Origin of the sequence: Paracoccus subflavus (assembly GCF_004310345.1) — a bacterium.
Classification (GTDB): Bacteria; Pseudomonadota; Alphaproteobacteria; order Rhodobacterales; family Rhodobacteraceae; genus Paracoccus; species Paracoccus subflavus.
Window position 1 is genome coordinate 55775 of the sequence record NZ_SISK01000007.1, and the last position, 112163, is coordinate 167937.

General features: G+C 66.2%; 111 protein-coding genes, 2 tRNA genes and 1 pseudogene. 54 read left to right on the forward strand and 60 right to left on the reverse strand.

Annotated features, from left to right (window positions below; genetic code table 11):
• Positions 1–29: 29 nt before the first annotated feature.
• Positions 30–1076 carry a bifunctional transcriptional activator/DNA repair enzyme AdaA gene (locus tag EYE42_RS10355; RefSeq protein ID WP_130991255.1) on the reverse strand — a complete coding sequence of 349 codons (1047 nt, stop codon included), beginning with the start codon at positions 1074–1076 and terminating at the stop codon, positions 30–32.
• A gap of 115 nt (positions 1077–1191) precedes the next feature.
• On the opposite strand from EYE42_RS10355, the gene EYE42_RS10360 reads away from it, so the two are divergent.
• The 3 genes from EYE42_RS10360 (at position 1192) to EYE42_RS10370 (ending at position 3740) form a co-directional block, all read left to right on the forward strand.
• Complete coding sequence (locus EYE42_RS10360) at positions 1192–1548, forward strand: thioredoxin domain-containing protein (protein WP_246020724.1); 357 nt, start codon at positions 1192–1194, stop codon at positions 1546–1548.
• Positions 1549–1633: 85 nt separating this feature from the next.
• A complete protein-coding gene (gene serS / locus EYE42_RS10365) occupies positions 1634–2926 on the forward strand; it encodes a serine--tRNA ligase (protein ID WP_130991256.1) in 1293 nt (430 codons plus the stop codon).
• An 82-nt stretch (positions 2927–3008) separates the two neighbouring features.
• A complete protein-coding gene (locus EYE42_RS10370) occupies positions 3009–3740 on the forward strand; it encodes a hypothetical protein (protein WP_130991257.1) in 732 nt (243 codons plus the stop codon).
• Between the two features lie 22 nt (positions 3741–3762).
• Here the strand turns inward: EYE42_RS10370 and der are convergent, their stop codons facing one another.
• From der to EYE42_RS10415, 9 genes are all read right to left on the reverse strand, one after another.
• On the reverse strand, positions 3763–5247 hold the full coding sequence (gene der / locus EYE42_RS10375; RefSeq protein WP_130991258.1) for a ribosome biogenesis GTPase Der: 1485 nt from the start codon (positions 5245–5247) through the stop codon (positions 3763–3765).
• The gene (locus EYE42_RS10380; RefSeq protein ID WP_130991259.1) at positions 5244–6569 is read right to left on the reverse strand and encodes a PQQ-like beta-propeller repeat protein; all 1326 of its coding nucleotides are present in this window, start codon (positions 6567–6569) and stop codon (positions 5244–5246) included. The genes der and EYE42_RS10380 overlap by 4 nt, the downstream gene beginning before the upstream one ends.
• Positions 6570–6605: 36 nt before the next feature.
• Positions 6606–7274: a tetratricopeptide repeat protein gene (locus tag EYE42_RS10385; RefSeq protein WP_130991260.1), complete on the reverse strand. Its 669-nt coding sequence runs from the start codon at positions 7272–7274 to the stop codon at positions 6606–6608.
• Between the two features lie 123 nt (positions 7275–7397).
• The gene (locus tag EYE42_RS10390) at positions 7398–7997 is read right to left on the reverse strand and encodes a superoxide dismutase (protein WP_130991261.1); all 600 of its coding nucleotides are present in this window, start codon (positions 7995–7997) and stop codon (positions 7398–7400) included.
• Between the two features lie 153 nt (positions 7998–8150).
• A complete protein-coding gene (locus EYE42_RS10395; protein WP_130991262.1) occupies positions 8151–8669 on the reverse strand; it encodes a sarcosine oxidase subunit gamma in 519 nt (172 codons plus the stop codon).
• A complete protein-coding gene (locus EYE42_RS10400; protein ID WP_130991263.1) occupies positions 8662–11592 on the reverse strand; it encodes a sarcosine oxidase subunit alpha family protein in 2931 nt (976 codons plus the stop codon). The genes EYE42_RS10395 and EYE42_RS10400 overlap by 8 nt, the downstream gene beginning before the upstream one ends.
• Positions 11589–11939 carry a sarcosine oxidase subunit delta gene (locus EYE42_RS10405; protein WP_130991264.1) on the reverse strand — a complete coding sequence of 117 codons (351 nt, stop codon included), beginning with the start codon at positions 11937–11939 and terminating at the stop codon, positions 11589–11591. Before EYE42_RS10405 ends, EYE42_RS10400 begins: the two co-directional genes overlap by 4 nt.
• A 156-nt stretch (positions 11940–12095) precedes the next feature.
• Entirely contained in the window at positions 12096–12326 is a 231-nt protein-coding gene (locus tag EYE42_RS10410; RefSeq protein ID WP_130991265.1) for a flagellar basal body-associated FliL family protein, read from the reverse strand.
• A gap of 91 nt (positions 12327–12417) precedes the next feature.
• On the reverse strand, positions 12418–13680 hold the full coding sequence (locus tag EYE42_RS10415; protein WP_130991266.1) for a sarcosine oxidase subunit beta family protein: 1263 nt from the start codon (positions 13678–13680) through the stop codon (positions 12418–12420).
• Positions 13681–13826: 146 nt separating this feature from the next.
• On the opposite strand from EYE42_RS10415, the gene ccmI reads away from it, so the two are divergent.
• From ccmI to plsY, 6 genes are all read left to right on the forward strand, one after another.
• Positions 13827–15044: a c-type cytochrome biogenesis protein CcmI gene (gene ccmI, locus EYE42_RS10420; protein WP_130991267.1), complete on the forward strand. Its 1218-nt coding sequence runs from the start codon at positions 13827–13829 to the stop codon at positions 15042–15044.
• On the forward strand, positions 15041–15511 hold the full coding sequence (gene ruvX, locus EYE42_RS10425; protein ID WP_130991268.1) for a Holliday junction resolvase RuvX: 471 nt from the start codon (positions 15041–15043) through the stop codon (positions 15509–15511). The genes ccmI and ruvX overlap by 4 nt, the downstream gene beginning before the upstream one ends.
• Positions 15508–15675 carry a DUF1289 domain-containing protein gene (locus EYE42_RS10430; RefSeq protein WP_130991269.1) on the forward strand — a complete coding sequence of 56 codons (168 nt, stop codon included), beginning with the start codon at positions 15508–15510 and terminating at the stop codon, positions 15673–15675. Before ruvX ends, EYE42_RS10430 begins: the two co-directional genes overlap by 4 nt.
• Positions 15676–15741: 66 nt before the next feature.
• Positions 15742–16704, forward strand: a complete 963-nt coding sequence (locus tag EYE42_RS10435; RefSeq protein ID WP_130991270.1) for an aspartate carbamoyltransferase catalytic subunit — start codon at positions 15742–15744, stop codon at positions 16702–16704.
• Complete coding sequence (gene pyrC / locus EYE42_RS10440; protein WP_130991271.1) at positions 16701–17975, forward strand: dihydroorotase; 1275 nt, start codon at positions 16701–16703, stop codon at positions 17973–17975. The genes EYE42_RS10435 and pyrC overlap by 4 nt, the downstream gene beginning before the upstream one ends.
• The gene (gene plsY, locus EYE42_RS10445; RefSeq protein WP_130991272.1) at positions 17972–18553 is read left to right on the forward strand and encodes a glycerol-3-phosphate 1-O-acyltransferase PlsY; all 582 of its coding nucleotides are present in this window, start codon (positions 17972–17974) and stop codon (positions 18551–18553) included. The genes pyrC and plsY overlap by 4 nt, the downstream gene beginning before the upstream one ends.
• Here plsY and EYE42_RS10450 read toward each other — a convergent pair.
• Both EYE42_RS10450 and EYE42_RS10455 read right to left on the reverse strand, forming a co-directional pair.
• The gene (locus tag EYE42_RS10450; RefSeq protein ID WP_130991273.1) at positions 18550–19584 is read right to left on the reverse strand and encodes an SGNH/GDSL hydrolase family protein; all 1035 of its coding nucleotides are present in this window, start codon (positions 19582–19584) and stop codon (positions 18550–18552) included. The two genes, plsY and EYE42_RS10450, sit on opposite strands and share 4 nt — an antisense overlap.
• Positions 19585–19680: 96 nt before the next feature.
• Positions 19681–20052, reverse strand: coding sequence for a hypothetical protein (locus EYE42_RS10455; protein WP_130991274.1), 372 nt, complete (start codon positions 20050–20052; stop codon positions 19681–19683).
• Positions 20053–20295: 243 nt separating this feature from the next.
• Here EYE42_RS10455 and EYE42_RS16345 point away from each other — a divergent pair, with 243 nt between their 5' ends.
• A complete protein-coding gene (locus EYE42_RS16345; RefSeq protein WP_130991275.1) occupies positions 20296–21354 on the forward strand; it encodes a glycerophosphodiester phosphodiesterase family protein in 1059 nt (352 codons plus the stop codon).
• Positions 21355–21401: 47 nt separating this feature from the next.
• Here the strand turns inward: EYE42_RS16345 and EYE42_RS10465 are convergent, their stop codons facing one another.
• From EYE42_RS10465 to EYE42_RS10500, 8 genes are all read right to left on the reverse strand, one after another.
• Positions 21402–22772: a glutamate--cysteine ligase gene (locus tag EYE42_RS10465; RefSeq protein WP_130991276.1), complete on the reverse strand. Its 1371-nt coding sequence runs from the start codon at positions 22770–22772 to the stop codon at positions 21402–21404.
• Between the two features lie 69 nt (positions 22773–22841).
• Positions 22842–23351: a hypothetical protein gene (locus EYE42_RS10470; RefSeq protein ID WP_130991277.1), complete on the reverse strand. Its 510-nt coding sequence runs from the start codon at positions 23349–23351 to the stop codon at positions 22842–22844.
• A complete protein-coding gene (locus tag EYE42_RS10475; protein WP_130991278.1) occupies positions 23345–23779 on the reverse strand; it encodes a molybdenum cofactor biosynthesis protein MoaE in 435 nt (144 codons plus the stop codon). Before EYE42_RS10475 ends, EYE42_RS10470 begins: the two co-directional genes overlap by 7 nt.
• Positions 23780–23784: 5 nt before the next feature.
• The gene (gene moaD, locus EYE42_RS10480) at positions 23785–24036 is read right to left on the reverse strand and encodes a molybdopterin converting factor subunit 1 (protein ID WP_130991279.1); all 252 of its coding nucleotides are present in this window, start codon (positions 24034–24036) and stop codon (positions 23785–23787) included.
• Positions 24026–24658, reverse strand: coding sequence for a CDP-diacylglycerol--glycerol-3-phosphate 3-phosphatidyltransferase (pgsA, locus tag EYE42_RS10485; RefSeq protein WP_130991280.1), 633 nt, complete (start codon positions 24656–24658; stop codon positions 24026–24028). Before pgsA ends, moaD begins: the two co-directional genes overlap by 11 nt.
• Positions 24659–24717: 59 nt before the next feature.
• A complete protein-coding gene (uvrC, locus tag EYE42_RS10490) occupies positions 24718–26565 on the reverse strand; it encodes an excinuclease ABC subunit UvrC (protein ID WP_130991281.1) in 1848 nt (615 codons plus the stop codon).
• 895 nt (positions 26566–27460) lie between these two features.
• A complete protein-coding gene (locus EYE42_RS10495; protein WP_130991282.1) occupies positions 27461–28270 on the reverse strand; it encodes a S49 family peptidase in 810 nt (269 codons plus the stop codon).
• Between the two features lie 39 nt (positions 28271–28309).
• Positions 28310–29329: a LacI family DNA-binding transcriptional regulator gene (locus EYE42_RS10500; RefSeq protein WP_130991283.1), complete on the reverse strand. Its 1020-nt coding sequence runs from the start codon at positions 29327–29329 to the stop codon at positions 28310–28312.
• A 97-nt stretch (positions 29330–29426) separates the two neighbouring features.
• Here EYE42_RS10500 and EYE42_RS10505 point away from each other — a divergent pair.
• The 3 genes from EYE42_RS10505 to EYE42_RS10515 all read left to right on the forward strand — a co-directional run bounded on the left by EYE42_RS10505 (position 29427) and on the right by EYE42_RS10515 (position 31357).
• Positions 29427–29503 (forward strand) — tRNA-Arg (locus EYE42_RS10505).
• A 289-nt stretch (positions 29504–29792) separates the two neighbouring features.
• Positions 29793–30806: a hypothetical protein gene (locus EYE42_RS10510; RefSeq protein ID WP_130991284.1), complete on the forward strand. Its 1014-nt coding sequence runs from the start codon at positions 29793–29795 to the stop codon at positions 30804–30806.
• Positions 30773–31357: a hypothetical protein gene (locus tag EYE42_RS10515; protein WP_130991285.1), complete on the forward strand. Its 585-nt coding sequence runs from the start codon at positions 30773–30775 to the stop codon at positions 31355–31357. Before EYE42_RS10510 ends, EYE42_RS10515 begins: the two co-directional genes overlap by 34 nt.
• A gap of 74 nt (positions 31358–31431) precedes the next feature.
• On the opposite strand, the gene EYE42_RS10520 is transcribed toward EYE42_RS10515, so the two are convergent.
• Positions 31432–31515 (reverse strand) — tRNA-Tyr (locus EYE42_RS10520).
• Between the two features lie 124 nt (positions 31516–31639).
• On the opposite strand from EYE42_RS10520, the gene EYE42_RS10525 reads away from it, so the two are divergent.
• The 3 genes from EYE42_RS10525 (at position 31640) to EYE42_RS10535 (ending at position 33579) form a co-directional block, all read left to right on the forward strand.
• The gene (locus tag EYE42_RS10525; RefSeq protein WP_130991286.1) at positions 31640–32443 is read left to right on the forward strand and encodes a TrmH family RNA methyltransferase; all 804 of its coding nucleotides are present in this window, start codon (positions 31640–31642) and stop codon (positions 32441–32443) included.
• A gap of 93 nt (positions 32444–32536) precedes the next feature.
• Positions 32537–32941: a YHS domain-containing (seleno)protein gene (locus EYE42_RS10530; RefSeq protein ID WP_130991287.1), complete on the forward strand. Its 405-nt coding sequence runs from the start codon at positions 32537–32539 to the stop codon at positions 32939–32941.
• 206 nt (positions 32942–33147) lie between these two features.
• On the forward strand, positions 33148–33579 hold the full coding sequence (locus EYE42_RS10535; RefSeq protein ID WP_130991288.1) for a CoA-binding protein: 432 nt from the start codon (positions 33148–33150) through the stop codon (positions 33577–33579).
• A gap of 62 nt (positions 33580–33641) precedes the next feature.
• Here EYE42_RS10535 and EYE42_RS10540 read toward each other — a convergent pair whose 3' ends face one another.
• The 6 genes from EYE42_RS10540 to EYE42_RS10565 all read right to left on the reverse strand — a co-directional run bounded on the left by EYE42_RS10540 (position 33642) and on the right by EYE42_RS10565 (position 40017).
• Positions 33642–35855: an OmpA family protein gene (locus EYE42_RS10540; RefSeq protein WP_130991289.1), complete on the reverse strand. Its 2214-nt coding sequence runs from the start codon at positions 35853–35855 to the stop codon at positions 33642–33644.
• A 168-nt stretch (positions 35856–36023) separates the two neighbouring features.
• Complete coding sequence (locus tag EYE42_RS10545; protein WP_130991290.1) at positions 36024–36866, reverse strand: ferredoxin--NADP reductase; 843 nt, start codon at positions 36864–36866, stop codon at positions 36024–36026.
• Positions 36867–36914: 48 nt separating this feature from the next.
• Positions 36915–37301, reverse strand: coding sequence for a DUF934 domain-containing protein (locus EYE42_RS10550; protein ID WP_130991291.1), 387 nt, complete (start codon positions 37299–37301; stop codon positions 36915–36917).
• Positions 37298–38029, reverse strand: a complete 732-nt coding sequence (locus EYE42_RS10555; RefSeq protein WP_130991292.1) for a phosphoadenylyl-sulfate reductase — start codon at positions 38027–38029, stop codon at positions 37298–37300. The genes EYE42_RS10550 and EYE42_RS10555 overlap by 4 nt, the downstream gene beginning before the upstream one ends.
• The gene (locus EYE42_RS10560) at positions 38022–39680 is read right to left on the reverse strand and encodes a nitrite/sulfite reductase (RefSeq protein WP_130991293.1); all 1659 of its coding nucleotides are present in this window, start codon (positions 39678–39680) and stop codon (positions 38022–38024) included. The genes EYE42_RS10555 and EYE42_RS10560 overlap by 8 nt, the downstream gene beginning before the upstream one ends.
• Entirely contained in the window at positions 39673–40017 is a 345-nt protein-coding gene (locus tag EYE42_RS10565; protein ID WP_130991294.1) for a DUF2849 domain-containing protein, read from the reverse strand. Before EYE42_RS10565 ends, EYE42_RS10560 begins: the two co-directional genes overlap by 8 nt.
• A 104-nt stretch (positions 40018–40121) precedes the next feature.
• Here EYE42_RS10565 and EYE42_RS10570 point away from each other — a divergent pair, with 104 nt between their 5' ends.
• From EYE42_RS10570 to EYE42_RS10580, 3 genes are read left to right on the forward strand one after another with little or no spacing between them, the layout of a single operon-like run.
• A complete protein-coding gene (locus EYE42_RS10570) occupies positions 40122–40634 on the forward strand; it encodes an Lrp/AsnC family transcriptional regulator (protein WP_130991295.1) in 513 nt (170 codons plus the stop codon).
• A gap of 9 nt (positions 40635–40643) precedes the next feature.
• Positions 40644–41000, forward strand: coding sequence for an ArsC/Spx/MgsR family protein (locus EYE42_RS16180; protein ID WP_130991296.1), 357 nt, complete (start codon positions 40644–40646; stop codon positions 40998–41000).
• Complete coding sequence (locus EYE42_RS10580; protein WP_170309505.1) at positions 41000–41980, forward strand: hypothetical protein; 981 nt, start codon at positions 41000–41002, stop codon at positions 41978–41980. Before EYE42_RS16180 ends, EYE42_RS10580 begins: the two co-directional genes overlap by 1 nt.
• 212 nt (positions 41981–42192) lie before the next feature.
• On the opposite strand, the gene EYE42_RS10585 is transcribed toward EYE42_RS10580, so the two are convergent.
• Both EYE42_RS10585 and ileS read right to left on the reverse strand, forming a co-directional pair.
• Entirely contained in the window at positions 42193–42684 is a 492-nt protein-coding gene (locus EYE42_RS10585; protein WP_130991298.1) for a DsrE family protein, read from the reverse strand.
• A gap of 104 nt (positions 42685–42788) precedes the next feature.
• Positions 42789–45794 (reverse strand): isoleucine--tRNA ligase, encoded by a 3006-nt coding sequence (ileS, locus tag EYE42_RS10590; RefSeq protein ID WP_130991299.1) that lies wholly within the window; start codon positions 45792–45794, stop codon positions 42789–42791.
• Between the two features lie 130 nt (positions 45795–45924).
• On the opposite strand from ileS, the gene EYE42_RS10595 reads away from it, so the two are divergent.
• Positions 45925–46749 (forward strand): DUF6635 family protein, encoded by an 825-nt coding sequence (locus EYE42_RS10595; RefSeq protein WP_246020728.1) that lies wholly within the window; start codon positions 45925–45927, stop codon positions 46747–46749.
• Between the two features lie 8 nt (positions 46750–46757).
• Here EYE42_RS10595 and queF read toward each other — a convergent pair whose 3' ends face one another.
• Complete coding sequence (queF, locus tag EYE42_RS10600; protein WP_130991300.1) at positions 46758–47219, reverse strand: preQ(1) synthase; 462 nt, start codon at positions 47217–47219, stop codon at positions 46758–46760.
• Between the two features lie 100 nt (positions 47220–47319).
• Between queF and EYE42_RS10605 the strand changes: the two genes are divergently transcribed.
• The gene (locus tag EYE42_RS10605) at positions 47320–47721 is read left to right on the forward strand and encodes a group III truncated hemoglobin (protein WP_130991301.1); all 402 of its coding nucleotides are present in this window, start codon (positions 47320–47322) and stop codon (positions 47719–47721) included.
• Here the strand turns inward: EYE42_RS10605 and EYE42_RS10610 are convergent.
• The 6 genes from EYE42_RS10610 to EYE42_RS10635 are packed head-to-tail and all read right to left on the reverse strand — an operon-like array spanning position 47718 to position 52501.
• Positions 47718–48344, reverse strand: coding sequence for a trimeric intracellular cation channel family protein (locus EYE42_RS10610; protein ID WP_425466566.1), 627 nt, complete (start codon positions 48342–48344; stop codon positions 47718–47720). The two genes, EYE42_RS10605 and EYE42_RS10610, sit on opposite strands and share 4 nt — an antisense overlap.
• A gap of 2 nt (positions 48345–48346) precedes the next feature.
• On the reverse strand, positions 48347–48814 hold the full coding sequence (gene rnhA / locus EYE42_RS10615) for a ribonuclease HI (protein ID WP_130991303.1): 468 nt from the start codon (positions 48812–48814) through the stop codon (positions 48347–48349).
• Positions 48811–49413, reverse strand: coding sequence for a LysE family translocator (locus EYE42_RS10620; RefSeq protein WP_130991304.1), 603 nt, complete (start codon positions 49411–49413; stop codon positions 48811–48813). Before EYE42_RS10620 ends, rnhA begins: the two co-directional genes overlap by 4 nt.
• Complete coding sequence (locus EYE42_RS10625; protein WP_130991305.1) at positions 49410–50009, reverse strand: glutathione S-transferase family protein; 600 nt, start codon at positions 50007–50009, stop codon at positions 49410–49412. The genes EYE42_RS10620 and EYE42_RS10625 overlap by 4 nt, the downstream gene beginning before the upstream one ends.
• A 54-nt stretch (positions 50010–50063) precedes the next feature.
• Positions 50064–51062 carry a 4-hydroxy-3-methylbut-2-enyl diphosphate reductase gene (ispH, locus tag EYE42_RS10630; protein WP_425466565.1) on the reverse strand — a complete coding sequence of 333 codons (999 nt, stop codon included), beginning with the start codon at positions 51060–51062 and terminating at the stop codon, positions 50064–50066.
• Positions 51063–51067: 5 nt separating this feature from the next.
• Positions 51068–52501 carry a cobyric acid synthase gene (locus EYE42_RS10635; protein ID WP_130991306.1) on the reverse strand — a complete coding sequence of 478 codons (1434 nt, stop codon included), beginning with the start codon at positions 52499–52501 and terminating at the stop codon, positions 51068–51070.
• Between the two features lie 73 nt (positions 52502–52574).
• Between EYE42_RS10635 and secG the strand changes: the two genes are divergently transcribed.
• Positions 52575–53099 carry a preprotein translocase subunit SecG gene (gene secG / locus EYE42_RS10640; protein WP_130991307.1) on the forward strand — a complete coding sequence of 175 codons (525 nt, stop codon included), beginning with the start codon at positions 52575–52577 and terminating at the stop codon, positions 53097–53099.
• Between the two features lie 152 nt (positions 53100–53251).
• Positions 53252–54895: a CTP synthase gene (locus EYE42_RS10645; protein WP_130991308.1), complete on the forward strand. Its 1644-nt coding sequence runs from the start codon at positions 53252–53254 to the stop codon at positions 54893–54895.
• Positions 54896–55007: 112 nt separating this feature from the next.
• On the opposite strand, the gene EYE42_RS10650 is transcribed toward EYE42_RS10645, so the two are convergent.
• Positions 55008–55562: a LabA-like NYN domain-containing protein gene (locus tag EYE42_RS10650; RefSeq protein ID WP_130991309.1), complete on the reverse strand. Its 555-nt coding sequence runs from the start codon at positions 55560–55562 to the stop codon at positions 55008–55010.
• A 107-nt stretch (positions 55563–55669) separates the two neighbouring features.
• Between EYE42_RS10650 and folK the strand changes: the two genes are divergently transcribed.
• From folK to EYE42_RS10670, 4 genes are all read left to right on the forward strand, one after another.
• On the forward strand, positions 55670–56269 hold the full coding sequence (gene folK, locus EYE42_RS10655) for a 2-amino-4-hydroxy-6-hydroxymethyldihydropteridine diphosphokinase (RefSeq protein WP_130991310.1): 600 nt from the start codon (positions 55670–55672) through the stop codon (positions 56267–56269).
• A 71-nt stretch (positions 56270–56340) separates the two neighbouring features.
• Complete coding sequence (rpoZ, locus tag EYE42_RS10660; protein ID WP_130991311.1) at positions 56341–56694, forward strand: DNA-directed RNA polymerase subunit omega; 354 nt, start codon at positions 56341–56343, stop codon at positions 56692–56694.
• Positions 56695–56722: 28 nt separating this feature from the next.
• Positions 56723–58837: a RelA/SpoT family protein gene (locus EYE42_RS10665; RefSeq protein ID WP_130991312.1), complete on the forward strand. Its 2115-nt coding sequence runs from the start codon at positions 56723–56725 to the stop codon at positions 58835–58837.
• 40 nt (positions 58838–58877) lie between these two features.
• Positions 58878–59516, forward strand: a complete 639-nt coding sequence (locus EYE42_RS10670) for a DUF2062 domain-containing protein (RefSeq protein ID WP_130991313.1) — start codon at positions 58878–58880, stop codon at positions 59514–59516.
• A gap of 11 nt (positions 59517–59527) precedes the next feature.
• Here EYE42_RS10670 and EYE42_RS10675 read toward each other — a convergent pair whose 3' ends face one another.
• Both EYE42_RS10675 and otsB read right to left on the reverse strand, forming a co-directional pair.
• Positions 59528–60883: an alpha,alpha-trehalose-phosphate synthase (UDP-forming) gene (locus tag EYE42_RS10675; RefSeq protein ID WP_130991314.1), complete on the reverse strand. Its 1356-nt coding sequence runs from the start codon at positions 60881–60883 to the stop codon at positions 59528–59530.
• Positions 60883–61629 (reverse strand): trehalose-phosphatase, encoded by a 747-nt coding sequence (gene otsB / locus EYE42_RS10680; protein WP_130991315.1) that lies wholly within the window; start codon positions 61627–61629, stop codon positions 60883–60885. Before otsB ends, EYE42_RS10675 begins: the two co-directional genes overlap by 1 nt.
• Positions 61630–61775: 146 nt before the next feature.
• Between otsB and EYE42_RS10685 the strand changes: the two genes are divergently transcribed.
• From EYE42_RS10685 to msrA, 3 genes are all read left to right on the forward strand, one after another.
• Positions 61776–62741 (forward strand): NAD(P)H-dependent flavin oxidoreductase, encoded by a 966-nt coding sequence (locus EYE42_RS10685; protein ID WP_130991316.1) that lies wholly within the window; start codon positions 61776–61778, stop codon positions 62739–62741.
• 61 nt (positions 62742–62802) lie between these two features.
• A complete protein-coding gene (gene msrB / locus EYE42_RS10690; RefSeq protein ID WP_130991317.1) occupies positions 62803–63252 on the forward strand; it encodes a peptide-methionine (R)-S-oxide reductase MsrB in 450 nt (149 codons plus the stop codon).
• A complete protein-coding gene (gene msrA, locus EYE42_RS10695) occupies positions 63245–63751 on the forward strand; it encodes a peptide-methionine (S)-S-oxide reductase MsrA (RefSeq protein WP_130991318.1) in 507 nt (168 codons plus the stop codon). The genes msrB and msrA overlap by 8 nt, the downstream gene beginning before the upstream one ends.
• Positions 63752–63758: 7 nt before the next feature.
• Here msrA and EYE42_RS10700 read toward each other — a convergent pair whose 3' ends face one another.
• On the reverse strand, positions 63759–64349 hold the full coding sequence (locus tag EYE42_RS10700) for a YqgE/AlgH family protein (RefSeq protein WP_130991319.1): 591 nt from the start codon (positions 64347–64349) through the stop codon (positions 63759–63761).
• A 104-nt stretch (positions 64350–64453) separates the two neighbouring features.
• Between EYE42_RS10700 and EYE42_RS10705 the strand changes: the two genes are divergently transcribed.
• Positions 64454–65224 (forward strand): protein-disulfide reductase DsbD domain-containing protein, encoded by a 771-nt coding sequence (locus tag EYE42_RS10705; RefSeq protein ID WP_246020731.1) that lies wholly within the window; start codon positions 64454–64456, stop codon positions 65222–65224.
• Here the strand turns inward: EYE42_RS10705 and EYE42_RS10710 are convergent.
• The 3 genes from EYE42_RS10710 to EYE42_RS10720 form a co-directional block, all read right to left on the reverse strand.
• The gene (locus EYE42_RS10710) at positions 65221–65958 is read right to left on the reverse strand and encodes a uracil-DNA glycosylase (protein ID WP_130991384.1); all 738 of its coding nucleotides are present in this window, start codon (positions 65956–65958) and stop codon (positions 65221–65223) included. The two genes, EYE42_RS10705 and EYE42_RS10710, sit on opposite strands and share 4 nt — an antisense overlap.
• Before the next feature lie 77 nt (positions 65959–66035).
• On the reverse strand, positions 66036–66743 hold the full coding sequence (locus tag EYE42_RS10715) for a response regulator (RefSeq protein ID WP_130991320.1): 708 nt from the start codon (positions 66741–66743) through the stop codon (positions 66036–66038).
• Between the two features lie 9 nt (positions 66744–66752).
• Positions 66753–67265 carry a MarR family winged helix-turn-helix transcriptional regulator gene (locus EYE42_RS10720; protein WP_246020733.1) on the reverse strand — a complete coding sequence of 171 codons (513 nt, stop codon included), beginning with the start codon at positions 67263–67265 and terminating at the stop codon, positions 66753–66755.
• 153 nt (positions 67266–67418) lie between these two features.
• On the opposite strand from EYE42_RS10720, the gene EYE42_RS10725 reads away from it, so the two are divergent.
• The 10 genes and pseudogenes from EYE42_RS10725 to EYE42_RS10770 all read left to right on the forward strand — a co-directional run bounded on the left by EYE42_RS10725 (position 67419) and on the right by EYE42_RS10770 (position 76493).
• Complete coding sequence (locus EYE42_RS10725; protein WP_130991321.1) at positions 67419–68288, forward strand: branched-chain amino acid aminotransferase; 870 nt, start codon at positions 67419–67421, stop codon at positions 68286–68288.
• Positions 68289–68292: 4 nt separating this feature from the next.
• Positions 68293–68653 (forward strand): annotated as a pseudogene (locus tag EYE42_RS16350) (transposase); the annotation flags it as partial.
• A gap of 300 nt (positions 68654–68953) precedes the next feature.
• The gene (locus EYE42_RS10735; RefSeq protein ID WP_130991323.1) at positions 68954–70318 is read left to right on the forward strand and encodes a DEAD/DEAH box helicase; all 1365 of its coding nucleotides are present in this window, start codon (positions 68954–68956) and stop codon (positions 70316–70318) included.
• A gap of 108 nt (positions 70319–70426) precedes the next feature.
• On the forward strand, positions 70427–70999 hold the full coding sequence (locus EYE42_RS10740) for a thymidine kinase (RefSeq protein WP_130991324.1): 573 nt from the start codon (positions 70427–70429) through the stop codon (positions 70997–70999).
• An 89-nt stretch (positions 71000–71088) separates the two neighbouring features.
• Positions 71089–72234, forward strand: coding sequence for a D-alanyl-D-alanine carboxypeptidase family protein (locus tag EYE42_RS10745; protein WP_130991325.1), 1146 nt, complete (start codon positions 71089–71091; stop codon positions 72232–72234).
• Positions 72234–72830 carry a dTMP kinase gene (gene tmk, locus EYE42_RS10750; RefSeq protein ID WP_130991326.1) on the forward strand — a complete coding sequence of 199 codons (597 nt, stop codon included), beginning with the start codon at positions 72234–72236 and terminating at the stop codon, positions 72828–72830. The genes EYE42_RS10745 and tmk overlap by 1 nt, the downstream gene beginning before the upstream one ends.
• A complete protein-coding gene (locus tag EYE42_RS10755) occupies positions 72827–73933 on the forward strand; it encodes a DNA polymerase III subunit delta' (RefSeq protein WP_130991327.1) in 1107 nt (368 codons plus the stop codon). The genes tmk and EYE42_RS10755 overlap by 4 nt, the downstream gene beginning before the upstream one ends.
• A 3-nt stretch (positions 73934–73936) precedes the next feature.
• Positions 73937–74737 (forward strand): TatD family hydrolase, encoded by an 801-nt coding sequence (locus EYE42_RS10760; RefSeq protein ID WP_130991328.1) that lies wholly within the window; start codon positions 73937–73939, stop codon positions 74735–74737.
• Positions 74734–75552 carry an MBL fold metallo-hydrolase gene (locus tag EYE42_RS10765; RefSeq protein WP_130991329.1) on the forward strand — a complete coding sequence of 273 codons (819 nt, stop codon included), beginning with the start codon at positions 74734–74736 and terminating at the stop codon, positions 75550–75552. The genes EYE42_RS10760 and EYE42_RS10765 overlap by 4 nt, the downstream gene beginning before the upstream one ends.
• Positions 75549–76493, forward strand: a complete 945-nt coding sequence (locus EYE42_RS10770; protein WP_130991330.1) for an AEC family transporter — start codon at positions 75549–75551, stop codon at positions 76491–76493. Before EYE42_RS10765 ends, EYE42_RS10770 begins: the two co-directional genes overlap by 4 nt.
• A 1-nt stretch (position 76494) precedes the next feature.
• On the opposite strand, the gene EYE42_RS10775 is transcribed toward EYE42_RS10770, so the two are convergent.
• From EYE42_RS10775 to EYE42_RS10795, 5 genes are all read right to left on the reverse strand, one after another.
• Positions 76495–77445 (reverse strand): ABC transporter permease, encoded by a 951-nt coding sequence (locus tag EYE42_RS10775; RefSeq protein ID WP_130991331.1) that lies wholly within the window; start codon positions 77443–77445, stop codon positions 76495–76497.
• A 3-nt stretch (positions 77446–77448) separates the two neighbouring features.
• A complete protein-coding gene (locus EYE42_RS10780) occupies positions 77449–78747 on the reverse strand; it encodes an ABC transporter permease (protein WP_130991332.1) in 1299 nt (432 codons plus the stop codon).
• Between the two features lie 61 nt (positions 78748–78808).
• Positions 78809–79885 (reverse strand): ABC transporter substrate-binding protein, encoded by a 1077-nt coding sequence (locus EYE42_RS10785; protein WP_130991333.1) that lies wholly within the window; start codon positions 79883–79885, stop codon positions 78809–78811.
• A gap of 97 nt (positions 79886–79982) precedes the next feature.
• Entirely contained in the window at positions 79983–81053 is a 1071-nt protein-coding gene (locus tag EYE42_RS10790; RefSeq protein ID WP_130991334.1) for an ABC transporter substrate-binding protein, read from the reverse strand.
• 67 nt (positions 81054–81120) lie between these two features.
• Entirely contained in the window at positions 81121–82224 is a 1104-nt protein-coding gene (locus EYE42_RS10795; RefSeq protein WP_130991335.1) for an ABC transporter ATP-binding protein, read from the reverse strand.
• 263 nt (positions 82225–82487) lie between these two features.
• On the opposite strand from EYE42_RS10795, the gene EYE42_RS10800 reads away from it, so the two are divergent.
• Positions 82488–83243, forward strand: coding sequence for a sulfite exporter TauE/SafE family protein (locus EYE42_RS10800; RefSeq protein ID WP_130991336.1), 756 nt, complete (start codon positions 82488–82490; stop codon positions 83241–83243).
• A gap of 2 nt (positions 83244–83245) precedes the next feature.
• Complete coding sequence (locus tag EYE42_RS10805) at positions 83246–83593, forward strand: RidA family protein (protein ID WP_130991337.1); 348 nt, start codon at positions 83246–83248, stop codon at positions 83591–83593.
• Here the strand turns inward: EYE42_RS10805 and lpxB are convergent.
• The 8 genes from lpxB to EYE42_RS10845 are packed head-to-tail and all read right to left on the reverse strand — an operon-like array spanning position 83577 to position 93682.
• The gene (gene lpxB / locus EYE42_RS10810; RefSeq protein WP_130991338.1) at positions 83577–84731 is read right to left on the reverse strand and encodes a lipid-A-disaccharide synthase; all 1155 of its coding nucleotides are present in this window, start codon (positions 84729–84731) and stop codon (positions 83577–83579) included. The two genes, EYE42_RS10805 and lpxB, sit on opposite strands and share 17 nt — an antisense overlap.
• 24 nt (positions 84732–84755) lie before the next feature.
• Positions 84756–85562, reverse strand: coding sequence for an LpxI family protein (locus EYE42_RS10815; protein ID WP_130991339.1), 807 nt, complete (start codon positions 85560–85562; stop codon positions 84756–84758).
• Positions 85563–85572: 10 nt separating this feature from the next.
• A complete protein-coding gene (lpxA, locus tag EYE42_RS10820; RefSeq protein WP_130991340.1) occupies positions 85573–86361 on the reverse strand; it encodes an acyl-ACP--UDP-N-acetylglucosamine O-acyltransferase in 789 nt (262 codons plus the stop codon).
• Positions 86354–86833: a 3-hydroxyacyl-ACP dehydratase FabZ gene (gene fabZ, locus EYE42_RS10825; protein WP_165455764.1), complete on the reverse strand. Its 480-nt coding sequence runs from the start codon at positions 86831–86833 to the stop codon at positions 86354–86356. Before fabZ ends, lpxA begins: the two co-directional genes overlap by 8 nt.
• A gap of 58 nt (positions 86834–86891) precedes the next feature.
• A complete protein-coding gene (locus EYE42_RS10830) occupies positions 86892–89027 on the reverse strand; it encodes a hypothetical protein (protein WP_130991342.1) in 2136 nt (711 codons plus the stop codon).
• Complete coding sequence (locus tag EYE42_RS10835) at positions 89024–91777, reverse strand: DUF4159 domain-containing protein (RefSeq protein ID WP_130991343.1); 2754 nt, start codon at positions 91775–91777, stop codon at positions 89024–89026. Before EYE42_RS10835 ends, EYE42_RS10830 begins: the two co-directional genes overlap by 4 nt.
• A complete protein-coding gene (locus EYE42_RS10840) occupies positions 91777–92667 on the reverse strand; it encodes a DUF58 domain-containing protein (RefSeq protein ID WP_246020735.1) in 891 nt (296 codons plus the stop codon). The genes EYE42_RS10835 and EYE42_RS10840 overlap by 1 nt, the downstream gene beginning before the upstream one ends.
• Positions 92668–92674: 7 nt before the next feature.
• The gene (locus tag EYE42_RS10845; protein ID WP_130991344.1) at positions 92675–93682 is read right to left on the reverse strand and encodes an AAA family ATPase; all 1008 of its coding nucleotides are present in this window, start codon (positions 93680–93682) and stop codon (positions 92675–92677) included.
• A gap of 64 nt (positions 93683–93746) precedes the next feature.
• Here EYE42_RS10845 and EYE42_RS10850 point away from each other — a divergent pair, with 64 nt between their 5' ends.
• The 7 genes from EYE42_RS10850 (at position 93747) to metK (ending at position 102045) form a co-directional block, all read left to right on the forward strand.
• Positions 93747–94289, forward strand: coding sequence for a DUF1285 domain-containing protein (locus EYE42_RS10850; RefSeq protein WP_130991345.1), 543 nt, complete (start codon positions 93747–93749; stop codon positions 94287–94289).
• Positions 94289–95050 carry a hydroxypyruvate isomerase family protein gene (locus tag EYE42_RS10855; protein ID WP_130991346.1) on the forward strand — a complete coding sequence of 254 codons (762 nt, stop codon included), beginning with the start codon at positions 94289–94291 and terminating at the stop codon, positions 95048–95050. Before EYE42_RS10850 ends, EYE42_RS10855 begins: the two co-directional genes overlap by 1 nt.
• Before the next feature lie 193 nt (positions 95051–95243).
• Positions 95244–96377, forward strand: coding sequence for a hypothetical protein (locus EYE42_RS10860; RefSeq protein ID WP_246020736.1), 1134 nt, complete (start codon positions 95244–95246; stop codon positions 96375–96377).
• Between the two features lie 146 nt (positions 96378–96523).
• Positions 96524–98344, forward strand: a complete 1821-nt coding sequence (gene typA / locus EYE42_RS10865; protein WP_130991348.1) for a translational GTPase TypA — start codon at positions 96524–96526, stop codon at positions 98342–98344.
• A gap of 209 nt (positions 98345–98553) precedes the next feature.
• On the forward strand, positions 98554–99201 hold the full coding sequence (locus EYE42_RS10870) for a TetR-like C-terminal domain-containing protein (RefSeq protein ID WP_130991349.1): 648 nt from the start codon (positions 98554–98556) through the stop codon (positions 99199–99201).
• Positions 99202–99474: 273 nt separating this feature from the next.
• On the forward strand, positions 99475–100866 hold the full coding sequence (gene ahcY, locus EYE42_RS10875; protein ID WP_130991350.1) for an adenosylhomocysteinase: 1392 nt from the start codon (positions 99475–99477) through the stop codon (positions 100864–100866).
• Positions 100867–100869: 3 nt separating this feature from the next.
• Entirely contained in the window at positions 100870–102045 is a 1176-nt protein-coding gene (gene metK / locus EYE42_RS10880; RefSeq protein WP_130991351.1) for a methionine adenosyltransferase, read from the forward strand.
• A 285-nt stretch (positions 102046–102330) separates the two neighbouring features.
• Here metK and EYE42_RS10885 read toward each other — a convergent pair whose 3' ends face one another.
• On the reverse strand, positions 102331–102801 hold the full coding sequence (locus EYE42_RS10885) for a type II toxin-antitoxin system RatA family toxin (protein ID WP_130991352.1): 471 nt from the start codon (positions 102799–102801) through the stop codon (positions 102331–102333).
• A gap of 77 nt (positions 102802–102878) precedes the next feature.
• Here EYE42_RS10885 and EYE42_RS10890 point away from each other — a divergent pair, with 77 nt between their 5' ends.
• Positions 102879–103064: a hypothetical protein gene (locus EYE42_RS10890; RefSeq protein WP_130991353.1), complete on the forward strand. Its 186-nt coding sequence runs from the start codon at positions 102879–102881 to the stop codon at positions 103062–103064.
• Positions 103065–103184: 120 nt separating this feature from the next.
• Here EYE42_RS10890 and ypfJ read toward each other — a convergent pair whose 3' ends face one another.
• Positions 103185–104030: a KPN_02809 family neutral zinc metallopeptidase gene (gene ypfJ, locus EYE42_RS10895; RefSeq protein WP_130991354.1), complete on the reverse strand. Its 846-nt coding sequence runs from the start codon at positions 104028–104030 to the stop codon at positions 103185–103187.
• A gap of 176 nt (positions 104031–104206) precedes the next feature.
• Between ypfJ and EYE42_RS10900 the strand changes: the two genes are divergently transcribed.
• The 3 genes from EYE42_RS10900 to EYE42_RS10910 all read left to right on the forward strand — a co-directional run bounded on the left by EYE42_RS10900 (position 104207) and on the right by EYE42_RS10910 (position 108652).
• Complete coding sequence (locus tag EYE42_RS10900) at positions 104207–104671, forward strand: disulfide bond formation protein B (RefSeq protein WP_130991355.1); 465 nt, start codon at positions 104207–104209, stop codon at positions 104669–104671.
• 171 nt (positions 104672–104842) lie between these two features.
• On the forward strand, positions 104843–107527 hold the full coding sequence (gyrA, locus tag EYE42_RS10905; RefSeq protein ID WP_130991387.1) for a DNA gyrase subunit A: 2685 nt from the start codon (positions 104843–104845) through the stop codon (positions 107525–107527).
• Between the two features lie 54 nt (positions 107528–107581).
• A complete protein-coding gene (locus EYE42_RS10910; RefSeq protein ID WP_246020738.1) occupies positions 107582–108652 on the forward strand; it encodes an AI-2E family transporter in 1071 nt (356 codons plus the stop codon).
• 6 nt (positions 108653–108658) lie between these two features.
• On the opposite strand, the gene EYE42_RS10915 is transcribed toward EYE42_RS10910, so the two are convergent.
• Together EYE42_RS10915 and EYE42_RS10920 are read right to left on the reverse strand one after the other, a co-directional pair.
• A complete protein-coding gene (locus tag EYE42_RS10915; protein WP_130991356.1) occupies positions 108659–111076 on the reverse strand; it encodes a DUF3772 domain-containing protein in 2418 nt (805 codons plus the stop codon).
• A 5-nt stretch (positions 111077–111081) separates the two neighbouring features.
• Positions 111082–112113, reverse strand: a complete 1032-nt coding sequence (locus EYE42_RS10920) for a cysteine synthase A (protein ID WP_130991357.1) — start codon at positions 112111–112113, stop codon at positions 111082–111084.
• Positions 112114–112163 lie beyond the last annotated feature (50 nt).

Here is a 112163-nt window from a genome sequence, read left to right on the forward strand (position 1 = left end):
ATGCAAGCGGTTCCGCCCGTCAACCCGAATCAGGCATATCCACGTTCGATCGCGATCAGCCTTTCCTTGCGCCACAGCCCGCCCGCATATCCCGTCAGCGTCCCGTCGGCGCCGATCACCCGGTGGCAGGGCACGATCAGCGCGATGCGGTTGGTGGCATTGGCGCGGGCCACCGCGCGCATCGCCGTTGGCCGCCCGATGGCCGCCGCAAGCTGGGCATAGCTGCGGGTCTGGCCGGGGGGAATCCCTTGCAGGGCCTGCCAGACCTGCTGCTGAAAGGGGGTTCCATGAAACGTCACGGGCACATCGGGCAAGGGTATCCGTCCAGCAAAGAACGCCGCCAGCCAGTCGCCGATCCGGTCGTGCATCGCCGTGCGGCCCAGGCCGATCCGGCCGCCCACATGGACCGACAGGCGCCGCAACCCCTGCGGCAGCGCCTTGCGGTCCACGAATTCCAGCAGGTGCAGCGCCCGGTCGTCAGCAATGGCGATCATGCCGCCCAGCGGTGTGTCGATCCAGTCGGCCAGCAGACCCGACCCCTCCCGCATCCGCTGCGGCGGATGGCCGAACAGCCGGACAAAGGCCGCCCGAAACCCCGAAGCCGACTCGAACCCTGCCTCCATCTGCGCCTCGATCACCGGTGCCCCCTGCTTCAGGCTGACCATGCCGCCGCGCAGACGCACCGTCCGCGCCATGGCCAGAAAGCTTTGCCCGTGAATCCGCCGGAAGGTGCGCCGTACGGTGGACGGGTCCAGTCCCATCGCCGACAGATCGCCTTCGGTCCAGCGATGATGCGGCCGTTTGGCCAGCCGGTCCAGCAGATCGCCGACCCAGGGCGCCGCCTCGGCCACGCTGCCATGGGGATGACATCGGCGACAGGGACGGAAACCGGCCGCCAGGGCATCTTCGGGCCGGGCGAACCAGCGGCAATTCCGGGCCAGCGGCTTGCGCGCCGGGCAGGTCAGCCGGCAGAAGATGCCGGTGGTGGTGACGCCCACCAGGGCGCGATCCTCCCATGCGGGATCGCGCGCCAGCAGCGCCGCATAAAGCGTGTCATGATCGGGCATGTCCAGCATGTCGCATTCCCCCTGGCCTGCGCACACCCTAGCCGATTCGCGGCAGGCATGGGCCGCAAAATCGGGCGCCGCATCCGGTCTTGCGGCCGGTGGCGGGCGGGCCGATAATGCCGGAATGAAAGCCCTGATCGTCGCCCTGTTGGTGATGGCCGCCGTTCTGCCCGCCGCGGCAGAGCCGGGCCTGCGCCTGCTGATGGTGGAAAAGAAGGGCTGCATCTATTGCCTGGCGTGGGACCGGAGCGTTGCTCCGGGCTATGGCGCATCGGATGCGGGGCGGGCCGCCCCTTTGATGCGGGTCGATATTTATGGCCCCTATCCGGACGGTCTTGTTCTGGCCAGACGACCCTTTGTCACCCCGACCTTCATCCTTCTGGACAACGGTGTCGAGATCGGACGGCTCGAGGGTTACATGACGGCGCCGCAGTTCCATGCGGCCCTGAGCGGAATGCTGGCGCAGGCAAGCCGCAGGTAGCGGGCAAACTGCGATGGCGGGCTTTCGCATGGGCCCTGCATCGGCTAGGCAACGCCCTGCAGGCCTTCAGACGACGGTGACGATCATGCATGACATCCGTGCCATCCGGGAAAACCCCGCAGCCTTCGATGCCGCCCTGTCGCGGCGCGGGCTGCCGCCCCTGTCGGACCGCATCCTGTCGCTGGACGCCGACCGCCGGGCCCGGATCGTCGCGGCGGAAACCGCGCAGGCCGACCAGAACCGCGCCAGCAAGGAGGTCGGCGCCGCCAAGGCGCGCGGCGACCATGCCGAATTCGACCGCCTGCGCGTTCTGGTGGCCGAAAAGAAATCCGACATCGCCAGACTGCAGGCCGAAGCCTCACTTCTGGACGGCCGTTTGCGCGACATGCTGATGGAGATTCCGAACCTGCCGCTGGACAGCGTGCCGGACGGTCGCGACGAAAACGACAATGTCGAGCTGCGCCGCAACGGCAGCCCGCCCATCTTCGATTTCGATCCTGTCGAGCACTTCGAGATCGCGGGCGTCCGCCCCGGCATGGACTTCGAAACCGCCGCGAAGCTGTCCGGCAGCCGTTTCGTGGTGCTGAAGGGCGGAGTGGCCCGCATCCATCGTGCGCTGGCGCAGTTCATGCTGGATCTGCATGTCACCCGGCACGATCTTCAGGAAACCTGGACCCCGGTCCTGGTGCTGGAAGAGATGATGGTCGGCACCGGGCAATTGCCGAAATTCGGCGAGGACAGCTATCTGACCCGCGAGGGGTACTGGCTGATCCCCACGTCCGAAGTGACGCTGACCAATACGGTCCACGGCGAGCTGGTCGATCACGCCAGCCTGCCCCGCCGGATGGTCGCCCATTCCCAGTGTTTCCGGTCCGAGGCCGGCAGCGCGGGCCGCGACACCACGGGAATGCTGCGCCAGCACCAGTTCGAAAAGGTCGAGATGGTGTCGATCACCGACGCCGAAACGGGCCTTGCCGAACACGCCCGCATGACGCGCTGCGCCGAGGCCGTGCTGGAGGCCCTGGACCTGCCCTATCGCACGGTCGTCCTGTGTGCCGGCGACATGGGATTTGGGGCACGGATCACCCATGATATCGAAGTCTGGCTGCCCGGCCAGAACAAGTATCGGGAAATCAGCAGCGTCAGCTATTGCGGCGATTTCCAGGCGCGGCGAATGAACGCGCGCTATCGGTCCGACAAGACCGGCAAGCCGGAATTCGTCCATACCCTGAACGGGTCGGGCCTTGCCGTGGGGCGGACGCTGATCGCGGTGCTGGAAAACGGCCAGCAGGCCGACGGTTCGGTCCTTCTTCCGGCGGTCCTGCATTCCTATCTGGGGGGCGCGACCTGCCTGATGGCGGACGGCAGGCTGGACTGACCACAAATGTGTGAATCGGCGATTGTGCCCTTGGGGGCCGAAACTGGTATGGCTGCGATCGCGTTGGCCCGGCATGGCGCGCATGTCCGAAAAGATTTATCTTGCCTCGGCAACGGCATTCGTCGCCAGCAGCGCCGTGCTGGCGACGCTGGGCCGACCGCCGATGCCAGTCGTGCCGCCCCTTACTTTTGAAACCCTGCCCGACGGGATGATGGGGCCTTTGGCCGATCTGCCGATGGCGACCCTGCCCCAGCTTTATATCCAGCCGCAGAACGCGGTGATGTGGCTGCTGCTGGTCGTTCTGTGGCTGCTGCTGCTGGCCGACGCGGTAGGGCAGTATCTGGATCCGTCCGATCAGAACAGGGTTTGGCCGCCTCTCAGCCTGGCCTTGCTGACGGCGGCGATCTGGCCCTGGCTGGTGGGGATCAGCACAACCGCGGCCATGATCGGGGCGATGCTGATGCTGGCGGCCAGCCTGACAGCCGCCGTCAGGGCGCGCGGCCAGCGCCGCCCCGGTCCCGGCTTCATGGCGGGGTGGAGCCTGACCCTCGGCACCGCCACGCTGGCCACGCTGGCGACCGAGCCCATCGGACTGAGCACGTCGCAGACCGCGATCGTGGCGATCCTGCCAAGCGCCCTGATCGGCATGTTCGCGCAGGAATGGCTGGGCCGGTCGATCACCTTTGCCGTGGCAACGATCTGGGCCTTTTGCGCGGTGGCCGTCACCACCATGGGAACCAGCCCCGGCGTGGCGCTGGCCGCGATCATCGGCATCTCGGGCATGGGCGTCGTGCTGGTGCGGGCGGCAACCTGACCGTGGCGCTGCGCGCCGTGCCTCAGGCGTCCTTGGGTTTCTGCCGGTTCCTGTGTTTGGACAGCGCGCCCGACTGATTGATTTTCTTGGCCTTTTCCTTGAAGGGATTGTCGCCCCCCTGGTCGCGGAAGAACAGCCGGATCGGCGTGCCGGGCAGATCGAAATCGGTCCGCAGCCCATTGACCAGATACCGCTGATAGCTGTCGGGAAGCTTGTCCGTATGGGTCGCTTTGACGATGAAGGCAGGCGGCCGGGTCTTGACCTGCGTCATGTAGCGCAGGCGGATGCGGCGGCCGCCCGGGGCGGGGGGCGGATGGCTTTCGGTCATCGCCCCAAGCCATTGGTTCAGCCGCGCCGTGGAAATGCGGCGGTTCCAGACCTCGTGTGCCTTGAGGATCGCGGCGTGCAACCGGTCCAGCCCCTTGCCCGTGCGGGCCGAAACGGTCACCAGCGGCGCGCCTTTCAGTTGCGGCAGCAGCTTTTCGAAATTGGCGCGAAGGTCGTTCAGCTTGTGGGGCTTGTCGTCCTCGAGATCCCATTTGTTGGCGGCTACGACGACTGCCCGGCCCTCGGTTTCCGCAAAATCGGCGATGCGCAGATCCTGCTGCTCGAACGGGATCGCCACGTCCAGCAGCACGACCACCACCTCGGCAAACCGGACCGCACGCAATCCGTCGGCGACCGACAGCTTTTCGACCTTGTCCGTGACCTTGGCGCGCTTGCGCATCCCGGCGGTGTCGAAGATGCGCATGGGCGTGCCCATGAATTCCGTGCTGACGCTGATCGAATCGCGGGTGATCCCGGCCTCGGGTCCGGTCAGCAGGCGATCCTCGCCGATGATCTTGTTGATCAGCGTGGACTTGCCTGCGTTCGGGCGTCCGATCACCGCCAGTTGCAGCGGGCGGGCGGCAGACGGGCGCCAGTCCTCGGCCCCTGCGCCGGTTTCGGCATCCTCGTCGGACAGATCCACATCGGTTTCGGCGGCGATAGGGGAAGGCCGCTCGGCCTCGATCCGGTCGGACAGGGGCACCAGGGCGCGGTAAAGATCGTCCATCCCTTCGCCATGTTCGGCCGAGATTCGCAGCGGCTCGCCCAGACCCAGGCCCCAGGCCTCCATCGCGCCGGATTCGCCCGCCCGACCCTCGGCCTTGTTGGCGGCGACGATCACATGTTTCGCACGCTTGCGCAGGATGTCCGCGAAATATTCGTCCGCCGCCGTGACGCCCACACGGGCGTCGATGACGAACAGGCAGACATCGGCCTCGTCCACGGCGCGTTCGGTCAGGCGGCGCATCCGGCCTTGCAGACTGTCGTCATCGGCCATTTCCAGACCGGCGCTGTCGATCACGACAAACCGCAGGTCGCCCAGCCGCGCCGCACCTTCGCGCAGGTCGCGGGTCACGCCCGGCTGGTCATCGACCAAGGCCAGCTTCTTGCCGACAAGACGGTTGAACAAGGTCGATTTGCCGACATTGGGCCGACCCACGATGGCGAGGGTAAAGCTCATCGGAAGGCGTGCAACTGACCGCTGCGCGAGACGACATAGATCGTCTGGCCCGCGACGGCGGGGGCGGCTGCGGCCCCGCCGGGGATTGCGGCCTGCCCGACCAGGCTGCCGGAATTGGGATCGAACACCCGCATCAGGCCATCGGTTGAAACGACGAACAGCCGTCCCCCGGCCAGCACCGGGCCGAAATGGGCGTGGATGCGATCCTGCCTGCGGACGCGTTCGGTGGTGTAATAGGGCAGAGCCACGCGCCAGATGACCCCGCCCGTCGCGGCATCCAGCCGGATCAGCTCGGCCTGGTCGTTGACGGCAAAGACCGACCCGCCCGCCACCACGACCGGACTGTTGGCCCCGTCGCGCGCCGACCACGCCTCAAGCCCGCTGTCCAGTTCCACGGCATTGATGCGTCCCGATGAGGTGCCGCCATAAACCATGCCGCCCGCGATCACCGGATCGCCCGTCACATCGCGGATATTGGCGATGGCGCGGCCGATCCGAGTGCCCGCGATCTGCGCGGTCCACAAGGTCGCCCCGCTGTCCCGGTCCGCCGCCAACAACTGCCCAGACGCGAAAGGAAAGACCACGGTACTGCCCTGAACGGCCGGAACGGACACCCCCATCACCCCCGCGGTCGAGGGCGTGCCCGATGTCTGCCACAGCACCTTGCCATCGGACGCACGCACGGCCCAGCCAAGGTCGTTGCGGGCCAGCACATAGACCACGCCGTTCTGCACCGCCGGGCCGCCGCCGATCGGCGCATCGACCCGCTGGCGCCACAGGATGCCGCCCGAGCCTGCGTCAAGCGCCACAAGTTCGCCAAAGCCGCTGGTGGCATAGATCCGCCCCGCCTCGTAGGCGAGGCCGCCGCCCGACACGCTGTCGCGGCCCTCCAGTGCGGGGGCGATATCGGCGGTCCAGGCGGTCGCACCTCCGGTGGTGGTCGCCGTCACGCGGCTGCGGCTGTCCAGCGTATAGATCAATCCTCCGCCCACCACCGGATCGGCGCTGATGCGGTGGCGCTTGCCGTTGCCTTCGCCGATGGTGGCGGTCCAGACGCGCGTGGTGCCCGCCCCCAGGACAGGATGGCCGGGCTGATGCGCCGCATTGCCGGCGCGATGGGTCCATTCGGCATTGGCCTGCGGCGTCATAAGCCGCAGCGCGGTGGAACTGACGGGCGCAGGACCCTCGATGGCCGGACCGTCGGGCGAGGTCACGGCCATTGGGTCCAGCCGCTGCCCCGGCAGGATCGTGTCGCGGTCGCCGCAGGCCGTCAGGCCAAAGGTGGCCGCCAGGGCCAGGGTCAGTCGCAGCGTGGCGGTCATCCTCGCCTCTTTCATGGTTGGTCAGGGCCTGCGGGATCAGCCTGCGGGCGCAGTCTCGGCGGGGTCGGGTTCGACGCCCAGGGCGATCATCATCTCGGACAGGCGTTGGCGCAAGGGTTCGGTCAGGCCGGCCTTGCCCTGGATCTGGCGGATCAGGGTCACGGCGTCGTCAGACCGGTTCGCTCCGACCAGGGCGATGGCCTTCTGTTCCAGAGCCAGCAGTTCGAACGGCGCGCCGGGGCGCGACAGGCGCGACAAAATCTCGTCGCGCCGCGCAGGGTCCATGGCCTCGCCCTCGATCATCACCAGCTTCAGTTCGGCCAGATCGTGAAGAACGGTGCCGGCCGCGTCATTGCCCGCCACGTTGCGCAGCGCATCCGCCGCTGCCTCGGCATTGCCATTCTTGCTCCAGACCGAGGCGGCCAGCATTGCGGCCAGGATACGCCGGGATTCGGCCCCTTGCGGATCGACGGCCAAGATCGCCGCCGGATCGCCCGATGCCTGGGCCGTCAGCACCGCATCGCCCCAGGCCTGCGCCCGGGCCTCGGCCTGCGCCTGAGTGTATTCGCGCCAAACCACCCCCGCGACGATGCCCAAAACCACCAAGCCCGCGACCCAGCCCCAGCGGCGAAACAGCCGGAACAGCCGTTCGCGGCGCAGATCGTCAAAGACCTCGTCGATGAAAGTGTCGTTCTGGTTGGCCATGCCTGTATTCCGCACTGTCTTGCGAGATGTCTTATACCGCTATGGCGCGGAAAGCCAATGCCGCCGTGCGCAACGAAAAAGGCCCGGCGTGGTCGCCGGGCCGTGCCCATTGGAAAGCCGCGCTTACATCCGCGAGGCGACGTTTTCCCAGTTCACCAGATTGTTGAGGAAGTTTTCCAGGTATTTCGGCCGTGCGTTGCGGAAGTCGATATAATAGCTGTGTTCCCACACGTCGCAGCCCAGCAGCGCGGTCTGGCCATGGCACAGCGGGTTCACGCCGTTTTCGGTCTTGGTCACTTCCAGACCGCCGCCCGCAGTCTTGACAAGCCAGACCCAGCCCGATCCGAACTGGCCGACGCCGCCTTCGGTGAATTTCTTCTTGAATTCATCCACCGAGCCGAACGAGTCGGTGACGGCCCTTTCCAGTTCCGACGGCATGGAGACGGGCTTGGGCGCCATCATTTCCCAGAACTGGGCGTGGTTCCAGTGCTGGCTGGCATTGTTGAAGATGCCGTTCTGCGCGACCGCGCCTTTCTGGTAGGTTCCCTTGACGATATCCTCAAGCGCCTTGCCTTCCCACTCGGTGCCGGCGACCAGTTCGTTCAGCTTGTCCACATAGGCCTTGTGGTGCTTGTCATGGTGGTATTCCAGCGTTTCCCTGGACATGCCGCCTTCGGCCAGCGCGTCATGCGCATAGGGAAGATTGGGAAGCGTGAAAGCCATTTTCTGTCCTTTCTGAAGGGGTTTAGCCGTTGCCGGACGCACAGTCCCGCATTCGCCAGATCAACGCAAGGGGTACAAGGGCGGTTCCTGCGGCAAAGGCCCGTGGTTCTGGTGACCCTAAGGTTCGGCATGATATCTGGGTCCAGATGACAATCAACGCGGAGCCAACTGGCTGCCGGGAATGGCCGCGTTTTCCAGGATCAGACGCAGGTAATCGGCGGTGGACCGAAAGCCGATCAGGCGAAAGCCACCGGGGATGCGCCACAGGGCCGCCGCCGTCTGCGCCGCACGGCTGCGGCGCAACCCGTCGGGCGGCAGGTTGGCCAGATCGACGGGCATCAGCTTGCCGATCACGTCGTCCGCATGGGGGCCGGTCACGTCGAACACCATGCGGGCATCAGAAACATCCGCAACCAGTGCGTGCTCGCCCGCCAACGCGTCCGTCAGCACCGTGATCGCGTCGTCGCGTTCGGCAACCGGCAGGATCAGCAACAGTTCGTCGGGCGACATCCAGCCAAGGGCGCGGCTGCCATCGGTCGCGATGCGGGTCATGTCGGGAACCGACAGACCCGCTGCCTCGGCGATGGCCTCGGCCGCGCGCGACAGGTCGGCGCGGATGGTGATCATGCCCAAGCCTTCGACAGGGGCGATTTGAGCCAGGGCTTCAGCCATTCACACGCGCTCCTTCCTTGTCGTAAAAGACCGGATCGACGATCCGTGCCTTCATCACCTCGCCCGAAGGCATCGGAAATTCCAGCACCTGCCCCATCCGCGCCGGGCCGTGGCGCACCAGGCCCATGGCGATGGGGCGTTCCAGCGTCGGCGAGTGATAGCTGGAGGTGACCCGGCCCTGAGTCTTGCGCTGGCCGTTCGCGTTCACCCCCGGTTCCACCGCATAGGCGCCGTCGGGCAGCACGCGCCCATCCAGGCTCTCCAGCCCGACCAATTGCCAGCGGCCGCCGTCGCGCATGAAGCTGCGGGCCTGCGCGCGCTTGCCGATATAGTCGGCCTTCTTCTTCGAGATCGCCCAGTCCAGGCCCAGATCCTGCGGAATCACCGTCCCGTCGGTTTCATCCCCAATCATGACAAAGCCCTTTTCGGCGCGCATCACATGCATCGCCTCGGTCCCGTAGGGGGTGACCCCCAGGTCGCGGCCCAGGTCGTGCAGCTTTTCCCACAACTCTAGCCCGCGATTGGCCGGGACGGCGATTTCATAGCTAAGTTCGCCCGAAAAGCTGATCCGATAGACGCGCGCGCGAATGCCCGCCAGATCGCCCTCGGCCCAGGTCATGAAGGGCAGCGCCTGCTGGCCCAGGTCGATGGTGCCGGGCAGGCGTTGCAGCAATTCGCGCGCCCTGGGACCGGCGACGGCGATCTGGGCATACTGTTCGGTCAGGTTGGCGGTATAGACCTGCCAGTCCCACCATTCGCATTGCAGCCAGTCCTCCATGTGGCCATGGATCCGGTCGGCCCCGCCGGTGGTGGTGTGGCACAGCCAGGTGTCGTCCGACAGGCGCGCGACGACTCCGTCGTCCATCAAAAAGCCGTTTTCGTTGCACATCAGGCCATAGCGGCATTTGCCGACCGGCAGCGTGGACATCATGTTGGTATACATCATGTCCAGGAACCGCCCCGCGTCCGGTCCCTTGACGACGATCTTGCCCAGGGTCGAGGCGTCCAGCGTGCCGACCCCGTTCCGCACCGCCAGAATCTCTCGCGTGACGGCCGCGTGCCGGTCCTCGCCCCCGCGGGGATAGCTGTAGGGACGCCGCCAGTGGCCCACGGGTTCGAAGGCCGCGCCGTTGCGGGCGTGCCAGTCGTGCATCGGCGTCTTGCGCAGCGGCTGGAAGGCGTCGCCCCTGGCCTCGGCGGCGATGGTGCCCAGGGTCAGGGGCGAATAAGGCGGGCGGAAGGTCGTGGTGCCGGTGGCCTGGATCGGTTGGTCCAGTGCCGCAGACAGAATCGCCAGGCCATTGATGTTGCTGACCTTGCCCTGGTCGGTGGCCATGCCCAGAGTGGTGTACCGCTTGGCATGTTCGACGCTGGCATAGCCTTCGCGCGCGGCCAGTTCGACATCCGTGACCTTTACGTCGTTCTGGAAATCCAGCCACATCTTGGCGCGCAGCCTGTATGGTGCGCGCTGCGGCATCACCCAGACGGGCATCGGCGCACCCTCGGTCCGCTCCAAATCGCCAGCGCAGCGCAGATCGCCGTTCGCCGCGCCAGCGACAGTCGCCATGCCCTGCCCGTCCGCGCCCAGGGGCGGGCGGTCGGGATCGGGGCGGAACATCGCCTCGGCCTCGTCCCAGATCAGCTTGCCGCCGCAATGGCTGTAAAGGTGGACGACCGGGGACCAGCCGCCCGACATCGCCACGACGTCACAATCCAGCGTGCCGGTCACGCGTCCATCGCCCGCCTGGTCGCAGAGCGCCACGCCCTCGACATGGGGGCCGCCCTTGACCTTGGCGATGGCCTTGCCGGTCATTACCGGAATGTTCGCCGCCCGGACCGCCTGCGGCAGGTCGCCCGCGGGACGCAGGCGGGCGTCGATGACGGCCACCACCTCCAGCCCCGCACGTTGGGCGGTCAGCGCCGTGCGATAGGCGTCGTCGTTGTTTGTGACGACGACGATCCGCTGGCCGGGCGCAACACCATAATCGGTGATGAAGTCGCGCACCGCCGATGCCAGCATCACCCCCGGCACGTCGTTGCAGGCAAAGGACAGCGGGCGTTCCAGCGCGCCGGTGGCCGTGATGACGTGGCCCGCGCGGATGCGCCACAGCCGCTGACGCGGGATGCCCTGGTTCGGGTCGTGGTCGGCCAGCGTCTCGCGCGCCAGCAGATAGCCGTGGTCGTAAAGCCCCGTGGCCATACAGTTGCGGCGCAGGGTGACGGTGTCGCGCCCGCGCAGGTCGGCCAGCAGGGCGTCGATGGCGGCCTGCCCGCCGTCGTGATCGGTGGGCGTGCGCCCGCCCCAGACCGGGTTCTGTTCCAGCACGATCACGCGCCCACCCTTGTCCGCCGCATCGCGCGCCGCCGTCAGTCCGGCGATGCCGCCGCCCACGACCACCGTGTCGGCAAAGGCATAGGCCTGTTCATAGCGGTCCGGATCGGGATCGACTGGCGCCCGGCCCAGGCCCGCGCTGCGCCGGATGATGGGTTCGAACACATGCTTCCAGAAGGGGCGCGGGTGGATGAAGGTCTTGTAATAAAAACCGGCCGGCAGCAGCGGCGACAGCCAGTTGTTGATGGCCCCCATGTCGGCGTCCAGCGACGGCCAGCAGTTCTGGCTGCGCAGCACCATGCCCGGGACCAGCGCCGTGGTGCTGGCCCGCTGGTTGGGTTCGAACCGGCCTGCCTGGCCCAGGCCGAACAGGGCGTTCGGCTCCTCGGCGCCCGAGGCAAGGGGGCCGCGCGGGCGGTGATACTTGAAGGACCGGCCCATCAGCATCTGGCCGTTGGCCAGCAGTGCGGATGCCAGCGTGTCGCCCTGAACCCCGCGCAGATGGCGGCCGTCGAAGCGGAAGGCCAACTGATAGGCGCGGTCGATCAGCCGGCCGCCCTTGGACAAGCGGAAGGGGGGCGTATGGCTCATCCGACCACCGCCTCGGATGCCTGGGGCCAGTCGGGCACCCATTCGGGACGGGCTTGGCGCGCATTGCCGACGATGTCGTCCGTGGCATGGGGCGTCTGGGCCCTGTAGGTGCCAAAGACCTGCATGGTCTGCGTGTCGCGTGCGGCCAGAAACCACTTGCCGCAGCCATAGGCATGGCGCCAGCGTTCGAAATGCACGCCCTTGATATTCTTGCGGGCAAACAGATAGCCCTCGAATTCCTCGGCGGTGCCGGCGGGACCGATGCGTTTCAGATGCGCCTCGCCACCGGGGGCCAGCTCGGTTTCTTCGGCTTGGACGCCGCAATAGGGGCAAGTCAGGGTCAGCATGGCGCGCTCATGGCTGGGAAACGAACAGCGAAAACCACCCGCGCCCGAAAGGGGCGGGTGGTCTGGAGGGAAAGGCCGGGGGCAGACTGCCCCCGAACCCCTGCGGATATTTCCGTGAACAAAGAAACCTGCCGGACGATGCCGGCCGGACAGGAATCAGTTGGCCGGTGCCGGGGTTGCCGGCGCGGCAGGCTCGACCTCGACCGCGTCGTCAACGGCGGGATCGGGCGTGGTCGTCGTTGCCGGAGCGGTCGTGGTCGCGTCGGCGGGCACGGTCGCATCGGCTGCGGGATCGTCGCCGCCCGACATGAAGAAGAACAACAGTGCCACCACGACGACAATGGCGCCGATGATGAGGTAAAGACGGTTGCTGTTGGGTTCGGCCATGATGTGTCCTTTCGGTCAACCCTTTGACAGCCGCATAATGAGACGGATCGCCCGCAGGTTCCAGAGATTTTCGGGTCGGCCTGGCGCATGGCTAGTGTGCCACGCCGGCGGCAACCGATTCGTCGACGAAACGCCCCTCGCGGAAACGGTTCAGGCCGAAGGCTGCGGCCAGCGGCCCGGGCCGGCCATTGGCCACCAGTTCGGCCATGGCCCAGCCCGAGCCGGGAATCGCCTTGAAGCCGCCCGTGCCCCAGCCGCAGTTGACGAAGATGCCCCCGACCGGAGTTGCCGACAGGATGGGCGAGCGGTCGCCGGTCATGTCCACGATCCCCCCCCATTGCCGCAGCATCTTGAGCCGCGAGATCATCGGAAAGGTCTCGATCAGGGCGCGCACCGTTTCCTCGATGTGATGCCACGATCCGCGTTGCGTAAAGGCGTTATAGCTGTCGGTGCCGCCGCCGATCACCATCTCGCCCTTGTCGGACTGGCTCATGTAGCCGTGCACGGTATTGGCCATCACCACCACATCCATGCAGGGCTTGATCGGCTCGCTGACGATGGCCTGCAGGGGCACGCTTTCGATGGGCAGGCGGAACCCCGCCATCTCCGCCAACTGGCTGGAATGTCCCGCGACCACCAGCGCCAGCTTGTCGCAGGCGATGCGGCCGCGGGCTGTATTGACCGCCTGGACCTGGCCGTTCGCGGTCTCGATCCCCGTGACCTCGCAGTTCTGGATGACGTGCATGCCCATGTCGCTGCACGCCCGAGCATAGCCCCAGGCCACCGCGTCGTGCCGCGCCGTGCCGCCCCGCGCCTGGTAAAGCCCGCCCAGCACCGGATAGCGCGGTCCCTCGATGTTGATGATCGGCACCAGTTGCTTGACCCGTTCGGGTTCGATCCATTCGGTCGCGACGCCCTGCAGGGTATTGGCATAGACCGTGCGCTTGTAGCCCCTGACCTCGTGTTCGGTCTGGGCCAGCATGATCAGGCCGCGCGGGCTGAACATGACGTTGTAGTTCAGATCCTGTGACAGGTTTTCATACAGCTTCAGCGCCTTGTCATAGATCGCCGCCGAAGGATCTTGCAGATAGTTCGACCGGATGATGGTGGTGTTGCGTCCGGTGTTGCCGCCGCCCAGCCAGCCTTTCTCGATCACCGCGACATCGGTGATGCCGAAGTTCTTGCCCAGGTAATAGGCCGTGGCCAGCCCGTGCCCGCCCGCGCCCACGATCACGACCTTGTAGCGGTCGCGTGGTTCCGGGCTGGCCCAGGCCCGGGTCCATCCCTGGTGCTGGCCCATGGCCTGACGCGCGATGGCAAAGATGGAGTAGCGGCCGGAACGCTGTATCGGCATGAGAGATCCCTGGTGAATCGTCCGCAGAATGGCGGCCCCGGCCCGCGGGCTCAAGCCCGGTTGCGGCGGATCACACCAAAATGCGACAGGGTGGCGCTTTCCGCGGGGGCGAAATCGCCCTAGAAGCAGGCGAACGGAGGGTTTCGATGTTCTGGATCATTTGCGCTGCCACCATTCTGATCGTGGGCCTTGCCATTGTCGCGCCCATCCTGCGCACGCGCGGCCAGACCGAGCCCGCCGCGGCCTTCGACCTGCGCGTCTATCGCGACCAGTTGCGCGAGGTCGAGCGCGATCTGGAGCGCAGGGTGATCGGCCCCGAGGATGCAGACCGACTGCGCGCCGAGATCGGGCGCAAGGTGCTGGACGCCGACCGCCGCCTGTCGCAGTCCCGTGCCATGATCCGGGGCGGGGGCCGGGCACTGGCCATCGGCGTTCTGACAGCCCTGCTGATCGGGGCGGTGGCGCTGTATCTGCGCCAGGGGGCGCCGGGCCGTGACGATCTGCCCATCGGCCAGCGTATCGCCCAGGCACAGACCGCATATGAAAGCCGCCCCAGCCAGGCCGAGGCCGAAGCCGAGGCCGCCGCGATGCCCCGTCCCCCCGCCCAGCCCGTGCCCGAAGATTTCCAGGCGCTGATCGAACAACTCCGCGAGGCCGTGGCCCGCAATCCCGACGATCCCCGCGGCCTTGCCCTGCTGGCCACCAACGAGATGCGGCTTGGCAATGCCGCCGCCGCCCGCACCGCCCAGCAGCGCCTGGTCGACGTGCAGGGCGACGCGGCCTCGGCCGACGATCTAGTCCGCCTCTCGGCCCTGATGACCGAGGCTGCTGGCGGCCTCATCACCCCCGAGGCCGAGGCCGTGCTGGCCCGCGCCCTCGCGGCCGATCCCGCCCATCCGCAGGGGCGTTACCTGCTGGGGCTGCTGCAATTGCAGAACGGCCGGCCCGACCGGGCCTTTCCGATCTGGCGCAGCCTGCTGGAGCAAGGCCCTGCCGACGCCCCGTGGATGGCCCCCATCGGCGCTGCCATCCGCGACCTGGCCTGGCTGGCCGGACAGCCCGATTATGTTCCCCCCGGCCCGATGCCAGGCCCCGATGCCGATGCCCTGGCCGCGGCCGAGGGCATGACGCCCGAGGAGCGTCAGGACATGATCACCGGCATGGTTTCGCAACTGGAAGCGCGCCTTTCCCAGCAGGGCGGCACGCCCGAGGAATGGGCCCGGCTGATTTCATCCCTGGTGGTGATCGGCAATGCCGACCATGCCCGCATGATCTGGACCGAGGCGCAGAGCCGTTTTGCCTCGTCTCCCGAGGCGTTGGACACCGTGCGTCAGGCCGCCATCTCGGCGGGGCTTGCCGAATGATCCATGCCGAGATTGCCGATTTCGCCGCCGCCCTGCCCCCGGTCGGCGCGATCGCGGGGCTGGATCTGGGCACCAAGACCATCGGCGTGGCGGTCAGCGACGGGCTGCGGCAGGTGGCATCGCCCCTGACCGTGATCCGGCGGCAGAAATTCACGCTGGACGCGGCCGAACTGCTGGCCATTGCCCGCGACCGGGTGCTGGTGGGGCTGATTCTGGGCCTGCCGCGCAACATGGACGGCAGCGAGGGTCCGCGCGCGCAATCCACACGCGCCTTTGCCCGCAACCTGGAACGGCTGACCGACCTGACCATCGGCTTCTGGGATGAACGCCTGTCCACCGTCGCCGCCGAGCGCGCCCTGCTCGAGGCCGATACCTCGCGCAAGCGCCGGGCCGAGGTGATCGACCAGGTGGCGGCGGGTTATATCCTGCAAGGTGCGCTGGACCGGCTGCGCTATCTGGCGCGATGATCCGATCACCCTGCATCAAGGTCTGTGCGATCGACCCCGCATCCGGCCTTTGCGCCGGGTGTTGGCGAACCTTGGACGAGATCGCAGACTGGGCCAGCCTCACGCCCGAGGCACGGCGTCGGATCATGGACGATCTGCCCGCGCGTGCGGCACGGCCGGGCTGATCCGGCGCGCTTGCCGCCCCCTGCGCCATCTGCGATAGAACGCCCGACCCGATCACGAGGCCGTCAATGACCTTTCGCGCCCGCCACCTGCTTGGCATCGACCACCTGTCCCCGCCCGAGATCGTCACGCTTCTGGATCTGGCCGAGGATTACGTTGCCCTGAACCGCCGCACGGTAAAGCACGCCGATGCGCTGGCAGGGATGACCCAGATCAACATGTTCTTCGAGAACTCGACCCGAACGCAGGCCAGCTTCGAACTGGCGGGCAAGCGGCTGGGGGCGGACGTGATGAACATGGCCGTGGCGCATTCGTCGGTGAAAAAGGGCGAGACGCTGATCGACACGGCCCTGACCCTGAACGCCATGCAGCCCGACCTGCTGGTGGTGCGCCATCCGCAATCGGGGGCGGTGAACCTGCTGGCGGACAAGGTGAACTGCGCCGTCATCAACGCGGGCGATGGGCGACACGAACACCCGACCCAGGCCCTGCTGGACGCGCTGACCATCCGCCGCGCCAAGGGCCGCCTGCACCGGTTGACCATCGCCATCTGCGGCGACATCGCCAACAGCCGCGTGGCCCGGTCGAACCTTCTGCTGCTGGGCAAGATGGAAAACCGCCTGCGCCTGGTCGGCCCCGCGACGCTGATGCCCGCCGGCGCCGGAGAGATGGGGGTCGAGCTGTTCGAGGACATGCGCGCGGGGCTGCGCGGCGCCGACGTGGTGATGATGCTGCGCCTGCAGAAGGAACGCATGGACGGCGGCTTCATCCCGTCGGAACGCGAATATTTCCACCGCTTCGGGCTGGACGCCGAAAAGCTGGCCTGCGCCGCGCCCGACGCCATCGTCATGCATCCCGGCCCGATGAACCGCGGGGTCGAGATCGACGGCACCATCGCCGACGACATCAACCGGTCCGTGATCCAGGATCAGGTGGAGATGGGCGTCGCGGTGCGCATGGCCGCCCTTGACCTGCTGGCGCGGAACCTGCGCGCCGAACGGGGCCGCGCGGCGGCGGGGGTGATGGTGTGACCGCAACCCTGTTCATCAACGCCCGCCTGATCGACCCCGAGGCGCAGACGGATGCCCCCGGCAGCCTGCTGGTCCGCGACAGTGTTATCGAAGGCATCGACGCCGAGGCACCCGAAGGTGCGGCGGTCATCGACTGCAACGGCCGCGCGCTGGCGCCCGGCCTGATCGACTGGGGCGTCAAGATCGGCGAGCCGGGCGAGCGTCACAAGGAATCCTTCCGCAGCGCCGGTTTGGCGGCCGCGGCGGGGGGCGTGACCACCATCGTCGCCCGCCCCGACACCATGCCGCCGATCGACACGCCGGAATCGCTGGAATTCGTCACCCGCCGCGCCGCCGACGCGCCCGTGAACATCCGCCACATGGCCGCCCTGACCAAGGCCCGCGAGGGCCGCGAGATGGTCGAGATCGGGTTTCTGACCGACGCAGGCGCGGTGGCCTTTACGGATGGCGTGCGGCAGGTCACGGATACGCGAATTCTGTCGCGCTGCATGACCTATGCGCGGGGGCTTGGCGCGCTGATCGTGGGCCATCCCCAGGACGCGGGCCTGTCGCGCGGGGCTGCGGCGACCAGCGGCAAGTTCGCCTCGATCTACGGCATCCCCGCCGTGTCGCCCATGGCCGAGGTGATCGGGCTGGACCGCGACCTGTCGCTGGTCGCGATGACCGGCTGCCGCTGGCACGCCGACCAGATCACCACGGCCCGTGCCCTGCCCGCCCTGCACCGCGCGCGGGATGCGGGGCTGGACGTGACGGCGGGGATTTCGATCCACCACCTGACGCTGAACGAATTCGATGTCGGCGATTACCGCACCTTTTTCCGCTTTACCCCGCCCCTGCGGTCCGAAGATGACCGGCAGGCCATGGTGCAGGCGGTGGCGGACGGGGTGATCGACGTGATCGCCAGCTTTCACACCCCGCAGGACGAGGAATCCAAGCGCCTGCCCTTCGAGGCCGCCGCCCCCGGCGCGGTCGGCCTGCAGACGCTGCTGCCCGCAGCCATGCGGCTTTACCATCAGGGCGGGCTGACCCTGCCGCAGCTTTGGCGGGCCATGTCGCTGAACCCCGCGAAACGGCTGGGCCTGCCGGGGGGCCGCCTGTCCGTGGGCGCGCCGGCCGACCTGGTGCTGTTCGATCCCGACGCGCCCTTCGTCCTGGATCGTTTCACCCTGCTGTCGAAATCCAAGAACACCCCCTTCGACGGCGCCCGGATGGAGGGCCGAGTCCTGGGCACCTGGGTCGGCGGCCGCCGCGTCTTCGGAGGCCACGCATGATCCTGATCCTGTGGACCGTCTTCGGCTATCTTCTGGGATCGATCCCCTTTGGGCTGGTGATCGCCCGCGCCCTGGGGCTGGGGGATTTGCGCAAGATCGGGTCGGGCAATATCGGCGCGACCAATGTACTGCGCACCGGCAACAAGCCTGCCGCTCTGGCGACCCTGTTGCTGGATTCCGGCAAGGGCGCCATCGCCGTGCTGGTGGCCCGCCATTTCGGCGGCGACACGGCGGCAATGCTGGCGGGGGGGGCGGCCTTTCTGGGCCACTGCTTTCCGATCTGGCTGGGATTTCGGGGCGGCAAGGGGGTTGCGACCTTTCTGGGCACGCTGATCGCGCTGCACTGGCCGCTGGGCCTGATCGCCTGTGCGGTCTGGCTACTGACGGCAGCCATCAGCCGCATCAGCAGCCTGTCGGCCCTTCTGGCGGCCGCGCTGGCTCCGGTGTTTTCATGGGGGATGGGCCGGGGCGATCTGATCGCCGTCAGCCTGTTCATGGCGGTGCTGATCTTTGTTCGTCACCGCGCCAACATCGCCCGGCTGCTGGACGGATCGGAACCCCGGATCGGCCGGCGCTAGGCGCGCCGGCGCCGCAGGACCGCGACCGCCCCCAATCCCGTCAACAGCAGGGGCAGGCTGCCCGCCAGCGGGATCGGCGCCAGATCCGCCTCGATCCTTTCCAGCGCGGCCTGCCCGAACCGTGCATGAGCCACGAGGTTGGGATGAACTGCGTCAAAGAACAGCCATGACAGGGATTGGTCGTCGGTGCAGACCGGCGCCTGACCCAGGGCACCCGCCACCGCAGGATCGGGAAACAGGCAGGGGAGGGTCGTGTTTCCATAGCCAAAGGCGGCTGGGTTCGCGAGGATGCCGTTCAACTGCCCGAAGATGTCCAGGTCGATGACGTTCAGCCCGCCCGCCTGAAGGCCGGCAATATTGGCCGCCAGCCGCGCATTGTAGGCCGAGGTGGCCGCGCTTGCCAGAAACCGGGCCTGTGGCTGGAACAGCGCAAAGGCGGGCGTCGCGCCAAGATCGGGCAGGTTGGCGATCAGGAAATCGCGCACGCCCTGGGTACCCAGGACATTGGCGGTCTCCGCGACCGCGTCTGCGGCCCGGATCGCGGCAGTCAGGGTGTTGGCGATCGGATCGGGACTGGCAAGCCCGGCAAAGATGTCATTCGCCCCTATCAGGATCGAAACCAGCGGTCGCGATCCGAAGCTGGCCGAGGCGCCCGACAGTTGCTGGCGCTGCAACGCCAGGCCTGGCGTGGGATCGCCGGGAACGGCCGGCTCGGCAGCCTCTGCCCCGCCATAGGCAAGGTTGCCGGCAGGGCGGCCGGCGGCCTCGAACTCGGCCGCGATGTATTCCGCAAAGGTCCGGCCGTTGGAAAAGCGCGGCACATCGCCTGGCGCATAATAGGCCGCCTGCCCCGCCACGGGGGAAATCGGCGCACCGGGATGGCCTGCGGCAAAGCCCGCCAGCGGCAGGTTGCCGTCATCGGTCAGGCTGTCGCCCAAGGCCCAGAAGCTGGTAAAGGCATCGGTCACCACCGATGCCTGTGCCGCCAGCGGTGCCGCGATGACGGCGATGGTCAAAAGAAGCCTGCGCATGATCCCCCCAAAGGTCGCCTGCGAGAGGCTAGACGCACAGGAGGGCCGGAAACAATCCCAAAGTTCCTGCCCGCGCGGCGGTCCGCGATATGCCGCCTAGCGTTCGGCGACAAGGGCCTTGCCACCGGGGCGCAGGGGACGGTCAGCACCCTGGGTCGAGGCTGCGGACTCGGGCTGGCGTGTCGCATCGCGCAGCGACTGGGCGGTGAACACGCGCGCCGGGGCCGGGCCGGGCTGGATGGACACCCTTTGCAACGCCTCGACCCCGCGCCGGGCAGTGATCGCAAGCGAAAGCAGCGCCAGGCAGATCCCCGACAGCAGGATCAGCGCCACGATCCCCAGAAGCCCAAGAAACACCGGCAGCGGCGGCACCCCCTGGGCCTGGCCGACCTGCGTGACGATCGCGCCGATCAGCGCCGCCACGCCCACTGCAAAGACCGCGCCGACGATCCGCTGCACCCAAACCATCGCATCCGCCTTCATCGCTGCCCCCGTTGCGGTTTGCCCCTGCCCTGCCACCGGGAGGAGCGCCGCGCAAGCCGGCACGGTTTCATATTGTCGTGCGGTCTGCGGAACGTCCCGGCGTCGGGTCGATTTCAACAAAATAGAGCATAACTGTCGCACAAGCGTTAACCAATCTTACCACGATGCGCCGGCGGCGTGCCCGATGGCAGCAGCCTGCATTCACAGTGACAGATCAGGAAAACTCTTATGACCATGCGTTTCGCCGCCGTTGCGGCCCTTTCCGCATTCGCCGCCGTTTCCCCAGCCCATGCCGCCACCTGGAACACCCTGACGGGCGAGGCGCCGGTCGTCGTGGCCCATCGCGGCGCCAGCGGCTATCTGCCCGAGGAGACCCTGGGCAGCTATGAACTGGCGATCCAGTTGGGGGCCGATTACATCGAACCCGACGTGCAGATGACAAGCGACGGCGAACTGGTCGCCATGCACGACGCGACGCTGACCCGCACCACCAATGTGGCCGACCTGTTCGCGCCGCGCAACGACGGCTATCGGGTCGGCGATTTCACCCTGGCCGAAATCAAGCAGTTGACCGTCAAGCCCACCGGGGCGCTGTCGCGGCCCGATTCGACCTATCCCGGTTTCACCCCCAGCATGGCCGATCCCTACACGGTTCCGACGCTGGACGAGGTGCTGGGGTTTCTCAAGGACTTCAACACCGCAAACGGCACGTCCGTCGGCGTCTATCCCGAATCGAAGCACCCGTTCGACAGCGAAAAGAACGGCAAGATCATCGCCTCGTTGAAGAACAACGGCTTCACCGCCGCCGCCGACAAGGTGATCCTGCAATCCTTTGCCCACCAGACGATCAGTGACCTGACCAGCCTGCTGGACACGAACGGCATGGAGGCCGAGGTGGCTCAACTGGGCTCGGTCCGCCTGGAGGACGGTGTTTACGGCGTCAACGGCACCGATGGCTTCAACACGCTGGAAACCATCGCTGGCGTGGCGACCGGCGTGGGCGTCGGCTATACCGGCATCACCGAAGCGTTCATCCAGGCCGCCCACGGGTTCGGACTGACGGTCCATGCCTATACCTTCCGCCCGCAGACGGAAGAGGAAGCCTTTTCCATGATCCAGCCGCTGCTGGACTGGGGTCTGGACGGTTTCTTCACCGACTATACCGATCTCGGCCGCACGGTGGTCGATGCCCAGCAGCCCGCGCCCGTGCCGCTGCCGGCTGCCGCGCCGCTGCTGCTGGCGGGGCTTGGCGGTCTGGCGCTGCTGCGCCGCCGCAAGTCCGCCTGACCGCCTGACCTGACCGCCTCGACAGGCGCCGGCATGTCCGGCGCCTGTCAGTAGGAATATTCGCGATAGATCGGGGTCAGGTCGCCGCCCCATTCGCCGTGATATTTGTCAAGCAACTCATCGGCGGGCACCTTGCCGGTATCCACGCTTTCCTTCAGCGCGTTGAGAAAATGCGTCTCGTCCGGCACGAGGCCACCGGCCCCGGCGCGGGCGCGGTTCTTCAGGCCCGCTTCGGCGATCTCCAGCACAGTGCGGGCCAGATCATGCATCCGCATCCCGTTCACCTGTGCGTCCAGCGCGTGAATTCCGGCCTCGCGGCGCCATCCTTCGCGCGTCTCATTGTCCCAGTCCTTGACCAGATCCCAGGCGGCATTCAGCGACGACTGGTCATAGATCAGCCCCACCCACAGCGCGGGCAGCGCGCACAGGCGCCGCCAGGGCCCGCCATCGGCGCCGCGCATCTCGATGTATTTCTTGACGCGGGCCTCGGGGAACACGGTGGTCATGTGGTCGGCCCAGTCCGACAGGGTCGGCACCTCGCCCGGCAGGGCGGGCAGGCGGCCGTCCAGAAAATCGCGAAAGCTCTGGCCCAGGGCGTCGATGTATGTCCCGTCGCGATAGACGAAATACATCGGCACGTTCAGGACGTAATCGACCCAGGCCTCGTATCCGAAACCCTCCTGGAACACGAAGGGCAGCATTCCCGTGCGCGCGGCGTCCAGATTCTGCCAGATATGCGCCCGCCAGCTTTTCCAGCCGTTCGGCTTGCCGTCCAGGAAAGGAGAATTGGCAAACAGCGCATTGGCCACCGGTTGCAGCGACAGGGCCACGCGCATCTTCTGCACCATGTCGGCTTCGCTGGCGAAATCCAAGTTCACCTGCACGGTGCAGGTGCGATACATCATCTGCGTTCCCAGCGTGCCGACCCGGCCCATGTAATCGGTCATCAGGCGATATCTGCCCTTGGGCATCATCGGCATCTGATCCTGGCCCCAGATCGGCGCGGCGCCCAGGCCGATGAAGCCTGCGCCAATACGATCAGCGACCTCCTGCACTTCGGCCAGATGCTGGTTCACCTCGTCGCAGGTCTGGTGGATGGTTTCCAGCGGCGCGCCAGACAGTTCCAACTGCCCGCCGGGTTCCAGGCTGATATTGGCGCCGTTGCGTTCCAGCCCGATCAGTTTGTCCTGTTCCATGACCGGCGCCCAGCCAAAGCGTTCCTGCAGGCCCGCCAGCATGGCGTGAACCGAACAGGCGCCGTCATAGGGCAGCGGCAGCAGGCTGGCCTTGTCATAGCCGAATTTCTCGTGCTCGGTGCCGATGCGCCAGTCCTCGCGCGGCTTTTCGCCCGATGCGATATAGGCGGCAAGCTGGTCGCGGCTTTCGATCGGGCCTCCGCCCTGTTGTGGTATCGACATGAGGCGGGGCCTTTCGAAGCGTGTTTGCCGGCCACAGGTGACGCGCGGCGGGGGCCAAGTCAACCCGCCTCAACCCGCCCTCCGCCAAACGGTGCGCACGGCCTCGGGCTGGTCTGCCACATGTGCAAGCGCGGTGGACACTGCGCCCATGTCGAGGCCCGGCAGCGCGGTAAAGGCATGGGCCAGCGACTCGGACCCGGCGGCATCCACGGGAACCAGGAGGGCCTCTCCGGCAGTGTTGCGCAGGCGCCAATGGCCCTGGCCTTTCAGTTGCACCAGACGGATTTCGACCAGATCGCGCAGGGCGATTTCCCCGCCCAGGACGGCTGCGCCATAATAGCGGATGGCGCCCTCATCCACCTCGACCAGACCGGGGGCGCCGATCCGGCGGCGGAACGGCAGCCTGCGGACCGCGCCGATCATCAGGGACAGGCCGACCAGCAGGACAAGGCCGCCCACGGCAGCAAAGAACCAGCCGCCGCGCAGAGCCAGCCACAGCCCGGCCAGCAGGATCGCAGCGGCGATCAGCACCTCGGACCAGCGGGCAGCATGGGCGCGCAACTCCGGGCGGGTCACCATCGCGACAGGGCATCCTCGTCGCTGGCCCTGGCATCGACCCAGCGGGCGGCGCCATCCCGGCCGATTTCGCGTTTCCAGAACGGCGCGCGGGATTTCAGCCAGTCCATCAGGTAATCGGCAGCCTGAAAGGCCGCGTGGCGGTGGCGGGCGGCGGTGGCGACCATCATGATCGGCTCACCCACGGCCAGCCGCCCGTGGCGATGAAGGATGCGCCAGTCCGTCAGGCCAAAGCGGTCCGCCGCCTGCAGGCCGTAATCGGACAGGGCGCGTTCGGTCATACCGGGGTAATGCTCAATCTCCAGCGCGGCCATGGCTCCGGTATCGTCGCGCACGATGCCCGTGAAGGTGACGACGGCCCCCGCACCGGCGCCGAAACCCGCCAATTCGGCCGCGAGGTCAAAGGACGCCGTCTGCACGCGGGCCGACATCGCAGTCAGCCCCCGGTCATCGGCGGGAAGAACGCAACCTCTCGGGCGCCGGACAGGGAGGCGTCAAGGTCGGCAAGCTGCTGATCCACGGCGCAGCGGATGGCCGTCAGGTCGGCGAATGCCGCCGCGTGCCAGTCGTCGCGCGACGACAGGTCGGCGATCAGGTCGCGGACGGTTTCCGCAGCCGTGTCGATCCGTTCGCGCGGCTGGCCGATGCGTTCGCGCAACCAGGCGAAATACAGCACCTCAAGCGTCATGGCCGGGCTCGCGCAGATAGGGGCGCGCCTTGACGAAGTAATCCCAGCCGGTCCAGGCTGTCAGCACCGCCGCGATCCAGATCAGCAGCAGCCCCGCCTGCGTCGCCAGATCCGCCCAGGACGACGACCATGGCAAGGCCGTTTCGCCCACGCGGGGCGGAAGGCCATGTTCGACATAGGCCAGCCCCGTGCCCAGGAACAGGACCGAGATGGCGACCATCTGCGTGGTGGTCTTCCATTTGGCCAGCTTCGTGACCTTCAGCAGGCGGGCATTCGATCCCAGGAACTCGCGCAGGCCCGACACGAAGACCTCGCGGAACAGGATCAGGGTGGCGGGCAGGATCAGCCAGGGGTTCATGCCGGAATAGCCGGTGATGACCACGATCGCGATCACCACCATCGCCTTGTCCGCGATGGGGTCCATGGCGGCGCCGAACCGGCTCTCCTGCTGCCAGCTTCGGGCCAGATAGCCGTCGATCCAGTCGGTGACGGCGGCGATCATGAACAGCGCCAGCGCCGCCCAGTCCGCAAAGGGGCGGCTGAAATACAGAAACATCAGCGGCACGGCTGGCGCCGCGATCAGCCGAAGCAGGGTCAGGATATTGGGAACGGTCCAGCGCATGGTGGCAAGCTAGTGCGTGCCGCAGCCATTGGAAAGGGGCGGCACGCCGAAATGGCGCGTCAGCCCCGCGCATTGAAATGATCGTGGACCTTCTGCGCCATGGCCGCCGAGATACCCTCGACCGCCTGCAGATCCGTCAGTCCGGCCCGGCTGACCGCCTTGGCGCTGCCGAAATGGGCCAGCAGGGCGCGCTTGCGGGACGCGCCAATGCCCGCGATCTCGTCCAGGGGATTTGCCATGACGGCCTTGGCACGCTTGGCGCGGTGGGTGCCGATCGCCCAGCGATGCGCCTCGTCGCGCAGGCGCTGGATGAAATACAGAACCGGGTCGTTCATGCGCAGCGCAAAGGGCGGGCGGCCGGGGCGGTGGAATTCCTCCTTGCCCTGGTCGCGGTCGATGCCCTTGGCGACGCCAACGACCGGAATATCCTCGACTCCCAGTTCGGCCAGAATTCCCTCGACCGCCGAGACCTGCCCTGCGCCGCCGTCGATCAGCAGAAGATCGGGCCAGGCCTCGGACTGGCGGTCGGGGTCTTCCTTCAGCAGCCGGACGAAACGGCGGCCCAGCATTTCCTTCATCATGCCGAAGTCGTCGCCCGGCGTGATCTCGGTCCCCTTGATGTTGAACTTGCGATACTGGCTTTTGAGAAAGCCTTCCGGTCCCGCCACGATCATGCCGCCCACGGCATTGGTGCCCATGATGTGGCTGTTGTCATAGACCTCGATCCGCCGGGGCGGGGCTGGCAGGTCGAAGGCCTCGCCCAGGCCCTCCAGCAGACGCAGTTGGGTGGCGCTTTCGGACATGCGGCGGGCCAGGCTTTCGCGGGCGTTGCGCAGCGCGTTTTCCACCAGTTCGAATTTCTCGCCCTGTCGCGGCACGCCGGTAAGGATACGCCGCCCGGCCCGTTCCGACAGCACCTGCTGGGTCAGATCCGGTTCGTCGGGCAGGTGTGACAGCAGGATCAGCCGGGGCGGCGGCTTGTCGTCGTAAAATTGCAGCAGAAAGGCCTGCATCACCTCGGCGGGGGATTCCACGCCACCCAAGCGGGGATAGAAATCGCGGTTCCCCCAGCTCTGGTTGCCGCGGATGAAGAACACCTGCACGCAGGCCTGGCCGCCGTCCATGTGCAGGGCGACGATGTCGGCCTCGGCCACGCGCCGGGGGTTGATGGCCTGGACGGATTGCACGGCGGTCAGCGCCTTGATCCGGTCGCGCAGGGCGGCGGCGCGTTCGTATTCCATGTTCTCGGCCGCCGCCGCCATGTCGCGGGCCAGATTGGCCTGGATGACGGTGGTCTTGCCTTGCAGAAAGCGTTCGGCGTCGGCCACAAGCGCGTTGTAATCCTCGGCAGACACACGCCCCACGCAGGGCGCGCTGCATCGCTTGATCTGGAACAGCAGGCAGGGGCGGGTGCGCGATTCAAAGGTCGCGTCCGTGCAGTTGCGCAGCAGGAACACCCGCTGCAACTGCGTCAGCGTGCGGTTGACCGCGCCGGCGCTGGCAAAGGGGCCGTAATAGTCGCCCTTTTCGGACTTGGCGCCGCGATGCTTCTTGATCTGGGGATAGGCGTGGGATTTCGCGACCAGAATGTTCGGGAACGACTTGTCGTCGCGCAACAGCACGTTGTAGCGCGGCTTCAACTGCTTGATGAGGTTCTGTTCCAGCAGCAGCGCCTCGGTTTCGGTGCGCGTGGTCAGGAACATCATCGAACAGGTTTCGCGGATCATCCGCGCGATCCGCGCCGAATGGCCCGAGGGCCGGGCATAGTTCGACACGCGCGCGCGCAGATCGCGCGCCTTGCCGACATAAAGAACGCCGCCTTGCGCATCCAGCATCCGATAGACGCCGGGGCTGCGGTCAAGCTGGCGCAGATAATCCTGGATCAGCGCATGGCCGGTCTTGTGCATCGTGGTTTCCGTAACGATCCGGGCTGCCTCTGGCTGCGGTTCCGTGCGGCGGATACGCCTTGGCGATCCGACAGCACATGGCAGGCACGCAAGATAAGGGCATGATGCCAAGGTTCAACCGTCGAACGCCGCTTTCTCCGACCGGCAGCCCTCGATGCGGCACCCGACGACGAAGCCCTGCCCTCAAGGCTTCTTTTGTGAACCGCCCAGCAAAGGACTTCTGCGGCCGACAGAGGCGCTGCATCAGGATTGCCGCAGGTCGCCGGGGATAAGGATCGCCGATCCGCGGTCATTGCAATCACGTCACCCGTTGAAATACCTTGCACAAGCGGGGGTTGACTTTCATGACCCTGACACCCTTGCCGCCCTTGCAAAGCTGTCCACCGCCGCTGTGGATAATCCTGTGAATGGCCTGTGAGGCAGAGGGCTTCTGTCCAGCAATCGTTACAAAAGCGTGACTTTGCCTATATAATAGGCAATCTCTTAGGCTGCTGATTGATATGGAAAAATTCCGAATCGCTGTTTGAAATCAGGAATATTGCGCACATTCAGGGTGTTGTTTAACGAATCTTACCTCTGCGCATCCGCTTGGGGACCGTCCTGCACCGAAAGCCTTGAGCGATACCTTGCAAGGCCAGATAAGCGCCAAAGACGCTTTGACTTGTTTCCGTCTGTGACCTTAAGAACCTGGAAACAGCAGGGCGGTCGTGATGGCGGTTGCACCTCCGGATTCACGAGGGCCTCTGACCATTGCGATCCGGGAGCGCCATTACCGACCCCGGTCAACGACGGCGCGATCCCGTCAGCAGCCAGGCCAGAAACCGCCGAAACCCAGGCCCGCTGACCAGGGCCAGCACAACCATCACCAGCAGGAACAGAAGAACCGCGCGAACCATCAACTGCCCGCGCCGAACCGGGCAAAGCCGGCACGCTCCTCTGCCGCGTCCCAGAACGCCTCGGCCGACAGGCCCAGGCGGCGGAACAGCGTCTGCCGGGGGGCATGGACCACAAAGCGGGTCTTGCCGCCGTAAACGGCCTTCGTGCGCGGCACCAGATGGCCGATGCCGTCGGCCAGTCCCAGATCGACCGACTGCCGACCTGCCCAGAATTCGCCCGTGAACAGGTCGCGGTCGGCAGCCAAGCGCGATCCCCGCCGTGCGATCACATGATCCTTGAAGGCGCGGTGGATCGGCTCGAGCACGTTGTGCAGACGCTCCACATCCTCGGGGCGTTCCGGGCGGAACGGATCCAGCGTGGACTTGGACCGCCCGGCTGTATGGACACGCCGTTCGATTCCCCAGCGGGCAATCAGATCCTGAAACCCGAAGCCCGCCGAGATCACCCCGATCGACCCCAGGATCGAGCTTTCGTCGGCCCAGATGTCGTCGCCCGCGCAGGCCAGCCAGTATCCGCCAGAGGCCGCCACATCCTCGACAAAGGCGTGGACGGGGATCTTCGTCTCATCCGCCAGCCGCCGGATGCGCGCGGCGATCAGCGACGACTGGACCGGCGATCCGCCCGGCGAATTGACCGACAAGGCCACGGCCACGGGCCTGCCCTTGCGAAAGGCACGTTCGATCACGGGGGCAAGCGCGGCGTCGGACAGCGACCCGCCGCGCCCGGCCATGCCGATTGCGCCATGCAGACGGACCACCGACACGCGGGGACCCTTGTTGATGAAGCGGTCGAGATAGGGAATACGCATGGCGCCAGACTTAATTGCCCCCTGCCCCCATCACAAGCGTTACAGCGCGCGAATGGTGTCGCCCGGCAGGAATGTGGGCGTCAGTGCGATCACCCGATCCTCGGGGATGGCGTCCTTGCCAGCGACAAGCCGCGCCGCACGCCGCCCGATATCGACGCGGCGCGCATCCGTGGTGGCCAGGCGAACCGGCAGCCCATCCAGCAGATCGACCCCGTTAAAACCCGCCAGCCCGATCCGGCCGGGAATATCGTAACCGGCTTCGATACAGTGCAGCAGCCCCCCGGCCCCGATCATGTCGTTCGAGAAGTACAGGAAATCCAGATCCGGCGCGCGGGTCAGAATCCGTTCGGTCAGCTCGCGCCCCTTCAGCAGCGACGATCCGCCCTGATAATATTCGCGCGCCTCCAGCGGCACCCCGGCCTCGGCCAGGCCATCCTCGAAACCCGCCAGGCGCTTGCGGGCGCGATGATCCTCGGGCATGTGGGTGCCGACAAAGCCGATCCGGCGATAGCCTGCGGCAACGATCCGCGCGGCCATCTCGCGCCCGGCGCGGCGATGGGAAATCCCCACGACAGTGTCGATGCCCTCGCCGTCCACGTCCATGATCTCGACCACGGGGATGCCCGAACTGGCCAGCATGGCCCGCGAGGCCATGCTATGTTCCAGCCCTGCCAGGATCACCCCGGACGGCCGCCAAGACAGCATGTCGTAAAGCACCATCTCCTCGCGCGCCGGGGAATAGTTCGTGACGCCGATCACCGGCTGCAGGCCGGTGTCGTCCAGTTCCGCCGAAATCCCGCCCAGCACGTCGGGAAAGACCAGGTTCGACAGCGACGGGATGACCACCGCGACCAGGTTCACCCGCTGGCTGGCCAGCCCGCCGGCGATCTTGTTGGGAACATAGCCCAGCGTCTTGGCCGCCGTCAGCACCTTTTCCCGCGTTGCCGCCGACACGTCGCCCCGGTTGCGCAGAACCCGGCTGACGGTCATCTCGGACACGCCGGATGCTTCGGACACGTCCCGCAGGGTCAGCGGGCGGCGGGGTCTGGGGACAATCATTGGGCACCACGCAGTCGCAATTTCACCGATGTTAGCGAAGGTCAGGAACCGCGACAACCTTGCCAAACGGCCGGACTGCGGTCAAAAGGGCACAAGCGGCCCCGTGGCTCAACTGGATAGAGCAGCCCCCTCCTAAGGGGCAGGTTACAGGTTCAAGTCCTGTCGGGGTCACCATCCTTTGTCGAGATAGAGAGCAAAATTCCTGAAGCCCGTCCGGCCGTCAGGGATCGACTTTCCGCATTCTGCAGGAGAACCCGGCTTGCGACCCCCCCCTGCGCAAGACAGCCTCCGGCGCGCGAGAGATCTGGTCCTCTCGCACCTCAGCCCAGGACTTTTCAGGTTGGTCCTGAAATATGCCGTCCGATGACAGGGGGCCACAAGCTGGCGGCATGGTGTAAATGTTCTTGTTTTGTTCCGATAAGGAACGTGCAATACTGGACCTGAAGCAACCAGGAGCAGTGCATTGCCAAAACGGGCGACCATCCAGTACCGCGAGTTCAAGGCCGATGGCGCGCTGCGAGGAATGGACCTCAAGGCGACGCTGGTCGATGTCTTGCGTCGGGGGGCCGACGGCCACAGGATCGGCGATAATGCCCGTCTGAGGGCGATCGACCTGGATGGGGACGGCAGCCATGTCGTTCTGAACAAGGTCTCGTCGCCATCCACATGGAATGGGCCCGTCTTCTGCGGACAGATCATCCATATCAGGGCCGGGGCGGATATTCAGGCGGTTCTGCAATCGCTGGACGACGATACGGACGAATTTCTGGTCCAGAACATCGACGTCGGGCGGGGCGCCCGGATCGTGAAGGGGGTGCTGTATTTCGCCGTCACCCAGAACCATGTGGGGCTGATCGAAAGCGCGGCGGTCAGGGCTTTGACGCTTGAACGCTATATCGCTGCGCTGTTGCGGCAGGCCGGCGCGCTTGGCCTTGCGGAAGGGATCATCCTCTTGGCACATTTTTCGGCGGCCGGGGAAAAGGGCCTGACCGAATTCAGCGATCTTACCCTGTCCACGCGCCCCAGTTGCCGCAAAGGCCGCGATGCGGCGACGGGCGACCTGTTCAGGCGGCAGGCGGGCGCGGCCCGCGACGAGGGGGCCACGATCCTTCACGTGCTGCGCATGATGGGCTGGCCGGACGATGCCCTGGCGCGGCTCGAGGCCGAGGTGCCCGAAGGCGGGCGGCTTGAAGGACTGATCAGGGTCTTCATCAAGGATCGCCGCCGCAAGATCCGCATCTCGAGGGCGGCGGTCGAAGAAGCTCTGAGGCATGTCGATCCCGCTGATCTTGGCCTGCAGGGCGACGGCAGCGAACGGGGGGGCATGGTCAGGCTTTCGGTCGTCAAGGAGATTGCGGCCGAGGGCTCCCTTCTTGATCCAACCGATGCTATGCTTAGGATTGTCGAGGCCCTGAAGGAATGGGCCGCTGCCGGGAAGATCGATTGTCGCTTCGAGGGTCAGGATATGCCGCGCTGATCGCAGCCGCCGCAGCCGGTGCGGTTCTGCCGCCGGCCCTGCTGATCGGCGACCCTTCGCGGATGCTCGTGACCTTTCTGGGGTTGGTCTCGGCCAGCATCCTTCCGGCGGTTTCGCTGGTGATCGGCAGCCTGTCATCCTCGGGGCGCTCGGTCATGAGGATCGACGCCCTGGCGCAGGAACTGATGGACGCCATCCGCACCCTGTTTGCCATATTGGGCCTGGTTGCGATTGTCGTGGCGTTGCTGATGCTGATTGCGATCCTGCCGAAGGTCGGCTGGCAACTGCCTTATTCCGCCGTCGAAATTCCCGATGCCGCGCGGCGGGCTCTGCAGTCGCTGGCGCTGCTGTTCGCCGTGGCGGCCACCTGCAAGGCCATGGCCATTCCCCGAATCCTGGTCCGCGTTCTGATGATCCGGAAAGACATTGCCATCCACGAGGCGCGCAAGGCGTTGGCCGAGACATCCCCGTCCGAGGCCGACATCCGGCAGATGTTCGCGACCAGGGAAGGGTTCGGAAAAACCGTTCCTCTGGACAGCGTCCGGCGGTGATCGGGATCGGGATTGGGCAAGGTCTGACCATGCGGACCATGACGCAATCCGACAGGGACAGTCTGGATGGAAAATGGTGGGCGACCCTGGAATCGAACCAGGCATGGGTCTCCCCGGCGGAGTTACAGTCCGCTGCCGCACCTTGCAGCACGTCGCCCGCCGAACGCCTCGGCGTGGGGGGGTGATTAGCGGGCGGGGCCCAAGGCGTCAAGCGGATTTCCGGCCCTTGCATCCGGCGCCCCCGGCACGCCATGAAGGGCCAGATTGACAAGGATCACGCAGATGGCCGAGCAACCGGGAAAGCCCAAGAAACCCGCATGGGTGATCGACAAGGAACGGGCACGCCGCGCCGGGGCGGCGGAAACGGTGTGGCTGTTCGGGCTGCATGCAGTGCGCGACGCCCTGGCCAACCCGGACCGTGACCGACTGCGGCTGGTGGTGACGCAGAACGCCCTGGACCGTTTGGGCGACCTGCATGGCATGGTGCCCGAGATCACCGACCCCCGCCTGTTCGGAAAGTCCGTGCCGCTGGCCCCCGACAGCGTCCACCAGGGCGCCGCCCTCGAGGTGCGGCCGCTGAAATGGGGCGGGCTCAGCGATGTTGTGCTGCGCGCCGCGCCGGGCGAACGGCGTCCCCTGCTGGTGGCTCTCGACCGCGTGACCGACCCCCACAACATCGGCGCCATCCTGCGATCGGCCGAAGTGTTCGGCGCCCGCGCCGTCATTGCCCCCGCCCGCCATTCGGCCCCCGAAACCGGCGCCTTGGCCAAGTCTGCCTCGGGCGCCCTGGAACGCCAGCCCTACCTGCGGGTGCCCAACCTGGCCGAGGCGCTGACGCAGATACGGAACATGGGATTTACGCTGATCGGCCTTGACGGTGCCGGCCAGACCCCCCTGCCCGACCTGCTGGACCGCCTGGCCGGGCGGGCCATCTGTCTGGTTCTGGGCGCCGAGGGGCCGGGGATGCGCGACCTGACGATGAAAAGCTGCGATCATGTCGCACGCATTCCTTATGCCGCGGATTTCGGGTCGCTGAACGTATCGAATGCGGCCGCCGTGGCGCTGTATGCCGCCGGTCGCTCCTGAGGCATCACATCGCTGCGACGGGCCGTCCCGGATATTGAGATCCGGGCAGGGAACTGGCAATGAGTTCTCCTGCTGCCGGAACCTGCCCATGCCATGAAGATCCTGCTTCTTTCGTTGACCCTGATTTCGGCGTCCGTGGCGCCTGCTGCCTCACAGGACTGGGCCATCGACGGCTTCGATGCCGTGGACTTTCTGGAGCGTGGTCGGCCCGTACCGGGCCGCGGCGACATCGCGACCATGTGGAAGGGTCAGGTCTGGCATTTCGCCACCGAGGAGAATCGCAACCGCTTCGAGGCCGATCCGCGCAGCTTTGCCCCGGCCTTTGGCGGTCTGTGTCCCGTAGCCCTGTCCCAGGGAAAGCGGGTTCGGGGCGATCCGCGCCATTTCGTCGTGATTGGAAACCGTCTTTATCTGCTCGGTTCGCCGCGAGCCTTACAGGAATTGCGCCGCAATCCCAAGGATGTGCTGGCAAAGGCAAGGACCAACTGGGGCCGCTGAACTGGTCACGCCTTCTTTCACGAATGCGCGATTTGTCTGGAACTTTTTCCCCTGTGTCCCATTTACAATCTGGAACATGGCCTCGGAACCGTCATGTTCAGATCACTGTCCCTCGTTCCGCGACTTGCGCCCGGCCAGCCTTCTGGACCGGGCGCCTTTTATATGGCATGGTTCTACAACCTTTGGACGAGGAGGGGAGGCCCGTCATGGAGATCGATTTCAAGGATGACGAGGATATTGCAAGGGTCGCGCAGACCACCCGGGTGATCGCTGTCGTCGGAATGTCCCCGAACGAGTCACGCGCCAGTTGGGGGGTCGCCCGCTATCTGCAAGCCAATGGGTTCCGGGTCATTCCCGTGAACCCCGGCCATGCAGGCAGCCGCATTCTGGGCGAACCTGTTTATGCAAGCTTGACAGACATTCCGAAATCGGCAGGTGTGCAGATGGTCAATGTCTTCCGCCGCCCCGAGGCCGTGGGACCCGTCGTGGACGAGGCGCTGAAACAGCTTCCCGACTTGCAGACGATCTGGTTGCAGCTTGGCATTCGCAACGATGCCGCAGCCGAAAAAGCACGGCAGCGGGGGGTGACCGTGATTCAGGACCGATGCTCAAAGATCGAGTTCGCGCGATATATCTGATTGGCGGCAGTTCATGCAAAAAGGCCCCGGCATAGCCGGGGCCTTTTTTACGTCTTGGCCGATTACTGGGCGTCTGCCGTTTGCAGCAGTTCGGTGATCCGGCGCACCGCAGCGCGGCGGTTTTCGCGCACGTCGCCTTCTTGTTGCACCAGCGGGAAGCTTTCGCCGTAACCCTGCACCACCATGTTTTCGGGCGGGACCTGGAAATATTCGGTCAGGGCAAGCGCCACCGATTCGGCGCGACGGTCAGACAGCGCCAGATTGGCTGCATCCGAGCCGACAGTGTCGGTATGCCCCTCGATTAGGAACATCTCGCGCGGATTGCGGCTGACGGCATCGCGGATAGCGTTGCCCAGGGCCGACAACTGCTGTGCCTGGTCCGGCGTGATGGCGGCCGATCCCGTGTCGAAGGTGATCGAATCGATGGTGATCGGCGGCACAAGCGCACGGACCTCGGCAATATTGCGGACCTGACCCAAGGTAAAGGTGCGGTTCACATCCACTTCACTGCGCAGGGCTTCCTGCAAGGCGGCCTCGTCCTGATAGATCCCTGCGCCATAGGCAGGCGCCGGAGCGGGCAGCGTCGAGACATCCACCGGCTCGACCTGGGCCGTATCGTCGATCAGGCGCGTCTGGGTACCGTCGGCAGACACCAGCGTGCGCCGCAGCACACGCAGATCGGCGTCGCGGATGGTGACAACCCGGCTGCCGTCGGCACGGGTCACGATGGTGCGCGACGATCCGTCGTCAAAGTTCTCGGTCGTCACGGTCGATCCCGGCTGACGCAACAGGGCCACGTCATCCTTGATCAACTGCTGGCTGCCATCGGGAAGCGTCACAACCACCCGATCCGGCGCGCTGAGCGCGACCTGACGGTTGTTGTTGAGATAGGTTCCCACGGCAACCGCACCCAGGCCCAACAGCAGTGCGCGGGCCAGATCGTTGTTGTCGTCATCCTCCTCGGCACGCGGCGCGGCCTCGTCCTCGGCCTGCTGCTGCTGAGGCTCGAGGGCGTCCCGCAGGCTGGTTTCAAAATCCTCCGAGGACGACCGGCTGTTTTCTTCGGTGATCTGCTGCTCGACCACCTCGCCCTGGGTGTTCTCATCCAAGGCGGCGGCCGTGGGTGCCGCCGTTTCCTGTGCCGCCTGGCGGGATGCCTCGGTCGCGGTGGCATTGGTCTGGGCCTGCTGCGCATCGGCGGATTGCGGGGATGCAGGCGCTGTGGCCGTGCCCGGAGCTGCCGTTCCGGTCGCCGCCGGTTCCGTGGCCCCGGTCGTTGCCCCAGTCGTGGCAGGGGCTGCAGGCTGGCTGGCTACGGGCTGGCTGGCGGTGGGCTCGGCCTGCTGGTCGCGGGTCAGGGCGTCCCGCAGGGCGTCCTCGTCGCTTGTGGCCGTGTCATCCGCGGCTGTCCCGGACGCAGTAGCCTCAGGGGCGGCTTCGGCTTCCAGCGCGTCCTGCAGCGGATCGGCATCTGGCGCCCCCGACTCTGCAGAGCCCGAATCCGCTGATCCCGAATCCGCAGATCCTGCGGCGCTGTCGGCCTGAGGCTCGTCCGTCGTTTCCACCGAGGCTTCGGCCTCTGCTCCGACTTCGGTCGAGGCATCGGCCGACGTTGGAGCAGGCTCTGAAGGCGTCGCATCCTGGGCAGGAGCTTCGGCGGCAGGTGCCGGCTCAGCGGGCGCCGCCTGCGCCGCGGGCTCGGCGGCAGGCTCGCTTGCCTCAGGTGCGGGTTCGGCCGTAGGGGCAGTGTCGGTGGGGGCGGTGTCCGGCTGGGCAGGGGTGGTTTCAGGCGCTGCCGCTTCTTCCGGGGCCGCTGCAGGCTCCTCTGCAGGCATCGGTTCGGGGGCGGGCTCGGATGCCGGTTCTGTCGGCGCATCGGCGGCCGCAGCGTCCTCGGTCGGGGCAGCCTCCTCGGCTGCCGCCTCCGGTGCCGGTTCATCGGCGGCAGCCGGCTCTTCGGCCGCCGGGGCCTCGGCGGCAGGGGCATCGGCTGCAGGTTCCTCGGCCGGGGCGGGTTCTTCCGTGGCAGGGGTGTCGGCCACGGGCTCATCGACCGTCTGTTCGCTTGTGGCCGGCTGCGTGGCCGTATCGCCCGAAGGCGCTTCGGTCGGCGGCGGGATCTCGGCCTGAGCCAGGATCACGGTGCCGCCCTGATCGGCGGCACCTTGATCCGCAATGGCGGGATCCAGGGTCAATACCTGGGCCTGCACAAGCTGGGGGGCCAGCAAGGACAGGCAGGCGGCGATGGCGGTGGTATTGCGTATCATCCTGCGCATGGGGTTTCCTCTTTTTCCCTTGGGCGGAGCTTCGTTGTCACCCTAACCGAAAGCCGGGGGCCACAGTTCCCAACATGCGCGTGACCGGCCCGTGATGGGCGATCAGCCCCAACGCAAAAGGCGCGCAGCCCTGCCGCGCGCCCGTCGTTCCGGTCCGATGGCTGCGTCTCAGACGCCGTCGCCGACAAAAGCCTTTTCGACCACGAATTCACGCGGTTCAGAATTGGCCCCCTCATGCAGGCCAAAGCCTTCCAGCACCGCCTTGACATCCACGTTGAAGGCCAGGCTGCCGCAAACCATCGCCCGATCGGTGTCCGGGCCGATCGGAGGCAAGCCCAGGTCATCGAAGACCTTGCCCGAGGTCAGGTTGTCGGTGATCCGCCCCATCAGCGGCGTTTCTTCGCGCGTGGTGGTCGGATAATACAGCAGGCGGCTGGCGAAATCCTCGCCGTACAGTTCGCTCAGCAGCGGGTCGTGGCGCAGGTCTTCGACCAGTTCGCGGCCATAGGTCAGTTCCTCGGCCGTGCGGCAGGTGTGCATCATCACCACCTGCTCATACCGCTCATAGGTTTCGGGATCGCGCATCAGGGACGCAAAGGGTGCGATGCCGGTGCCTGTCGCCAGGAACCACAGCCGCTTGCCGGGCAGCAGAGCATCCAGCACCAGCGTGCCCACGGGCTTGGGCCGCAGGATGATCTCGTCCCCCGGCCGGATATGCTGCAGCTTCGATGTCAGCGGCCCGTCCGGCACCTTGATCGAATAGAACTCCAGTTCGTCGTCCCAGTTGGGCGAGGCAATGGAATAGGCGCGCAGCAGCGGCTTGCCGTTGTCGCCAAGCAGACCGATCATCACGAATTCGCCGGACCGGAACCGCAGGCTGGCAGGCCGCGTCACGCGGAACGAAAACAGGCTGTCGGTCCAGTGCCTGACCGCCGTCACGGTCTGCGCGTCGGGAAGAGTCTTGGCAACGGTCTTGGGGGCGGCGTCGGCCACGGTGATGTCCAGCGTCATGATGAAATCCTGCGTGTTCTAGTCGATGGGGCGGCGGGGCGAAACCCCTCAGCCGGCCAGCGTGGCGCGGTGGTCATAGGCCTGCCAGTCGGCCCGCGCGATCCATTGGTCCTGCGGCTGGCGCGCGGCGATGTCGGGGGCAACCTCCACCTCGTCGAATCCCACGCGGCGGGCCATGGCAAATTGATCGGCGATCAGGCGGCCAGACGCGCGCAAACGGCCCTTGTAGCCCATCTCTCGCAGGCGGCGGGCCAGCGAAAAGCCGCGCCCGTCGCTGAAGGACGGAAAGTCGATGGCGATCAGGTCGCGATGCAGGTGCTGTTCCAGATCAGCCAGCGGGGTGTCGGGGGCCAGCGTTTCCTCGGCCTCGTCCACCAGGGGGTGAAAGCCGTCGTCGCGCGCCAGCACGCGTTCGCTGTTCAGTCGTTCGGTCATGCCGGAACCTTTCCGCGGACCATCTTGCCGCCGATGAAGTGGATGCCGCATTCGGTCTTGTCGCTGCCGCGCCAGCGTCCCGCACGAGGGTCTTCGCCCGGTTTCACCGGCGAGGTGCAGGGCGCACAGCCGATCGAGGGATAGCCACGCGCCACCAGGGGATGACGCGGCAAATTATTCTCGACCATGTATTCCTGCACGTCCTCGCTGCGCCAATGCGCCAGCGGGTTGATGCGCAGGCGCAAGGGCGGCTCGGGTTCAAAGAACTCCAAAGCGGCGCGGTCGGTGTTCTGGAACCGCTTGCGCCCGGTGATCCAGGAATCATAGCCCGAGAGTGCCCGTTCCAGCGGAACCGTCTTGCGGAGATCGCAGCAGGCATTGGCGTCGAACCGGTGCAGCGTGCCGTCGGGATCGTGCCGCGCGACCTCGGCCCGATCGGCGCGGATCACCTGCACATTGGTCAGACCCAGCCTGGCAGAGACTTTCCCTTGATAGGCCAGCGTTTCGGGGAACAGCATCTGCGTGTCGATGAACAGCACCGGCAGGCCCGGCGCCACCCGGCTGACCATGTGCAGCAGCACCACCGATTCCGCGCCAAAGGACGACACCAGCGCCACCCGCCCCAGGTCGGGATCGGTCACGGCGCGGCGCAGAACCTCGGTCGCGGCATGGTGGCGATAGCGGTCGTTCAGCCGCCCTGCCCGCGTGTCCAGGTTTCCGTCAAGCATGGGCAGGCTCGGGATAGAGCGCGGCCTTGAAGGGTGCCGGGCCCAGCCGGCGATAGGCATCGATGAAGCGTTCCGACGCATCCGCGCGCAGGTCCAGATAGGCGCGCAGCAGGCGGTCGATGGCGGGCACGACCTCTTCGGCCGGAAAGCCCGCGCCGGCACGTTCGCCGATGGCCGGGATGTCGTATCCGTCGCCGCCCAAGGTGATCTGGTAGTTTTCCACCCCTGCACGATCCAGACCCAGGATGCCGATATGGCCAAGATGGTGATGCCCGCAAGCGTTGATGCAGCCCGAAATGCGGATGTTCAGCTTGCCGATTTCATCCTCAAGCCCGGCTTCCTTGAAATGCGTGGCGATGTCCTGCGCGATCGGGATCGACCGGGCGGTCGCCAGCGTGCAATAGTCCATGCCCGGGCAGGCGATGATGTCGCTGGTCAGCCCGGCATTGGCGACAGCCAGCCCGGCCTTTTGCAGAGCCGCATAGACGGCGGGCAGGTCCGACTTGTGGACATGGGGCAGCACCACGTTCTGGTCGTGGCTGACGCGCAGGTCGGCATGGCCGTACCGGTCGGCCAGATCCGCCAAGAGGCGCATCTGATCCGCGCTGGCATCCCCCGGCGTCTCTCCATGGGTCTTGAAGGTCACGATGACGCTGGCATAGCCCTCGATCTTGTGGGGGTGCAGGTTGGTATCGGTCCAACTGCGGAAGGCGCCGTTCTTGACCCGCTCGGCCTCAAAGCCGTCGGTGGCGGCATTGCGAAAGGCGGGGGCGGCGAAGCGGTCCCTGAAGATCGCCAGGGCCTCGCGGTCGGCGCCGTGGAAATCGCGGCGGCGGTTTGCGAATTCCTCCTCGACCTCGGCCTTGAACACCTCCAGGCCGCGTTCGTGGACGGTGATCTTGATGCGGGCCTTGTACTTGTTGTCGCGCCGCCCCGACAGGTTGTAGGTGGCGATGATCGCCTCGATATAGGCCAGCAGGTCGGCCTCGGGCAGAAAGTCGCGGATCACCTTACCCAGCATGGGCGTGCGGCCCAGGCCACCGCCGACCCAAACCTCGAATCCGGTTCGGCCATCCTTCTGGATCAGGCGCAGCCCGATGTCATGGGCGGCCACCAAGGCGCGGTCGCGCTGCGCGCCGCTGATGGCGATCTTGAACTTGCGCGGCAGGAACTGGAATTCGGCGTGGTCGGTGGACCAACTGCGCAGCAGTTCGGCATAGGGGCGCGGATCCATCCATTCGTCGGCGGCCGCACCTGCGAATGCGTCGGTGGTGACGTTGCGGATCGTATTGCCGCTGGTCTGGATGGCGTGCATCCCCACGGATGCCAGCTTGTCCAGCATGTCGGGAATGTCCACCAGACGCGGCCAGTTGAACTGGATGTTCTGGCGCGTGGTCCAGTGGCCATAGCCCTTGTCATAGGTTTCGGCCAGATGGGCCAGCATCCGCATCTGGTCGGGACTGATCGTTCCGTAAGGAATGGCAACCCGCAGCATATAGGCATGCAGTTGCAGATAGACGCCGTTCATCAGGCGCAGGGGGCGGAATTCGTCTTCGGTCAGGCTGCCGTCAAGACGACGGTCCACCTGGGCGCGGAACTGGGCCGCGCGGTGGCGCACATAGTCGGTCTCGACAGGGCGGACGTCAAACATTGCGGGCCTCGGTCTGCTGGGTGGGTTGCTTCAGGGTCTGGATGCCGTGGAAGTAATTGGACGGGCCGCGCTGGCGGAACGCCTCGCGGAAATGGGTGGGTTCGGGGCCGTTTGGGCCGCGCCGCGCCTCGACGATGTAGGGCCCGACGACAAGGTGCGACTGCCCGACCGCCTTGAGCAGCGCCAGATCGGCAATCGCCTCGTCCTCGAACAGGGTCGCCTGCGCAGGATCGGCCGTCCAGCCGTCTTCGCACATCCACAGGTTATGGCCTTCGCGCAGGTCGTTTGCGGTAATAACGCCGGGCTTGGCGGCCGTCGGGGCAAAGGCTTTGCTCATGATGCGGACCCTTTCGGATTGATGATGGTAATATAGAATTTTGTTCTGTAAAAACGCTACAGGGTTGCGGAAATAAGGACACGGGCCACAGCGTTCGAAACATCATGGAACAACATTCACCCAATCCGGATACAGCAAAAACAAATCCCCGGCTGGACGAGGTCGATCGCAAAATCCTGTCCCTGCTGCAAACCGACGCCAGCCTGTCGCTGGATCAGATCGCCGACCGGGTGGGCGCGTCCAAGACCCCGGTCTGGAACCGCATCCGCAAGCTGCGCGAGGCGGGCGTGATCCGCCGCCAGGTCGCCATCCTCGACCCCGAGGCCCTGGGATTGGAGGCCTGCTTCTTTGTCCTGATCCGCACCAGCGAACACGACAGGGACTGGGCCGCGCGGTTTCTCAAGGCGCTGCGCGACCGCCCCGAGGTGATCGAGGCGCATCGCCTGGCAGGCGACATCGACTATATCTTGAAGGTGCAGGTCCGCAACGCGCGCGCCTATGACCGCTTCTATCAGTCGCTGATCGGCGAGGTGAAGATCCACAATGTCACCGCCCTGCTGTCGATGGAGGAGATCAAGGCCACCAGCGCGCTGCCGATCCCCGAGGCGGGACTCTAGGTCCGGTCAATGGTGGAATTCACCCTCTGGCATCATCCGGACTGTTCGGCCTCGGGCCTTGTGCTGCAGACACTGCATGATGCCGGGACAACGGTCGCGGTCCGCGACTGTCAGGCGCAACTGCCTTCGGTCGATGCGTTGCGGGCGGCATTGACCCGGATGGAGAGGGTGCCGCGCGACCTGCGCCGACGCGGGAACACAGCTTGCGACGATCTGGGTCCGGACGATCCGCCGCTGTCCGACGACGTCCTGATCGCGGCCATGACGGCCCACCCGGCATGGATCGAACGACCAGCGACCGTTGGCCCCAAGGGCGCATGGCTGTGCCGCCCCCGCAGGGCCGCCGCAGACGTGCTGGGCGATTGATGGCGGCGCCAAACCTGCTTATCGTGGTCCAGGCCGGGCGGCTGGAATTTCAGGCGATCATCCTTGCCGCCAGCCTGCGCCACGCCGCCCCCGGTTTCGCAGGCCGCCTGATCGTCGCCGAACCACAGCCCGAGGGTGCATGGTCCGGCCATGACACCCGGATCGGAGAGGACACGCGTGCCCTGCTGGCGTCCCTGGGGGCCGAGATCGTTCCCTTTGTTGCCTGCCATTTCGGCGCTTCCTATCCCCATGGCAACAAGATCGAGGCGCTGTCGGTCCTGCCCCCGGACGAACCCTTTGTCTTTTTCGACACGGATACGCTGATTACCGGGCCGCTGGACCGGGTGCCCTTCGACGGCAGGCCCACGGCATCCATGCGTCGCGAAGGAACATGGCCCCAACCGCCGCTGTATGGTCCGGGCCATGAAGCGATCTGGAAATCGCTTCATGACCGCTTCGGGCTGGATTTCGCGTCCTCGCTGGATCTGTCGCATCGCCATGAATACTGGGAACGGTACCTGTATTTCAACGCAGGCTGGTTTCATGGCCCGGACCCCGCGGCTTTCGGGCAGCGATTTCTCGACTGGGCGCTGTCCGTCCGCGACGACCCGCCCGAGGCGCTGGCCAGCCAGAGCCTCGACCCCTGGCTGGACCAGGTGGTCCTGCCCCTGGTCATCCACAGCCTGGGCGGCGGGCGTCCGGGACCGGAACTGGCGGGTCTGGATGGTGATGTCACCTGTCATTACCGCAAGCTTCCCCTGCTTTATGCCCGCGAACCAGAGGGGGTTCTGAACGTGCTGGAATCAGCGGTTGCCCCCCATCGCATCAAGATGCGCCTGAAAGAATGGGAGCCTGCGAAAAAGCTGATTTATCAGGGCAAGGGCCGCGGCAAGGTGCGTCCCTTGTTCATGCAGGGCCTGCCCGTCCGGGAAAGGCCGATCCGGCAGATTTTGAAAAAGAACGGCTGGTGGGGGGATTGAATGCCTCTTACCCGCCTCACCCGCGTCCTTGGTCGTTCCGCGCCAGATGTTCACGTCGCCCGCTGCCGACAAACACCAATCCGGGTCAGTTCGTCTGCCGTGAAATCCATCCGGTCCAGCGCACTGGTCATGCGTCCGTCATGCAGCGTCCGGGCCCCCGCAAGCCCAGGCGGCGGTCAAGTACCGGTGCCGATGGCCGCCGACCAGCCGTGCTAGGGGCGCAGGTAGGCGAAGCCCTCTTGCTGCAAGCGCACGATCTCGACCACCCCGGCAGGCACGATATCTTCGGGCCAGACATCGAACAGATCGGTTTCGGCATTGATGTCGCGGCCGGTCAGGGTGTTGTTGCATACCAGAAAGCGCACGCCCTCGGACTTGAGGCCTGCGATCAGGCCCTGCAAGGTCTGGTCGTTGCGGGCGATCTGCAGCAGGTTGATGCCGTCTCCGTGCAGCACGACCCGGATATCGGCGTTTTCCGTTCCCACGGCGTCCAACTGGTTGCGAATGTTGTTCAGGGCCGGCTTGTATCCGGCCCCGTCATCCCCGCCCTTGTAATTGACATGATAGACGGTCTTCTGCATGGCGATGGCTTGGTCCGATGCCGCCGCCGGCGCAGCCGTCGCCGTTTCCTGGGCCAATCCCAGCACCGGGGTTCCCCCGATCACGATGGCCGACAAGACGATCCGAGTCACAAAATGTCGCATGGCTTCCCTCCTCTGCCAAGGTCCAGAGGGACATACCAATGCAAATATTGCAATAACTGAATTCCGCCCTGGCTATTATTGTGGGCGGGCCACGCCGGCTGCCTTCATGTTTCCAGAACGTCGTCGCAGCGCCCGCAGACGCCGGGATGCCGATGCGTTCCGACATCGGGCAGGATCTTCCAGCAACGCTGGCATTTTTCGCCTTCGGCCAGTTCAAAGACGACACCGATGCCGGGGGTTTCAGACATGCGGAACGCTTCGGACGGGGCCGGATCGGCGGTCAGCGACAGGTCCGAGGTGATGCAGACATCCGCGAAATCCACCGATGTCAAGGCAGCCAGCATATCGCGGTCCTCGACATGAACGACCGGTGCGGCTTCCAGGCTGGCGCCGATGGTCTTGTCGCCGCGCCGCACCTCCAGCGCAGCCGTGACCACGCGGCGGGCGCGCCGCACCTGATCCCACTTGACCGCCAGCGGCTCGTTCAGCCAGTCGGCGGGGGTGTCGGGGAAGTCATGCAGATGGACGCTGTCGTCCTCGGATGGAAAGCGCGACAGCCATACGTCCTCGGTCGTGAAGGGCAGGATCGGGGCCAGCCAGGTGACAAGGCGGTGGAACAGGATGTCCAGCACCGTGCGCGCGGCCCGGCGGCGCGGGCTGTCAACCGCGTCGCAATAGAGCGAATCCTTGCGGATGTCGAAGTAGAAGGCCGACAGATCCACGGTGCAGAACTGGAACAGCGTCTGGAACACGCCCTGGAAATCGAAATGCTCGTAACCCCGGCGCACCGCGTGATCCAGTTGCGCCAGCCGGTGCAGCACCCATTGGTCCAGTTCGGGCATCTGCTCGGGCGCGATCCGTTCGGCATCCGTGAATCCGTCCAGCGCGCCCAGCAGGAAGCGCAGCGTGTTGCGCAACCGGCGATAGCTGTCGGCGGTGCCCTTGAGGATTTCCGGCCCGATCCGCTGATCGGCGGTATAGTCGGCCTGGGCCACCCACAGCCGCAGGATGTCGGCCCCGTATTGCTCGATCACCTTGGCGGGCACGATGGTGTTGCCCAGCGACTTGGACATCTTCATGCCCTTTTCGTCCAGTGTAAAGCCATGCGTGACCACGTTGCGATAGGGCGCGCGGCCCCTGGTGGCGCAGCCTTGCAGCAGGGACGACTGGAACCAGCCGCGATGCTGGTCCGTGCCTTCCAGGTAAACATCGGCGATCCCGTCCGGCGCGCCGTCCGCCCGGTCGCGCAGCACGAAGGCATGGGTCGAGCCGCTGTCGAACCATACGTCGAGAACGTCCGTGACCTGGTCGTAGTCTTCGGGATCGACGATCCCGTCCAGCACCTGCGCCTTGAAGCCGGGGCGATACCAGACATCCGCGCCGTCCTGTTCAAAGGCGGCGATGATGCGGTCATTGACCTGCGCGTCGCGCAGCAGGAAATCGTCGTCGGTGGGCTTGGCGCCGCGACGCACGAAACAGGTCAGCGGCACGCCCCAGGCCCGCTGACGCGACAGCACCCAGTCGGGGCGGTTTTCGACCATGGAATGGATGCGGTTGCGCCCGGTCTGCGGCCACCATTTGACCAGCGTGTCGATGCTGGTCAGCGCGCGCGTGCGGATGGTCTGGCCGTAATCGTTCATACCGTCGGCCAGCGGCTTGTCGATGGCCGCGAACCATTGCGGGGTGTTGCGATAGATCAGCGGCGCCTTGGACCGCCAGCTATGGGGGTAGGAGTGCTTGACCTTGCCTCTCGCAAGCAGTGCCTCAGCTTCAATAAGCTTGTCTATTACGACAGTATTGGCACGACCATCTTTTCCGTTAGGCAAGATGATACGTTGTCCAGCAAGCCATTCAGGTAACCCAATAGAAAAGGCAGAGTCTTCATCGACCCAATGTGTCATCTCAGACGTAAGACCTTTGCGGACAAACAACTCGTAGTCGTCTTGTCCATGAGATGGCGCTGTATGCACGAAGCCCGTGCCAGCATCTGAGGTAACAAAATCGGCTGGCAGCACGGGCCGAGGGTGATCCCAAATTCCCTGATCAGTGCCTTTAAATTTTGCCCATGTTTGATTGTGCCACGGATGATACACTTCCATCCCTTCAAAGCTGGAAGACGGTATATTACGCTGCGCCCACCGACGCACACGAGCTTTGGTCAAAGTCTCTGTTGCAAGATCATTTGCAATGACTAATTTATCACCGACCCTAGCCCATGCGTCGCCGTCAGTTTCTAAAACCTCGAAGACCGAATAATTAATCGACGGGTTGTAAGCGATTCCTGCGTTTGAAGGAATGGTCCATGGGGTGGTAGTCCACACAACAATGTCCGCACTCAGTAAACCATGCGGATCGTTATATGATGTATATCCGTTTTTCGTATGTGACGCTTCTTTGTAATCAACTACTCGGAAGCGAACCCAAATTGTGGGACTTTCCTTGTCGTGGTATTCGACCTCGGCCTCGGCCAGCGCGGTCTTTTCCACCGGCGACCACATCACCGGCTTCGAGCCCTGATACAGCGCGCCGTTCATCACCAGCTTCATGAACTCGGCCGCGATCACCGCCTCGGCGTGGAAATCCATCGTCAGGTAGGGGTCGTCCCACGTGCCGGTGATGCCCAGGCGCTTGAATTCCTGGCGCTGGATGTCGATCCATTCGTCGGCAAAGCGGCGGCATTCCTGGCGGAACTCGACCACGTCGACGGCGTCCTTGTCGCGCCCCTCGGCGCGGTATTTCTCCTCGATCTTCCATTCGATGGGCAGGCCGTGGCAGTCCCAGCCGGGGACATAGCGCGCATCCCGGCCCATCATCTGGTGGCTGCGCACCACGATGTCCTTGATCGTCTTGTTCAGCGCGTGGCCGATATGCAGGTGGCCGTTGGCATAGGGCGGGCCGTCATGCAACACAAAGGGCGCCCGGCCTGCGCTGCGTTCGCGCAGCCGGTCATAGATGCCGATCCGGTCCCAGCGGGCCAGCCATTCGGGCTCGCGCTGCGGCAGGCCCGCGCGCATCGGGAAATCGGTCTGCGGCAGGAACACGGTGTCGCGGTAATCGGGGGCCGTGCCGGGGTCGGCGGCAACGGGGTCGGCGGGGGTATCGGCGGCCATCGGGGCTTCCTTGGTGCGGAGGGTTCGGACAGGGGGCGACCCGGCGGCGCGAAACCTCACGCCACCGGGTTGCTAATTCGGGGTCCGAACGCCAGAAATTCCATGCCGCCCTCTATAGAAAGCCGCCCACGTGCCCGCAACCCTGACCGATGACGCCGTGGCCCGCCGCCGGGCTGCCGTGTCACGATTTGTCCGCGACCGGTACGGCCCGCGCGGCACGCTGCGGCTGCATCGCGCGGCATTGGGGTGGGATCTGCTGCGCGCGCCGGTCAATGTGATGCTGTCGCCGGTGTTTCTGCTGACACGCCTGGCGGGATGGCTGTTGTCGCGGCTGGGGGCAACCCGTGCGGGCGCGTGGCTGTCGGCACGGCGGGTGTTCCTGCCCTCGGACATGGGCCGGGTGATCCAGGCGGATCTGACGCGGCTGATCGCGGACCTCGATGCGCAGGGTATCGGCCCGGACGCCCCGCCCGAAACCACGCGTCATCAGGTCGCCACCCTGGCCGAAACCCGCAACGCTGTGGCCGAGATCACCACATCGCTGATCGTTCTGGTTTCGGGCTGGCTGCTGTTCGACCGGACGACGCCGGGCGTGATCTCGCTGGCCGGACCGCTGGCGGAACTGCGCGCCCATGCCACGGCGGTCAACGATTTCCTGTTGGGCGACACGCTGGGCCGGGCCTGGTACTGGGCCTTTCCCGTGCAGTTGTCACCCTGGCAGGTGATCCTGACCGGGATCGGACTGGCGGTGGCCGGGTCGCTGGTCACGACCTTTGCAGGGCTGATCGCCGATCCGGTGCAGGTCGCGACCGGCACCCACCGCCGCCGCATCCTGCGCCTGCTGGCCCGGCTGGACCGGGCCGAAGCCGCCGGGGGGATCGAGCGCGAACACCTGCTGGCCCGCGCGGGCGATCTGTCCGATGCCCTGCTGATGCTGTGGCGCAGCCTGCGCTGACCCTTGAATCAGCCCCTGCCGCGATAGGTCGGCACGTCCTGGTCCGGCAACCACAGCCCGGCAGGCGCGGCGCCGGTCTGCCAGAACACGTCGATGGGCATCCCGCCGCGCGGATACCAGTATCCGCCGATCCGCAGCCACTGCGGCGCAATGGTTTCCACCAGCCGCTTGCCGATGCCCACCGTGCAATCCTCGTGAAAGGCGCCGTGGTTGCGGAAACTGCCCAGGAACAGTTTCAGCGATTTCGATTCGACCAGCCAGTCGCCGGGCACATAGTCGATCACCAGATGCGCAAAGTCCGGCTGGCCGGTGATCGGACACAAGCTGGTGAATTCGGGCTGGGTGAAGCGGACAGCGTAAACCTCGTCCGCCTGCGGGTTCGGCACGCGCTCCAGCACCGCCCGGTCGGGGCTGGCAGGCAGATCGGTCGGGGCGCCAAGCTGGGTCAGCGCGTCGGTATAATGCGGCATGGGGCATCCTTCTGAATGGCGTGCCGCGATAGCAGCCGCCGTGACAAGCGTCAAATCGCACCTTGCGCCCGGTTGCTGGCGGCGCCACATGGGGATTGCCATGATTTCGCCCCGCTTTGACGTCACGTCTGACCAGATCGACCAGATCGTCGCCGTTTTCTACGCCGCCATCCGCCGGCACGAGGTGCTGGGTCCGGTCTTTGCCAACCATGTGACCGACTGGCCTGCGCACGAAGCCAGGATCGCCGCCTTCTGGCGCAACGCGATCCTGTACGAACGCAGCTATGACGGCAGCCCGATGCGCGCGCATAGGCGGGCGGGTGACGTGCGGGCCGACCACTTTCCGATCTGGCTGGCGCTCTTCGACGAAACCCTGCGCCGCACCCTGCCCCCCGGCGCGGCCCGCGCCTGGTCGGCCCTGGCCCATCGCATCGGCCAGGGGTTGCGCATGGGGGTCGAGGACATCCGCCCCCCCCGCGAAGGCCCGCCGGTCCTGCGCTAGTTCCGCGGCGGCCGCGCCCGATAGGTCGGCAGGCTCCACCCCAGAGCCAGGCTGCCGGCACGCAGGGCGATCACGATCAGCCCGCAAAAGATCAGCGCCACCGGCCGGGGCATTCCGACCCCGATCAGCGCAACCGCGACAACAGCGCCGCCAACGGCCGCGGTGACATACAGTTCCCCCTGCTTCAGCACCAGGGGCAGTTCGTTGCCGATCACGTCGCGGATCAAGCCGCCAAAGGTGCCGGTGACGACCCCCATCGCCACCGCCACGACCGGGCTGACCCCCGCCTCGAGCGCCAGCCCGACGCCCGCGGGCACGGCCACCGCCAGGGCAAAGGCATCCAGCCAGACGATCAGGCGATAGCGGCTTTCAAGCAGATGCGCGGTAAAGAATACCAGAACCGCCGCGCCCGCCGTCAGCAGGATCAGTTCCGGCCTGTGCACCCAGAACACCGGATCGCGGCCCAGGACCAGATCCCGCACCGTGCCGCCGCCGATCCCGGTCAGGGTTGCGAAGAAGATGAAGCCCACTAGATCCAGTTGCGCCCGGCTGGCGACCAGGGCGCCGGTCAGCGCAAAGACCAGCACGCTGGCATGATCCAGCAGCGGGACCAGCGATGCCAGCGTCACCCCGCGGCCTTCGCGGGCTTGAACGGCGCCATGCCTGCGCGCGCCAGTTCGTCGGCCCGTTCGTTTTCGGGATGGCCCGCATGGCCCTTGATCCAGGACCATGTGACCTGATGGCGGCGTTGCGCGTCATCCAGGCGCTGCCACAGCTCGATGTTCTTGACGGGTTTCTTGTCGGCGGTGCGCCAGCCGTTGCGCTTCCAGCCGTGGATCCATTGGGTGACGCCGTTCTTCACATAGGCGCTGTCGGTGGTGATGGTGATGGCGCTTGGCCGGGCCAGCAGCTCCAACGCGGAAATCGCCGCCATCAGTTCCATGCGGTTGTTGGTGGTCAGCGCCTCTCCGCCCGCCAGTTCGCGTTCCTTGACGACGGTATCGCCGTCCATGGCCCGGATCAGCACGCCCCAGCCGCCGGGTCCGGGATTGCCGCTGCATGCGCCATCCGTCCAAGCGTAAAGCGCCGTCATGCCCGCGCCAAGGCCAGCTTCAGCCCCAGCGCGGCAAAGGACAGCGCAAAGGCCCGGCGCATCCAGCGCATCGCGCGTTCGGACGCCAGCAGCATGTCGCGGCCCGAGGCCGCAAGCAGGGCGTAGCCCAGAAACGTCGCAAGGGTGATCGCCGAGAATGCGGCGCCAAGCTGGACCAGCAGCCCCAGGCCCGACCCCTGCGGCATGAATTGCGGAATGAAGGCCATGAAGAACAAGGGCAGCTTGGGATTGAGCAGGTTCAGCAGGATTCCCCGCCGGACGATCCGGGCCGCCGGGGCCGGGACGGCGGGCGCGACCGACATGCCGCCCCGGTCGCGCAGCACCGCCCAGGCCATCCACAGCAGATACAGCACCCCGGCAAGCTTCACCGTCTGGAACAGGACCGCGCTGGCGTGCAGGATGGTGGCCAGCCCCGCCATGGCCACGGCCATGTGGACCACCGTCGCGACGGTGCAGCCGATCGCGGCCCAGAACCCTGCCCGCAAGCCGCCGCCCAAGGTCATCGACAGCGTATAGACGACCCCGATGCCGGGCGAGACGCACACGATAAATGCCGTCAGAATGTAATCCCAGCTCATGCGTCTATCCCCACATATCCCGGCAGGCCCGCCAGCCGGTCCAGCCAGCGAATGATCGCAGGAAATCGCGCCATGTCAAAGCCGCCGCGTTCGCCCGCCGTGTGGGTATAGGCGTAAAGGCAGATATCGGCCAGACTGGCCGCATCGCCCACCAGCCAGTCGCGATCCGCCAGGCGATCCTCCATTACCTGCAACACGGCATGGCCCCGATCCAGCAGGTCCGACAGCCGTTCGGGCGTCGCCGCAGCCGCCCGGTCGGGATAGGATCGCAAGGCGGCGCGGACAGCGATAACGGGTTCGTGGGTGTATTGCTCCCAGAACATCCAGGACAGCATCTGCGCGCGTGTCACGGAATCCATGGGGATGAACCGCGAGCCCTCGCCCAGATACCACAGGATCGCATCGGATTCGGCCAGGATCCGTCCGTCTTCCAGGACCAGCCCCGGCACCTTGCCAAAGGGCAGACCTGCCTTGGCCCGGTCCAGACTGTCCGATCCCGGTTCGCAGTCCACGACCTCGGCCGCCTGCCCCAGCAGGGCCAGAAGCAGCCGAACCTTGTAGCTGTTGCCCGACGAAGGCATGGAATACAGTCTCATTCGCCATGCCTCGCTTTGCATATCCCGGAGAGTCGCGCCTGGCGCAACGCCCCTTTATCCCGTTTCCCGCAAGACGCGCGGCACCTTGAATTCGACGTTTTCCTGCGCCGTCTCGACGATCTCGACCGTCAGGTCATAGCGGTCGCGAAAGGCGTCGATGACCTCGTTCACCAGCACTTCGGGGGCGCTTGCACCGGCGGTCACGCCCACGGCGCGGGCGCCGCTTATGGCGCGCCAGTCGATCTGGTCCGCGCGCATCACCAGTTGGGCATAGGCGCAGCCCGCCGCCCGGCCCACCTCGACCAGCCGTTTGGAATTAGACGAATTCGGCGCGCCGATCACCAGCAGCGCGTCGATCTTGTGGGCGATCGCCTTGACCGCCGCCTGGCGGTTGGTGGTGGCATAGCAGATGTCTTCCCTGGCCGGGCCGACAATGGACGGAAAGCGCGATGTCAGGGCCGCGACGATCTCGGCGGTATCGTCCACCGACAGGGTGGTCTGGGTGATGAAGGCCAGCCGGTGGGGGTCGCGGGGGGCGATGCGCGCCACATCCCCGACCGTCTCGACCAGGATCACCTCGCCTTCGGGCAACTGGCCCATGGTCCCCAGAACCTCGGGGTGGCCGGCATGGCCGATCATGACCATCTGCAAACCCTCGGCGTGATGGCGGGCGGCTTCGTTATGGACCTTGGTCACCAGCGGGCAGGTCGCATCCACATGGATCATGTTGCGGCGCTGTGCCTCGGCGGGCACGGCCTTGGGCACGCCATGGGCGGAAAAGATCACCGGGCGGTCGTCGGGCACCTCGTCCAGTTCCTCGACAAAGACGGCGCCCTGGTCGCGCAGGCTGTCCACGACGAACTTGTTGTGGACGATCTCGTGGCGGACATAGACGGGGGCGCCCCATTTCTGCAACGCCAGTTCCACGATCTTGATGGCGCGGTCCACGCCCGCGCAGAACCCGCGCGGCGCGGCAAGATACAGCATCAGGGACGGTTTGAGATATTCCATGCGCCCGAGGTAGCGTGCGGGCAGCGGTTCGTCCAGCGCCATGACTGTCACAAACCGGCAACCGCCAGCAGCCCTGGCACGTCCAGATGGCGTTCCAGATGCTGGGCCAGATCGTCCAGGGACTGTTCCACCCCCTTATCGTATCCCGGTTGCGACTGCGCGCCCAGCCGCCCCAGCCAGGCGGCGCGGAATGCATCACCCGCGAACAGTCCGTGCAGATAGGTGCCCGCAATCCGGCCATCGTCGCTGACGGCGCCATCGGGGGCCGGGACATGCGCGAAGGGGCGTGCGCAGTCGGGACCGGCGGTGCGGCCCATATGGATCTCGTAACCCGCCACAGGCTGACCAAGCGCGGTGCCGGTGATCCGTCGCAGGCGCTTGTCCGCAGCCATCACGGTGTCCACGTCCAGCAGTCCCAGGCCTGCGACCTCTCCTGCCGTCCCGTCGCTGCCTGACGGATCGCGGATCGTCCGGCCCAGCATCTGGTAGCCGCCGCAGATGCCCAGCACATGCCCGCCGCGCCGGACATGGGCGGCCAGATCCACATCCCAGCCCTGGTCCCGCAGAAAGCCCAGATCCCCCAGGGTGGACTTCGTGCCGGGGATCAGGACCAGATCGGCATCCCCCGGAACGGCCCGGCCCGGCCCCAGCATGGTCAGCCGCACCCCCGGTTCGGCAGCCAGGGGGTCGAGGTCGTCGAAATTCGCGATGCGCGACAGCGCCAGGCAGACGACATGCAGCCCCGCCCCGCGCGATCCGCGCAGGTCCATCGCATCCTCGGCCGGCAGGCGGTGCGCACCGGGAAACCAGGGCACCACTCCGAACCCGCGCCAGCCTGTATGCCGTTCGATCAGCCGATAGCCGTCGTCGAACAGGCGTGGATCGCCCCTGAACTTGTTGACCAGGAATCCCTGGATCATGGCGGCGTCTTCCGGTTCCAGAACGGTTTTCGTTCCCACGATCTGGGCGATCACCCCGCCCCTGTCGATGTCGCCCACAAGGATCACCGGAACTGTGGCCGCACGCGCGAAGCCCATGTTGGCGATGTCGCGAGGGCGCAGGTTCACCTCGGCCGGGCTGCCCGCCCCTTCGACGATCACCAGATCGTGGCGCGCGGACAAACGGGAAAAGCTGTCCAGAACCCCCGCCAGCAGGCGCGGCTTCAGCCCCTGATAATCGCTCGCCCCGGCCCGGCCGATGGCCCGGCCGTGCAGGATGACCTGCGCCCCGGTATCGGATTCGGGTTTCAGCAGCACCGGGTTCATGTCGGTCAGCGGCTCCAGCCCGCAGGCGCGTGCCTGCAGGGCCTGCGCGCGGCCGATCTCTCCTCCGTCTGCCGTGACTGCGGCATTGTTCGACATGTTCTGCGGCTTGAACGGCGCGACCGCCAGTCCGCGCCGCCGCGCGGCCCGGCACAGGCCCGCCACCAGCAGCGACTTGCCCACGTTGGAACCGGTACCCTGGATCATCAGCGCGGGCATGGGACTTCTCTTGCTTGCCATCATCAGCCCGGATGACTAGATAGGCGCGTCCGAAAGCGAAAGGCCGAAAGCCGTGGAAAACGTCGTCCTGACCATCCATCTGATCCTCGCGGTGCTGCTCACCGGGGTGGTGCTGCTGCAACGATCCGAAGGCGGCGGGCTGGGCATGGGCGGCGGCGGCGGCGTGATGACCGGCCGGCAGGCCGCCAATGCGCTGACCCGGCTGACCTGGATTTTCGGCATCGCGTTGTTCGTGACCTCGATTGCGCTGACCATCATCGCCGCCCGGCAGGTGTCCAACAGCTCGATCATGGACCAGCTTGGCGTTCCGGCCAGCCGCCAGCAGGACCCGAACTTGCCCGCCGCGCCGACCTATGTGCCCCCGCCCTCGACCGGAACGGCGGGCGATCCGCTGACGCCGCCCGCGCCGGAACCCGCCGCCCCGCCAGCCGGGGCCGGGGATACCCCCGGCGCAGCGGCGCCGGCTGCCCAGGCACCGGCATCCCCGGCGCCCGCGGCAGAGGCTGTGGCCCCGCCGCCCGCGGAGCCGGTGACGCCTGCCCCGGTGGAACCCGGGTCGCCCGCACCCGCGAACTGATCCGGACATCATCCGGCAAGGGCGCTGTCCTTGCCTTTCCTTCACGGCGGTTCCTTGCGGCACCGGGGCGAATCGGTTATTCCACAAGTCCCGTGATGCCGGTCGCAGGGCGGCCCGCAGCCATCAGTCTTTGCGAAATCACGGGGGCCTTCATGGCGCGTTACATCTTCATCACGGGCGGCGTCGTATCCTCGCTTGGCAAGGGCCTGGCTTCGGCGGCACTGGGCGCGCTGTTGCAGGCACGGGGTTTCACCGTGCGGCTTCGCAAGCTGGACCCCTATCTCAACGTCGATCCCGGCACCATGTCGCCGTTCGAGCATGGCGAGGTCTTCGTGACCGACGATGGTGCGGAAACCGATCTGGATTTGGGCCATTACGAACGATTCACGGGCGTCGCTGCGCGCCGCACGGACAGCGTGTCCTCGGGACGCATCTATTCCAACGTGCTGGAAAAGGAACGGCGCGGCGAATACCTGGGCAAGACCATTCAGGTGATTCCGCACGTCACCAACGAGATAAAGGACTTCATCTCGATCGGCGACGACGAGGTGGATTTCATGCTGTGCGAGATCGGCGGCACCGTGGGCGACATCGAGGGACTGCCCTTTTTCGAAGCGATCCGCCAGTTCATCCATGAACGCCCGCGCGGCCAGTGCATCCTGATGCACCTGACGCTGCTGCCCTATCTGGCCGCCTCGGGCGAACTGAAGACCAAGCCGACCCAGCATTCGGTCAAGGAACTGCAGTCGATCGGCCTCGCGCCCGACGTGCTGGTCTGCCGGTCGGAACATCCGATTCCGGAAAAGGAGCGCGCCAAGATCGCGCTGTTCTGCAACGTGCGCCCCGACGCCGTGATCCCCGCCTATGACCTGAAATCGATCTACGAGGCGCCCCTGGCCTATCACCGCGCGGGACTGGACCGCGCGGTTTTGGACGCCTTCCAGATCAGCCCCGCCCCCCGCCCCGACCTGTCGAAATGGGAGGACGTGATCGACCGGCTGGAGAATGCCGAAGGCCAGGTCAACATCGCCGTGGTCGGCAAGTATACGCAGCTCGAGGACGCCTACAAATCCATCGCCGAGGCGCTGACCCATGGCGGCATGGCCAACCGCGTCCGCGTCAAGGCCGACTGGGTGGACAGCGAGAAGCTGGAGGGAGAGGGCGCGCATCTGCTGGACGGATACCACGGCATCATCGTGCCCGGCGGCTTTGGCGAGCGCGGCACCGAGGGGATGCTGGCTGCCGCCAAATACGCGCGAGAGAAGAAGGTCCCCTATCTGGGCATCTGCCTGGGGATGCAGATGGCCGTGATCGAGGCCGCGCGCAACCTGGCCGGGATGCCCGATGCCGGGTCAGAGGAGTTCGATCACGAGGCGGGCAAGACCCGCTTTACCCCGGTCGTCTATCATCTCAAGGAATGGGTGCAGGGCAACTATACCGTGCAGCGCAAGGTGACCGACGACAAGGGCGGCACCATGCGGCTGGGGGCCTATACCGCCGTGCTGACGCCCGAGTCCCGGATCAGCGAGGTTTATGGCGGGGCGGTCCAGATCGAGGATCGTCACCGCCACCGTTACGAAGTGGACGCGACCTATCGGGATGCGCTGGAACAGGCCGGCCTGTGCTTTTCCGGCATGTCGCCCGACGGCAAGCTGCCCGAGGCGGTCGAATACGCCGACCACCCCTGGTTCATCGGCGTGCAATCGCACCCGGAACTGAAATCAAAGCCCTTCGCGCCCGCGCCGCTGTTTGCAGGCTTTGTGCGGGCGGCGATGCAGGAAGGACGGCTGGTCTGAACGATCGGCCTGCGCCCGCAAAGGCCGGGGGCTTTCCGCCCCCGGACCCCCGCAGGATATTTTGGTCAAGACAAAGAGGCTGCCCACCAGGGACGGCCGCAGCAGGATCGGCTCATCCGTTGTCGCTTGCCTGCGGTTCCCGCGGCGGCCGCCCGACGATATCCCGCAATGCATCCAGTTCGATGAAATTGTCCGCCTGCCTGCGCAGGTCATCGGCGATCATCGGGGGCTGGCTGCGGATGGTGGAGACCACGGACACCCGCACGCCCTGGCGCTGCAAGGCCTCGATCAGGGGGCGGAAATCGCCGTCGCCGGAAAACAGAACGGCATGATCCAGCCGGGGGGCAAGCTGCATGGCGTCGATGGTCAGTTCGATGTCCATGTTGCCCTTGACCTTTCGGCGGCCCAGGGCGTCGGTGTATTCCTTGGCGGGCTTGGTGACGACGCAATAGCCGTTGTAATGCAGCCAGTCGACAAGCGGGCGGATCGGAGAATAATCCTCGCCCTCCATCAGGGCGGTATAGTAATAGGCGCGCATCAGTTTGCCGCGACGATCGAATTCCTGCCGCAGCAGCTTGTAGTCGATGTCGAAGCCCAATGCCTTGGCGGAAGCGTAAAGATTGGCGCCGTCGATGAAGATCGCCAAGCGATCATCCTTGTAAAACATTCCTGTTGCCTTCAATGGGTCTGCGCGTTCGCGTTCCGGGCTGGCCGGGATGAGGACACCGGCAGAACGGGCCCGTCGCCCCGACTACATAAACCGATATGATGCCAATGGAAAACTTGTCTTTCGGTATCGTTGCGCTGGGCGCCAATCTGCCGACGGCGGCAGGCGATCCGGTCCACGCCCTGGCAACGGCCGTCGCAACCCTGGGCCGCGAGCCGGGCCTGTGGATCGCCGATGTCAGCCGCGTCTGGCGCACGCCGGCCGTTCCCGCCGGATCGGGGCCCGATTACGTCAATGCGGCGGCCACAATCCGCACGACACTGGACGCCCGTGCGCTGCTGGACCGGCTGCATGGGATCGAAGCCGCTCATGGCCGCGATCGCAGCACGGGCCGCTGGTCGGCGCGGGTTCTGGACCTGGATCTGATTGCGTTGGACGGCCTGATCCTGCCCGATCCGGCCACCCTGCGCCACTGGATCGGCATGGCCCCTGACCGCCAGCGCGTCAAGACACCCGACCGGTTGATCCTTCCTCATCCCCGGATGCAGGACCGCGGCTTTGTTCTGGGCCCGCTGGCCGAGATCGCGCCGGACTGGCACCACCCCTTGACGGGTCTTTCGGTGTCGCAGATGCTGGCGGAACTGGGCCCTGCTGCCCTGTCGGGGATGATGCCCCTGCCGGACCGAATCGGTACCGGCGAACCTTGACAAATGCGCCCATGCTGTCCAGAACCTCGGTTTCGTCCCGAATGTCCGATTCGCAACTGCACAGGTGACCCATGGCCCGCGTAACCGTCGAAGACTGCGTCGACAAGGTTCCGAACCGCTTTGATCTGGTGATGCTGGCCGCCCATCGCGCGCGAGAGATCACCGCCGGCAGCCCGGTCACGGTGGACCGCGACAACGACAAGAACCCGGTCGTGGCCCTGCGCGAGATCGCCGAGGAAACGCAGCCCGTGGACGATCTGCGTGAGCGGATGATCGAATCGACCCAGACCCAGATCGAGGTCGACGAGCCGGAAGAAGACGCCATGGCCCTGTTGCTGGGCGCCGAGATCGACCGGCCCAAGCCCGCCGACGAGGAATCCGAGGAGCGGATGCTGCGCATGATGCTGGAAGCCAATCAGCGTTGAGGCATCAGGAACAAGGTCTTCGACAGGCATGATCGACGTCGAAGACCTTATCGCGCTTGTCCGCAACTACAATCCCCGCTGCAATGTCCCGCTGATCCGCAATGCCTATGAATACGGCATGCGGATGCACGAAGGACAGTTCCGCCATTCGGGCGAGCCCTATTTTACCCATCCGATCGCCGTGGCTGCCATCCTGACCGAGATGCGGCTGGACGATGCCACCATCGTCACGGCGCTGCTGCACGACACGGTCGAGGACACCCGGTCCACCAAGGAGGATCTGGCCCGGACCTTTGGCGCCGAGATCGCCGAACTGGTCGACGGCGTCACCAAGCTGACCAACCTGCAACTGTCCAGCGCGCAATCCAAGCAGGCCGAGAATTTCCGCAAGCTGTTCATGGCCATGTCGCGCGACTTGCGCGTGATTCTGGTCAAGCTGGCCGACCGGCTGCACAACATGCGCACCATCCGGTCCATGCGCCCGGAAAAGCAGGTCAAGAAGGCGCGCGAGACGATGGACATCTATGCCCCCCTGGCAGGCCGCATGGGGATGCAGTGGATGCGCGAGGAACTGGAGGATCTGGCCTTCAAGGTCATCAATCCCGAGGCGCGCAACTCCATCATCCGCCGCTTTGTCAGCCTGCAACGCGACAGCGGCGACATCATCGGCCAGATCACCGCCGACATCCGCGCCGAAATGGAAAAGGCCGGGGTCGAGGCGGACGTGTTCGGCCGCGCCAAGAAGCCGTTTTCGGTCTGGCGCAAGATGCAGGAAAAGCAGTTGGCCTTTTCGCGACTGTCCGACATCTACGGCTTTCGCATCATCACCCGGTCGGAAATGGACTGTTATCGCGCTCTTGGGGTGATTCACCACCGCTGGCGGGCCGTGCCGGGGCGGTTCAAGGACTATATCAGCCAGCCGAAATCGAACGGCTACCGGTCGATCCACACCACCGTCTCGGGCCGTGACGGCAAGCGGGTCGAGGTGCAGATCCGCACCCGCCAGATGCACGAAGTGGCCGAGGCGGGCGTGGCCGCCCATTGGGCCTATCGCGACGGGGTGCGCACCAAGAACCCCTTCGCGGTCGATCCCGCGGAATGGATCGACAGCCTGACCGACCGTTTCGAGGGCGAGGATCACGACGAATTCCTCGAAGCGGTCAAGCTGGAGATGTATCAGGACCAGGTGTTCTGCTTCACCCCCAAGGGCGATGTGCTGCAACTGCCCAAGGGGGCGACACCCATTGATTTCGCCTACGCGATCCATACGCGGCTGGGCAATTCCTGCGTTGGCGCCAAGGTCGACGGCATTCGCGTGCCCCTGTGGACGCGGCTGAAGAACGGCCAGTCGGTTGATATCATCGCTGCGTCGGGCCAGCGGCCGCAATCGACCTGGCTGGATATCGTCGTGACGGGCCGCGCCAAGGCCGCCATCCGTCGTTCCCTGCGCGAGGAGGACCGCGAACGTTATATCCGTCTGGGCCGCGAACTGGTGCGCGTCAGCTTTGAGCATGTCGGTCGCAAGGTTACGGAAAAAGCGCTGCGCACCGCCGCCCGGCAGATGGGACTGCCCGACGGGGACGAACTGCTGGCCCGGATCGGCAGCGCCGAGAATTCCGCCAAGGAGGTTCTGGAGGTCCTGTATCCGAATCTGGCCGCCCACCAGGACGAGATCGACGGCGCCCGACCCTTTGCCGGGGTCGAGGCCGACGCCGATTTCAAGCGCGCGTCCTGTTGCAATCCCTTGCCGGGCGAACGGATCGTGGGCATCACCTATCGTGGCAAGGGGGTGGTGATCCACGCCATCGACTGCCCGGTCCTGGCCGAATTCGAGGACAGTCCCGACCGCTGGGTCGATGTCCAGTGGCGCGCGGGGCGCCATCCGGCCGCCTATTCCACCCATCTGTCGCTGACGATCCGGCACGACGCCGGGGTTCTGGGGCGCATCTGCGGACTGATCGGGGCGCAGGGGGCCAATATCTCGAACCTTGAATTCAAGGACCGCAAGCCCGACTTCTATCGCATCGAGGTCGAGGTCGAACTGCGCGATCAAGAGCATCTTCACAACCTGCTGACCGCGCTCGAGGCGGAAAGCGATGTGGCCCAGGTCGCGCGCATTCGCAATGTCGCAATGAAACCCTGATAATGACCCGCGCATTCGGTCGGCGGCACGGGGGGAAACGGTGTTCAAGCGCAAGAAGCCGCGCACATACGGACAGTTGGCCAGCGAACTGGTCTATCCGCCCGGCGGCTTTCGCCGGGCCACGGCCTATCTGTGGCACCGGCTGCGCCGCCTGCCCGACCAGCCGCACCGCATCGCGCGGGGCATGGCGGCGGGGGTGTTTCTGTCCTTCACGCCCCTGCACGGGTTCCATTTCATCGTTGCGGCCCTGGTGTCGCTGGCCATCCGCGGCAACGTGCTGGCCGCCTTTCTGGGCACCTTTGCCGGCAATCCGCTGACCACGCCGTTTATCGCCCTGGGCGCCGTGGGCCTGGGCCGCACCATCCTGGGCATGCCGGGCGACATGTCGCCACAGGTGATCTTTCGCGAATTCGCCCATGCGACGGCGGAAACATGGCGCAACGTCATGGCAGCCCTGGGCCCCGGCCCCACAAGCTGGAGCGGGCTTTCCGAATTCTGGCACGGCATCTTCGTGCCTTATGCCGTTGGCGGTGCGGTCATGGGGGCGGTGGCCGCCACGATCGCCTATTACCTGACGATCCCGATCGTGCGGCGCTATCATCGGCGCAAGTCGTTGCTGATGGCTCGCCGCATTGCCCGTATCCAGGGCAGATCGCATCGCGTCCGCGACGACCCCTGATGGGGGCGCCGTCAGTGCCGCAACGGCCTTAAGGCTTTCAGGTAGGTCGCCGACCACCAGCCCACATCCCTTTCCGTCACGCAGCGCAGCAGCGCCTCGTGCCGTGCCTGGCGTTCGTGCAGCGGCATGTCCAGGGCCTGCCGCATCGCCAGGGCCACATCGCTGGGATCGTGGGGATTGACGATGAGGGCATCGGTCATCTGTTCGGCCGCGCCGGCAAAGCGCGACAGGATCAGCACGCCGGGATCGTCGCGATCCTGGGCCGCGACATATTCCTTGGCCACCAGATTCATCCCGTCGGCAAGCGGCGTCACCAGACCGATCCGGGCCTGCCGATAGAGCCCCGCCAGTTCGTTTCGCGGAATGGGCCGGTGGATAAAGCGGATGGGGGTCCAGTTCACGGTCGCGAACTGGCCGTTGATGCGGCCTGCCAGATGCTCGGTTTCCTCGCGGATCTGCTGATAGGCATCCACGGATTCGCGCGTTGGAGGGGCGATCTGCAACAGCATGACCCGCTCGGTCAGCGACGGGTCGCTGTCCAGCAGGGCCTGGAACGCCCTGAACCGCTGGGGAATGCCCTTGGAATAATCCAGGCGGTCCACGCCGATCATCACCTGGGCATGGGTCAGGCTGCGCATCCGGTCCTCCTCCCGGGCGGCCTCTGCCTCGGCGATAAAGGCCCGGGCGTCGATGCCGATGGGAAACACCCCGGCCTGCACCCGTTGCCCCGCGATCCGGAACTGGTTGTCCGAAAGCGGCTCGAAATCCGACAGGCTCCGTGCGCTGGCGATGAAATTGTCCAGATCGCGCTGGGCCTGAAAACCGATCAGGTCATAGTGGGACAGCCAGACGAACAGTTCGTCCGGATCGGGCAGCGTGGCGCAATCGGAAGGACCGGGAAAGGGAATGTGCAGGAAATGCCCGATGGGTGCCGTGACCCCCAGCTTGCGCAATTCCTGCGCCAGCGGAAACAGGTGATAGTCCTGCACCCAGATCCGGTCATCGGGGCGCAGATGCGGCAGCAGCAGGCGCGCGATGCGTTCGTTCACCCGACAATAGCCGTCCCGGTATTCGGGCTGGATGCGCATCAGATCGGCGCGGCTGTGACAGACCGGCCACAGAACCGAATTGGAGAAGCCCAGATAATAGCTGTCGTGATCCTCGGGCGTCAGGTCAAAGGACGCACGGCGGAAGTCGGCGCCCTCGTGGAAAGTCAGTTCCTCTGCAGGCACGTCCGCCGTTTCCCCCGAAAAGCCTACCCACAGGCCGCCCGAACTGCGCAGCGCGTCGTCCAGGGCGACGACCAGCCCCCCGGACGGATTGTCGCCCAGGGGAATCCGGTTCGACACGGCCACCAAGCGGGACATCACGCGCCCCCTTGCAGACTGCGATCCAGCCATTGCGCCAGCGCAGACGGATCGGGCAGCCGGTAAAAGGCAAGGCTCTCGCCCTCGCCAATCTTGACGCCGAAGCCCCCATAGGCCTGCGCAACCGCCATGGCCTCCTCGTCCGTCAGGTCATCGCCCGCATAGACGGGGGTCCGGCCGCCAAAGGGCGGGGTCGCCATCAGCCGCTCCACCGCTCCGCCCTTGCCGGTCCCCGCAGGACGCAATTCGATCGCCATCTTGGCCGGTTGCAGGATCATGCCGGGATGAGCGCGGGCCAGGCGCCGCATCGCGGCCTCTGCCACGGCGCGCAGGGACGGATCGGCCCGGTAATGCAGCGCGACGCCGTGGGGCTTGGGCTCGACCAGGATCGAGGGATGAACCGATACCGCCTGCGCGGCGTCGGCGTGCAAGGCCGCCACATCCAGATCGATGTCATGCGCCTTCTGGATCGTGGTTCCGTCCAGCGACAGTTCCGCCCCGTGGCTGCCTGCGATCACGCCGGGAAAATCGGGCAGCCAGGATCTCAGATCCGCGATGTCGCGGCCAGACACCAGGGCCAGCGCGCCGTTCAGCCGGTCGTGCAGGCGGTCCAGCCGTTGGAACAGTCCGTGGGGAATTTCAACGGCATCGGGGCGCGGCGCTATGTCCACCAGGCAGCCGTCAAAATCCAGAAACAGGGCGACATCGGCAGAAAGAACGGGCGGAGACAAGACGGATGGCTGCATCGGCGGGACATTCTCCTGTGGCGCGGGAACAGTGTTCCAACCCCTGACGCGGCGTCGGGTTCACATGCAGCCTCGGTTTTCCGTGGCGTCAAGCCTTGCGGCAGGTCCGGCCGCGCGGCATCGTTTCCCCAAACCCGGAGGAACCCATGCTGCCCGCCATCCTGTCCGACCTGCGCATTCCCGTTGTCGGCTCGCCCATGTTCATCGTCTCGGGGCCGGATCTGGTTATTGCACAGTGCAAGGCGGGCATCGTGGGCAGCTTCCCGGCCCTGAACGCGCGCGAAAAGGACGGAGAAGCGCCCCTGCTGGACGTCTGGCTAACCCGAATTGCCGAGGAACTGGACCGCCACAACCAAGCCAACCCGGACCGTCCGGCCGCGCCCTTTGCCGTGAACCAGATCGTCCATCGCAGCAATGCCCGGCTGGAACGCGACATCGAGATCTGCCATCGCCACAGGGTGCCGGTCTGGATCACCAGCCTTGGCGCGCGGGTCGAGGTGAACGAGGCCGCCCATGACTGCGGCGGCATCGCGCTGCATGACGTGATCAACAACGTGTTCGCGAAAAAGGCCATCGAAAAGGGCGCCGACGGGCTGATCGCGGTGGCCGCCGGCGCGGGCGGCCATGCCGGGCCGCTGTCGCCTTTTGCGCTGGTCCAGGAAATCCGCGACTGGTTCGACGGCCCCTTGCTGCTGTCGGGCGCCATTGCCACGGGCCGCGCCGTGCTGGCGGCGCAGGCCATGGGCGCCGATCTTGCCTATATCGGCAGCCCTTTCATTGCCACGACCGAAGCGAATGCCGCGCCCGACTACAAGCAGATGATCGTGGACAGCGCGGCGGGCGATGTGGTCACGTCATCGCTGTTCACGGGGATTTCAGGCAATTACCTGGCGCCCTCGATCCGGGCCGCCGGGATGGACCCCGACAATCTGGACAGCGCCGATCCGATGACCATGAACTTCGGTTCCGGTTCGGCCAAGGCCAAGGCCTGGAGCCAGATCTGGGGATCGGGTCAGGGCATCGGGGCGGTGCGCGACATCGTGACGGCTGGCGAACGCATCGACCGGCTGGCGGCCGAATACGCGGCGGCGCGCGCGGCGCTTTGCCGCTGACCTTTGCGATCTTGCCCTGGGCTCCCATATTGGGTCGGACAAGGACCAGCGGAGGACAAGCATGGCCTATCAGAAAACCGCCGACGCGGTTTCCCGGCTGACGCCGGAGCAATACCGCGTCACCCAGCAGAACGGCACAGAACGCGCCTTTACCGGCGAATACGACCATCATTTCGAACCCGGCATCTATGTGGACGTGGTGTCCGGGGAACCGCTGTTCGCATCCTCGGCCAAATACAATTCGGGTTGCGGCTGGCCGGCCTTCACCAAGCCCATCGACGGCAACGTGACCGAACACCGCGACATTTCTCATGGAATGATCCGCACCGAGGTGCGGTCCCGTCATGGCGACAGTCATCTGGGCCATGTCTTTCCCGATGGCCCGCCCGAGGCCGGGGGCCTGCGCTACTGCATCAACTCGGCCGCGCTGCGCTTTGTCCCGCGCGACAGGATGGAGGCCGAGGGTTACGGCCAGTATCTGTCTCAGGTCCAGGAGCCGCATCATGGCTGAACGCGCGGTTCTTGCGGGCGGGTGCTTCTGGGGAATGCAGGATCTGATCCGGCGACTGCCCGGCGTCATCTCGACCCGCGTCGGCTATACCGGGGGCGAGGTGGCGAATGCCACATATCGCAACCACGGCAACCATGCCGAGGGGATCGAAGTGATCTTTGACCCCGGCATCCTATCCTATCGCAAGCTGCTGGAGGTGTTCTTCCAGATCCACGACCCCACGACGCCGAACCGCCAGGGCAACGATATCGGCCCCGGCTATCGATCGGCGATCTATTACGGGAACGACGATCAGCGGCGCGTGGCCGAAGACACGGTGGCCGATGTGAATGCCTCGGGCCTGTGGCCGGGGCCGGTGGTGACCGAGATCGAACCCGTGGGCGACTTCTGGGAGGCCGAACCCGAACACCAGGATTACCTGGAACGGTTCCCCAATGGCTATACCTGCCATTATCCCCGACCGAACTGGGTGCTGCCGAAACGCAGTGCGGCCGAATAGGCCCTATTCAGGCCCGGCCCGCCGCTGCCGACAGCAGCGACGGGTCGATGCCCTGGGCGCGCAGCGCCTTTTGCCATTTGTCGGTATGGGCGGGCCCGAAGATCAGGTCATCGGCCCCCTCGCCTGTCAGCCAGCCGTTCTGCATCATCTCGGCCTCGAGCTGGCCGGGGGCCCAGCCGGCATAGCCCAGGGTCAGCACCGCGGCATCGGGGCCGTGCCCTTGGGCCAGATCTTCCAGGATATCGCGCGTGGTGGTCATCGCCAGCGTCCGCCCGATGCGCAGGCGCCCCTCGGGATCGTCGCCATGTTCGGGAACGCTGTGCAGGACGAAGCCCCGGCCCGGTTCCACAGGCCCCCCGAAACGCACCTCGATCCGCCTGGCCGAGCCATCGGTGGCGATGCCCAGTTGTTCCAGCAGGTCGCCAAAGTCGATTTCGGGCAGGGGCCGGTTCAGGACCAGGCCCATCGCCCCCTCGGCCGTGTGGGCGCAGATCAGCACCACCGAACGTTCGAATCGCGGATCGGCCATGCCCGGCATCGCGATCAGCACCTTGCCGGTCAGATTGGTCTGGGTGGAGTTGTCGAAATGTCCCGCCATGTCCTGTCCTTCCCGCACAGAAATCGGTGCTTTACAAGGCTGTTGCAAGAACCGCGCAGCTTTGTGACTTCATCGCCCCTGCGTCAAAGGCTATCGCTTGCTTCATGATCCGCATCCTGTTCCCCCTTGCCTGCCTCGCCCTGTCGGCCCTTCCGCTGGCGGCCCAGACGTCGCCCGGCCTTGCCGATGCGCGCATCCTGCCCGGATGGACCCTGTCTGACGGAAGCCGCATGGCCGCCATCGAGTTCCAGCTTGAACCCGGATGGAAGACCTATTGGCGCAATCCCGGCGACAGCGGGCTGCCGCCCGTGTTCGACTGGACGGGATCATCGAACCTTGGCCAGATCACCCTTCACTGGCCGGCGCCCGAGCCGATTTCATCGGGCGGCGACATGACGCTGGGCTATCACGACCGGCTGATCCTGCCCTTTACCGCACGCCCTGCGGACCCGGCCCGGCCCGTCGATCTGGCGGTGGATGTGGATTTCGGACTGTGCCAGGATATCTGCGTGCCGGGCCGCGTCTCGTTGCGGGCCGAGGCCGCGGGCGATGCGCCCGATCCCGCGATCCTCGAGGCCATGGACCGCGTGCCCCGTCCCGACCCGCTGCGCCCGGTCTGCGACATCCAGCCCATCGCGGACGGGATGCGTGTCACCGCCACCCTTCCCGAGCCGGTCGAGCTTGCAGCCGTCGAACTGCCGGACAGCGATGTCTGGGTGTCGGCCACGGAAATCGACGCCGGCCCCGACAGGACGATCCTCAGCGCCGATCTGATTCCGCCCGATGCGGCGCCCTTTGATGTGCCCCGCGACCGGCTGGTCTTCACCGCCATCGGCAAAGACGGCGCGGTCGAGATGCGGGGCTGCGCAGGCTAGCCCAGGCCGTCCAGCCGGGCCGCGAGCGACAGAAGATCCGCCCAGGCCTCGCGCTTGGCGGGGGGATTGCGCAGCAGATAGGCCGGATGCGTCATGGGCAGGGCCGGCCGGCCGAAAGCCTCGGCCCAGGTGCCGCGCAGGCGCAGGATGCCGCGTCGGCCCAGTCCCGCATCGCAGGCGATATTGCCCATCAGCACGATCAGCTCTGGGCCCACCAGGTCGATGTGGCGGCGCACGAAAGGCAGGCTCGTCGCCATCTCGTCGGGCTGCGGGTCGCGGTTTCCCGGCGGCCGCCACGTCAGGACATTGGTGATGTACAGCGCGCGTTCCGCGTCGGCTGCGGAACGCGAAAGGCCGATGGCGCCGAACATCCGATCCAGCAATTGCCCCGACCGACCCACAAAGGGGCGGCCCTGGCGATCCTCCTCGTCCCCGGGTGCTTCGCCCAGAATCAGGACGCGCGCCTTGGGATTGCCATCCGCAAAGCAGAAATTGCGCGCGCCCTTCTTCAATTCGATCCCGTCCCAGGCCTCCTGCACGGCGGCCAGATCGTCCAGCGTCGCCGCCGAGGCGGCAAGTCGTTCGGCCTGCGTCACGCGGTCGGCCAGATCATTCCCGGCCTGCAATGTCAGCGCGGGCGCGGCAGGCGGGGGCTGCACGGGGGCAACCTCGCTGCGCGCAACAAGGGCGAAACGATCCACGGGGCTGTCCCCGACGGGCTCGTCAGCCCCCATTTCGGCCTGCCATTCCAGCAGCGCCAGCGCCGTTTCCGCGTCAAGCGGAACCCCCCGCCAGCCAGGCCCGCCCCCGGTCAATCCACCACCAGCATATAGCCGGTGCCCCGCACGGTCTGAAGAAATCGCGGTTCGCGCGGGTCAGGTTCGATCTTGCGGCGCAGGCGGGTGATCTGCACGTCGATGGCGCGTTCGCTGTTGTCGCCCTCGTCGCCGCCACCGCCGCGGCCCAGATCCTCGATCAGGTCGGCGCGGCTGACGGGTTCGCCCCGGCTGGCGGCCAGGCGGCGCAGCAGCGACTGTTCGGTGCCGGTCAGGCGCAGATGCGTCTCGCCCTGCCACAATTCTCCCTTGTCGATATCGTATCGCAGCCCGCCCAGGGTCAGGAACTTGGGCTGATGGGCTTCGGGGGCGGGAACGCGGCGCAGGATGGCGGCAATGCGCAGCAGCAGTTCGCGCGGCTCGAAGGGCTTGGCCAGATAATCGTCGGCGCCCACCTCCAGCCCGGTGATGCGGTCCTCGGTCTCTCCCCGGGCGGTCAGCAGCAGGATCGGAGTGGTCAGCCTTTCGCGAAGGCTGCGGGTCAGGGAAAATCCGTCCTCGCCCGGCATCATGACGTCCAGCACGATCAGGTCGAACTGCAACCCGGCCAGCAAACGCCGCGCCTGCGCCGCATCGCGCGCCAGCGTGACCATGAAGCCGTTCTTGCGCAGGAACCGGCCCAGCAGCTCGCGGATGCGTTCGTCGTCATCGACGATCAGCAGATGGGCGTCAGGCTGGCTCATATTCGCCCCTTACTCTGGCAAGTCCTTCATCGACTGATACTGCGACCGGGTTTCGGGGTCCATCATCGCCTCCAACACCTGACGGAACCCCGCCACCGCCTGGGGCCCGGCCTTGCGATAGGCCTGGCGCATCCGCGCCCGCTGCGCCTCGGACAGGCGGCGTTCCAGCGCGGCGCCGTCCTCGGTCAGATACAGCAGCCGCTCGCGCCGGTCGCGCCGGCCCACCCGGCTTTCGACCAGTCCGTCGTCGATTAGGGTGCGCAGCACCCGGTTCAGCGACTGCTTGGTCACCCCCAGGACCGCCAGCAAGGCGTTCACGGTCAGGCCCGGATCGCGATGGATGAAATGCAGCGCCCGGTGATGGGCCCGGCCATAGTCCAGATCGGCGAGGATCATGTCTGGATCGGCGGTAAAGGCGCGATAGGCAAAGAACATCGCCTCGATTCCCCGGCGCAGCTTGTCGTCGGTCAGAAACAGCAGATCGTCGCCCATCATGCCATGAACGCGCAGCGGCTCGGCCATATGTCACCCCTTGGTTCTGTTCCTATCGTGATAGGACAGCGATGTTGACTTTCCATGATTACACCGCTACCCGTCAAGCACTTCGCGCAATAATTGGTCTGTTCCGGGCAGGGCCGCGCAAGAAACGCAAACCCATAGCTGAGGGAGAGGATGATGACGGCGGCCTATGACGATCGTGACGGTAAGATCTGGATGGATGGCGAACTGGTCGACTGGCGCGACGCCAATGTGCATATCCTGACCCATGCCCTGCATTATGCCAGTTCCGTCTTCGAGGGCGAGCGTTGCTATGACGGCAAGATCTTCAAGGGCCACGAACATTCGCTGCGGCTGATCGAATCCGCCCGCCTGCTGGATATGGAATCGCCCTATACCGCGCAGGACATCGACGCCGCGAAAGAGGCCGTGTTGCAGGCCAACGGGTTGCACAACGCCTATGTCCGCGCGGTGATGTGGCGCGGATCCGGCCCCGACATGGGCGTATCGGCGGCGCGCAACAAGGTGCGGATGGCGGTGGCCGTTTGGGAATGGGGCAGCTATTACGGCGACGCGAAATGGCAGGGCGCCAAGCTGGATGTGGCGAAATGGAAACGCCCGTCGCCCGAAACCATCCCCACCGCCGCCAAGGCCGCGGGCCTTTACATGATCTGCACGATGTCCAAGCACGCGGCCGAGGCCAAGGGCTGTTCCGACGCGCTGTTCATGGACTGGGAGGGTTACGTGGCCGAGGCGACCGGCGCCAACATCTTCTTCGTCCGCGACGGAGAGGTCCACACCCCCCTGGCCGACCGCTTTCTGAACGGCATCACCCGCCAGACGATCATCCAGATGCTCAGGGACAACGGCACGACCGTCCACGAACGCCGCATCCGCCCCGAGGAACTGGAGGATTTCCAGGAATGCTTCCTGACCGGAACGGCGGCCGAGGTGACCCCGGTCGGCCAAATCGGCGACTGGCATTTCCAGGTCGGCCAAGTGACGCGCAAGGTGGCCGAGGATTATGAGCGGCTGGTGAGGGCGTGAGGGACGGGGGGCTGACCCCCGGAATGTCGGGCGCACCAAGGGCGGGCTGAACTCGAAACTGCACGCCGCCTGCGGCAACGAGGTCCGCCCCCGCGACCTGTTTCTGACGGCAGGCCAGGTCAGCGATCATACCGGCAGGCCGCCCTGTCGTGTCGCTGCCCCCGGCGAAGGCGCTGCTGGCCGACAGGGGCCACGATGCCGACGGGCTGCGCGAGGCCCTTGCAGACCGGAAGACCGAAGCCTGCATCCCACCGAAAAAAAACAGGAAAATCAAGCTCAAGGACGGGCGCCGCATCGCCACACGCTACGACCGCTGCCCCCACACCTTCATGTCAGCCATCGCAGCCATCGTCATCTGCTGGCTAGGATCAGGAAGTCATGAGGTTAGATCTGGCGTTCCGGCATCTGCACGACCAGCCCGCCCAGGGCGGGCGCGCGCAACGCTTGACTTGTGCGTCAGGATGCTCCATTTGAACCAGGTCGCCGCCCGCTGCCGCGTGAGCAGCCGCGATTTTCGCCAGGGCCCGGCACTCATCCAGTTTCCCATTCACGCGGGGAGGCTTGCGGGCACCCCTGTATCGCGCCCGCATCCCTGCTGAACGCCGCGCATCGACGCGGTCATTGCCGCGCGTCCGATACGGGGGGACACGGGGACGAGAGTTTTGATGGACCACAAGAATACCCACCGCCCCGCGCGCGGCCAGAAACCGCGCACCGCACCGCATTTCGATGCAAACGAAGGCCGCCGGGCCCCCGCCCGCGATCCGCTGCCGACCGGCCCCTTTGCCGACATGGGCATCGACCACCGCATCAACGCCAATGTCGCCGCGCTTGGCCTGACCACACCCACCCCGATCCAGACCGAGGCGATCCCGGCGGTCGTCAAGGGCCGGGACGTGCTGGGCCTGGCGCAGACCGGCACCGGCAAGACGGCGGCTTTCGGCCTGCCGATGCTGACCCGGCTGATCAATTTCGGCAAGAAGCCCGACCCCAGGACCTGCCGGGCGCTGATCCTGGCGCCGACCCGCGAACTGGCCACCCAGATCGCCACCAACCTTGACGCCTATGCCGAAGGCACGCCCATCCGGTCGTTCCGCGTCGTGGGCGGCGCATCCATCAACGTGCAGACCGAACGGCTGTCGCGCGGGGTGGACGTGCTGATCGCCACGCCGGGCCGCCTGATGGACCTGATCGAACGCCGCGCGATCAGCCTCGAGGCCACCACCTATCTGGTGCTGGACGAGGCTGACCAGATGCTGGACATCGGCTTCATCCACACGCTGCGCAAGATCGCGCGGATGCTGCCCAAGGACCGCCAGACCCTGCTGTTTTCCGCCACCATGCCCAAGCTGATGGAGGAACTGGCCGACACCTATCTGACCGATCCGGTGCGCGTGGCCGTGAACCCTCCGGGCCAGGCGGCCAAGCAGATCGAACAGGGCGTGCATTTCGTGACCCAGGGCGACAAGGCGACGCTGCTGGCCGAGTATCTGTCCAAGCATCCGGGCGAATTGGCGATGGTCTTTGGCCGCACCAAGCACGGGTCGGAAAAGCTGGCCAAGCTGCTGGAAAAGTGGGGCTTTGCCGTCGCCGCGATCCATGGCAACAAGTCGCAGGGCCAGCGCGAACGGGCGCTGGACGCTTTCCGCAAGGGGCAGACGCAGGTGCTGGTGGCGACCGATGTGGCCGCCCGCGGCCTGGACATCCCCGAGGTTGCGCATGTCTATAACTACGACCTGCCGAACGTGCCGGAAAACTATGTCCACCGGATCGGCCGCACCGCGCGGGCGGGCCGCGACGGCCGCGCCGTGGCGCTGTGCGCGCCCGCCGAGGTGGGCGAGTTGCGTGCCATCGAAAAGGCCATGAAGGCCGTGATCCCGGTGATCGGGGGCGAGGTTCCGGTGGGCCCGATCCCGTCGGCCCGGCCGCAGGGCGGACGGGGCCAGGGGATGGGCAAGCCGATGGGCGCGGGTGCGAACAAGCGTCCGGCCCGCCGCCCCTCGCGTCAGCCGAAAAGCCGGCAGGCCTAAGCCGGGGCACGTTGTCCCTTTGGATATTTCCGTGAAAAGCCGCAGGGATCGTCCCTGCGGCTTTTCAGCAACTCTTGATGCAGTTTGGTCCCGACGCTATCCGGCGGCATGGCCAAGCTGTATTTCCATTATTCGACAATGAACGCGGGCAAAAGCACGCTGCTGCTGCAGGCGTCCTACAACTATCGCGAGCAGGGGATGCAGACGCTGCTGCTGACCGCGGCAATCGACAGCCGCGCGGGTCATGGCCGCATCGCCAGCCGCATCGGCATCGGCGACGGCGCACTGACCTTTGATGACACTACCGACATGATGGCCCTGATTCGCCAGCATGGCGCCGGTTGCGCCTGCATCTTTGTGGACGAGGCACAGTTCCTGTCGTCCGCGCAGGTCTGGCAACTGACCCGCGTGGCCGACGATTTCCGCATTCCGGTCATGTGCTATGGCCTGCGCACCGATTTCCGGGGCGAACTGTTCCCCGGATCGGCCGCCCTGCTGGCCGTTGCCGACGACCTGCGCGAGGTGCGCACCATCTGTCATTGCGGCAAGAAGGCCACCATGGTCATCCGCCGCGACGAACAGGGCCGCGCGATCACCGAGGGCGCGCAGGTTCAGGTGGGCGGCAACGAAACCTATGTCTCGCTGTGCCGGAGGCACTGGCGCGAGGCGACGGGAAACTGACCATCAATTCTCGCGGAAGATGTATGGCCCGCGTTGCGACAGGCAGGGGCTTGCTGTAACCATCAGCCAAAACAGGCAAAGGATCTTCCATGCGCGTGTTCCTGCTGCGGCTTCTTGCCATCCTGTGTCTTGCCGCCCCGGCCCGGGCATTCGAGACGACGGCGACCTCGGCCTGGGTCTATGATGTGAACACCAGCACGGTGCTGATGTCCAAGAACGCCCAAACGCCCCTGCCTCCGGCGTCCATGTCCAAGCTGATGACGCTTTACATGGTTTTCGAGGCGCTGGAGAACGGTCGCCTGAAGCTGACCGACACCCTGCCGGTATCCACGAAGGCCTGGCAGATGGGCGGGTCCAAGATGTTCGTGGAACCGCGGGACACCCCTACCGTGGACCAGTTAATCAAGGGTGTGATCGTGCTGTCGGGCAACGACGCCTGCGTGGTTCTGGCCGAGGGTCTGGCGGGAACCGAGGAAGCCTTTGCCCGCCAGATGACCGAACGCGGCAAGACGCTTGGCTTGAAGCATTCCGTCTTCAAGAACTCGACCGGATGGCCCGCCGACGGCCATGTCATGTCGGCCGAGGATCTGGGGATGCTGGCGATGCATCTGATCCAGGATTTCCCGCAGTATTACGGCGATTTTGCCCTGACCGAATTCCGCTATATGGACCGGGTGCCATCCAACCGCTTCAACCGCAATCCGATCCTGACCCTGGGTATCGGCGCCGACGGCCTGAAAACCGGGCATACGCAGGAGGCCGGTTATGGTCTGGTCGGGTCGGCCGTCCAGGATGGTCGCCGGGTGATCTTTGTCGTCAGCGGGCTGCAAAGCGAAAATGCCCGCGCCGAGGAATCGGAACGCATCGTCAACTGGGCCTTTCGCCAGTTCAGCATGGAAACGCTGGTCCCCGCCGGTGAGACCGTCCTCGAGGCGCCGGTCTGGCTGGGCACCAAGGCGCGCGTGGGCCTGACCACGCAGAACGGGGTGAACGTGCTGATCCCCGCCGGTTCCCAGGATCAGGTCAGGGTCGAGGCGGTTTATGACGGGCCCATCCCCGCCCCTATCGCCAAGGGCGACCAGATCGGCCGCCTTGTCGTCACCGTGCCAGGCGCGCAGGATGCGATCACCCCTCTGCTGGCCGCAGAAGACGTGGCCGAGGCGGGCTTTGCGGGCCGCATGAAGGGCGCCGTGATGCGGCTGGGCCACAAGGCCATCGCGGCCACGGGACTTTGATGTTCATCAGCTTCGAAGGGATCGACGGCTGCGGCAAGTCCACGCAGGCGCGGATGCTGGCCGAGGCCCTGCGGGCCGAGGGGCGCCAGGTCGTCCTGACCCGCGAACCCGGCGGCAGCCCGGGGGCCGAGGAGATCCGCCGCCTGCTGGTCGAGGGCGCGGGCGAACGCTGGTCTGCGGAAACCGAATGCCTGCTGTTCACCGCCGCCCGCCGCGATCACCTGGAACGCACCATCCGGCCCGCCCTGGCTGCCGGGCAGACCGTCATCACCGACCGCTTTGCCGACAGCACCCGCGTCTATCAGGGTGCCGCGCGCGGCGATCTGCGTGCCTTTGTGAACCGCCTGCATGACATGGCGATCGGCATCGAACCCGACCGGACCTTCGTGATCGACCTGGACCCTGAAACGGCGCTTGGCCGGGGCAATGCGCGCGGCGGGGACGAGGATCGGTTCGAAAGCCTAGGGCTTGGCTTTCAAATGCGTCTGGCGCAGGGATTCCGTGGGCTTGCCGAGGAATTTCCTGCCCGCGTCCGCCTGATCGACGGCACCGGCAGCCTCGATCAGGTCGCCGCCCGCGTCCGGGCCGCGCTGTGAAGACCGACCTCGACGACATTCCCGAACCCGACCGCGTTCCCGGCGCCCCCCATCCGCGTCACACAGACCGTGTGATCGGGCAGGACAGCGCCATCGCCGATTTCACCGATGCCGCCCAGGGCGGGCGGCTGCACCATGCCTGGCTTCTGACCGGCCCGCGCGGCGTGGGCAAGGCGACGCTGGCCTGGGCTATCGCGCGCTGGATGCTGGCGGGCGCGACCGGCCCATTCGGAGCGACCGACACCCCCGAGGCGCGGCGTGTCAAAGCCCTGTCCGAACCCCGTCTGCATCTGGTCCGCCGCCCGTGGGACGACAAGGCGGGCCGCCTGTCCGCGCAGATCACCGTGGACGAAATCCGGCGCCTGCTGTCGTTCTTTCATCTGTCGGCGGCCGAAGGCGGGCGCCGCATCGCCATCATCGACGCGGCCGACGACATGAACCCCGCCGCCGCCAACGCGTTGCTGAAGGTGCTGGAGGAACCGCCGCCCGAGGCGCTGATCCTGATCGTCGCGCACCAGCCTGCGGGTCTGCTGCCCACCATCCGGTCGCGCTGCCGCACCCTGCGCCTGTCGCCGCTGGAGCCAAATCGGTTGGGCGATGTCCTGGCCCATCTGGGCGTCGATGACGACGCAGAGGCCCTGGCCGCCCTGTCCGACGGTTCGGTGGGCGAGGCGTTGCGTCTGGCCGGGCAAGGCGGGCTTGACCGCTACCAGCAGCTTGTCGATCTGATGGGCACCCTGCCCCGGCTGGATCGACCGCGCGCCGCCAGCTTTGCCGATGGCGCCGCGGGCCGGGTGGGGGCCGATGGCGACCCGTTCGACCTGACGATGACGGTCCTGGACCGGTTCCTGTCGCGCACCGCCCGCGCCGGTCTGATGGGACCGCCCCTGCCCCAGGCCGCGCGGGGTGAAGGCGCGTTGCTGGCCCGCATCTCGCCCGACGACAGGGCCGCGCGCGCCTGGGCGGATGCTCAGGCGCGGCTGTCGGCCAGGGCGCGGACAGGCCGGGCGGTCAATCTTGACCCTGCCGCACTGGTGATGGATATGCTTCTGGAACTGGCGCATCTGCCGCCCGCGCGATCCGCCCTGCCAGCCAAAGGTTGATCCATGTCCCACGCGGCACCACCAACGCCGATCGTCGATAGCCATTGCCATCTGGATTTCGCCGATTTCGACGGCGAACACGATGCCCTGATCGACCGGGCCCGCGCCGCTGGCGTTACGCGCATGGTGACGATCTGCACCCGCCTGCGTCAGGAACCGCAGGTTCGCGCCCTGGCCGAACGATATGACGGGGTCTTCTATGCCGCCGGAACCCACCCGATGAGCGCGGCCGAAGAACCCATGGTCACCGTGGATCAGCTTGTCGCCCTGTCGGCGCATCCGAAATTCGTGGGCATCGGGGAAACGGGGCTGGATTACCATTATACCGCCGACAGCGCCGCCCGTCAGGGCGAAAGCCTGCGCATCCATATCGAGGCCGCGCGCCAGACCGGCCTGCCGCTGATCATCCATTCCCGCGACGCCGACGGTGACATGGCGCGGATCTTGACGGACGAACACCGCGCGGGTGGCTTTTCCTGCGTGATGCATTGCTTCACCTCGGGCGCGGATCTGGCCCGGACGGCGCTTGATCTGGGGTTTTACCTGTCGATGTCGGGCATCGCGGCCTTTCCGCGATCCTCCGACCTGCGCGCGATCTTTGCCGCCGCCCCCCTGGACCGTATCCTGGTCGAAACCGACAGCCCCTATCTGGCCCCGCCTCCGCATCGCGGCAGGCGCAACGAACCGGCCTATGTCGCCAAAACCGCCGCCATCATGGCCGAGGTCTTTGGCATGGACTATCCGCGGTTCGCCGCCCAGACCTCGGCCAACTTCGACCGGCTGTTTTCCAAGGCCGCCGCATGATCCGCGCGACGATCCTGGGCTGCGGATCGTCGGGGGGCGTGCCGCGCCTGGGGAACCACTGGGGGGCCTGCGATCCAGCCAACCCGAAAAACCGCCGCCGCCGCTGTTCGCTGCTGGTCGAACGCCCCGGCCCCGACGGTGTGACGCGGGTGCTGATCGACACCGGCCCCGATCTGGTGCCGCAACTGCTTGACGCGAATGTCGGCACGCTGGACGCGGTGGTCTATACCCACGCCCATGCCGACCACATCCACGGCATCGACGACCTGCGGCAACTGGCCTACAACGCCGGAAGGCGCATCCCCGCCTGGGCAGACATGCCCACGTCCGAGGCGCTGCTGGAGCGGTTCGGCTATATCTTCGAAACCCCGCCCGGCAGCTATTACCCGCCGATCTGCGATCTGCATCTGATCGACGGGCCGATCATGGTCGCAGGCCCCGGCGGACCTGTGACGCTGATCCCCTTTCGCGTCCAGCATGGTGAAATCACCGCCCTTGGCCTGCGCATCGGCGGGCTGGTCTATCTGCCCGACGTGTCGGACATTCCCCATGCCGCCTGGCCGCTGATCCATGGGGCCGAGGTTTTCGTCTGCGATGCCCTGCGCCCCCAGCCCCATCCCAGCCATGCCCATCTGGCGCAGGCGCTGGACTGGATCGGCCATGCGGGGACGCCGCGCGCGGTGCTGACGAACATGCATATCGACATGGATTACGCCACGGTCGCAGCCACCACGCCCGACCATGTCCAGCCGGCCTTCGACGGCATGGTGATCGAAACCACATCGGACAGCCCCGACCACCAGGCCGCACTGTGACCGCGCTGTTCAACATCATCGTCCCGGTCTTCCTGATCGTGGGCTTCGGCTATCTGGTGGCGTGGCGCGGCATGTTTCGCGAAGGCGCCGTGGACGGGCTGATGACCTATGCCCAGAACTTTGCCGCGCCGACGCTGCTGTTCGTGTCCATGTCCCGCCTGGACCTGGGGGCCGAGTTCCGCCCCGGCCTGCTGCTGCCCTTCTATGTCGGCGCCTTTTCCAGCTATTTCATTGGCTGGGCAGGTGCCCGCTTTCTGTTCCACCGCCCGCGGATGGACTGCGTGGCGATCGGCTTTGTCTGCCTGTTCTCGAACAGCCTGCTGCTGGGCATCCCGATCATGGAACGCGCCTATGGTCCGGATTCGCTGTCGGGCAACTGGGCCATTATCGCGATCCATTCGCCGCTGCTTTATACCTTCGGCATCACGGTGATGGAATTCACGCGCGCGCATGGCAGCGGCCTGTCCATGGGCCGCGTCGCGTTGCGGGCCATGACCGGCGTTCTGCGCACGCCCCTGGTGATCGGCATTCTGGCGGGCATGGCCGTCAACGTGCTGCAACAGGCAGGACTGGCCATGCCCGAAGGCTTCTGGGCCGCCGTGGACATGATCGCCGGATCCGCCCTGCCGGCCGCGCTGTTCGGACTGGGCGGCGTCCTGTATCGCTACCGACCCGAAGGCGACACCGGGACAATCGTCATGTGCTGCGCCTGTTCGCTGCTGGTTCATCCGGGGCTGGCCTATGGCCTTGGCCGGATCACCGGGCTGGACGACGCGGGCCTGCGGTCGGCCGTGATGACGGCGGCGATGGCGCCGGGGGTGAACGCCTATCTGTTCGCCAACCTGTATGGCGTCGCCAAACGCGTCGCGGCAACGACGGTGCTGGTCGGCACCGCCGTATCGGTCCTGTCGATCTGGATGTGGCTGGCGATCCTGCCGTGACCTAATGCGGCGTCACGCCCCGGATCCGTTCCGACCTGCGGCGCAGCAGTTCCACCGTGGTCAGCAGCGCGATGGAAAAGATCACCAGCAGCGTGGCCACCGCCAGGATCGCCGGGCTGATCTGTTCGCGGATGCCGTTCCACATCTGGCGCGGGATGGTCTGCTGGTCGGGTCCGGCGATGAACAGCACCGCGACCACCTCGTCGAACGAGGTCACGAACGCAAACAGCGCGCCCGAGATCACCCCCGGCAGGATCAGCGGCATGGTCACGCGAAAGAAGGTCGTCCGGGGGTTGGCCCCCAGCGACGCGGCCGCCCGATTCAGCGACTGGTCGAACCCCACCAGCGTTGCCGTCACGGTGATGATGACAAAGGGAATGCCCAGCGTCGCATGGGCCAGGATCACGCCCAGATAGGTGCCCGCCAGTCGCCCGCACTCCGTAGGCAGGCCGAGGATTCCCAAAAGCTCGCAGGGATTCGAATAGAAAAAGAACATCCCGGTCGCCGTGATGATCAGCGGCACGATCATGGGCGAAATCAGGATCGCCATGATCGCCCGGCGGAACGGCATCTCGGGGCGTGAAAGGCCAAGCGCGGCCAGTGTGCCCAGGACGGTTGCCAGAAGGGTCGAGAACACCCCGATGATGATCGAGTTCTTTGCGGCCTTCACCCAGCTGGCGTTGTTCCAGGCGTCCGACCAGAAGGCCCAGCCGGTTGCATCGGGATTCTGCATCCCGAAGGTCAGCAGGCTTTCATACCACCGGGTGCTATAGCCTTCGGGGTCGAAAGACAGCATCCGGTCGGTAAAGGTGAAATACGGCTCGGCGTTGAAGGACAGGGGGATGATGACCACGATGGGCGCGATCAGGAAGAAGAAGATCAACCCGCAGATCACCAGATAGGCATAGTGCCAGATGCGCTCCAGCGGGGTTGCATAGGTGGGCACGGCCATGGTTCACCCCAGCTTCAGGTTGTCGATGCCGACCATCCGGTCATAGACCCAGTACAGCAGCAGGACTGCGCCCAGCAGCAGCGCGGCAAGCGCGGCGGCCATCGACCAGTTCAGCGTGTCGGTCATGTGCATCGCGATCATGTTGGAAATCAGTTGCCCCGACGATCCGCCGACCAGCGCGGGCGTGATGTAGTATCCAACCGCCAGGATGAAGACCAGCAGTGCCCCTGCCCCCAGCCCCGGCAGCGTCTGCGGGAAATAGATGCGGCGGAACGCGGTCCAGCTTGTTGCGCCCAGCGACCGCGCGGCGCGGACATAGGACGGGTTGATCGTGCGCATCACGGAATACAGCGGCAGGATCATGAAGGGCAGCAGGATATGGGTCATGGCAATGATCGTGCCGGTCTGGTTATAGATCATCTGCAACCGCTGGCCGCCCCCGATCACGCCAAGCCACACCAGGATGTCGTTGATCACCCCCTGCTGCTGCAACAGCACCATCCAGCTTGTGGTCCTGACCAGAAGCGAGGTCCAGAACGGCAACAGCACCAGGATCATCAGCAGGTTCGATTTCCGCATCGGCAGCGTCGCCAGCAGATGCGCGATGGGAAAGCCCAGAGCGAAGGTGATGACGGTGATGACCAGCGACAGCCAGAAGGTGCGCATGAACAGCATCACATAGACGCGCTGCCGTTCCTCGACCTGGACCACGCTGCCGTCATCGGCGCGCGTGCGGTCCACCGCCGCCAGATAGAAGTTTCCGGTCAGCGGGGTGGATGCGTTTCGCATCGCGCTCCATAGCCGCGGCTCGGCCCAGCCTTCGTCGATTTCCAGCAGGGCCTCGCGATAGGGCGGCTCGATCCCCCGCCGTACCTGCCGCCCGGTCGAGGTGAACAGCGACCGCGTGCCGGGCACGTCATAGTTGATCCGCGTGCCGACGATGCCGATCGTGCGCGCCTCGGCCGCGGCCTCAAGGTCGGTTGCCAGCGCGGTCCAGGCGGCCTCGTCGGGATCGGTGCCGCGGGGGTTTTCGTCGAACCATTGCCCCAGTGCGGGCATGTGGGCCGAAAAGCCGTCGTTATAGAAGGATCGTTGCAGCATCTGCCCGATCGGCACCACGAAGGTGATCAGGATGAAGGCCAGCAGCGGCAGCACCAGCAGAAAGGCCCTGCGGCGGGCACGGGACTGCGACCGGGCCAGAGCGCGGGCCAAGGGCTTGCCATCGGCCGTCCGCAGCCTGCCGTCGGCCAGCCCGGTTGCGGTCGTTGCGATGGCGGCGTGCGGATCAAGGGCGTTCGCCATGTCTTTCCCAGGAATTCGGGGGCTGCCGCACGGCCTTGCGGACGGCAGCCCTGCCTTTGGATCAGGAACCGGCCAGCCAGGCGTTGAAACGCTCGGTCAGTTCGGCGTCATGGTCGGCCCAGAATTCGGGATCGTCCATGACGGCGGTCGTCATGTGTTCGGGATTGGTGGGCATGTGCGGGGCCATTTCGGTGGTCCCGTCCTGATACATCCCGACAAGCGCGGCCGAGGACTGGCGCGACGGACCATAGGCGATGTATTTCGCCTGATCGGCCAGCCGCTGCGTGTCGGTCGCGAATTTCAGGTATTCCATCGCCGCCTCGGGATTGGGGGCGTCCTTCGGGATCACGAACATGTCCATGTCCATGTATTGCCCGTCCCAGATGATTTCGAAGGGTTTTTTCTCGCCCACCATGGCATCGAAGAAACGCCCGTTATAGCCGGTGGTCATCACCACCTCGCCATCGGCCAGAAGCTGCACCGGCTGCGCGCCCGCTTCCCACCAGACCACATCGTTCTTGATGCTGTCCAGTTTGGCAAAGGCCCGGTCCACGCCCTCGGGGGTGCCCAGCAGATCATAGATCTCGTCGGGCGACGCGCCGTCGGCGATCAGCGCCAGATACAGCGTCCGCTTGGGGTTCTTGGGCAATCCGCGCTTGCCGGGAAACTTCTCGGTATCAAAGAAATCCGCCGCGCTGGTCGGCTTTTCGCCCTCGAACTTGCTGCCGTCGAAGGCGATGACCGTGCCCCAGAAGATGTTGGCGACCGCGCAGTCCTGCAAGGCGCCCTCGATGAAATCCTCGGACGCGGGCGTGCCGTCCGGCGCCGCCGGCAGGTCGTCGGGATTGATCTCCATCAGCGCGCCTTCGTCGCACAGGCGGATGGCGTCGCTGACCTCGATGTCGAACACATCGCCGGTGACGTTGCGGGCCTCGATCTGCGCCTTGAGCGGCGTGGCCGGGTTGTCGGCGGCGATCATGTTGACGGTGATGCCCGTTTCGGCGGTGAAGGGCTTGTTATAGGCCTCGACCTGGCTGACCTCGTAGGCGCCGCCCCAGGACACGACGTTGACCTCTTGCGCGGCGGCCGCAAAGGCCATGCCGGCAAGGGCGGTTGACAGAACCAAAGTGGTTTTCACGTTTTCAGACTCCCGTTGGATGTCGGGGCGTTTCGCCCCTTGTCAGTGGCCCCTGCGGGGCAAGGCGGCGGGCATCAGGCTGCCCGCCGCAATGGCGTCAGCTTGCCAGCCAGCTATTGAATCGTTCGTTCAGTTCGGCATCCCGATCCACCCAAAAGTCCAGATCCGACCCAAGCGCATTCGTCATGTTCGCCTCGGTCGTGGGCAGGTTGGGGGCCATCGGCTGGTCCATGCCCTCGATATTGCCGACCATGGCGGCCGCCGACTGGCGGGGGGGACCATAGCTGATGAATTCCGCCGCGCGGGCCTGGGGCGCGGGCGAGGTCGTCCAAGCCACAAACTGCTTGGCCTCCTCGAGGTTCTGGGCGCCCTTCGGGATGACCCAGCCTTCCATCTCGTAGATCTGGCCGTCCCAGATGATCTCGAAGGGCTTGCCCTCGCCTTGGGCCGCGTTGAAGATGCGACCATTGAAGGCATAGGCCATCGTGACCTCGCCATCGGCCAGCAGTTGCGGCGGCTGCGCGCCGGCTTCCCACCAGATCACGTCGTCCTTGATGGTTTCCAGCTTGGCAAAGGCCCGGTCCACGCCTTCGGGGGTGGACAGCACCTCGTAAACCTCGGCCGCTGGAACGCCATCGGCCATCAGGGCCAGTTCCAGATTGAACTTGGCGCCCTTTCGCATGGTGCGCTTGCCCGGAAACCGTTCAAGGTCAAAGAAATCGGCGGGGGTCGATGGTTTGGCATCGGGAAACTTGCTGGCGTCATAGGCCAGCACCATCGAATACACGTCCGTCGCGACAAAGCATTCGGTGACCGCGCCCTCGATGAAATCCTCGGCGGCCGGCGTGCCGTCCTCGGCCGTAACCAGGATCGCGGGGTCGATCTCCTCCAGCAGCCCTTCGTCGCACAGGCGCACGGCATCGGCATATTCGACCGAAGCCACGTCCACGGACACGTTGCCGGCCTCGACCATGGCCTTGATGGGCGTGGCCGGGTTGTCGGCATCAGACATCGTCACCTTGATGCCGGTCTCGGCCTCGAAGGGTTTGGCATAGGCTTCCAGGTGGCTGTTGCCATAGGCGCCACCCCAGGACAGCACGTTCAGGTCCGCCAGCACGGGCGTGGCGATCATGCCAAGCGCGGTGGACAGGGCGAGCATCTTTTTCATCAATCACTCCAACTGCAGGGACAAGCGGCGTTCGCCGTCATTCTTGGTCGCAGATGCGGGCGCCGGCCTATACGGGGTCCAGCGCGCGTGCATCCGCCGGGTGCCAGCCTACCCTGATCTGCTGGCCGGGTTCCAGTCTGGTCTGGCCGATGGTGTTGCGCATCTTCATGACGAAATCGTCGCTGCCCGCCACCTTCAACCGCGCCCGCAGGATGTCGCCCATATAGATCACCTCCAGCACGGTGGCACCGATCATATGGGCGCCGGGGGGCATCATCTCGGGTTTGAACTCGACCCGTTCTGGGCGGATCGACACCAGCGTCTGCTGACCCTTTTCGTGAACATTGACCGGGGTGGCGTCGATGACCTCGCCCGTGGCCAGGCGGACAAGGGCATGGTCGCCCGACAACTGCTCGATAGTGCCCGGCAGCTTATTGTTCTCGCCGATGAACTGGGCCACGAAACTGTTTTCGGGACGCTCGTAGAGATCGGCAGGCGCGGCAAGCTGCTGGATGCGGCCGTCGTTGAAGACCGCCACGCGGTCGGACATGGTCAGGGCCTCGCCCTGGTCGTGGGTGACGTAAACCACGGTGATGCCAAGGTCTTCGTGCAGGTGCTTGATCTCGAACTGCATGTGTTCGCGCAACTGCTTGTCCAGCGCGCCCAGCGGTTCGTCCATCAGCACCAGTTCGGGGTCGAACACCAGCGCGCGGGCCAGCGCGATCCGCTGCTGCTGGCCGCCCGACAGTTGCGACGGGCGGCGGTTGGCGAACTGGCCCATCTGCACCATGTCCAGCGCCCGCGCGACGCGGGTTTCGCGTTCGGCCCTGGACATGCCGCGGACTTCCAGCGGAAAGGACAGGTTCTCGCCCACGGTCATGTGGGGGAACAGGGCATAGTTCTGGAACACCATGCCGATGCCGCGCTTGTGCGGCGGCACCTGGTTGATCGGCCGCCCCGCCAGCCGGATCTCGCCATGAGTCGCGGTTTCAAAGCCGGCCAGCATCATCAGACAGGTCGTCTTGCCTGAACCCGAGGGGCCAAGCATGGTCAGGAATTCGCCCTTGCCGATCGACAGGTTCAGATCCTTGACGACAAGTGTCTGACCGTCATAGCTTTTTTGCACATGTTCAAAGGCGACGAAAGCGTCGCCCCGGCGATTGTCCAGCAAAGCGCTCTCCCTGTTTTTGGTCTGCTTTTCGGCGCTGACAAACGTTAAGCCGCGTCGCAGGGGACACGCAACACCGATTGCGACATTTCCTAGGGCCGAAAGGTCGCAAACATGCCGAACCCGGCCTTGCCCGGAACCCGGTCGTCGTGCCGGCAAGCGCGGCCGGGCCGGGGGGTTGTGCACCCATGACAGCGGCGCTAGCCTCGGGCCGATCCGAATCCCGGTCGGCGCCGTGCCGTTCCGCCACCGTCCAAAGGCCGCCCATGCTGGAAGCTGCCCTGCTGTTTGCCGCCGGGCTGATGGGCGGAATGCTGAACGCCGTCGCGGGCGGCGGCACGTTCATCACCTTTCCAACCCTGGTCTTTATCGGCATCCCCCCGGTCGCGGCAAATGCCACCACCACCGTAGCCGCGCTGCCAGGCTATCTGTCCTCGGCCATCGCGTTCCGGCACGACATCCGCCGGATCGACGCGGCACCGATGGTGCGGCTGACGATCTGGACCATGATCGGCGGCGCCCTCGGCAGCGGCTTGCTGCTGGTCAGTTCGAACGAGGCCTTTTCGGTCTTGGTGCCGTTCCTGCTGTTGGCGGCGACGCTGGTGTTTACCTTTGCGACCGAAGTTCGGCGCATCGCCTCGCGCTGGCAATCGGTGGTCAGGCCCTTTGGCCTTGGCATCCTGATGCCGGTGGCGATCTATGGCGGCTATTTCAACGGGGGCTTGGGCATCGTGATCCTGGCGATGTGCGCGATGTGGGGCATGGTGGATCTGCACCAGATGAACGGGCTGAAATGCTGGCTCAGCTTTGCGCTGTCGCTGGTGGCTTTTGTCGTCTTCGCGGTCGGGGGGGCGGTTGCATGGGGGCCTTGCGCGATCATGGCGGCGGGCACCATCACGGGCGGCTATGCCGGTGCCCCCGTGGCGCGGCGCATTCCGCGCGACGCCCTGCGGCTGCTGATCGCGGTAATCGGCTTCGGCATGACCGCGATCTTTTTCTGGCGTCTCATCCAAGGAGCATGAACATGAGCGACATCAATCGTATCGAGACCGGCCCGCGCATGAGCCAGGCGGTGGTCGCGAACGGCATCGTCTGGCTGGCCGGTCAGGTCGGCGCGCCCGGCGCCCCCATAGCCAACCAGACGCGCGCCGTTCTGGAACAGGTGGACCGCCTGCTGGCAGCGGCCGGGACTGACAAGACCCGCATCGTGTCGGCCCAGATCTGGCTGGCCGACATGGCGGATTTCGCAGAGATGAACGCGGTCTGGGACCAGTGGGCGCCCCAGGGCCATACCCCGGCGCGGGCCACCGGCCAGGCGAAGCTGGCCACCCCCGACTACAAGGTCGAGGTGATCGTCACCGCGGTTCTGTAACCGCGCGCAGCACCGACCGGGCGGCGCGCAGGCCCGGCGCCTCGCCCCCCCTGCCCAGCCGGTCCACCGTCAGGTCCATGGCGTCCATCTGGGCCTGGCGCGCCGCCGGATCGTCCAGCAGGCGGCGCAGGGCCTCGGCCATCGGCCCGGACCGGCAGTCGCGCCCTAGGAATTCGGGCACCGCGCGGGTGTCGCTGACCAGGTTCACCAGCGTTACCGTGTCGGTTTTCAGCAGCATCCCCACCAGCATCCGGCTGAGCGGCGCCATGTCGTAGCCGATCACCATCGGCACCCGGTTCGCCGCCAGATCCAGACTGACCGTGCCCGATGCCGCCAGCGCCAGATCGGCCGCCGCGAAGGCCCCGCGCCGCGCATCGGGGTCTTCGACGATCAGGGGGCGAACCCTCCATGCCGCGGTCATCTGCCGTACCTGGGCAGCCACGCCCGTCACGGTGGGCAGCACGACCTGCATCTCGGGGACATGGTGGCGCAGGTCCGTCAGTGTCTCGCCGAAACGGGGCAGCAGGCGGCCGACCTCGCCCCCGCGCGATCCGGGCAGGCACAGGACCACCGGGACCTCGGGCGCGATGCCGTGGCCTGCGCGGAACAGCGCCGCGTGGTCGGGGCCGGCAACCGGCGCGGTGGCGATCGGATGGCCCACGAAGTCGCAGGTCATCCCTGCGGCCTGCATCAGGGGCGGCTCGAAGGGCAGGATCGCCAGCACATGATCGACCACCTCGGCCATCTTCAGCGCGCGGCCCGGACGCCAGGCCCAGACAGACGGCGCAACGTAATGGATCGTGCGCAGGCCGGGCCGCTGGTCACGCGCAGCACGGGCCACCCGCAGGCAGAAATCCGGGCTGTCGATGGTGATCAAGGCATCCGGGCTTTCCGCGACCACCCGGCCAGCCGTCTCGGCGATGCGGCGTTTGAGGTGGCGGTATTTGGGCAGAACCTCCCAGATGCCCATCAGGCTCAGTTCCGCCATGGGGAACAGGCTGTCCAGACCCTGCGCGGCCATCGCCTGCCCGCCGATGCCCATGAATTCCACGTCCGGCGCCAGTTCGCGCAGGCCCGCCATCAGCGCCGCGCCCAGTTGGTCGCCCGATGGCTCGCCCGCGATCAGGAAGAACTTCATGCGCCTATCTCCTGCATATGCATGTCAGGCGGGCGGCATGGCCCACAAGAACAACCCTGCGGATTGCGCACGGCGGATGGATTCGTCGCGGTCCAGCAGGATCACCCCGCCCGCTGCCCAGGCAATGCCGCCCAGACCGGCGGCGGCGGCCTGGGTCACGCTGTCGGGACCAAGGGTCGGCAGGTCGATGCGCATGTCCTGACCGGGCTTCGGCGCCTTGAAGAAAACGCCCCTGGCCCCGTTCGGGTTGGGCCGCAACCCGACATGGCGGGCCGCGAAATCCAGCATCGCCGCCGTTCCGGGCAGAGTTTCGATGGCGAGGCACTGGCCCTGCGCCACGACCGCGCCCTGCCCCACGTCCAGCGGACCCAGCGTCGCCAGGATCAGTGCTGCCCGTTCCGCGTCGCGCCGGTCGGCGGCGGACGGCTCGCCCGCCAGGACACCCTCGCCGGGGATCAGATCCGGCGCGACATCCGCGACCGAGACGACCTCCAGCCCGTGTTCCCCGAACACGTCCAGAACCGCCCGCAAGGCGCCGTCGTCGCCCGCCTGCATTGCCATCATGATGCGCGGCACCAGTTGCGCGGTGCGGTTGTCGAACAGTTCGGGGTCCAGGCGCGGGCGGCGGATCGCGCCCGCAAAGACCACGCGCGACACGTCCCGGTCCAGCAGGCTGTCCAGGAACGGCACCAGCCGCTCCAGCCGGAAAGGCGCGGCGTCCACCCCATCGGGCGCAAAACCGTCCAGAGCATAGACCAGCGGCGCGTCCAGAGCGGCAATGACGGCGGGGGCAAGCGCGCCCTGGCCTGCGATAACGGCGATGCGGGTCATTCCGGGCGGCTCATGCGGGTTTCGGGGTCAGAAAGCTGCGGCCCGAGGGGCCAAGAATGAAATCCAGCACATCGCGGGCCATCGGTCCCGACTGTCCTTCCGCCAGATGCCGGGCGGTGTCGCGGAAACTGCCGGCGCCCAGCTTGTCCAGCATGTCGCGCAATTCGTGGATATCGGCCCGGCTGGCGCCCCGGCGCCTCAACCCGACCAGGTTCAGCCCGTCCAGATGCCCGCGCGGCCCTTGGACCAGGCCATAAGGGATCACGTCGGCCGTCACCATCGTCACGGCGCCGATCATCGCGCCCCGCCCGATGCGCACCCATTGATGCACGCCCGACAGCCCGCCGACGATCACGTCGTCGTCCAAGTGGCAATGCCCGGCCAGCGAGGCGTTGTTGACCAGGATCACCCGGTTTCCCAACTGGCAGTCGTGGCCGACATGGCAGCCCGCCATGAACAGGCCGTCGTCGCCCACCCGGGTAACGCCGCCGCCGCCTTTGGTGCCCGGATTCATGGTGACGTATTCGCGGATGCGGTTGCGCGCGCCGATTTCCAGCCGCACGTCCTCGCCGCGAAATTTCAGATCCTGCGGCACCTCGCCGATCGAGGCGAAGGGAAAGATCACCGTGCCTTCGCCGACGGCCGTGTCGCCCGCGATGGCGACGTGGGATTTCAGGACCACCCCGTCACCCAGCCGGACCTGGGGACCGATCACGCAGAATGGCCCGATCCGAACGCCCGCCCCGATCCGCGCGCCGTCCTCGACCACCGCCGAAGGGTGGATATGACCGTCAGTCATCGGCCTTGAGCGCCATCATCGCCGTGAATTCGGCCGAGGCGCAAAGCTGGCCATCGACCAGGGCGCGGCCTTCGAATTTCCAGATCTTGCCGCCGCCGCGCAGGGCCTTGCAATGCAGCTCCAGCACGTCGCCGGGCACGACCATGCGGCGGAACTTGCATTTGTCGATGCCCATGAAATAGGTCGCCAGCGGCCGGTCGATGATGTTCATGCTGATGCCGACGATCACGGCGGATGTCTGGGCCATCGCCTCGACGATGGTGACGCCGGGCATGACCGGCTCGTCTGGGAAATGGCCCTGGAAATGCGGCTCGTTGCAGGTCACCATCTTGATGCCCACGCCGCCTTCGTGGGGAACGATGTCGCGGACCTTGTCGATGAACAGAAAGGGATAGCGGTGGGGAATGATGCGCTTGATCAGCGACAGATCGGCCTCGGTATGGGCGGCAGGTGCAGGCGTTTCGTCGGCCATCATCGTTCCTCGCGGGTTTTAGCCGGGTTAGCAACGGCGCCGGGCCTTGGCAAGCCAGTCAGGCGGGCCCTGCCCCTGCGCTCGGCGCCTGCCCGCCAGCCTGTCCCCGGCGGCCCTCGCGCAGCCATCCGGCCAGGATCAGACCCGCGATCAGCAGCAGCCATGCCCAACCCGGCAGCAGCGGCCGGCGCTCCAGTCCGGTTACCGTGGCCGCCTCGCGCGGCGTGACCGCGATCCAGTCCCCCAAGGCTGCGCTGCCATGGGCGTTGCGACCTGGGGCCACCGTGCGCAGGTCGGGCACGCCATCGGACAGGCGGACCACCCCGCCGCCTGTCTCGGTGACAAGGTTTGCCAGCGTGGCCGCGTCCGCCACGGTTTGCTCGAACTCGCGCGGGGCTGCCGGACCCAGCGCCAGAACACGGCGCAGGTCGCCATCCTCCAGACGGTAAAGACCCGGTTCCGGCGCGGTCCAGTCGGCAATGAACCGGCCCGGCCCGGCAGGGGCAAGCGCGATCTCGTCGGTTCCGCCGTCGGGACGGGTCACGATCAGCGGTCCGGCGCTGTCGGCCATGGTGCGACGGGTGAAGCGGACGGACAGATCGTCCCGCACATCGGCCAGCAGCGCCTCCTCCTCAAGCTCCGGCTCCTTCATCGACCAGTGGGCGATGCGGCGCAGCAGTTCCAGTTGCGGCCCGCCGCCCTCGAAGCCCCGCCCCCAGAGCCAGACCTGATCCGAGGTGAGCAGCGCCACCCGCCCCTCGCCCACGCGGTCGAGGATCAGAAGCGGCTGGTCATCAACCCCGGTCATGGCCACCTGCGCGCCGGGGTCCGGCATAACCGTTCCCATGCGCAGCCAGCGGCCCCAGGTCGGCTCGTCCCCTTCGCCCCCCGGCAGGCCGGCGGTGACAGGGTGGCGGCGTCCCTCGTCGGTCAGCCGCGGCAGATAGGGTTCCTCAAGCACCTGGCCCGTGGGGCGAGCGGGCAGGATCTGGCCCAACGGCGACAGATACAGGCTTTCCACCCCCGCCATTTCCGGTCCCGCCGACACCAGGATCGCGCCCCCTTCCTCGACATAGCGGGCAATGTTGAGATAGTAGTCGGGCGGCAGGATGCCCCGCACGCTGTAGCGGTCGAAGATGATCAGGTCGAAATCGCTGATCCGTTCCATGAACAGTTCCTGGGTCGGAAAGGCGATCAGCGACAGTTCGTTGACCGGCACGCCGTCGGACTTGTCGGGCGGGCGCAGGATGGTGAAGTGAATCAAATCGACCGCCGCGTCGGATTTCAGCAGGTTGCGCCAGGTCCGTTCGCCCGCGTGCGGTTCGCCAGACACCAGCAGCACCCGCAGCCGGTCGCGCACGCCGGTGATGCTGATGGCGGTGCTGTTGTTGCGGTCGGTCAGTTCGCCGCCCTCGGGGGTGTCAACGGCGGGCGCGTCAAAGCCGATCTGCACGACGTTCTGGCCGGCATGGTCCAGCATCAGGGGCAGCGTGATCGAGGTGTTCAGCGGCACGGCAAGGGTTTGCTCGGCCTCGCCGTCGATGGACAGGCGCAGGTTCACGGAACCCGCCTCGACCTCGGGCGGGACAGCGCCCTGATCCTCGATTCTCAGGCGGATCGTCACCTCTTGGTCGATCAGGCCGAAGGCGGGGGCCTCTTCGATCACCAGCCGGCGGTCCCAGTCCTGCGGGCGTCCGGTCAGCAGCACATGGACGGGCGCGGGCACGGACGCCGGCAACATGGAGGGGTCGTGCAGGCGGCCGTCGGTGACGGCGATCACCCCGGCCAGCCGGGTCTCGGGTTCGGCAGCGATGGCGCGGGCCAGCTCGGTGGCCAGCAGGGTGCCGTCGTCGTCGTCGCCCACCGTGATGCGGCGCAGTTCGGTGTCGGGCAGGGCCGCGATCCGGCGGGTCATCGCCTCGACGGCCCCGTCGGTCTGCGGGCCGCGCTCTGGCAGGGTCTGGCTGGCGGACCGGTCGTCGATCAGGATCACGATGTCCGAAAGGCCCGCCCGGCTGCCGATCTCCAGGGCCGGACCGGCAAGGGCAAGCGCCGCCGCAAGCCCGGCCAGCCCGCGCCACGCCCAGCCGCGCAGGCCCCGCCACAGGGCAAAGCCGCCGACCAGCAGGGCCAGAGCCGCAAGCGCCGCGATCGCCCACCAGGGCAGCATGGGGTCAAACCGGATCTGGGTCATGGACCAAGCGTCTCCTCGGTCCGCATCCGGTCCAGCAGCGCGGGCACATGAACCTGGTCGGATTTGTAATTGCCGGTCAGCACATACATCATGAGATTCACGCCGAACCGGAAGGCCAGCTCGCGCTGCTGCTCGCCCTCCCAGCCGCGTCCGATGGGATAGGCGGCAAAACCGGTGTCATCGACGGCCCAGGCCTCGGCCCAGTTGTTGCCGCCGATCACCACCGGGCTGACACCGTCGTTCAACTGGCGGAACGGCACGCCCTCGGCAGCCTCCGCCCCGGCGGGGGGCGCCTCCAGCCAGACGGGATTGCCCTGCCAGCGGCCGGGGAAATCCGACAACAGGTAAAAGCTGCGGGTCAGGACGTGATCGTCCGGCACGGGCGCCAGGGGCGGAATGTCCAGCGGCGCGGCCAGCGTCTGCAAGGTCTGCGACATGTCCGGGCCGCCTATCCCGGCGATGTCGCCGTCACGGGTATCGAACAGGATCATCCCCCCCGACCGCATGAAGGCGTTCAGCCGCACATAGGCCTGGGGCGAGGGCAGCGGTTGCGCCTCGGTGATGGGCCAATAGAGAAAGGTCAGAACCGACAGGTCGTCGCGGTCGAGATCGATGGCCACCGGCTCTCCCGGCTCGACCGAGGTGCGCTGACGCAGCACGGCCGAGAGACCGCGCAGGCCTTCGCCCGACGCCTCGTCCACGCGGTCGTCGCCGGTAATCACATAGGCCAGCGCCACATCGTTCGCGGCGCGGATCAGGTCGGGGTTCAAATCCTGCGCGCCGGCAGGCGGCACGGGCTGGACCAAGAGCAGCGCCAGTGCCGCAGCAATGCCCGCCCGCCCGCCCCGGGCGATCAGCGCCGAACCCAGCGCGTCCAGCGCCAGCAGCAGCGCCGCCAGCGCCAGCAATGGCCCCCGCAGGTCGCGTCCGGCGGCGCCTCCGACGGCCTCGACCGTGGCGCCGGGCCAGTCGGCCAGTGCCATCGGAGCGCCCGCATTCAGGGCCACCCGGCGTTCGCCCGCGGCATAGATTCCGGCCGGGCGTTCCGGTCCGGGACCAAGCGCCAGATCCGCAGCCGCAACCGGGGCCAGCCCCTCGGCTGGCGAGGCGCGGCCGAAGCCGTCCAGAACCGTCTCGGCCGTCCAGAAAGGCTGTTCGCGGTCGTCGGCCGCCTGTTCGGCGGGGCTGACACGGGCGGTTTCAACCAGCCGGTCCAGCATTTCCACGAACAGGCCCGAGATTGGCAGATTGGACCATTCCGCATTGGCCGTGACATGGAACAGCACCACCTGCCCCTGCCCGATGCGGGCCCGTGTCACCAGCGGCGTGTTGTCCGACAGCGCGGCCAGCGTGCGGTCGGCCAGATCGGGTGCGGGCTGGGCCATCAACTGGGCGCGGACCGCAACCTCGTCTGGGGGGGTCAGGCCCGCGAAGATCCCGTCGGGGGCAAAGGGCGCGATGGCGCGCGGATCGCCCCAGGACAGGGCGCCGCCGATGTCGCGGCCACCCTGGCGCAGAGCCACCGGGATCAAGGGTTCGAGGTGCAGGTTCTCATAAGCCGCCATGCGCGGCCCCGCGAATCGGACCAGCAAGCCGCCCTCCTCGACCCAGGCCGTCAGGTCGTCCGCTTCGGCCAGATCGACCCGATCGGCCAGCACGATCACATCGGGGGCGGTGTTGAGGACATCGCCCAGGCTGCCCTCGACCAGATCGGTGGTCGGGTTCAGGGCGCGGCGCAGGTAATGCAGTTGCGACAGCAGTTCCTGACCCTCGGCCTGGTGGTCGGCGTCGCCCACCAGACCGACCTTGCGCCGCTTGACGCGATCATCGGCCAGAACGACGGCGCCGGCATGGGAATCGCCCTCGATCTGGAAACGGGTGATGCGGTTGCGCAGTTCGGGCGGCAGGTCGATGGCGACAGGCCGGGTGCTGATGCCGTCAGCCGTGGCCGGATCTCCGGGGGTCAGGCGGGCCAGTTCGCGTTCGACCCCCTGGGGGTCGGGACCGATGGCAAGAACGGTGTAAGCGGCGTCATCCGTGGCAGCCAGCGTCAGGGAAGGCGTATCGCCCGCCCGCAGCGACAGCGACCGCAGGGAACGGGAGGGGGGGACCACCGTGACCGAGCCGCGTTCGGCCAGCGCCGCCAGCCAGGCAGCACGGTTCGGATGATCCAGCCCGTCGCTGATCCACAGGGTCTGAAGCTGACCCTCGGGCACGGCCTCCAGGGCCGGGGCGGGATCATCGGGCAGGCCCGTGGGCCAAGGGGCAGGCTGCGCCGCGCGCAGCCTGGCCAGCAGCGTATCGGCCGGGGCAAAGGCCAGCGCCCCGGCGACGGGCCGCCCGTCTGCCAGCATCAATGCCGCCGGACGTCCCGTCGCGGCGGCATCGTTCATCGCGGCCTCGGCCCGCGTCAGCCGGGCGGGCCAGTCGGGTGCGGCGGCCCATCCGGCATCCAGCACCACCAGCAGGGGGCCGTCCTGACCCGCCGCCACGGTCGGGCGCCATTGCGGACCGGCAAAGGCCAGGATCATCGCAGCCACCGCAGCCAGGCGCAACAGCAACAGCCACCACGGCGTGCGCCGGGCGATTGGCACGCGGTCGATCAATCCCCGCAACAGCGCGACACCCGGGAATGACACCTGCCGCGGCGCGGGTGGCATGGCGCGCAGGATCACCCACAGCACCGGCAGGGCGATCAGCGCCACCAGCACCCAGGGGGCCGCAAAGCCTATGGGCCCCAGCATCAGCATCAGCCTGCAAGCACCTGATAAAGCCAGCTTAGCGCGACGGCGGGGGACTGGTCGGTGGAATGGTGCCCGAAATGCCAGCCCGCCCCGGTCGTCCGGCTGCGCAGCCAGTCGCGCCGTTCCGCGAGGCGCGCCAGATAGGCGTCGCGCAGGCCGCCCGCGTCGCGGCTGTCATGGCGGATGGCGCCCGACAGGGACCGAAACAGCACGGCGCCGTGATAGGGAAAGGTTTCCTCGTCGGGGTCCAGCACCTGCATCAGGACGCCGGTGACCCCCATGCCCGCCGCACGGGTCAGCAGCCGATCCGCCCAGGCGGGATCGTCCATGAAATCCGACAGGATCACCAGCCGCTGGTTGGGGCGCAAGGCATCGTCCGGAGGAGCGTCGCCATCGGCGCCTGCCGGACGCAAGGCCACGATCTGTTCGGCCAGACGGTCGGCCTGCGCCCGTCCCGCGCGGGCGGGCTGACCCAGCAGGCCCACCTTTTCGCCACCGCGCAGCAGCACCATCGCCAGGGCCAGCGCCAGAAGATGCGCCCGGTCGGCCTTGGTGGGACGACTGGCCGCACCTGCGTAATCCATGCCCTGCCCTGACGAAACCCACAGACCCACGACCTGCGCCGACTGCGCCTCGCGGTCGCGAACATACTGGGCATCCGACCGCGCCGACCGCCGCCAGTCGATGGCGCGGGCGCTGTCGCCCTGGCTGGCGGGGCGGTACTGCCAGAAATCCTCGCCCGGACCATTGCGGCGCAGGCCGTGGGCGCCGGGCGCCACCATGGCGGCAAGCCGCTGGGCCGAAATGATCAGTGCCGGCAGATGGGCGCTGGTCGTCTGCGCCCGTGCGCGCAGGGCAATGGAGGCGCGGGGAACTGCCGAAGAACCCTGGGTCAAGGCCGCCTCATGCCGCACGGCTTGCGCCGGGGCGGTCGTCCAGAAGCCGCGCGATCACGTCATCGACCGTCTCGCCCCGCGCGCGGGCGGCAAAGGACAGCGCCATGCGATGCCGCATGACGGGGGCGGCCATCGCCTCGACATCCTCGAGGGTGGGGGCAAAGCGGCCGTTGAGCACGGCGCGCGCCCGCGTCACCAGCATCAGCGCCTGCGCCGCGCGCGGCCCCGGCCCCCAGATCAGGCTGTCCCCCAGAAAACCGGCCTGTTCTGCCGTTCCGGGCCGGCAGCCCCGGACCAGATCCAGAATGCGTTCCACCACGCCTTCGCCGACAGGCATCCGGCGGATCAGGCGCTGAGCCCCGATCAGGGTGTCTGCGTCGAATGCGGCATGAGCGCGGGCATCCTCGATTCCGGTGGTGGCCATCAGGATGTCGCGCTCGGTGTCGCGGTCGGGATAATCCACGTCGATCTGCAGCAGGAAACGGTCAAGCTGCGCCTCGGGCAGGGGATAGGTGCCTTCCTGCTCGATGGGGTTCTGGGTGGCGAGCACATGGAACGGGCGGCCCAGCGGGCGGTGCTGGCCGCTGATCGTCACCTCGCGCTCCTGCATGGCCTGCAGCAGCGCGGATTGGGTGCGCGGGCTGGCCCGGTTGATCTCATCGGCCATCAGCAATTGGGTAAAGACCGGCCCTTCGATGAACCGGAAGGCCCGGGACCCGTCGGGCAGCACGTCCAGAACCTCGGACCCCAGGATGTCGGCGGGCATCAGGTCGGGGGTGAACTGGATGCGCTGGCTGCCCAGGCCCAGGACGGTCGCCAGCGTATCGACCAGCATGGTCTTGCCCAGGCCTGGCTGGCCCACCAAAAGCGCGTGCCCTCCCGACAGGATCGCGGCCAGAACCTGTTCGACCACCTGATGCTGTCCGACAAAGCGCCGCTCGATGCTGGTGCGCGCATCGGTCAGGTTTTCGGCAAGCCGTTCAACCTGTTCCACCAGAACGTCATCGGAAGCCATGACAATGTTCCCTTGCTGCTCTACATCGGACCATACGAGGATAAGCGAAAGGCGACCACAAGGAATGGCAGATCGCGGTGACAAAGCTGTGAGCGTCGAGGGTCTTGCCGCCGCAGCCAGCAGGGCAGCCAAAAAAGGGCTGCCGCCGGTGCATTTGTGGAACCCGCCCTTTTGCGGGGATCTGGACATGGAAATCCGCGCTGACGGAAGCTGGTTCTACCAGGGCACGCCTATCGGCAGGCCCGCCATGGTGCGGCTGTTTTCGACCATCCTGAAGCGCGAGGAAGGCCGGTTCTTCCTGGTCACCCCGGCTGAGAAGGTCGGCATCCGCGTGGTGGACGCGCCCTTCGTGGCGGTGGACGCAGACATAGAACCCGACGCCGTGACATTCACCACCAATGTCGGCGACCGGGTGACGGCGGGGCCTGACAATCTGGTCATCCTGCGCGGGACCGCTGACGAACCGCGTCCCTATGTCCATGTCCGCGCCGGGCTGGAGGCGTTGATCGACCGCAAGACCTTTTACCGCCTTGCCGCGGCGGCGACCGAAGACGGGGGCCGCATGGGCATCCGTTCGGCCGGCGTATTCTTTCCGCTGGAGCCCTGATGCCCCGCTTTGCTGCCAACCTCACGATGCTGTTCACCGAACTGCCGATGCTGGACCGATTCGCGGCCGCAGCCGAGGCCGGGTTCACCGGGGTCGAGATCCTGTTCCCCTATGACCTCCCGGCCCGCGACCTGTCGCGCGCGGCCATTGCCGCCGGGCTGGATTTCGTGCTGCTGAACACCCCGCCGCCGAACTGGGCGGGCGGACCGCGCGGGTTCGCCGCCGAGCCGGGGCGGGAAGAACGGTTCCGCAGCGACTTCGACCGCGCGCTGCGCTTTGCCGAGGCGCTGCGTGCCCGCCATATCCACGTCATGGCCGGATATGCCCAGGGACCCTCTGCGCGCGACACCTTTATCGCGAACCTGCGCTGGGCTGCCGAACGCGCGTCTCACGCCAGCCTGACGATCGAGCCGCTGAACCCCGCCGACCAGCCGGGCTATTTCCTGGCCGACTTCGATCTGGCGGCGGAACTGATCGCCGAGGTCGGCGCCCCGAACCTGGGGCTGCAGTACGACAGCTATCACGCGCATCTGATCACGGGCGATGCGGTCGCGGTCTGGCACCGGCATAAGGGCATCATCCGCCATATCCAGATCGCCGGCGTGCCGGAACGCCATGAGCCGCTGGAAGGAACGATCGACTATCCGGCGCTCTTCGCGGATCTGGATCAATCGGGCTATCGCGGCTGGGTCAGCGCGGAATACAATCCCGCGGGACTTACGGCGCAGGGACTGGGATGGCTGCCACGCAGGTCGGGATAAAGGGGGAACCGTGATTACACGGTTGCGTTATTTTGCCGACGCCTTGCGGAAGACCCGCTTTCGGGCGCAGTCATCAGCGGAGAAAATCCCCATGAATTCCATCATCTACATCGTCGGCCTTGTAGTCGTGGTCCTGTTCATCCTGTCTTTCCTCGGCCTGAGATAAGCCGCCGGAATGAGTATTGATCCCAATATGACACCGCCGCGTAGGATCATGGACTGGCCTGCGATCCTGTCCGGTGCCGCCATCGCCGCAGGCGCCATGGTCGTCTTTACAGGCTTCACCGCCGCCATCGGTCTCGGGTCCGTCTCCGCCGAACCCGATGAAGGGCTGGGAACCTTTGCCGCCATTCTGGTCGGCCTTTTCGCCTTTCTCAGCACCTTGGCAGCTTATGCCCTGGGCGGCTATGTCGCAGGGCGGATGCGCACCCCCACGACCGGCATCGGAGCCGACGAAACCCGCGCCCGCGACGGCGTGCATGGCCTTACGGTCTGGGCGGTCGGCACCCTGGTCAGCGCCATCCTCACCTTGGGCATCCTGTCGGGCGGCGTCCGCGCCGTCGGATCGGCCGCGGGCACCGTGGTCGAGGCCGGGGGTTCGGCTGTCGGCGGCGCCTTGCAGGGCGCGGGCCAGTTGGCGGGAGGCGTCGTCGGCGGCGTCGGCCAGGTTGCGGGCGGCGTGATCAGCGGCGCTGGACAGGCGGCGGGCGGCGCCCTGCAAGGGGCCGGTCAGGCCGCGGGCGAGGGCACGCTGCAGGACATGCTGCCCGAAGGAATGCAGCAGAATCCGATGGATTACATCACCAATCGTCTGCTGCGCCCGGAAGAAACCGCATCGAACGCCTTTTCGGACGAAGCGATCCGCAACGAGATCGCAGGCATGATGGGCACGGTGCTGCGCACCGGCGAACTGCCCCAGGAGGACCGAGACTATCTGGTCCGCGCGCTGGCTGCTCGTACCCAACTGACCCAGCCCGAGGTGGAGGCCCGCGTCGATGAAGCCGTGACCCAGGTCCAAGACCTGCGCGCCGAGGCCGAACAGCGGCTTGAGGAGGCCCGCGCCCAGGCACAGGAGGCCATCGACACCGCTCAGGCCGAAGCCCAGCGCCTGCAGGACGAAGCCCAGCAGCGGCTGGAAGAGGCCCGGCAGTCCGCCATCGACGCGGCCGAATCCGCCCGCAGCGCCGCCGTCTGGTCAGCCTTCCTGCTGGCCGCATCGACCCTGATCGCAGGCGCGGTGGCCTTTCTTGCCGCCATCCGCGGCGGCCGGGACCGGGATGATGGCCGGGTCTGGTCGGGCCTGCATCGCGGCATCCGCAACGGCTGATCCCCGGGACATCGCCTTGTCTGCCAACCCCGCCGCTGAGAAGCGGCGGGGTTTTTCGTGACCTTTGGTCTTGCCAGCCGTCCATATTCCGTCTGGCCTTTTGACCGGCGATTGTTTAGGGCGGCGCCAAATCACAAGGGTCGCTCATGGATATCCGCAACATCGCCATCATCGCTCACGTTGACCACGGCAAGACGACGCTGGTGGACCAGTTGCTGCGGCAGTCCGGGTCATTCCGCGAGAACCAGGCCGTGGCGGAGCGTGCCATGGACAGCAACGACATCGAACGCGAACGCGGCATCACCATTCTGGCCAAGGCGACAAGCGTGGAATGGAAGGGCACCCGCATCAACATCGTGGACACGCCAGGCCATGCCGATTTCGGCGGCGAGGTCGAGCGGATCCTGTCCATGGTCGATGGCGTCTGCCTGCTGGTCGATGCCGCCGAAGGACCGATGCCGCAGACCAAGTTCGTGACCTCGAAGGCGCTGGCCCTGGGGCTGCGTCCCATCGTGGTGCTGAACAAGGTGGACAAGCCCGCGGCCGAACCCGACAACGCGCTGAACGACGTCTTCGACCTGTTCGCGAACCTGGGTGCCAGCGACGAACAACTGGACTTTCCGCATGTCTATGCCTCGGGGATCGGCGGCTGGGCCGATGCGACGCTGGACGGACCGCGCAAGGACATGTCGGCGCTGTTCGACCTGATCCTGTCGCATGTCCAACCGCCCAGGCAGATCGCGCGCGCGGCCGAGCCGTTCCAGATGCTGGCGACCACGCTGTCCGCCGATCCCTTCCTGGGGCGCCTGCTGACGGGCCGGGTCGAGGCGGGCCGTGCCAAGGCAGGCGACACCGTCAAGGCCCTGTCCCGCGACGGCGAGCGGATCGAGCAGTTCCGCATCAGCAAGGTCCTGGCGTTCCGCGGCCTGAACCAGACCCCCATCGACGAGGCGCAGGCGGGGGACATCGTGACGCTCGCCGGCATGTCCAAGGCCACGGTCGCCGACACGATCTGTGCGCTCGAGGTGGATACTGCCCTGCCCGCCCAGCCCATCGACCCGCCCACCATCAGCGTGACATTCGGCATCAACGACAGCCCTCTGGCGGGCCAGGACGGCAAAAAGGTCCAGTCCCGCGTCATCCGCGAGCGTCTGATGCGCGAGGCCGAGGTCAACGTGGCCATCAAGGTCGAGGACACGCCCGGCGGCGATGCCTTCGTGGTGTCGGGCCGTGGCGAATTGCAGATGGGCGTGCTGATCGAGAACATGCGCCGCGAGGGGTTCGAACTGTCGATCAGCCGCCCCCGCGTGATCTTCCGCGAGGAGGACGGCCAGCGGCTTGAGCCGGTCGAGGAGGTCATCATCGACGTGGACGACGACTATACCGGCGTCGTCATCGAAAAGCTGACGGGCGACCGCAAGGGCGACATGGTGGACATGCGGCCTGCGGGCGTCGGCAAGACGCGGATCGTGGCGCATGTACCATCCCGCGGGCTGATCGGATACCACGGCGAATTCATGACCGATACGCGGGGCAACGGTGTGTTGAACCGCATCTTTCACGGCTGGACCCCCTATAAGGGCGCGATCCAGGGGCGCCGGCAGGGTGTGCTGATCTCGATGGAAAACGGGGTCAGCGTCGCTTATGCGCTGTGGAACCTGGAAGAACGCGGCAAGATGTTCATCGGCGCGCAGGAGCTGCTCTATACCGGCATGATCATCGGCGAGCATTCGCGCGACAACGACCTCGAGGTGAACCCGCTCAAGGGCAAGAAGCTGACCAACGTGCGCGCGTCGGGCACGGACGAGGCTGTGCGCCTGACGCCGCCGGTGCGCATGTCGCTGGAAGAGGCCATCGCCTATGTCAACGACGACGAACTGGTCGAGGTCACGCCCAAGAACATCCGCCTGCGCAAACGCCATCTGGACCCCCACGAACGCAAGCGGCAGGCCCGCGCCGAAGGCTGAGGACGCGCCCGCCCGACCTGTCGAATTGGCGAGGTTCGCAAGCCATTCTTGCCGTGTTAACCTTGTTTTTCCGAAGACGATCGGAAAGGTCGTGCTGAGGATCACTTATGATGGTATTGGGAACCGGGCATTCACCAGCCGGTTGATTTCCAGAAGGACGTGACGATGGCCCGGCCCGTTGCCGGGCCCTGCCCTGATCGGAACGCGACATGAGCAGACACGAGGACATGAGAGGAATGGGGCTGCACGGCAGGGCCATTGCCACCACGATCGAGATGATGGCCGATCTTCGGCGCACCGATCCCGATCTTGCCAACATTGCCCGGCGCATGGGAATATGCCCCGACGAGTTGCGGCTGATCTTCCCGCAGCATCAGGACCTTTTGGTCGCTGTGGCCGAACAGGCCCTGATCCGTCTGATGGATTCCTGTACCAAGGCCGTGGTTCAGGTCGATCCTGACGATGCGGTGGGCCAGTTCCTGGCTTTGGGCAAGGCCTATGTCCGCTGGGCGGCGGACCACCGGATGCAGTTCCGGTTGATCAGCGGCCATCCGACGCTGAATGCCCGGCAGGACCCCAGGCTGCGCCGTTATCTGGATGCCATCATCGACCTGATGACCCGGATGCTGGAACGGGCGCGTGCTGCGGGGCGGCTGCGCGAGGACGAGGACATCCGCATGATCGTTCTGTCGTCGCAAACCTTTGCCTACGGGCTTGCGCATATGGTGGTGGACGGCCAGATGAAGGAATGGTCCGTCTCGGGCGATCCGGTCGAAACTGCCGAGCTGGCCATGGTCGATTTCGTCAAGCGTTTTGCGCGAACAGCCGCCCGGCGGTCGGCGGTCGCAGGGGGATGACGGCCCGGCGGTGACGTGGCATCTATTCTATCGCTCATTTCAGCATCTTCCTGATCCGTTCAGTTAGGCCGGTCCCGCGTGCTGCCGGGCACAGATCCGTCGCGCGCGCCCGCCTTGCGAAAGGAGGGCCGGGCAGCGCACTGCCGTCCTCCGGGCTGCGGCGGATCTGGGGTTCCGCCGCAGCCACCCTTATTCCCGTGCCGGATTTCCGCTTTCGATCCTGTCGGGCATCGGCTATCGAATGCCCGACCGACGCAACGAAAGACGACTGCCGTGACCGACCATATCATCCGCGACATCGCCCTGGCCGATTACGGCCGCAAGGAACTGGACATTGCCGAAACCGAAATGCCCGGTCTGATGGCGCTGCGCGCGGAATATGGTCCGGCCAAGCCGCTTGCAGGCGCGCGCATCGCAGGCAGCCTGCACATGACGATCCAGACGGGGGTGCTGATCGAGACGCTGGTCGAACTGGGCGCCAAGGTCCGCTGGGCGTCCTGCAACATCTACTCGACCCAGGACCATGCGGCGGCGGCCATTGCGGCGTCCGGCGTGCCGGTCTTTGCCGTCAAGGGTGAGACGCTGGCCGAATACTGGGCCTATACGGACCGTATTTTCCAGTTCCCCGACGGGACGGCGAACATGATCCTGGACGACGGCGGCGACGCCACGATGTATGTCCTGCTGGGCGCACGGGTCGAGGCGGGCGAGACCGGCCTGATCGAAACCCCCACCAGCGAGGAGGAAGAGGCCCTGTTCGCCCAGATCCGCAAGCGGATCGCGGAAACGCCGGGCTGGTTTGCCAAGCAACGCGACGCCATCAGGGGCGTGTCCGAGGAAACCACGACCGGCGTTCACCGCCTGTACGACCTCCATAAACGCGGCCTGCTGCCCTTTCCGGCGATCAACGTCAACGACAGCGTCACCAAGTCGAAATTCGACAACAAGTACGGCTGCAGGGAATCACTTGTGGACGGCATCCGCCGCGCCACCGACGTGATGATGGCAGGCAAGGTCGCGGTTGTCTGCGGTTATGGCGACGTGGGCAAGGGATCGGCCGCCAGCCTGCACGGGGCAGGTGCGCGGGTGAAGGTCACGGAGGTCGATCCGATCTGCGCGCTGCAAGCCGCCATGGACGGATTCGAGGTCGTCCTGCTGGAGGACGTGGCGGCCACGGCCGACATCTTTGTCACCACCACCGGCAACCGCGACGTAATCCGGCTGGAACACATGCGGATGATGAAGGACATGGCCATCGTCGGCAATATCGGCCATTTCGACAACGAAATTCAGGTGGCCAGCCTGCGCAACCACAAGTGGACGAACATCAAGGACCAGGTCGACATGATCGAGATGCCTTCGGGCAACCGCATCATCCTGCTGTCCCAAGGCCGCCTGCTGAACCTGGGCAACGCCACCGGCCATCCGTCCTTTGTCATGTCCGCCAGCTTCACCAACCAGGTGCTGGCGCAGATCGAGCTGTGGACCAGGGGCGACGACTACGCGCCGGGGGTCTATATCCTGCCCAAGGCCCTGGACGAAAAGGTCGCGCGGCTGCATCTGGACAAGGTGGGCGCCAAGCTGACGCAGCTTTTGCCCGAACAGGCCGACTATATCGGCGTCTCGCCCGAAGGCCCCTTCAAATCCGATCATTACCGGTACTGAGCCATGGAATATTCGCTGTTCACCTCGGAATCCGTGTCCGAGGGCCATCCCGACAAGATTGCCGACCAGATCAGCGATGCGATCCTGGATGCGATCCTGGCCGAAGATCCGCGTGCGCGTGTCGCCTGCGAGACGATGGTCAAGACCGGGGTCGCCATCATCTCGGGCGAGATCTCGACCAATGCCTGGGTCGATCTGGAATCGATCGTACGCGGCGTGATCAACGACATCGGCTATACGTCGTCGGACGTGGGATTTGACGGATCGACCTGTTCGGTCATCAACATCATCGGCAAGCAGTCGCCCGAGATCAACCAGGGCGTGGACCGCGTCAATCTGGAAGACCAGGGCGCGGGCGACCAGGGGTTGATGTTCGGCTATGCGTCCGACGAAACCGACGTGCTGATGCCCGCGCCCATCACCTATGCGCACCGCCTGGTGGAACGGCAGGCCAAGGTCCGCCGCGACGGAACGCTGAAATGGCTGCGCCCCGATGCGAAATCGCAAGTGACGCTGCGATATGGTGATGACGGCCGTCCGCAGGCCATCGACGCCGTGGTTCTGTCCACCCAGCACAATCCTGAAATCACCCTGTCCGACCTGCGCGAGGCGGTGATCGAGGAAATCATCAAGCCGGTCCTGCCTGCCAACTGGCTGTCGGACCGAACCAAGTATTTCATCAACCCGACCGGCAAGTTCGTGATCGGCGGACCTGTCGGCGACTGCGGGCTGACGGGGCGCAAGATCATTGTGGACAGCTATGGCGGCATGGCCCGCCATGGCGGGGGGGCGTTTTCGGGCAAGGATCCGTCCAAGGTGGACCGCTCGGCCGCCTATGCGGGCCGTTGGGTTGCCAAGAACATCGTCGCTGCCGGGCTTGCCAGCCGCTGCGAGATCCAGGTGAGCTATGCCATCGGCGAGGCGCAGCCCACCTCGATCAGCCTCAATACCTTCGGCACCGAAACGGTGGCCCATGACCGGATCGTCGCGGCGGTGCGCGAGGTGTTCGACCTGCGGCCTTTTGCCATCATCCGCGATTTGGACCTGCTGCACCCGATCTATCGGCCAACCGCGACCTATGGGCACTTCGGGCGCCAGCCCTATCAGTTGAACCGCGGCACGGCCTTCAGTTGGGAACGGACGGACCGGGCCGAGGCGCTGAAAAGCGCACTGAGCTAGGCCGGAACAGGCCGGGCGCGCGGCCTCATCGCCGGACCTGGGCCGAGGGCGTTCGGCGCCGCAGGGACGCACGGCCCAACAAACCCGTCAACACCAGAACCGCGCTGGCGGGCACGGGTATCGGCGCAGGATCGGTTTGGGTGATCTCGAACTCGACGAACCGGCCCTGCTTTGTGCCGTTCCCGTTCAGCGACGCGATTGCGGTGCCCGTGTCGATAGCGCTGAAAAGGTCGCTCCAGGTCGACAGGGCCGGGCTGAAGGTAAAACATAGGCGGTCTTCAGAAATCAGCGATTGCCGTAGAGCACCTTGGCCCGCGCCTCGAACGCGCGGACGATCCGCATCATTGCCTCGTGGAATACGACCCCGATCAGCTTTTGCAGGATCATGTTCTTGAATTCGAAATCGACGAAGAACTCGACCCGGCAGCCGCCTTCGGGGCGGTCGGTGAAGGTCCAGCCGCTGCGCATATGACGAAAGGGGCCGTCCAGATATTCGGTGTCGATCCGCAGCGCCCCCGTTTCGGGATCGGCGGGCCACAGTACCACCCGGCTGCCGAAGCGTTCGCGGAACACCTTGAAGCTGACGACCAAATCGGCGGCGATCTCCTCGGTTCCGTCGGGGCGGGTTTCGCGCGACCGGATGCGGGCCGCGCTGTTCCACGGCAGGAATTGCGGATAGCTTTCGATATCGGCCACCAGATCGAACATCTGCCGGGCGGTATAGGGAAGGTCGCGGGTATCCTGGTGATGGGGCACGGAAATCTCGTGGGTTGGATCTGTCAGGCAACCCGGTTCATGATCGAGTCGGTCCGATCTAGCAAAAGGCAGCGTCGATGAACAACCTGATCTGGCTGCTTCGCGCCTCGCGATGGGCACGAAACCCGCCCGGCGCGCGCAAGGTCAGGCTGGTTCTTCTGATCATGGCGGCAGGTCTGTCCATCGCCGTGCTGGAATGGCTGAACCTGTGGCCCGGCTGGGCGCGGCTGGAGAATGCGCGCCCGCCCAAGCCGCCTTACTGACGACGGCGAACCCTGACAGGGCGGGGCTGAGGGCGGGGCCTGGCCGCCGCCAAGGCCGCGGCGCCCAGAATCAGACCGGACAAAATCAACAGCATCGTTCTTCCTTTCGCTGGGGGGCGCCTAGAGACCGGACGCCCGGAAGGTGTCGCACTGGGCCATGTCGCCCGAATCAAAGCCGCGCATCAGCCATTCCCGCCGCTGTTCGGCACTGCCATGGGTAAAGCTGTCAGGGACCGGGGTCCGCCCGGCATTCGCCTGGATCACGTCGTCGCCCACGGCCTCGGCCGCGCGCATGGCTTCTTCCAGATCGCCCTCTTCCAGCACGCCAAAACGCTCCTGTGCCTGACGCGCCCAAATCCCCGCATAGCAGTCGGCCTGCAATTCGGTCAGCACGGAAAGCTGGTTGGATTGCTGCTGGTCCATCTGGCCGCGCAGGCGGTTCACCTCTCCCAGTGTGCCGGTCAGGTTCTGGATATGGTGTCCGACCTCGTGTGCGATCACGTAGGCATAGGCAAAATCGCCGCCGGCCCCCATGCGGCTGGCCATCATGTCAAAGAAATCGGTGTCCAGATACACCCGCTGGTCGCCGGGGCAATAGAACGGACCCATGGCCGAGGATGCGCCGCCACAGGCCGACTGCACCGCGCCCCGGAACAGCACAAGGCGCGGTTCGGCATAGGTGATGCCTGCCTGCTGGGGCAGTACCGGCGCCCAGACCTCCTCGGTATCGGCCAGCACGACCGATACGAATTCGCGCCATTCTTCGTCTTCGGCCGTCATGGGCTGGGACTGGCCCGGCTGGCCCTGATCCAGTTCCCGCACGATGGGGCTGACGTCGATGCCGAAGAAATAGCCGATGGCCAGCACGGCCAGGGTGCCGACGATGCCAAGCCCCCCTGCCCCGGCGGCGCCCATGCCGCGGCGATCCTCGATGTTGCTGCTGCCGCGTCGTCCCCGCCATTGCATGTGCATGACCTCCGTAAAAACCCAAGCCGGGCCTTGGACGAGAACACGCTATACCCACACAGGTTCCCGCGACCGAGCGGCCGCGCAGGTTCACGGCACCGCGACCTGTGCGCGACGGGCTTGACGCAGGCGCCCTGCGGGGGGATGCACGGCCAACCGAACACAAGGGGGACATCATGGACGGACGGACGCTGGCCCTGTTTGCGGGGGCCGGATCGGCGGGACTGCTGATCGCGGCGCTTGGCTTTCAGGCGGTGGGATATGCCCCGTGCGAACTGTGCATCCTGCAACGCTGGCCGCATGTGGCAGCGGTGGCCATCGCCGGACTGATCTGGCTGACGGGCCGCACGCGGGTGCTGGCTGTCCTGGGCATGATCGCCGCAGGCGTTGCCATGGGACTGGCGATTTATCATACCGGGGTGGAAATGAAGCTGTGGGCCGGCCCTTCGCAGTGTTCGGGAACGATCGGTAGCCTTGCAACCATGTCCCCCGCCGAACTGATGGAGCGGCTGCAATCCGCCCCCGTGGTGCGCTGCGACGAGGTGGCGTGGCGTTTTCTCGGCCTGTCGATGGCGGGTTGGAATGCAGTCCTTTCGGCAGGGCTGGCAATGGTCTGGGGCATCGCCGCGCGGCGGGGGTAGAAGGGGGTTTTCCCCGGCAAATCCAGGCCCCGAACATTGCCCCCACAGGACATGTCGCCTATATATAACCCAACACGATGTTGAGGAAATTCCGTGGCCGACACCTCTGACGACGACCTGCCCGACACCCCCGATACGGATAACGAAAGCGCCGCCGTGACGCGCCAGGTGATGCACCACGAAGGCCCTGTCATCGACATCAGCGCCGAGATGCGGACGTCCTATCTGGATTACGCGATGTCGGTGATCGTCAGCCGGGCGATCCCGGATCTGCGCGACGGGTTGAAGCCGGTGCACCGGCGCATCCTTTACGCGATGGACGAATCCGGCAACACGCCCGACAAGGCCTATCGCAAGTCCGCGCGCCCGGTGGGCGACGTGATGGGCAAGTATCACCCGCACGGCGATGCGGCGATCTATGACGCCCTGGTGCGGATGGCGCAGGATTTTTCCATGTCCCTGCCGCTTCTGGACGGCCAGGGCAATTTCGGGTCCATGGACGGCGATCCCCCCGCCGCCATGCGCTATACCGAAGTTCGCATGGACCGGCCCGCGAATTACCTGCTGATGGACATCGACAAGGATACCGTCGATTTCCAGGACAACTATGACGGCAAGGACCGCGAGCCGACGGTCCTGCCCGCGCGTTTTCCCAACATGCTGGTCAACGGAGCAGGCGGCATTGCCGTCGGCATGGCGACCAACATTCCACCGCACAACCTGGGCGAGATCGTGGACGCCACCCTGGCCCTGATCGAAAATCCCGACCTGCCGACCGAGCGCCTGCTGGAGATGGTGCCGGGCCCCGACTTTCCGACCGGCGGCCTGATCCTGGGCCGGTCGGGCGCGCGCAAGGCCTATCTGGAAGGCCGTGGCAGCGTCATCATCCGCGCCAAGACGCATATCGAAGAACCGCGCAAGGACCGTTTCGCCATTGTCGTGGACGAAATCCCCTATCAGGTGAACAAGGCCAGCCTGATCGAACGGATTGCCGAACTTGCCAAGGAAAAACGGGTCGAGGGGATCGCCTCGGTCCAGGACGAATCCGATCGGCAGGGCGTCCGGGTCGTGGTCGAACTGAAGCGCGACGCGACGCCCGACGTGGTGCTGAACCAGTTGTTCCGCTTTACGTCGCTGCAGACCAGCTTTGGCTGCAACATGCTGGCGCTGAACGGCGGGCGGCCCGAGCAACTGACGCTGCGCGATTTCCTGACCTGCTTCATCAGCTTCCGCGAGGAAATCGTCGCCAGGCGTACCGCCTATGAATTGCGCCGTGCCCGCGAACGCAGCCATGTGCTGTGCGGCCTGGCCGTGGCGGTCAGCAACGTTGATGAGGTGGTGGCCACGATCCGGTCGTCGGCCGACGCCGCCGAGGCGCGCGAACGGCTGATGGAACGCCGCTGGCCCGCGCACGAGATCCTGGAATACCTGCGCCTGATCGACGATCCGCTGCATCCGGTCAACGACGACGGCACCTACAACCTGTCCGAAACCCAGGCCCGCGCCATCCTGGAATTGCGCCTGCAACGCCTGACTCAGTTGGGTGTGCAGGAGGTGACGGAAGAACTGAAATCCCTGGCCGATGCCATCCGCGATTACCTGGCGATCCTGGGATCGCGCGACCGGATCATGGGCATCATCAGCAATGAGTTGCGCGAAGTGCGCGACCTGTTCGCCGTGCCCCGCCGCACCGCCATCACCGAATGGTCCGGCGACATGGAGGACGAGGATCTGATCGAGCGCGAGGACATGGTCGTCACCATCACCTCGGGCGGGTATATCAAGCGCACGGCCCTGGCCGAATTCCGCAGCCAGCGGCGCGGCGGCAAGGGCCTGTCGGGGATGGCGACCAAGGAAGACGATGTCGTCACCACCCTGTTCGTCGCCAACACCCATACGGAACTGCTGTTCTTCACGACCGATGGCATGGTCTATCGCCTCAAGACCTGGCGGCTGCCGCTGGGCGGACGGACGGCCAAGGGCAAGGCCATCGTCAATATCCTGCCGATCGAACCCGGTGTATCCATCGCGGCCCTGATGCCCGTCGATGCGCCCGAAGCGGAATGGGATGGCTATCAGGTCGTTTTTGCGACCTCTGACGGGGACGTGCGGCGCAATGCGCTGTCGGATTTCGCCAATGTCCGAGCCAACGGCAAGATTGCCATGAAGCTGCCCGAGGGGGTGCAACTGGTCGGCGTGCGCATGGCGACCGAAGGGGATGACGTAATGCTGGTCACCGCCTTGGGCCGGGCGATCCGGTTCCCCACCACCGATGTCCGGGTGTTCAAGGGCCGCGATTCGACCGGCGTGCGCGGCATCCGGCTGGCCAAGAGCGACTATGTGGTCAGCATGTCCGTGATCCGTCATTTCGAGGCCGATCCCGCCGAGCGCGCTGCCTATCTGAAGATGCGCCGCGCGGTCGCCGGCGCCCTGGACGACGGGGCCGAGGCCGACGAGGACGAGGAGACCGTGGCCGAGGGCAGCATCACCCAGGAACGCTATGTCCAGATGTCGGCGGCCGAGGATCTGATCCTGACCATTACCGCAAAGGGCGCGGGCAAGATCAGTTCCAGCCACGACTATCCGGTGCGCGGACGCGGCGGCCAAGGAGTGATGGCGATGGACAAGGCCATGCGGGGCGGCGGCCTGGTGGCCAGTTTCCCGGTGGATCTGGACGACCAGATCATGCTGGCGACCTCGACCGGGCAGTCGATCCGGGTTCCGGTCGAGGGCATCAGCTTCCGCTCGCGCAGCGCAGGTGGGGTCCGCGTCTTCAGCACCGCACCGGACGAGGAGGTCGTGTCGGTCGCCCGCATTGCCGAACAGGCCGAACCCGAGGGCGCAGCCGACAATTGACAACGGCGGGCTCGGGCATCCATTCGGGCCCTTTCGCGACCACGAGGAACCAGCGTGACTCCATCCAGCGAAGACGTGCTGCGCCAAAGGCTGCAAACCGGGTTCCTGGGCATCATCGCCTTTTCGCTGATCCTGTTCCTGCTGTTCCAGGCGCGCTTCGTCTTGATCTGCCTGGCCATCGCGATCATCCTGTTTTCCCTGACATCGGACGCGATCAACGCGATTTCCATCCGGCTGCGGGTGCCGAACTGGCTGGCGACGACATTGGCCCTGATCGGCATCACGCTGGGCCTGATCTGGCTGTCCACCACCATCATGTCCCAGATCAACGAGGTGGTAGGCCGCGCCATCGCCTATACCGAAAGCGTCCAGATCGCCCTGACCGGGCTGATCGAGCGGTTCGGGCCCGAAGCGCAGACCCGCCTGCTGGCCGCGCTGACCGAATTCAACATCACTGGCTGGCTGCAGTCGCTGGCGGGACAGGCATCGGGACTGCTGTCGGGCAGCCTGCTGGTAATCCTGTTCGTAGGCTTCATGTTCGCCGAGCGGGCCTGGCTGCCGGTCAAGGTCGAGCGGCTGACGGGCGATCCGGCGCAGGCGGCACGGTTGCGGCTGATCGGCGCCTCGATCATGCGGCGGGTGAACCGTTATCTGGTGGTCAAGACATTCGTCAGTGCCCTGACCGCCCTGGCCGTCTGGGCGATCTTTCTGCTGGGCAGGCTGGAACTGGCCGGTGCGGTGGCTTGGCTGACCTTTGTTCTGAACTTCATTCCCAATGTCGGGTCGGTCATCGCCTGGGCCATTACGGTGGCCCTGGCATTTGTTCTGACCGGCGATCCGACGACCACCATCGTCGTCGGCATTGCCTGCATGGCGGTGCATTTCGTGATCGGCAACATTCTCGATCCCATGCTGACCGGCCAGACGCTGCAACTGTCCAGTTTCGGGATCATCCTGTCCTTGGCCTTCTGGGGGGCGATCTGGGGCATTGCCGGGGCTTTTCTGGCAGTGCCGATCATGGTTGCCGTGATGATCGTCTGCTGGCATGTGCCATGGTTGCGGCCCGTGGCGATCCTGCTGTCGCGCGAAGGGCTGGCGGATATCGACACCGCCCCTGCCCGCTGACCGGGATCAGCCTCGCTTTCCGTCACGGATCTCGTTTCCGTCAGGAATCTCGGGCAGCGGCAGAGGAATCTGCGGGTCCGTGGGGGATGTCCGGTCCGGCTCGTCGCCCCCCAGACGCCAGGTGTCGCGCGTGGTGAAGGGCATCCCGATGCCTTCGGCCAGAAATCGCTCGACGATCTGGTGATACACCTCGGACGTGACCCCAAGGCCCGATCCGATGTCCGAGATGACTGCCCGGATCTCGAAATTCAGGCTGTCCACGGTGACGCCCCGGAACAGGACCAGCGGCGCGGGGTCGATGGTGACAAGCGGCTGGTCCTCGATGATCTCGGTCAGGATGCGGGCGACCTTGCGGGTGTCGGAACCATAGCTGACGCCGATCGGGATGATGATCCGGCCCGTCCTGCTTTGCCGGGTCCAGTTCGTCACCGGCTGGCTGATCAGGTCGCTGTTCGGAACGATCACCTGCTGCTTGTCGAAGGTTTCGACCTGCGTCGAGCGGACCGAGATGCGCTTGACGATGCCCTGCTGGCCGCCCGCGCTGATCCAGTCGCCCACGCTGACCGGTCGTTCGATCAGCAGGATGATTCCCGAAACAAAGTTCGACACGATGTTCTGCAACCCAAAGCCGATACCGACCGACAGGGCGCCCGCGACGATGGCCAGCGACGACAGGTCGATGCCTGCCGAGGTGATCGCCAGCATCGCGGCCAGAAAGATGCCGACATAGCCCAGGCCCGACACAACCGCATTCTGCGCGCCCGCATCCAGCCTGGTCTTGGGCAGCACGGAATTGCGCATTGCCCCCTGCACGGCGCGTGTCAGCGAATAACCGACGGCAAAGACCACCAGAAAGGTCAGCACCGCGCCCGGTGACAATCGTATCCCGCCCAGGGTGGTCCCTTGGCGGAAGCGGTTCCAGTATTCGGCAAGCTCGGTAAGCGAGGCCCCCCAGATCAGCAGGAACACCGGGATCGACAGCAATACCAGGGCAAAGCCGATCAACAGCGGCGCAAGCCCGTCCCGCGCGCCTTCCTGGCCACGCTTGAGCATGTTGAACACATCGGCGATGAAATCCTGCAACAGGATCAGCACGCCCAGCATCGCCAGCGTGTTGATCCAAGGCCAGATCGCCAGATTGCCGATGTTGACATAGCCGATGGCCGCAGCCGCCACCGCCACGATGCTGATGATGCGCGTTGCCATTCCGGCCAGGGACAGCACGCGATGGCGATAGCCCCCTGCCCGGTCGCCCTCGGCCTTCAGCTTGCGCAGGATCGAGCCCAGCCTGAACAGCAGGACCGCCGCGACGACGATCAGCACGAAATGCCAGACCACCGCCGCGCCTTCGGCGAAATCCATCGGGACGCGCTGCAAGTGCTGATTGCGTTCGACCAGTCCGGACAGGGGCAGGAAGGCAGCCGAGGCGACATGATGGACCGCAAAGACAATGCCCAGCGTGGCGGTCAGCCAGCGCGCCTTGGTGCGATCCTGGGGGGACATGTTCAGCGTGTCGTAAGCGATCGCCCTGGTTGGAAACAATTGCCTGACCAGCCAGGCGCTTCCGAACAGGATCACGCCCGCGACCGGCAGCGCGAACAGGAAGGGCCGCGTCCAGGGACCGAACACATTGGTGGCCATAAGGGCGCTGATCAGCAGATAGATGCCGATCATCGGCAGCACGATCTGCGCCAGCGAAACGATAAAGGCGACGACGGCCCGCGAATAGTCATGCGCCCGTGCCGACAGGCGCGAGGGAAGGTGATCCACCCAATGCCGACCCAAGGTCAGCAGCAGCAGCGCCGTGACCAGATAGCCCAGGACTTCGGGCAGGCGCGGCCGCAACTGGGTCCAGTTCGCCTGCTGCGCAATGCGCGACCGGGTGTTTTCCACGATCCCGTCGAAAAGCCGCTTGGACTCGGACGCCGCAAGGGCCCAGTTCTGCGGCAGCAGAGGAGATGTCGACAGCCGTGCCAGTTCATTGACCTGACGTTCGGTCAGTTCCTGATCGATGCTGCGGATCAGCGCGTCAGCCCGTTCGAATGCGGCGGTCGCGGTGGCGCGCGGGGCCTGCAATTCGCTCAGTTCCTCCTGGAGATCAGAGCGGCGCGCGGCGATGTCGTCCGGTTCGGTGGCGCCTTCCTCGGGGGCGGGGCCCAGGGCATCAAGCTGAGACTGGACGGCGGCGATCTGGTCGGCGTTGACGTTCCGGCCTTCCTCGAACCGGCGCCGCCAGTCCACGAGATTGCCCCTGATCTGATTCAGTTGCGCCGCCGTGGTGTCATCATTGGCGATCAACCGCTCGCTTTGCGCGGCCATCCGGTCCCATGCATCGTAATCGGGGCCGCCCGCTTGCTGGGCCAGTGCGGACGACATGGCCAGGACGATGACCGCCAAGACAACGGCCAGGAACGCGCGGATCATGGCTCTCAGCCTTCGTAGACTTCGGGAATGGCCGGTGCGTCCCGCGTCAGCCAGCCCGGCACGGGCAGCCCCTTGGCGCGCAGGAAGTCCGGGTTGAACAGCTTGGTCTGATACCGGTTGCCGTAATCGCACAGGATCGTGACGATGGTATGGCCCGGCCCCATGTCGCGCGCCATGCGGATGGCGCCCGCGACGTTGATCCCGGACGACCCGCCCAGGCAGAGCCCCTCGTGTTCCATCAGGTCGAAGACCACTGGCAGGGCCTCGGCGTCCGGGATGCGATAGCTGAAATCGGGGGTAAAGCCTTCCAGGTTGGCGGTGATGCGCCCCTGTCCGATTCCTTCGGTGATCGAGCTTCCGGGCGAGTCGAATTCCCCGGTGGTATAGAATGAATGCAGCGCCGCGCCCTCGGGATCGGCCAGACCCATCTTCACGCCCTTGGCTTGCAGGGCCATGGCAACACCCGCCAACGTGCCGCCCGATCCGACTGCGCAGATGAAGCCATCGACCTTGCCGCCGGTCTGCTCCCAGATCTCGGGGCCGGTGGTTTCCAGATGCGCCTGTCGGTTGGCGATGTTGTCGAACTGGTTGGCCCAGATCGCACCATTGGGTTCGGTGCGCGCCAGGGCCTCGGCCAGCCGCCCTGAATAGCGGACATAGTTGTTGGGATTCTTGTACGGGGCCGCAGGAACCTCGACCAGCGTGGCGCCGGCAAGGCGGAGCATGTCCTTTTTTTCCTGGCTCTGGGTTTCGGGGATCACGATTACCGAACGAAATCCCATCGATGCGCCCACAAGCGCCAGCCCGATACCGGTGTTGCCGGCGGTGCCTTCGACGATGGTGCCGCCAGGACGCAGGTCGCCCCGGGCCACGGCGTCGCGGATGATATACAGCGCGGCGCGGTCCTTGACCGATTGACCCGGGTTCAGGAACTCGGCCTTGCCCAGGATCTCGCAGCCGGTCGCCTCGCTTGCCTTTCGCAGGCGGATCAGGGGGGTATTGCCGATCATGTCGGCCAGGTCAGAGCAGATGCGCATGGTCAGGCAACCTTCCGGTCTTGGATCAGTTCCGCGATACCTACACAACG

Coding starts and splice junctions, on each gene's coding strand:
- EYE42_RS10355 (WP_130991255.1), bottom strand. CDS start 1,076: ATGCTGGACATGCCCGATCATGACACGCTTTATGCGGCGCTGCTGGCG.
- EYE42_RS10360 (WP_246020724.1), top strand. CDS start 1,192: ATGAAAGCCCTGATCGTCGCCCTGTTGGTGATGGCCGCCGTTCTGCCC.
- serS (WP_130991256.1), top strand. CDS start 1,634: ATGCATGACATCCGTGCCATCCGGGAAAACCCCGCAGCCTTCGATGCC.
- EYE42_RS10370 (WP_130991257.1), top strand. CDS start 3,009: ATGTCCGAAAAGATTTATCTTGCCTCGGCAACGGCATTCGTCGCCAGC.
- der (WP_130991258.1), bottom strand. CDS start 5,247: ATGAGCTTTACCCTCGCCATCGTGGGTCGGCCCAATGTCGGCAAATCG.
- EYE42_RS10380 (WP_130991259.1), bottom strand. CDS start 6,569: ATGACCGCCACGCTGCGACTGACCCTGGCCCTGGCGGCCACCTTTGGC.
- EYE42_RS10385 (WP_130991260.1), bottom strand. CDS start 7,274: ATGGCCAACCAGAACGACACTTTCATCGACGAGGTCTTTGACGATCTG.
- EYE42_RS10390 (WP_130991261.1), bottom strand. CDS start 7,997: ATGGCTTTCACGCTTCCCAATCTTCCCTATGCGCATGACGCGCTGGCC.
- EYE42_RS10395 (WP_130991262.1), bottom strand. CDS start 8,669: ATGGCTGAAGCCCTGGCTCAAATCGCCCCTGTCGAAGGCTTGGGCATG.
- EYE42_RS10400 (WP_130991263.1), bottom strand. CDS start 11,592: ATGAGCCATACGCCCCCCTTCCGCTTGTCCAAGGGCGGCCGGCTGATC.
- EYE42_RS10405 (WP_130991264.1), bottom strand. CDS start 11,939: ATGCTGACCCTGACTTGCCCCTATTGCGGCGTCCAAGCCGAAGAAACC.
- EYE42_RS10410 (WP_130991265.1), bottom strand. CDS start 12,326: ATGGCCGAACCCAACAGCAACCGTCTTTACCTCATCATCGGCGCCATT.
- EYE42_RS10415 (WP_130991266.1), bottom strand. CDS start 13,680: ATGCCGATACAGCGTTCCGGCCGCTACTCCATCTTTGCCATCGCGCGT.
- ccmI (WP_130991267.1), top strand. CDS start 13,827: ATGTTCTGGATCATTTGCGCTGCCACCATTCTGATCGTGGGCCTTGCC.
- ruvX (WP_130991268.1), top strand. CDS start 15,041: ATGATCCATGCCGAGATTGCCGATTTCGCCGCCGCCCTGCCCCCGGTC.
- EYE42_RS10430 (WP_130991269.1), top strand. CDS start 15,508: ATGATCCGATCACCCTGCATCAAGGTCTGTGCGATCGACCCCGCATCC.
- EYE42_RS10435 (WP_130991270.1), top strand. CDS start 15,742: ATGACCTTTCGCGCCCGCCACCTGCTTGGCATCGACCACCTGTCCCCG.
- plsY (WP_130991272.1), top strand. CDS start 17,972: ATGATCCTGATCCTGTGGACCGTCTTCGGCTATCTTCTGGGATCGATC.
- EYE42_RS10450 (WP_130991273.1), bottom strand. CDS start 19,584: ATGCGCAGGCTTCTTTTGACCATCGCCGTCATCGCGGCACCGCTGGCG.
- EYE42_RS10455 (WP_130991274.1), bottom strand. CDS start 20,052: ATGGTTTGGGTGCAGCGGATCGTCGGCGCGGTCTTTGCAGTGGGCGTG.
- EYE42_RS16345 (WP_130991275.1), top strand. CDS start 20,296: ATGACCATGCGTTTCGCCGCCGTTGCGGCCCTTTCCGCATTCGCCGCC.
- EYE42_RS10465 (WP_130991276.1), bottom strand. CDS start 22,772: ATGTCGATACCACAACAGGGCGGAGGCCCGATCGAAAGCCGCGACCAG.
- EYE42_RS10470 (WP_130991277.1), bottom strand. CDS start 23,351: ATGGTGACCCGCCCGGAGTTGCGCGCCCATGCTGCCCGCTGGTCCGAG.
- EYE42_RS10475 (WP_130991278.1), bottom strand. CDS start 23,779: ATGTCGGCCCGCGTGCAGACGGCGTCCTTTGACCTCGCGGCCGAATTG.
- moaD (WP_130991279.1), bottom strand. CDS start 24,036: ATGACGCTTGAGGTGCTGTATTTCGCCTGGTTGCGCGAACGCATCGGC.
- pgsA (WP_130991280.1), bottom strand. CDS start 24,658: ATGCGCTGGACCGTTCCCAATATCCTGACCCTGCTTCGGCTGATCGCG.
- uvrC (WP_130991281.1), bottom strand. CDS start 26,565: ATGCACAAGACCGGCCATGCGCTGATCCAGGATTATCTGCGCCAGCTT.
- EYE42_RS10495 (WP_130991282.1), bottom strand. CDS start 28,270: ATGCGTATTCCCTATCTCGACCGCTTCATCAACAAGGGTCCCCGCGTG.
- EYE42_RS10500 (WP_130991283.1), bottom strand. CDS start 29,329: ATGATTGTCCCCAGACCCCGCCGCCCGCTGACCCTGCGGGACGTGTCC.
- EYE42_RS10525 (WP_130991286.1), top strand. CDS start 31,640: ATGGCCGAGCAACCGGGAAAGCCCAAGAAACCCGCATGGGTGATCGAC.
- EYE42_RS10530 (WP_130991287.1), top strand. CDS start 32,537: ATGAAGATCCTGCTTCTTTCGTTGACCCTGATTTCGGCGTCCGTGGCG.
- EYE42_RS10535 (WP_130991288.1), top strand. CDS start 33,148: ATGGAGATCGATTTCAAGGATGACGAGGATATTGCAAGGGTCGCGCAG.
- EYE42_RS10540 (WP_130991289.1), bottom strand. CDS start 35,855: ATGCGCAGGATGATACGCAATACCACCGCCATCGCCGCCTGCCTGTCC.
- EYE42_RS10545 (WP_130991290.1), bottom strand. CDS start 36,866: ATGACGCTGGACATCACCGTGGCCGACGCCGCCCCCAAGACCGTTGCC.
- EYE42_RS10550 (WP_130991291.1), bottom strand. CDS start 37,301: ATGACCGAACGACTGAACAGCGAACGCGTGCTGGCGCGCGACGACGGC.
- EYE42_RS10555 (WP_130991292.1), bottom strand. CDS start 38,029: ATGCTTGACGGAAACCTGGACACGCGGGCAGGGCGGCTGAACGACCGC.
- EYE42_RS10560 (WP_130991293.1), bottom strand. CDS start 39,680: ATGTTTGACGTCCGCCCTGTCGAGACCGACTATGTGCGCCACCGCGCG.
- EYE42_RS10565 (WP_130991294.1), bottom strand. CDS start 40,017: ATGAGCAAAGCCTTTGCCCCGACGGCCGCCAAGCCCGGCGTTATTACC.
- EYE42_RS10570 (WP_130991295.1), top strand. CDS start 40,122: ATGGAACAACATTCACCCAATCCGGATACAGCAAAAACAAATCCCCGG.
- EYE42_RS16180 (WP_130991296.1), top strand. CDS start 40,644: ATGGTGGAATTCACCCTCTGGCATCATCCGGACTGTTCGGCCTCGGGC.
- EYE42_RS10580 (WP_170309505.1), top strand. CDS start 41,000: ATGGCGGCGCCAAACCTGCTTATCGTGGTCCAGGCCGGGCGGCTGGAA.
- EYE42_RS10585 (WP_130991298.1), bottom strand. CDS start 42,684: ATGCGACATTTTGTGACTCGGATCGTCTTGTCGGCCATCGTGATCGGG.
- ileS (WP_130991299.1), bottom strand. CDS start 45,794: ATGGCCGCCGATACCCCCGCCGACCCCGTTGCCGCCGACCCCGGCACG.
- queF (WP_130991300.1), bottom strand. CDS start 47,219: ATGCCGCATTATACCGACGCGCTGACCCAGCTTGGCGCCCCGACCGAT.
- EYE42_RS10605 (WP_130991301.1), top strand. CDS start 47,320: ATGATTTCGCCCCGCTTTGACGTCACGTCTGACCAGATCGACCAGATC.
- rnhA (WP_130991303.1), bottom strand. CDS start 48,814: ATGACGGCGCTTTACGCTTGGACGGATGGCGCATGCAGCGGCAATCCC.
- EYE42_RS10620 (WP_130991304.1), bottom strand. CDS start 49,413: ATGAGCTGGGATTACATTCTGACGGCATTTATCGTGTGCGTCTCGCCC.
- EYE42_RS10625 (WP_130991305.1), bottom strand. CDS start 50,009: ATGAGACTGTATTCCATGCCTTCGTCGGGCAACAGCTACAAGGTTCGG.
- ispH (WP_425466565.1), bottom strand. CDS start 51,062: ATGGCGCTGGACGAACCGCTGCCCGCACGCTACCTCGGGCGCATGGAA.
- EYE42_RS10635 (WP_130991306.1), bottom strand. CDS start 52,501: ATGCCCGCGCTGATGATCCAGGGTACCGGTTCCAACGTGGGCAAGTCG.
- EYE42_RS10645 (WP_130991308.1), top strand. CDS start 53,252: ATGGCGCGTTACATCTTCATCACGGGCGGCGTCGTATCCTCGCTTGGC.
- EYE42_RS10650 (WP_130991309.1), bottom strand. CDS start 55,562: ATGTTTTACAAGGATGATCGCTTGGCGATCTTCATCGACGGCGCCAAT.
- folK (WP_130991310.1), top strand. CDS start 55,670: ATGGAAAACTTGTCTTTCGGTATCGTTGCGCTGGGCGCCAATCTGCCG.
- rpoZ (WP_130991311.1), top strand. CDS start 56,341: ATGGCCCGCGTAACCGTCGAAGACTGCGTCGACAAGGTTCCGAACCGC.
- EYE42_RS10665 (WP_130991312.1), top strand. CDS start 56,723: ATGATCGACGTCGAAGACCTTATCGCGCTTGTCCGCAACTACAATCCC.
- EYE42_RS10675 (WP_130991314.1), bottom strand. CDS start 60,883: ATGTCCCGCTTGGTGGCCGTGTCGAACCGGATTCCCCTGGGCGACAAT.
- otsB (WP_130991315.1), bottom strand. CDS start 61,629: ATGCAGCCATCCGTCTTGTCTCCGCCCGTTCTTTCTGCCGATGTCGCC.
- EYE42_RS10685 (WP_130991316.1), top strand. CDS start 61,776: ATGCTGCCCGCCATCCTGTCCGACCTGCGCATTCCCGTTGTCGGCTCG.
- msrB (WP_130991317.1), top strand. CDS start 62,803: ATGGCCTATCAGAAAACCGCCGACGCGGTTTCCCGGCTGACGCCGGAG.
- msrA (WP_130991318.1), top strand. CDS start 63,245: ATGGCTGAACGCGCGGTTCTTGCGGGCGGGTGCTTCTGGGGAATGCAG.
- EYE42_RS10700 (WP_130991319.1), bottom strand. CDS start 64,349: ATGGCGGGACATTTCGACAACTCCACCCAGACCAATCTGACCGGCAAG.
- EYE42_RS10705 (WP_246020731.1), top strand. CDS start 64,454: ATGATCCGCATCCTGTTCCCCCTTGCCTGCCTCGCCCTGTCGGCCCTT.
- EYE42_RS10710 (WP_130991384.1), bottom strand. CDS start 65,958: ATGGGGGCTGACGAGCCCGTCGGGGACAGCCCCGTGGATCGTTTCGCC.
- EYE42_RS10715 (WP_130991320.1), bottom strand. CDS start 66,743: ATGAGCCAGCCTGACGCCCATCTGCTGATCGTCGATGACGACGAACGC.
- EYE42_RS10720 (WP_246020733.1), bottom strand. CDS start 67,265: ATGGCCGAGCCGCTGCGCGTTCATGGCATGATGGGCGACGATCTGCTG.
- EYE42_RS10725 (WP_130991321.1), top strand. CDS start 67,419: ATGACGGCGGCCTATGACGATCGTGACGGTAAGATCTGGATGGATGGC.
- EYE42_RS10735 (WP_130991323.1), top strand. CDS start 68,954: ATGGACCACAAGAATACCCACCGCCCCGCGCGCGGCCAGAAACCGCGC.
- EYE42_RS10740 (WP_130991324.1), top strand. CDS start 70,427: ATGGCCAAGCTGTATTTCCATTATTCGACAATGAACGCGGGCAAAAGC.
- EYE42_RS10745 (WP_130991325.1), top strand. CDS start 71,089: ATGCGCGTGTTCCTGCTGCGGCTTCTTGCCATCCTGTGTCTTGCCGCC.
- tmk (WP_130991326.1), top strand. CDS start 72,234: ATGTTCATCAGCTTCGAAGGGATCGACGGCTGCGGCAAGTCCACGCAG.
- EYE42_RS10760 (WP_130991328.1), top strand. CDS start 73,937: ATGTCCCACGCGGCACCACCAACGCCGATCGTCGATAGCCATTGCCAT.
- EYE42_RS10765 (WP_130991329.1), top strand. CDS start 74,734: ATGATCCGCGCGACGATCCTGGGCTGCGGATCGTCGGGGGGCGTGCCG.
- EYE42_RS10775 (WP_130991331.1), bottom strand. CDS start 77,445: ATGGCCGTGCCCACCTATGCAACCCCGCTGGAGCGCATCTGGCACTAT.
- EYE42_RS10780 (WP_130991332.1), bottom strand. CDS start 78,747: ATGGCGAACGCCCTTGATCCGCACGCCGCCATCGCAACGACCGCAACC.
- EYE42_RS10790 (WP_130991334.1), bottom strand. CDS start 81,053: ATGAAAAAGATGCTCGCCCTGTCCACCGCGCTTGGCATGATCGCCACG.
- EYE42_RS10800 (WP_130991336.1), top strand. CDS start 82,488: ATGCTGGAAGCTGCCCTGCTGTTTGCCGCCGGGCTGATGGGCGGAATG.
- EYE42_RS10805 (WP_130991337.1), top strand. CDS start 83,246: ATGAGCGACATCAATCGTATCGAGACCGGCCCGCGCATGAGCCAGGCG.
- lpxB (WP_130991338.1), bottom strand. CDS start 84,731: ATGAAGTTCTTCCTGATCGCGGGCGAGCCATCGGGCGACCAACTGGGC.
- EYE42_RS10815 (WP_130991339.1), bottom strand. CDS start 85,562: ATGACCCGCATCGCCGTTATCGCAGGCCAGGGCGCGCTTGCCCCCGCC.
- lpxA (WP_130991340.1), bottom strand. CDS start 86,361: ATGACTGACGGTCATATCCACCCTTCGGCGGTGGTCGAGGACGGCGCG.
- fabZ (WP_165455764.1), bottom strand. CDS start 86,833: ATGGCCGACGAAACGCCTGCACCTGCCGCCCATACCGAGGCCGATCTG.
- EYE42_RS10830 (WP_130991342.1), bottom strand. CDS start 89,027: ATGACCCAGATCCGGTTTGACCCCATGCTGCCCTGGTGGGCGATCGCG.
- EYE42_RS10835 (WP_130991343.1), bottom strand. CDS start 91,777: ATGCTGATGCTGGGGCCCATAGGCTTTGCGGCCCCCTGGGTGCTGGTG.
- EYE42_RS10845 (WP_130991344.1), bottom strand. CDS start 93,682: ATGGCTTCCGATGACGTTCTGGTGGAACAGGTTGAACGGCTTGCCGAA.
- EYE42_RS10850 (WP_130991345.1), top strand. CDS start 93,747: ATGGCAGATCGCGGTGACAAAGCTGTGAGCGTCGAGGGTCTTGCCGCC.
- EYE42_RS10855 (WP_130991346.1), top strand. CDS start 94,289: ATGCCCCGCTTTGCTGCCAACCTCACGATGCTGTTCACCGAACTGCCG.
- EYE42_RS10860 (WP_246020736.1), top strand. CDS start 95,244: ATGACACCGCCGCGTAGGATCATGGACTGGCCTGCGATCCTGTCCGGT.
- typA (WP_130991348.1), top strand. CDS start 96,524: ATGGATATCCGCAACATCGCCATCATCGCTCACGTTGACCACGGCAAG.
- EYE42_RS10870 (WP_130991349.1), top strand. CDS start 98,554: ATGAGCAGACACGAGGACATGAGAGGAATGGGGCTGCACGGCAGGGCC.
- metK (WP_130991351.1), top strand. CDS start 100,870: ATGGAATATTCGCTGTTCACCTCGGAATCCGTGTCCGAGGGCCATCCC.
- EYE42_RS10890 (WP_130991353.1), top strand. CDS start 102,879: ATGAACAACCTGATCTGGCTGCTTCGCGCCTCGCGATGGGCACGAAAC.
- ypfJ (WP_130991354.1), bottom strand. CDS start 104,030: ATGCAATGGCGGGGACGACGCGGCAGCAGCAACATCGAGGATCGCCGC.
- EYE42_RS10900 (WP_130991355.1), top strand. CDS start 104,207: ATGGACGGACGGACGCTGGCCCTGTTTGCGGGGGCCGGATCGGCGGGA.
- gyrA (WP_130991387.1), top strand. CDS start 104,843: ATGCACCACGAAGGCCCTGTCATCGACATCAGCGCCGAGATGCGGACG.
- EYE42_RS10915 (WP_130991356.1), bottom strand. CDS start 111,076: ATGATCCGCGCGTTCCTGGCCGTTGTCTTGGCGGTCATCGTCCTGGCC.
- EYE42_RS10920 (WP_130991357.1), bottom strand. CDS start 112,113: ATGCGCATCTGCTCTGACCTGGCCGACATGATCGGCAATACCCCCCTG.